This is a genomic window from Bacillus sp. EU55 (assembly GCF_038005925.1).
Taxonomy (GTDB): domain Bacteria; phylum Bacillota; class Bacilli; order Bacillales; family Bacillaceae; genus Bacillus; species Bacillus velezensis.
In genome coordinates, this window is sequence record NZ_JBBOUE010000001.1 from 2,232,004 (window position 1) to 2,347,346 (window position 115,343).

At 45.7% G+C, this 115,343-nt stretch carries 106 protein-coding genes, 1 tRNA gene, 1 other RNA gene, 6 pseudogenes and 1 riboswitch (2 of these 115 only partly in view); of the genes and pseudogenes, 36 read left to right on the forward strand and 78 right to left on the reverse strand.

Features of this window, described 5'->3' with window-relative positions; all coding sequences use genetic code 11:
* Window positions 1–2,060 (forward strand): annotated as a pseudogene (locus NYE50_RS11310) (Tn3 family transposase) (it extends 899 nt beyond the left edge of the window).
* A 5-nt stretch (window positions 2,061–2,065) separates the two neighbouring features.
* Here the strand turns inward: NYE50_RS11310 and NYE50_RS11315 are convergent.
* The 5 genes and pseudogenes from NYE50_RS11315 to NYE50_RS11335 form a co-directional block, all read right to left on the reverse strand.
* On the reverse strand, window positions 2,066–5,845 hold the full coding sequence (locus NYE50_RS11315; RefSeq protein ID WP_224988964.1) for a non-ribosomal peptide synthetase: 3,780 nt from the start codon (window positions 5,843–5,845) through the stop codon (window positions 2,066–2,068).
* A gap of 18 nt (window positions 5,846–5,863) precedes the next feature.
* Window positions 5,864–13,517: pseudogene (locus NYE50_RS11320) on the reverse strand (amino acid adenylation domain-containing protein).
* Window positions 13,518–13,997: 480 nt separating this feature from the next.
* Window positions 13,998–15,473 (reverse strand): D-alanyl-D-alanine carboxypeptidase/D-alanyl-D-alanine endopeptidase, encoded by a 1,476-nt coding sequence (gene dacB / locus NYE50_RS11325; protein WP_095060664.1) that lies wholly within the window; start codon window positions 15,471–15,473, stop codon window positions 13,998–14,000.
* Between the two features lie 18 nt (window positions 15,474–15,491).
* On the reverse strand, window positions 15,492–16,460 hold the full coding sequence (locus NYE50_RS11330; protein ID WP_159354244.1) for an aldose 1-epimerase: 969 nt from the start codon (window positions 16,458–16,460) through the stop codon (window positions 15,492–15,494).
* Between the two features lie 114 nt (window positions 16,461–16,574).
* A complete protein-coding gene (locus NYE50_RS11335; protein WP_014418076.1) occupies window positions 16,575–17,963 on the reverse strand; it encodes an MATE family efflux transporter in 1,389 nt (462 codons plus the stop codon).
* Between the two features lie 228 nt (window positions 17,964–18,191).
* Here NYE50_RS11335 and NYE50_RS11340 point away from each other — a divergent pair, with 228 nt between their 5' ends.
* Window positions 18,192–18,734 (forward strand): IseA DL-endopeptidase inhibitor family protein, encoded by a 543-nt coding sequence (locus NYE50_RS11340; RefSeq protein WP_053573325.1) that lies wholly within the window; start codon window positions 18,192–18,194, stop codon window positions 18,732–18,734.
* A gap of 144 nt (window positions 18,735–18,878) precedes the next feature.
* Here NYE50_RS11340 and NYE50_RS11345 read toward each other — a convergent pair.
* Window positions 18,879–18,951: transfer RNA gene (locus NYE50_RS11345), tRNA-Arg, on the reverse strand.
* 42 nt (window positions 18,952–18,993) lie between these two features.
* Window positions 18,994–19,539 (reverse strand): site-specific integrase, encoded by a 546-nt coding sequence (locus NYE50_RS11350; protein WP_003153850.1) that lies wholly within the window; start codon window positions 19,537–19,539, stop codon window positions 18,994–18,996.
* Between the two features lie 450 nt (window positions 19,540–19,989).
* Here NYE50_RS11350 and NYE50_RS11355 point away from each other — a divergent pair, with 450 nt between their 5' ends.
* Complete coding sequence (locus tag NYE50_RS11355) at window positions 19,990–21,558, forward strand: IS1182 family transposase (RefSeq protein ID WP_340762868.1); 1,569 nt, start codon at window positions 19,990–19,992, stop codon at window positions 21,556–21,558.
* A gap of 99 nt (window positions 21,559–21,657) precedes the next feature.
* On the opposite strand, the gene NYE50_RS11360 is transcribed toward NYE50_RS11355, so the two are convergent.
* A complete protein-coding gene (locus tag NYE50_RS11360; RefSeq protein WP_003153848.1) occupies window positions 21,658–21,888 on the reverse strand; it encodes an excisionase family DNA-binding protein in 231 nt (76 codons plus the stop codon).
* A 243-nt stretch (window positions 21,889–22,131) separates the two neighbouring features.
* Between NYE50_RS11360 and ggt the strand changes: the two genes are divergently transcribed.
* On the forward strand, window positions 22,132–23,907 hold the full coding sequence (gene ggt / locus NYE50_RS11365) for a gamma-glutamyltransferase (protein WP_014418078.1): 1,776 nt from the start codon (window positions 22,132–22,134) through the stop codon (window positions 23,905–23,907).
* A gap of 46 nt (window positions 23,908–23,953) precedes the next feature.
* Here the strand turns inward: ggt and NYE50_RS11370 are convergent, their stop codons facing one another.
* The 4 genes and pseudogenes from NYE50_RS11370 to NYE50_RS11385 all read right to left on the reverse strand — a co-directional run bounded on the left by NYE50_RS11370 (window position 23,954) and on the right by NYE50_RS11385 (window position 26,770).
* On the reverse strand, window positions 23,954–25,129 hold the full coding sequence (locus NYE50_RS11370; protein WP_159354245.1) for an MFS transporter: 1,176 nt from the start codon (window positions 25,127–25,129) through the stop codon (window positions 23,954–23,956).
* A 143-nt stretch (window positions 25,130–25,272) separates the two neighbouring features.
* On the reverse strand, window positions 25,273–25,575 hold the full coding sequence (locus NYE50_RS11375; RefSeq protein ID WP_007407355.1) for an ArsR/SmtB family transcription factor: 303 nt from the start codon (window positions 25,573–25,575) through the stop codon (window positions 25,273–25,275).
* 46 nt (window positions 25,576–25,621) lie between these two features.
* Window positions 25,622–25,852: pseudogene (locus NYE50_RS11380) on the reverse strand (His/Gly/Thr/Pro-type tRNA ligase C-terminal domain-containing protein); the annotation flags it as partial.
* A gap of 51 nt (window positions 25,853–25,903) precedes the next feature.
* Window positions 25,904–26,770, reverse strand: a complete 867-nt coding sequence (locus NYE50_RS11385; RefSeq protein WP_159354247.1) for a LysR family transcriptional regulator — start codon at window positions 26,768–26,770, stop codon at window positions 25,904–25,906.
* Window positions 26,771–26,888: 118 nt separating this feature from the next.
* Between NYE50_RS11385 and NYE50_RS11390 the strand changes: the two genes are divergently transcribed.
* Window positions 26,889–27,869, forward strand: coding sequence for a zinc-binding dehydrogenase (locus NYE50_RS11390; RefSeq protein WP_159354248.1), 981 nt, complete (start codon window positions 26,889–26,891; stop codon window positions 27,867–27,869).
* Between the two features lie 27 nt (window positions 27,870–27,896).
* Here NYE50_RS11390 and NYE50_RS11395 read toward each other — a convergent pair whose 3' ends face one another.
* The 3 genes from NYE50_RS11395 to gltB all read right to left on the reverse strand — a co-directional run bounded on the left by NYE50_RS11395 (window position 27,897) and on the right by gltB (window position 34,783).
* Complete coding sequence (locus NYE50_RS11395) at window positions 27,897–28,607, reverse strand: hypothetical protein (protein ID WP_095060669.1); 711 nt, start codon at window positions 28,605–28,607, stop codon at window positions 27,897–27,899.
* A gap of 118 nt (window positions 28,608–28,725) precedes the next feature.
* Window positions 28,726–30,207, reverse strand: coding sequence for a glutamate synthase small subunit (gene gltD, locus NYE50_RS11400; RefSeq protein WP_159354249.1), 1,482 nt, complete (start codon window positions 30,205–30,207; stop codon window positions 28,726–28,728).
* Between the two features lie 16 nt (window positions 30,208–30,223).
* Window positions 30,224–34,783 carry a glutamate synthase large subunit gene (gltB, locus tag NYE50_RS11405; protein ID WP_159354250.1) on the reverse strand — a complete coding sequence of 1,520 codons (4,560 nt, stop codon included), beginning with the start codon at window positions 34,781–34,783 and terminating at the stop codon, window positions 30,224–30,226.
* Window positions 34,784–34,928: 145 nt separating this feature from the next.
* Between gltB and NYE50_RS11410 the strand changes: the two genes are divergently transcribed.
* Window positions 34,929–35,831 carry a LysR family transcriptional regulator gene (locus NYE50_RS11410; protein WP_159354251.1) on the forward strand — a complete coding sequence of 301 codons (903 nt, stop codon included), beginning with the start codon at window positions 34,929–34,931 and terminating at the stop codon, window positions 35,829–35,831.
* Between the two features lie 58 nt (window positions 35,832–35,889).
* On the opposite strand, the gene proB is transcribed toward NYE50_RS11410, so the two are convergent.
* From proB to NYE50_RS11430, 4 genes are all read right to left on the reverse strand, one after another.
* Complete coding sequence (proB, locus tag NYE50_RS11415) at window positions 35,890–37,008, reverse strand: glutamate 5-kinase (protein WP_159354252.1); 1,119 nt, start codon at window positions 37,006–37,008, stop codon at window positions 35,890–35,892.
* A gap of 24 nt (window positions 37,009–37,032) precedes the next feature.
* A complete protein-coding gene (gene proC, locus NYE50_RS11420) occupies window positions 37,033–37,881 on the reverse strand; it encodes a pyrroline-5-carboxylate reductase (protein ID WP_076983621.1) in 849 nt (282 codons plus the stop codon).
* A 185-nt stretch (window positions 37,882–38,066) separates the two neighbouring features.
* Entirely contained in the window at window positions 38,067–38,435 is a 369-nt protein-coding gene (rtp, locus tag NYE50_RS11425) for a replication termination protein (RefSeq protein WP_003153833.1), read from the reverse strand.
* A 287-nt stretch (window positions 38,436–38,722) separates the two neighbouring features.
* Window positions 38,723–39,439, reverse strand: a complete 717-nt coding sequence (locus tag NYE50_RS11430) for a 3-ketoacyl-ACP reductase (RefSeq protein WP_007407344.1) — start codon at window positions 39,437–39,439, stop codon at window positions 38,723–38,725.
* A 129-nt stretch (window positions 39,440–39,568) separates the two neighbouring features.
* Between NYE50_RS11430 and NYE50_RS11435 the strand changes: the two genes are divergently transcribed.
* Window positions 39,569–39,874, forward strand: a complete 306-nt coding sequence (locus NYE50_RS11435) for a hypothetical protein (protein WP_014418090.1) — start codon at window positions 39,569–39,571, stop codon at window positions 39,872–39,874.
* Window positions 39,875–39,939: 65 nt separating this feature from the next.
* Window positions 39,940–40,701 carry a hypothetical protein gene (locus tag NYE50_RS11440; protein ID WP_172870173.1) on the forward strand — a complete coding sequence of 254 codons (762 nt, stop codon included), beginning with the start codon at window positions 39,940–39,942 and terminating at the stop codon, window positions 40,699–40,701.
* A gap of 30 nt (window positions 40,702–40,731) precedes the next feature.
* Here the strand turns inward: NYE50_RS11440 and NYE50_RS11445 are convergent.
* From NYE50_RS11445 to NYE50_RS11455, 3 genes and pseudogenes are all read right to left on the reverse strand, one after another.
* Window positions 40,732–41,979: pseudogene (locus NYE50_RS11445) on the reverse strand (RbtT/DalT/CsbX family MFS transporter).
* A gap of 47 nt (window positions 41,980–42,026) precedes the next feature.
* Window positions 42,027–43,493: an FGGY-family carbohydrate kinase gene (locus tag NYE50_RS11450; RefSeq protein ID WP_025650371.1), complete on the reverse strand. Its 1,467-nt coding sequence runs from the start codon at window positions 43,491–43,493 to the stop codon at window positions 42,027–42,029.
* On the reverse strand, window positions 43,486–44,502 hold the full coding sequence (locus NYE50_RS11455) for a 2-hydroxyacid dehydrogenase (RefSeq protein ID WP_224988120.1): 1,017 nt from the start codon (window positions 44,500–44,502) through the stop codon (window positions 43,486–43,488). The genes NYE50_RS11450 and NYE50_RS11455 overlap by 8 nt, the downstream gene beginning before the upstream one ends.
* A gap of 121 nt (window positions 44,503–44,623) precedes the next feature.
* Window positions 44,624–44,716, reverse strand: a riboswitch (SAM riboswitch).
* 147 nt (window positions 44,717–44,863) lie between these two features.
* Here NYE50_RS11455 and NYE50_RS11460 point away from each other — a divergent pair.
* On the forward strand, window positions 44,864–46,927 hold the full coding sequence (locus NYE50_RS11460; protein ID WP_224988118.1) for a molybdopterin oxidoreductase family protein: 2,064 nt from the start codon (window positions 44,864–44,866) through the stop codon (window positions 46,925–46,927).
* Between the two features lie 85 nt (window positions 46,928–47,012).
* Window positions 47,013–47,297 (forward strand): hypothetical protein, encoded by a 285-nt coding sequence (locus tag NYE50_RS11465; RefSeq protein WP_014418096.1) that lies wholly within the window; start codon window positions 47,013–47,015, stop codon window positions 47,295–47,297.
* A gap of 43 nt (window positions 47,298–47,340) precedes the next feature.
* Here the strand turns inward: NYE50_RS11465 and NYE50_RS11470 are convergent, their stop codons facing one another.
* Window positions 47,341–47,565 (reverse strand): hypothetical protein, encoded by a 225-nt coding sequence (locus NYE50_RS11470; RefSeq protein WP_031304185.1) that lies wholly within the window; start codon window positions 47,563–47,565, stop codon window positions 47,341–47,343.
* A 199-nt stretch (window positions 47,566–47,764) separates the two neighbouring features.
* On the opposite strand from NYE50_RS11470, the gene NYE50_RS11475 reads away from it, so the two are divergent.
* Together NYE50_RS11475 and NYE50_RS11480 are read left to right on the forward strand one after the other, a co-directional pair.
* Window positions 47,765–48,343 (forward strand): MarR family winged helix-turn-helix transcriptional regulator, encoded by a 579-nt coding sequence (locus tag NYE50_RS11475; RefSeq protein ID WP_159354256.1) that lies wholly within the window; start codon window positions 47,765–47,767, stop codon window positions 48,341–48,343.
* Window positions 48,336–48,617: a hypothetical protein gene (locus NYE50_RS11480; protein WP_017417952.1), complete on the forward strand. Its 282-nt coding sequence runs from the start codon at window positions 48,336–48,338 to the stop codon at window positions 48,615–48,617. Before NYE50_RS11475 ends, NYE50_RS11480 begins: the two co-directional genes overlap by 8 nt.
* Before the next feature lie 38 nt (window positions 48,618–48,655).
* Here the strand turns inward: NYE50_RS11480 and NYE50_RS11485 are convergent, their stop codons facing one another.
* The 6 genes and pseudogenes from NYE50_RS11485 to NYE50_RS11510 all read right to left on the reverse strand — a co-directional run bounded on the left by NYE50_RS11485 (window position 48,656) and on the right by NYE50_RS11510 (window position 53,709).
* A complete protein-coding gene (locus tag NYE50_RS11485) occupies window positions 48,656–49,114 on the reverse strand; it encodes an SMI1/KNR4 family protein (protein ID WP_159354257.1) in 459 nt (152 codons plus the stop codon).
* Window positions 49,115–49,128: 14 nt separating this feature from the next.
* Window positions 49,129–50,929: pseudogene (locus tag NYE50_RS11490) on the reverse strand (T7SS effector LXG polymorphic toxin).
* A gap of 330 nt (window positions 50,930–51,259) precedes the next feature.
* On the reverse strand, window positions 51,260–51,592 hold the full coding sequence (gene csaA / locus NYE50_RS11495; RefSeq protein WP_007611940.1) for a chaperone CsaA: 333 nt from the start codon (window positions 51,590–51,592) through the stop codon (window positions 51,260–51,262).
* Between the two features lie 68 nt (window positions 51,593–51,660).
* Window positions 51,661–52,371 carry an AraC family transcriptional regulator gene (locus NYE50_RS11500; protein ID WP_017417954.1) on the reverse strand — a complete coding sequence of 237 codons (711 nt, stop codon included), beginning with the start codon at window positions 52,369–52,371 and terminating at the stop codon, window positions 51,661–51,663.
* Window positions 52,372–52,423: 52 nt separating this feature from the next.
* The gene (locus tag NYE50_RS11505) at window positions 52,424–52,990 is read right to left on the reverse strand and encodes a TetR/AcrR family transcriptional regulator (protein ID WP_029974222.1); all 567 of its coding nucleotides are present in this window, start codon (window positions 52,988–52,990) and stop codon (window positions 52,424–52,426) included.
* Window positions 52,990–53,709, reverse strand: coding sequence for an MBL fold metallo-hydrolase (locus NYE50_RS11510; protein WP_159354258.1), 720 nt, complete (start codon window positions 53,707–53,709; stop codon window positions 52,990–52,992). Before NYE50_RS11510 ends, NYE50_RS11505 begins: the two co-directional genes overlap by 1 nt.
* A gap of 224 nt (window positions 53,710–53,933) precedes the next feature.
* Here NYE50_RS11510 and NYE50_RS11515 point away from each other — a divergent pair, with 224 nt between their 5' ends.
* Window positions 53,934–54,455 (forward strand): hypothetical protein, encoded by a 522-nt coding sequence (locus NYE50_RS11515; protein ID WP_007407994.1) that lies wholly within the window; start codon window positions 53,934–53,936, stop codon window positions 54,453–54,455.
* A gap of 29 nt (window positions 54,456–54,484) precedes the next feature.
* On the opposite strand, the gene czrA is transcribed toward NYE50_RS11515, so the two are convergent.
* Complete coding sequence (czrA, locus tag NYE50_RS11520) at window positions 54,485–54,817, reverse strand: Zn(II)-responsive metalloregulatory transcriptional repressor CzrA (protein WP_007407993.1); 333 nt, start codon at window positions 54,815–54,817, stop codon at window positions 54,485–54,487.
* A 191-nt stretch (window positions 54,818–55,008) separates the two neighbouring features.
* Between czrA and NYE50_RS11525 the strand changes: the two genes are divergently transcribed.
* Window positions 55,009–55,674 carry a lysozyme family protein gene (locus tag NYE50_RS11525; RefSeq protein ID WP_017417956.1) on the forward strand — a complete coding sequence of 222 codons (666 nt, stop codon included), beginning with the start codon at window positions 55,009–55,011 and terminating at the stop codon, window positions 55,672–55,674.
* Window positions 55,675–55,738: 64 nt separating this feature from the next.
* Here NYE50_RS11525 and NYE50_RS11530 read toward each other — a convergent pair whose 3' ends face one another.
* Together NYE50_RS11530 and NYE50_RS11535 are read right to left on the reverse strand one after the other, a co-directional pair.
* Window positions 55,739–56,275, reverse strand: coding sequence for a DUF420 domain-containing protein (locus NYE50_RS11530; protein WP_007611945.1), 537 nt, complete (start codon window positions 56,273–56,275; stop codon window positions 55,739–55,741).
* Window positions 56,276–56,419: 144 nt separating this feature from the next.
* Window positions 56,420–57,197, reverse strand: a pseudogene (locus NYE50_RS11535) (VLRF1 family aeRF1-type release factor).
* A gap of 188 nt (window positions 57,198–57,385) precedes the next feature.
* Here NYE50_RS11535 and NYE50_RS11540 point away from each other — a divergent pair.
* Both NYE50_RS11540 and NYE50_RS11545 read left to right on the forward strand, forming a co-directional pair.
* Window positions 57,386–57,889 carry an N-acetyltransferase gene (locus NYE50_RS11540; protein WP_014418107.1) on the forward strand — a complete coding sequence of 168 codons (504 nt, stop codon included), beginning with the start codon at window positions 57,386–57,388 and terminating at the stop codon, window positions 57,887–57,889.
* Between the two features lie 65 nt (window positions 57,890–57,954).
* Entirely contained in the window at window positions 57,955–58,932 is a 978-nt protein-coding gene (locus NYE50_RS11545; RefSeq protein WP_224988116.1) for a S66 family peptidase, read from the forward strand.
* Window positions 58,933–58,963: 31 nt separating this feature from the next.
* Here NYE50_RS11545 and NYE50_RS11550 read toward each other — a convergent pair whose 3' ends face one another.
* The 7 genes from NYE50_RS11550 to gerPC form a co-directional block, all read right to left on the reverse strand.
* Window positions 58,964–59,356, reverse strand: a complete 393-nt coding sequence (locus tag NYE50_RS11550) for a hypothetical protein (RefSeq protein ID WP_017417958.1) — start codon at window positions 59,354–59,356, stop codon at window positions 58,964–58,966.
* A gap of 168 nt (window positions 59,357–59,524) precedes the next feature.
* Complete coding sequence (locus tag NYE50_RS11555; RefSeq protein WP_007407985.1) at window positions 59,525–60,394, reverse strand: 3D domain-containing protein; 870 nt, start codon at window positions 60,392–60,394, stop codon at window positions 59,525–59,527.
* A gap of 235 nt (window positions 60,395–60,629) precedes the next feature.
* A complete protein-coding gene (gene recQ / locus NYE50_RS11560; protein WP_224988114.1) occupies window positions 60,630–62,408 on the reverse strand; it encodes a DNA helicase RecQ in 1,779 nt (592 codons plus the stop codon).
* Between the two features lie 107 nt (window positions 62,409–62,515).
* A non-coding RNA gene (ssrS, locus tag NYE50_RS11565) (6S RNA) lies at window positions 62,516–62,701 on the reverse strand.
* A gap of 215 nt (window positions 62,702–62,916) precedes the next feature.
* Window positions 62,917–63,543 carry an FMN-dependent NADH-azoreductase gene (locus tag NYE50_RS11570; RefSeq protein ID WP_224988112.1) on the reverse strand — a complete coding sequence of 209 codons (627 nt, stop codon included), beginning with the start codon at window positions 63,541–63,543 and terminating at the stop codon, window positions 62,917–62,919.
* A gap of 144 nt (window positions 63,544–63,687) precedes the next feature.
* Window positions 63,688–64,179, reverse strand: a complete 492-nt coding sequence (locus NYE50_RS11575; protein WP_017417961.1) for a TraR/DksA family transcriptional regulator — start codon at window positions 64,177–64,179, stop codon at window positions 63,688–63,690.
* Window positions 64,180–64,261: 82 nt separating this feature from the next.
* Window positions 64,262–64,642 (reverse strand): spore germination protein GerPC, encoded by a 381-nt coding sequence (gene gerPC, locus NYE50_RS11580; protein WP_014418112.1) that lies wholly within the window; start codon window positions 64,640–64,642, stop codon window positions 64,262–64,264.
* Window positions 64,643–64,732: 90 nt separating this feature from the next.
* Between gerPC and NYE50_RS11585 the strand changes: the two genes are divergently transcribed.
* Window positions 64,733–64,966 (forward strand): hypothetical protein, encoded by a 234-nt coding sequence (locus tag NYE50_RS11585; protein ID WP_061862281.1) that lies wholly within the window; start codon window positions 64,733–64,735, stop codon window positions 64,964–64,966.
* On the opposite strand, the gene NYE50_RS11590 is transcribed toward NYE50_RS11585, so the two are convergent.
* Window positions 64,953–65,435 carry an Hsp20/alpha crystallin family protein gene (locus NYE50_RS11590; protein WP_038461505.1) on the reverse strand — a complete coding sequence of 161 codons (483 nt, stop codon included), beginning with the start codon at window positions 65,433–65,435 and terminating at the stop codon, window positions 64,953–64,955. The two genes, NYE50_RS11585 and NYE50_RS11590, sit on opposite strands and share 14 nt — an antisense overlap.
* Window positions 65,436–65,506: 71 nt before the next feature.
* Here NYE50_RS11590 and NYE50_RS11595 point away from each other — a divergent pair, with 71 nt between their 5' ends.
* Both NYE50_RS11595 and NYE50_RS11600 read left to right on the forward strand, forming a co-directional pair.
* The gene (locus NYE50_RS11595) at window positions 65,507–65,779 is read left to right on the forward strand and encodes a hypothetical protein (RefSeq protein WP_014418114.1); all 273 of its coding nucleotides are present in this window, start codon (window positions 65,507–65,509) and stop codon (window positions 65,777–65,779) included.
* Window positions 65,776–66,009, forward strand: a complete 234-nt coding sequence (locus NYE50_RS11600; protein WP_224988110.1) for a hypothetical protein — start codon at window positions 65,776–65,778, stop codon at window positions 66,007–66,009. Before NYE50_RS11595 ends, NYE50_RS11600 begins: the two co-directional genes overlap by 4 nt.
* A gap of 44 nt (window positions 66,010–66,053) precedes the next feature.
* On the opposite strand, the gene NYE50_RS11605 is transcribed toward NYE50_RS11600, so the two are convergent.
* The 3 genes from NYE50_RS11605 to NYE50_RS11615 all read right to left on the reverse strand — a co-directional run bounded on the left by NYE50_RS11605 (window position 66,054) and on the right by NYE50_RS11615 (window position 67,101).
* Entirely contained in the window at window positions 66,054–66,398 is a 345-nt protein-coding gene (locus NYE50_RS11605; RefSeq protein WP_003153783.1) for a PH domain-containing protein, read from the reverse strand.
* Window positions 66,399–66,691: 293 nt separating this feature from the next.
* Entirely contained in the window at window positions 66,692–66,832 is a 141-nt protein-coding gene (locus tag NYE50_RS11610; RefSeq protein WP_003153781.1) for a DUF4025 domain-containing protein, read from the reverse strand.
* A 65-nt stretch (window positions 66,833–66,897) separates the two neighbouring features.
* On the reverse strand, window positions 66,898–67,101 hold the full coding sequence (locus NYE50_RS11615; protein WP_029974235.1) for a DUF6501 family protein: 204 nt from the start codon (window positions 67,099–67,101) through the stop codon (window positions 66,898–66,900).
* 183 nt (window positions 67,102–67,284) lie between these two features.
* Here NYE50_RS11615 and NYE50_RS11620 point away from each other — a divergent pair, with 183 nt between their 5' ends.
* From NYE50_RS11620 to NYE50_RS11630, 3 genes are all read left to right on the forward strand, one after another.
* Window positions 67,285–68,772 (forward strand): aldehyde dehydrogenase family protein, encoded by a 1,488-nt coding sequence (locus NYE50_RS11620; RefSeq protein WP_099721961.1) that lies wholly within the window; start codon window positions 67,285–67,287, stop codon window positions 68,770–68,772.
* Window positions 68,773–68,867: 95 nt separating this feature from the next.
* On the forward strand, window positions 68,868–70,751 hold the full coding sequence (locus NYE50_RS11625) for a terpene cyclase/mutase family protein (RefSeq protein WP_224988108.1): 1,884 nt from the start codon (window positions 68,868–68,870) through the stop codon (window positions 70,749–70,751).
* Window positions 70,748–71,593, forward strand: coding sequence for a superoxide dismutase (locus NYE50_RS11630; RefSeq protein WP_007611962.1), 846 nt, complete (start codon window positions 70,748–70,750; stop codon window positions 71,591–71,593). The genes NYE50_RS11625 and NYE50_RS11630 overlap by 4 nt, the downstream gene beginning before the upstream one ends.
* Window positions 71,594–71,632: 39 nt before the next feature.
* Here the strand turns inward: NYE50_RS11630 and NYE50_RS11635 are convergent, their stop codons facing one another.
* Window positions 71,633–72,970 carry a sodium-dependent transporter gene (locus NYE50_RS11635; RefSeq protein WP_007407975.1) on the reverse strand — a complete coding sequence of 446 codons (1,338 nt, stop codon included), beginning with the start codon at window positions 72,968–72,970 and terminating at the stop codon, window positions 71,633–71,635.
* 203 nt (window positions 72,971–73,173) lie between these two features.
* Between NYE50_RS11635 and NYE50_RS11640 the strand changes: the two genes are divergently transcribed.
* The gene (locus NYE50_RS11640; RefSeq protein ID WP_029974244.1) at window positions 73,174–74,145 is read left to right on the forward strand and encodes a bile acid:sodium symporter family transporter; all 972 of its coding nucleotides are present in this window, start codon (window positions 73,174–73,176) and stop codon (window positions 74,143–74,145) included.
* 30 nt (window positions 74,146–74,175) lie between these two features.
* Here NYE50_RS11640 and NYE50_RS11645 read toward each other — a convergent pair whose 3' ends face one another.
* From NYE50_RS11645 to cdaS, 9 genes are all read right to left on the reverse strand, one after another.
* Window positions 74,176–74,922 carry an MBL fold metallo-hydrolase gene (locus NYE50_RS11645; RefSeq protein ID WP_159354262.1) on the reverse strand — a complete coding sequence of 249 codons (747 nt, stop codon included), beginning with the start codon at window positions 74,920–74,922 and terminating at the stop codon, window positions 74,176–74,178.
* 73 nt (window positions 74,923–74,995) lie between these two features.
* Window positions 74,996–76,243, reverse strand: a complete 1,248-nt coding sequence (gene odhB / locus NYE50_RS11650) for a 2-oxoglutarate dehydrogenase complex dihydrolipoyllysine-residue succinyltransferase (protein WP_014418119.1) — start codon at window positions 76,241–76,243, stop codon at window positions 74,996–74,998.
* Window positions 76,244–76,258: 15 nt separating this feature from the next.
* Window positions 76,259–79,093 carry a 2-oxoglutarate dehydrogenase E1 component gene (gene sucA, locus NYE50_RS11655; protein WP_022553224.1) on the reverse strand — a complete coding sequence of 945 codons (2,835 nt, stop codon included), beginning with the start codon at window positions 79,091–79,093 and terminating at the stop codon, window positions 76,259–76,261.
* Window positions 79,094–79,320: 227 nt separating this feature from the next.
* Window positions 79,321–81,237, reverse strand: a complete 1,917-nt coding sequence (locus tag NYE50_RS11660; protein WP_014418121.1) for a vWA domain-containing protein — start codon at window positions 81,235–81,237, stop codon at window positions 79,321–79,323.
* 10 nt (window positions 81,238–81,247) lie between these two features.
* Entirely contained in the window at window positions 81,248–82,138 is an 891-nt protein-coding gene (locus NYE50_RS11665) for an AAA family ATPase (protein ID WP_003153758.1), read from the reverse strand.
* Between the two features lie 77 nt (window positions 82,139–82,215).
* Window positions 82,216–82,806 (reverse strand): superoxide dismutase family protein, encoded by a 591-nt coding sequence (locus tag NYE50_RS11670; protein ID WP_029974251.1) that lies wholly within the window; start codon window positions 82,804–82,806, stop codon window positions 82,216–82,218.
* 83 nt (window positions 82,807–82,889) lie between these two features.
* On the reverse strand, window positions 82,890–84,128 hold the full coding sequence (locus NYE50_RS11675) for a C40 family peptidase (RefSeq protein ID WP_128496681.1): 1,239 nt from the start codon (window positions 84,126–84,128) through the stop codon (window positions 82,890–82,892).
* A 322-nt stretch (window positions 84,129–84,450) separates the two neighbouring features.
* Window positions 84,451–85,662, reverse strand: a complete 1,212-nt coding sequence (locus tag NYE50_RS11680) for a macrolide family glycosyltransferase (protein WP_088056477.1) — start codon at window positions 85,660–85,662, stop codon at window positions 84,451–84,453.
* A gap of 118 nt (window positions 85,663–85,780) precedes the next feature.
* Entirely contained in the window at window positions 85,781–86,407 is a 627-nt protein-coding gene (gene cdaS / locus NYE50_RS11685) for a sporulation-specific diadenylate cyclase CdaS (protein ID WP_014418125.1), read from the reverse strand.
* 277 nt (window positions 86,408–86,684) lie between these two features.
* Between cdaS and NYE50_RS11690 the strand changes: the two genes are divergently transcribed.
* Together NYE50_RS11690 and NYE50_RS11695 are read left to right on the forward strand one after the other, a co-directional pair.
* A complete protein-coding gene (locus NYE50_RS11690; protein ID WP_014418126.1) occupies window positions 86,685–88,046 on the forward strand; it encodes an MATE family efflux transporter in 1,362 nt (453 codons plus the stop codon).
* A gap of 13 nt (window positions 88,047–88,059) precedes the next feature.
* Window positions 88,060–88,908 carry an STAS domain-containing protein gene (locus tag NYE50_RS11695; protein ID WP_159354264.1) on the forward strand — a complete coding sequence of 283 codons (849 nt, stop codon included), beginning with the start codon at window positions 88,060–88,062 and terminating at the stop codon, window positions 88,906–88,908.
* Window positions 88,909–88,934: 26 nt separating this feature from the next.
* Here the strand turns inward: NYE50_RS11695 and bshB2 are convergent, their stop codons facing one another.
* The 4 genes from bshB2 to rarD form a co-directional block, all read right to left on the reverse strand.
* Window positions 88,935–89,600, reverse strand: a complete 666-nt coding sequence (gene bshB2 / locus NYE50_RS11700) for a bacillithiol biosynthesis deacetylase BshB2 (RefSeq protein ID WP_159354265.1) — start codon at window positions 89,598–89,600, stop codon at window positions 88,935–88,937.
* A 17-nt stretch (window positions 89,601–89,617) separates the two neighbouring features.
* A complete protein-coding gene (locus tag NYE50_RS11705) occupies window positions 89,618–89,968 on the reverse strand; it encodes a YojF family protein (protein ID WP_007611980.1) in 351 nt (116 codons plus the stop codon).
* Window positions 89,965–90,243 carry a hypothetical protein gene (locus NYE50_RS11710; protein ID WP_003153742.1) on the reverse strand — a complete coding sequence of 93 codons (279 nt, stop codon included), beginning with the start codon at window positions 90,241–90,243 and terminating at the stop codon, window positions 89,965–89,967. The genes NYE50_RS11705 and NYE50_RS11710 overlap by 4 nt, the downstream gene beginning before the upstream one ends.
* 67 nt (window positions 90,244–90,310) lie before the next feature.
* Window positions 90,311–91,207: an EamA family transporter RarD gene (gene rarD, locus NYE50_RS11715; protein WP_012117756.1), complete on the reverse strand. Its 897-nt coding sequence runs from the start codon at window positions 91,205–91,207 to the stop codon at window positions 90,311–90,313.
* Between the two features lie 97 nt (window positions 91,208–91,304).
* On the opposite strand from rarD, the gene NYE50_RS11720 reads away from it, so the two are divergent.
* Complete coding sequence (locus tag NYE50_RS11720) at window positions 91,305–91,769, forward strand: hypothetical protein (RefSeq protein WP_014418128.1); 465 nt, start codon at window positions 91,305–91,307, stop codon at window positions 91,767–91,769.
* A gap of 35 nt (window positions 91,770–91,804) precedes the next feature.
* Here NYE50_RS11720 and NYE50_RS11725 read toward each other — a convergent pair whose 3' ends face one another.
* Window positions 91,805–92,044: a hypothetical protein gene (locus NYE50_RS11725; RefSeq protein WP_003153736.1), complete on the reverse strand. Its 240-nt coding sequence runs from the start codon at window positions 92,042–92,044 to the stop codon at window positions 91,805–91,807.
* A 202-nt stretch (window positions 92,045–92,246) separates the two neighbouring features.
* On the opposite strand from NYE50_RS11725, the gene NYE50_RS11730 reads away from it, so the two are divergent.
* Window positions 92,247–92,636 (forward strand): tautomerase family protein, encoded by a 390-nt coding sequence (locus NYE50_RS11730; protein WP_003153733.1) that lies wholly within the window; start codon window positions 92,247–92,249, stop codon window positions 92,634–92,636.
* Between the two features lie 52 nt (window positions 92,637–92,688).
* Window positions 92,689–93,057, forward strand: coding sequence for a hypothetical protein (locus NYE50_RS11735; protein ID WP_012117758.1), 369 nt, complete (start codon window positions 92,689–92,691; stop codon window positions 93,055–93,057).
* A 39-nt stretch (window positions 93,058–93,096) separates the two neighbouring features.
* On the opposite strand, the gene NYE50_RS11740 is transcribed toward NYE50_RS11735, so the two are convergent.
* Complete coding sequence (locus NYE50_RS11740; RefSeq protein WP_003153729.1) at window positions 93,097–93,438, reverse strand: winged helix-turn-helix transcriptional regulator; 342 nt, start codon at window positions 93,436–93,438, stop codon at window positions 93,097–93,099.
* A 129-nt stretch (window positions 93,439–93,567) separates the two neighbouring features.
* On the opposite strand from NYE50_RS11740, the gene NYE50_RS11745 reads away from it, so the two are divergent.
* On the forward strand, window positions 93,568–94,176 hold the full coding sequence (locus NYE50_RS11745) for a nitroreductase family protein (protein ID WP_003153727.1): 609 nt from the start codon (window positions 93,568–93,570) through the stop codon (window positions 94,174–94,176).
* 43 nt (window positions 94,177–94,219) lie between these two features.
* On the opposite strand, the gene NYE50_RS11750 is transcribed toward NYE50_RS11745, so the two are convergent.
* Both NYE50_RS11750 and NYE50_RS11755 read right to left on the reverse strand, forming a co-directional pair.
* Window positions 94,220–94,822, reverse strand: a complete 603-nt coding sequence (locus NYE50_RS11750; RefSeq protein WP_025649771.1) for an alpha/beta hydrolase — start codon at window positions 94,820–94,822, stop codon at window positions 94,220–94,222.
* A gap of 2 nt (window positions 94,823–94,824) precedes the next feature.
* Window positions 94,825–95,748, reverse strand: a complete 924-nt coding sequence (locus tag NYE50_RS11755) for a ring-cleaving dioxygenase (RefSeq protein WP_022553221.1) — start codon at window positions 95,746–95,748, stop codon at window positions 94,825–94,827.
* A 185-nt stretch (window positions 95,749–95,933) separates the two neighbouring features.
* Between NYE50_RS11755 and NYE50_RS11760 the strand changes: the two genes are divergently transcribed.
* Together NYE50_RS11760 and NYE50_RS11765 are read left to right on the forward strand one after the other, a co-directional pair.
* Window positions 95,934–96,134 (forward strand): DUF3311 domain-containing protein, encoded by a 201-nt coding sequence (locus NYE50_RS11760; protein WP_003153716.1) that lies wholly within the window; start codon window positions 95,934–95,936, stop codon window positions 96,132–96,134.
* Entirely contained in the window at window positions 96,134–97,624 is a 1,491-nt protein-coding gene (locus NYE50_RS11765) for a sodium:solute symporter family protein (RefSeq protein ID WP_007612001.1), read from the forward strand. Before NYE50_RS11760 ends, NYE50_RS11765 begins: the two co-directional genes overlap by 1 nt.
* Before the next feature lie 33 nt (window positions 97,625–97,657).
* On the opposite strand, the gene NYE50_RS11770 is transcribed toward NYE50_RS11765, so the two are convergent.
* The gene (locus tag NYE50_RS11770; protein ID WP_224988106.1) at window positions 97,658–99,133 is read right to left on the reverse strand and encodes a glycoside hydrolase family 30 protein; all 1,476 of its coding nucleotides are present in this window, start codon (window positions 99,131–99,133) and stop codon (window positions 97,658–97,660) included.
* A gap of 147 nt (window positions 99,134–99,280) precedes the next feature.
* The gene (bglA, locus tag NYE50_RS11775) at window positions 99,281–100,723 is read right to left on the reverse strand and encodes a 6-phospho-beta-glucosidase BglA (protein ID WP_061862290.1); all 1,443 of its coding nucleotides are present in this window, start codon (window positions 100,721–100,723) and stop codon (window positions 99,281–99,283) included.
* Window positions 100,724–100,959: 236 nt separating this feature from the next.
* Here bglA and NYE50_RS11780 point away from each other — a divergent pair, with 236 nt between their 5' ends.
* Entirely contained in the window at window positions 100,960–101,685 is a 726-nt protein-coding gene (locus NYE50_RS11780) for a GntR family transcriptional regulator (RefSeq protein WP_060562844.1), read from the forward strand.
* Between the two features lie 60 nt (window positions 101,686–101,745).
* Here the strand turns inward: NYE50_RS11780 and ctpA are convergent, their stop codons facing one another.
* Entirely contained in the window at window positions 101,746–103,149 is a 1,404-nt protein-coding gene (gene ctpA / locus NYE50_RS11785) for a carboxy-terminal processing protease CtpA (protein ID WP_224988104.1), read from the reverse strand.
* Between the two features lie 146 nt (window positions 103,150–103,295).
* On the opposite strand from ctpA, the gene NYE50_RS11790 reads away from it, so the two are divergent.
* Window positions 103,296–103,997 (forward strand): class I SAM-dependent methyltransferase, encoded by a 702-nt coding sequence (locus NYE50_RS11790; protein ID WP_032873377.1) that lies wholly within the window; start codon window positions 103,296–103,298, stop codon window positions 103,995–103,997.
* A gap of 92 nt (window positions 103,998–104,089) precedes the next feature.
* Window positions 104,090–104,341: a hypothetical protein gene (locus NYE50_RS11795; protein WP_007407946.1), complete on the forward strand. Its 252-nt coding sequence runs from the start codon at window positions 104,090–104,092 to the stop codon at window positions 104,339–104,341.
* Window positions 104,342–104,384: 43 nt separating this feature from the next.
* Here NYE50_RS11795 and NYE50_RS11800 read toward each other — a convergent pair whose 3' ends face one another.
* Both NYE50_RS11800 and deoD read right to left on the reverse strand, forming a co-directional pair.
* Window positions 104,385–105,203 (reverse strand): M15 family metallopeptidase, encoded by an 819-nt coding sequence (locus NYE50_RS11800; protein ID WP_003153703.1) that lies wholly within the window; start codon window positions 105,201–105,203, stop codon window positions 104,385–104,387.
* Window positions 105,204–105,286: 83 nt separating this feature from the next.
* Entirely contained in the window at window positions 105,287–105,985 is a 699-nt protein-coding gene (gene deoD, locus NYE50_RS11805) for a purine-nucleoside phosphorylase (RefSeq protein ID WP_003153702.1), read from the reverse strand.
* Between the two features lie 136 nt (window positions 105,986–106,121).
* On the opposite strand from deoD, the gene NYE50_RS11810 reads away from it, so the two are divergent.
* Entirely contained in the window at window positions 106,122–106,247 is a 126-nt protein-coding gene (locus tag NYE50_RS11810; RefSeq protein WP_003153701.1) for a hypothetical protein, read from the forward strand.
* A 54-nt stretch (window positions 106,248–106,301) separates the two neighbouring features.
* Here NYE50_RS11810 and NYE50_RS11815 read toward each other — a convergent pair whose 3' ends face one another.
* The 3 genes from NYE50_RS11815 to NYE50_RS11825 all read right to left on the reverse strand — a co-directional run bounded on the left by NYE50_RS11815 (window position 106,302) and on the right by NYE50_RS11825 (window position 107,540).
* Window positions 106,302–106,622, reverse strand: a complete 321-nt coding sequence (locus NYE50_RS11815) for a YodL domain-containing protein (RefSeq protein ID WP_003153700.1) — start codon at window positions 106,620–106,622, stop codon at window positions 106,302–106,304.
* Between the two features lie 59 nt (window positions 106,623–106,681).
* Window positions 106,682–107,293: a phosphatase PAP2 family protein gene (locus NYE50_RS11820; protein ID WP_224988102.1), complete on the reverse strand. Its 612-nt coding sequence runs from the start codon at window positions 107,291–107,293 to the stop codon at window positions 106,682–106,684.
* A gap of 73 nt (window positions 107,294–107,366) precedes the next feature.
* Entirely contained in the window at window positions 107,367–107,540 is a 174-nt protein-coding gene (locus NYE50_RS11825; protein WP_003153696.1) for a YozD family protein, read from the reverse strand.
* Between the two features lie 117 nt (window positions 107,541–107,657).
* On the opposite strand from NYE50_RS11825, the gene NYE50_RS11830 reads away from it, so the two are divergent.
* The gene (locus NYE50_RS11830) at window positions 107,658–107,801 is read left to right on the forward strand and encodes a hypothetical protein (protein ID WP_014418137.1); all 144 of its coding nucleotides are present in this window, start codon (window positions 107,658–107,660) and stop codon (window positions 107,799–107,801) included.
* Here the strand turns inward: NYE50_RS11830 and NYE50_RS11835 are convergent.
* The 9 genes from NYE50_RS11835 to NYE50_RS11875 all read right to left on the reverse strand — a co-directional run.
* Entirely contained in the window at window positions 107,798–108,478 is a 681-nt protein-coding gene (locus NYE50_RS11835; protein ID WP_014418138.1) for a hypothetical protein, read from the reverse strand. The two genes, NYE50_RS11830 and NYE50_RS11835, sit on opposite strands and share 4 nt — an antisense overlap.
* Before the next feature lie 727 nt (window positions 108,479–109,205).
* Entirely contained in the window at window positions 109,206–109,430 is a 225-nt protein-coding gene (locus tag NYE50_RS11840; protein WP_016936640.1) for a YozE family protein, read from the reverse strand.
* 74 nt (window positions 109,431–109,504) lie between these two features.
* Window positions 109,505–109,783 (reverse strand): YokU family protein, encoded by a 279-nt coding sequence (locus NYE50_RS11845; RefSeq protein WP_224988099.1) that lies wholly within the window; start codon window positions 109,781–109,783, stop codon window positions 109,505–109,507.
* Entirely contained in the window at window positions 109,780–111,201 is a 1,422-nt protein-coding gene (gene ablA, locus NYE50_RS11850) for a lysine 2,3-aminomutase (protein WP_022553216.1), read from the reverse strand. Before ablA ends, NYE50_RS11845 begins: the two co-directional genes overlap by 4 nt.
* Complete coding sequence (ablB, locus tag NYE50_RS11855; RefSeq protein ID WP_014418140.1) at window positions 111,198–112,070, reverse strand: putative beta-lysine N-acetyltransferase; 873 nt, start codon at window positions 112,068–112,070, stop codon at window positions 111,198–111,200. Before ablB ends, ablA begins: the two co-directional genes overlap by 4 nt.
* Entirely contained in the window at window positions 112,033–113,334 is a 1,302-nt protein-coding gene (locus NYE50_RS11860) for a peptidase (RefSeq protein ID WP_017417986.1), read from the reverse strand. The genes ablB and NYE50_RS11860 overlap by 38 nt, the downstream gene beginning before the upstream one ends.
* Window positions 113,306–114,001: a 3-oxoacid CoA-transferase subunit B gene (locus tag NYE50_RS11865; protein WP_172869525.1), complete on the reverse strand. Its 696-nt coding sequence runs from the start codon at window positions 113,999–114,001 to the stop codon at window positions 113,306–113,308. Before NYE50_RS11865 ends, NYE50_RS11860 begins: the two co-directional genes overlap by 29 nt.
* A complete protein-coding gene (locus tag NYE50_RS11870; RefSeq protein ID WP_072177840.1) occupies window positions 113,986–114,675 on the reverse strand; it encodes a CoA transferase subunit A in 690 nt (229 codons plus the stop codon). Before NYE50_RS11870 ends, NYE50_RS11865 begins: the two co-directional genes overlap by 16 nt.
* A 6-nt stretch (window positions 114,676–114,681) precedes the next feature.
* Window positions 114,682–115,343 carry the 3' portion of an aspartate aminotransferase family protein gene (locus tag NYE50_RS11875; RefSeq protein WP_224988098.1) on the reverse strand. Its footprint extends 670 nt past the window's final position, so only the last 662 of its 1,332 coding nucleotides appear in the window; its start codon lies off the right edge, out of view — the gene reads right to left on this strand; its stop codon occupies window positions 114,682–114,684.

Consider the following 115,343-nt stretch of genomic DNA (forward strand, 5'->3'; position numbering starts at 1 on the left):
ATAGACAAATACTTAGTCTGTTATCAAAAGGCCGTAAGGCTCAAGAGGAAATTCAGAAACAAAACGGTAAAAAGCTGAATGAGAAAGTTATACACTTTACGAACATCGGACAAGCTTTAATCAAAGCAAAAAAGGAAAAATTAGACGTTTTTGAGGTTTTAGAATCCGTTATCGAATGGAATTCTTTTGTCTCTTCGGTCGAAGAAGCTCAGGAGCTTGCACGCCCTGACGACTATGATTATTTAGACTTACTGCAAAAACGATTTTATTCACTTAGAAAATATACGCCAACGCTATTAAGGGTATTGGAATTTCATTCTACAAAAGCAAATGAGCCACTTTTACAAGCTGTTGAGATTATCCGTGGAATGAACGAATCCGGAAAGCGAAAAGTGCCTGATAACTCACCTGTGGATTTTATTTCAAAACGTTGGAAAAAGCATTTATACGAGGATGATGGTACAACAATCAATCGTCATTACTATGAAATGGCTGTTTTAACAGAACTTCGGGAGCATGTTAGGGCAGGAGATGTTTCCATTGTTGGCAGCAGACAATATAGAGACTTTGAAGAATATTTGTTTTCAGAAGATACATGGAATCAAACGAAGGAGAATACAAGATTATCAGTTAGTTTATCATTCGAGGATTATATGACGGAGAGAACCAGCAGCCTTAACAAAAGGTTAAAGTGGTTAGCTACCAATTCCAACAAGTTAGACGGGGTTTCTCTTGAAAAAGGAAAGCTGTCAATTGAACGCTTAGAAAAAGATGTTCCAGAAGAAGCAAAAAAATTTAGCGCAAGCCTGTATCAGATGCTACCAAGAATAAAATTAACCGATTTACTGATGGATATTGCTTATATAACAGGATTTCATGAGCAATTTATTCATGCTTCCAATAATCGAAAACCGGATAAAGAAGAAACAATTATTATTATGGCTGCTCTTTTAGGAATGGGAATGAATATTGGTTTAAGCAAAATGGCTGAAGCAACACCCGGACTTACATATAAGCAATTGGCCAATGTATCACAATGGCGCATGTATGAAGATGCAATGAATAAAGCCCAAGCCGTATTAGTAAATTTTCATCACAAATTGCAATTGTCCTCCTATTGGGGAGACGGTACAACATCCTCGTCCGATGGTATGAGAATGCAGATAGGCGTTTCATCGCTACATGCAGATGCAAACCCACATTATGGAACTGGAAAAGGAGCCACCATCTATCGTTTTACAAGTGATCAATTTTCTTCTTATTACACAAAGATTATTCATACTAATTCAAGGGATGCGATTCATGTTTTGGATGGTTTGTTACACCATGAGACGGATCTAAATATAGTAGAGTATTATACAGACACGGCTGGTTACACAGACCAAATATTCGGACTGACCCATTTATTAGGATTTAAATTTGCTCCAAGAATACGAGATTTATCAGACTCGAAATTATTTACAATAGATAAGGCAAGTGAGTATCCAAAATTAGAAGTCATTTTACGTGGACAAATAAATACAAAGGTCATTAAAGAGAATTATGAGGATGTTTTGCGATTAGCTCATTCTATAAGGGAAGGAACAGTTTCAGCATCCCTTATTATGGGGAAATTAGGTTCTTATTCAAGACAAAACAGCTTGGCTACAGCCTTACGTGAGATGGGCCGAATAGAAAAAACGATCTTTATTTTGAATTATATTTCGGATGAATCATTAAGAAGAAAAATACAAAAAGGATTGAATAAAGGAGAAGCCATGAATGGACTGGCAAGAGCCATTTTCTTCGGAAAACAAGGAGAGCTTAGGGAACGAACCATACAGCATCAATTGCAAAGAGCCAGTGCCTTAAACATCATTATCAATGCCATCAGTATCTGGAATACTTTACATCTAACAAAGGCAGTTGAATATCAAAAACGGTCAGGTAGTTTTAATGAAGAATTATTGCACCATATGTCACCTCTAGGTTGGGAACATATTAATTTACTTGGAGAATACCATTTTAATTCGGAGAAAATGGTCTCGTTAGATTCTTTAAGACCCTTGAAACTTTCTTAACGTTGTTAAAACTGGGGGAATAGTCGGGGAAATGGGCTTAGCGTTGTAAATCCGCATTTTCCTGACTGTACCCCTTTATGGGCGCCCCCGCCTTGATATTCCTGATAGAGTCCCGTTGTGGCGCCTTCCCATTTCATCGGCTCGGTCTTATCACTGTGTTCTTCCTTTATGCCGGCCTCGATAAAATGGAGGTTGGCCGCGATTTGGCCGTCATTTATCAGTTCCGCCCAGTACGTTTGATAGCGCTCTGTCTTTTTGATGACTGCTTCTCTGACGGCTTCCGGGACGTTGTCGGCTGTTGCGTTTGTTGGCTGCGGCGGCAGTGCGTCAAGCTTTCTGTACGCGTCTGCGATAATGACGTCACTGATTTCTAAACCGCGCTTTTCCATCGCTTTTGCCGCCTCGAATGCCGTATTGCCGCCTGCCGAATATCCGAAGAGGATATAAGGGCCTTCCGGCTGGATTTCCAGCATTTTATCAATGTATTGTTCCATTCTGCTGTCTTCTTCAATAAAGTTAAAACCGTACACAGCAGCCCGTCCGTTTAATGCCGCCGCAAGATCTTTAAAGAAAATGCCGAAACCTGAGATAGGCGGAAAACAGAAAAGATTGCGGCCTTTCGGCTGGTTCAGTCTGCTGATATGCTGCTCTGCAGCTTCTGACAGTGTGTTTGAATACAGCTTTTCAGCCAATTGTTCAATTGTCGGATATTCAAATATCATTTCAATCGGCACATCCATCTGCTGCCTGGTCTTCAGCTGATGAATCACTTGCAATGCTTTCAATGAATGGCCGCCCAGCTCAAAGAAGTCATCCTGTATGCCCAGCTCCCCGCAGCCGAGGATCGGCGTCCAGATGTCGATCAGCTCACGCTCTACCCAGTTTCGTGGCGGAACGGCTTTTGATGACGTTTTTTTCCGTTCTGGCGCAGGCAGCCCGCGGCGGTCCACTTTGCCGTTTGCGGTAAGCGGCATACGGTCAAGCTTCATCACATACTGAGGAATCATATAGTCGGGAAGCGACCTGGCCAACAGGGATCGAATGGCTCTTTCTTCAACATGCGCGCCCGTATAATACGCACAAAGGATTGCTTCTTGTCCTTCGTCTGACACGATGACTGCCGCTTCCCTGATTCCATCAATTTCAGTCAAGCGCGCTTCGATTTCGGCCGGCTCAATCCGCTTCCCGCGAATCTTGAATTGGCGGTCGATACGGCTGATGTATCCGATGCTTCCATCAGGCAGCCAGTGTGCCAAATCGCCTGTTTTGTAGATCTTTTCTTCAGGATGAACCGGGTGGCTGACAAATGCTTCACTTGTTAAGTCAGGCCTGTTTAAATAGCCTTTGGCAACCCCGTCACCGCCGACACAAAGCTCACCGGGCACGCCGATCGGCGCAAGTCCGCCATTTTTATCAATGATATACGCGGTTGAATTGCTGATCGGTTTTCCGATTGGGATTGGCTGAGAAAAATCGTACCTGATTTCGTAAAAGGTAGAAAATGTCGTATTTTCTGTCGGTCCGTATATGTTATAAAGGCTGAGATTCGGACAGCGGTGTCTGACCTTATTGATGAGCGCCGGGGACAATGCTTCTCCGCCGACATATAAGGTGTACAATCCGGAAAACATCTCCGGATCTGTCTGGGCAAACTGGTTAAAGAGCGCCGTCGTCAAAAACAAAATCGTAATCCGGTTGGAAGAAAGATAATTGCCGAACCTCTCAGGGGCAAGCATTGTCGAGCGGTCAACCACATGAAGACAGGCCCCGTTCAAAAGCGCTCCGAAGATTTCAAACGTCACTGCGTCGAAACCGATGGACCCTGTCAGAATGAGACGGTCCGTCATGCCGGCCGACGTGTAATTGCTGTTTGACACGAGCGATACGACGTTTCGGTTGGAAATCATCACGCCCTTCGGTTTTCCTGTTGAACCGGATGTATACATAATATAGGCAAGGTCATCAGGTGCTGTATCGGTATTCAGTTTTCCCGCATCAGCGGTTTGTTTCTCTGCGGCAGCCGGGATAGAGATGATGTGAGAAAAGTCAAAGTCAGTCTCAATCCCTTTTTGCACCGTTAACAGCTGTGCTCCGCTCTCAGTGAGCATATCGGCGATCCTGTCGGTTGGCAGTTCTGCATCAAGAGGAAGGTACGTCCCTCCCGCTTTCAATACAGCGAGAACAGCGATGATAAATTCCGGTGAGCGTTCGGCCAGAATCCCGGCAATTCCCTTTGGCGCCAAACCGTTTTCCAGCAGGGTGCGGGCGAATGCAGTTGACCGTTCATCGAGCTCCCGGTACGTCATCGTCAGCCCGCCGGCGTGAAGCGCCTGATGGTCCGGGGTTTTCTTCACCTGTCGGCTGAATAGGCTGATGATGCTTTCGTCTCTTTCATAAGTTGTTTTCGTGTCATTAAATTCGCCGATTATTCTTGATTTTTCCTTTTGTCCGAGCATCGGAAGCCGATCAGCGGGAACATCGGGATTGAAGGCGGCGCCGCGCAGAGCTTCTTCCAAGTGTCCTTTTACGCTCTCTATCCATACTTCGTCATAAACGTTCGCATTGTAGCTGAATTTGATGAGCAGCTCATCGCCGGGCGCTATGATGAGGTTAAAATCGTAGCCCGATTGTTCCGACACGTTGACATTCCCGATCCGGAACGGTGCATCCGATTCCTTTTCCGCGTCTTTCATCTGCTGCTGAACCGGATAATTTTCAAACACGATGATATGGTCGATTAAATCCTGTTTCAGCTCAGTCTGAGATTGGATGTCAGCAAGCGGATGGTAGCTGAACGCCTCTGAATCAAGCATTTCTTTCTGGCAGCGGCCCAGCAGTTCTCTAAAGCTTTCATCACCCGTTTTAATGCGTACCGGCACGGTATTGATAAACAGCCCGATCATGCTTTCCACGCCGTCAATGACGGAAGGCCGCCCTGATACGACGGCGCCGAATACGGCATCGTCCGTCCGGTTGTAGCGCTGCAGCATCAGGCCCCATACAGTCTGCATAAGAACCGCGAGCGTAGCGCCCTCTTCTTTGGCGATGGTTTTCAGCCTGTCTGTCAGATTTTGATCTAAAGAAAACAGCAGCTCTTTCTTACGGTAGCCTTTTTCCTGAGGACGGGCCGATATTTTCGGGAGTCCTGAGGGTGTCTCGCAGCCTGCTAAATATCCTTTCCAATACTCAGAAGCCGCGTCTTTGTCCTGATCAGTCAGCCATGTAATATAAGTGCTGTAAGGCTTTGCGGGCGCCAGTGTGACGGGTGAGCCTGATTCAATCGCCCGGTACATATGCATGAATTCCTGAAGGACGATGCCGAGGCACCAGCCGTCCATAAGGATGTGATGGTGGCTCCAGACGCATACATATTCCTCGTCTGCCGTTTTAAACAAAGAAACACGCATCAGCATATCCTTTTGCAAGTCAAAGCCTTTTAAGCGGTCACGTTCCTTAAATCGCTGTAAATAGACGCTCTGTTCCGCTTTGTCCAAATGTGTAAGATCTTCGCGGTGCAGCCGGAATTCCCTCTCACGCAGCACAACTTGGCGGGGGCCGTTCAGCTGAGCGACATGAGGTAAAAAAACCGTTCTGAAAATATCGTGGCGGCTGATGACAGACTGTACGCTTTGCTCAAACAATTCCGGACGAAGCCGGCCTTTTATGGTGAAGACGGATTGCTCGATATATGCAGCCCCCTCCTTTTGCAGAAAGGAATGAAAAAGCATTCCTTCCTGCATTCGGCTGAGGGGATAAATGTTTTGGATATTTTTCGTTTTGTCCATGTGTTCCTCCCGCTCGGTTTAGTGGAAGCTGAGTAAGTCGGCAATGTCCTGCAATGCTTCCTCAGTCAGCTCCCGATCATCAAAGTCACTGACGGTCTTCTCCGTATCAGTTTTGCTGAGGCAGTGTTCCGAGCAGCTTTCGGACAGCCGTTCGATCGTATCTTGCCGGAAGCGCTCCGTTTCATAGGAAATGCTGACGGTCATCCGGCCTTTTGCCGCAATCGCGCTGATTTCAAGTGACTGCTCCCGTTTCCATGTATCTGTCACATCATCTCCGCCTCCCAAAGGAGAAAACTGAAACGCGTCAGGCTGTTCCGTTTCTGCCGGATTCCCGCCGGGCGCATCGAATTGTCCGAGATAATTAAAGCTGATCTCCGGTGCTTTCCCGAAAGTCATCCCGGCAAGCTCCGGCGGTGTCAAATATTTGAGGACGCCGTATCCGTTCCCTTTATCCGGAATGCGCCGCAATGTGTCTTTGACGGTTTTCAATGTGCGAATTTCATATTCTTCATGAGGTTCATAAACTCCGCTCCGGAAAAGCACCGGGTAAATGGAAGTGAACCACCCCACCGTCCTGCTGATGTCCGCACCTGCCTGCTCCGATTGGCGTCCGTGTCCTTCAAGGGCGATTTTCAACGCGTGCCGCGGCGACCACTTTTGAACGGCAAGCACGGCGGAAGCCAAAAGCACATCTTGCGTATCCGTATTGTAGGCGCTGTGCACATCTTTCAACAGGGCGTCCGTTTCACTTTCTGTCAGAGTGAAGGATACCGTGTTCCGTTTTTTTGCAGGAGTTTGAGATAAATCTGCCTGCTCGTAAGGAAGACTTTCTGTTTCATAGTGTTCAATCTCCCGCCAATACTCCGCCTGCTGAAGAAGCTGTCTGCTTTCGGCATAATCGGCCAGCTGCTCCGTATATGTTTTGAATGACATGGTTTTCGGAGGGAGTTTGATTTCCTGCCCAGAGAAGGCCTGCTCATAAACAGAAGCCAAGTCTTCCAATAAAATCCGCCATGATATCCCGTCGACAGCGAGATGATGGACCGTCAGAAACAAGTAATCTTCTGCTTCAGAACGGAATAGCCCCGCCTGTACAAGCGGCCCGTTCTCTAAATCCATGTTTCTCTGAAGCTCTGCGACGCGGCGTTTTACAAAACGTTCCTTCTCATGCTCATCGCCTTCCATTTCTAATATGGTCAGGCTGTAAAGCTGCTCATCTGCGAGGTCAGCCGGTCTGTTGAAGAGGAGAAGACCTTTCTCTTCGTCTTTTTTGCAGACAAGGCGCAAGGAATCATGATGAACGGTAATGGCTTTTAACGTTTTCCTCAGGGCCTCTTCATCTATTGAATTTGTTCTCGTCAGCATGACGGACTGGTTAAAATGGTTTGCTTCCTTCATGTCTTGTGTGAAGAACCATTTGTGGACCGGCGACCACTTCACTTCTCCTTCTGCAGGAGCTTGGCTGACCGGCTGCCGCTCTGTACGGACATAAGGCGCCAGCTCTCTAATTGTCGGCCGGCTGAAAATATCTTTTACGGCGATTTGTTTTCCTGCCTGATGTAATCGGGCTGATACTTGCAGGGCTTTGATGGAATCGCCGCCCAGTTCAAAAAATGATTGATCCGCGGCAATGTTTTCAGTCCCGAGCACTTCGCTCCAAATCGCGGAAAGCTCTTTTTCCATGTCGCTTTCAGGCTCGGTAAATGCCCGTCCGGTGTGCGCTTTTTTCCGCGGCTCAGGAAGCGCGCGGCGGTCAAGCTTCCCGTTCGGTGTGACAGGCAGGGCTTCAAGTGTTTCAAAGAACGCCGGCACCATATAAGCGGGCATTTCATTTCTGAGCGCCTGCTGCACGGTTTCACTTTCCGTTCCTTCTTCTGTCACGATATAAGCGCATAGTTCCGTTTGGCCTGCTGATGCGGGCAGAGCGGTGACGGCTGCTTCTTTGACACCTTTTATGCCTGTTAAGGCGGATTCAATTTCTTTCAGTTCCACCCGGTAGCCTCTGATTTTGACTTGCTCGTCCATTCGGCCGATATATTGCAGCGTGCCGTCCGGCAGCCATTTTGCCAGGTCGCCCGTGCGGTACATGCGCCGGTTCTTCCGGAACGGGTCTTGGACAAAGGCTTGAGCCGTTTGCTTAGGAAGATTGCGGTACCCTCTTGCAAGGCCGGAACCCGAAATGCAAAGTTCTCCCGTTACACCGATCGGCTGCGGGTGATCCCCGTTTAAAATATAAACGTGTGAATGCTCAATCGGACGGCCGATCGTAATGTTCTCACTTTGTTCTATATGTCTTGCCGCTGTAGTGGCGACGCTGTTTTCCGTCGGTCCGTACTCATTGGCAAGCTCAGTGTGTGGACAAACTGATAAACTGCGGCTGATAACGTTTTGGTCGACGGCTTCTCCCGCTAATGTGACAATCCGGAGAGACTCGGCATCACCCGGCTCCAGTACGTCAAGCAGTGTGCGATACAGCACGGGAACAATGATCATGTGAGTGATGCGGTAAGATGCAAGATAGTGTTTAATAGCAAGAATATCTCTTGCTTCATCTTCGGCTAAAACGGCCGCTTTCGCACCGGAAACCAGCGGTGTGAACATACTTGTTACAAAACCGTCAAATGAAAATGAAAAGAGCTGAAGAATCGTATCTTTCTCATTCAGATCATAAAATCCGCTCCGCCATTGAAGGGTTTGGCTGACGGAACGATGTTCGACCATAACCCCTTTCGGCCTGCCTGTCGTCCCGGACGTGTAAATGAGTAAGCCAAATCTTCCGGTGCTGATAATGACTGAACCGGTGATGCGTCTTGTTCTTGGATATCCTCCAGTGCGAGCACTTCACCTTTAAAATGATCAGGCACTTGATCTATTGCGCCGTGTACGGTAAGGAGAAGCGCTGTGCCGCTGTCTGAGATGATATATTGCTTGCGTTCCTCCGGATATTCAGGATCTATCGGGACGTAGGCGCCCCCGGCTTTCAAAACCCCGAAGACTGCCGCGACTTGTTCCGGTGATCTTGGTATCACAATGCCGACGGCGGCATCCGGTCCGATCTGCCGTTTTTGCAGAGCTCTGGCGATTTTATTCGACCATTCATCTAATTCTTTATATGTGATTAAAGTTTCCCCGCTGATAAGGGCTGCCGCATCCGGTGTTTTTCGCGCCTGGGTGATGAACAGTTCATGAACTGTTTTTTCAGGCAGCTGTTGATCCGCCATGCCGTTAAAGTCCGAAAGAATCCGGTTCCGTTCCGGAGCAGTCAGCATGCTGATCGCTTGTATAGAAGTTTCCGGTTCACGGACAATGTGTTCAAGCATCGTCATAAAGTGGGAAGCCCAGCGCTGCATCGTTTCTTTCCGGAATAATGACGCCGCATATTCAAACAGAAAATGAATCTGTCCCCCGCCTTCAGAAGCCTGCAAAGTGACATCAAATTTGGAAACCGGACGGGACACGTCCGCAGGCTGAATATGCAAACCGTCCAACAGCAGTTCCTCATGCTCCATATTCTGAACGACAAGCATGGCGTCAAACAGCGGATTGCGGCTTGTGTCCCGCTGCACGCCGAGCCGTTCCACAAGCTCTTCAAACGGGTAGTCCTGATGCTCATACGCTTCAAGCGCGGCCTGGCGGACTTCCGCCAAATAATCGGTAAACCGTTTGTCTCCTTTCGGCTCCGTTCTGATGGCCAGCGTGTTGACGAACATGCCGAGAATCGGTTCAAGGTCTTTGTGCGGACGCCCGGCAATCGGCGAGCCGACGATGATGTCTTCCTGACCGCTCAATCTCGCGAGTAACGCATTGTACGCGGCGAGAAGCACCATATACAAAGTGGAGCCGTGATCCCGGGCGATGCGGTGAAGGCCGGATGCGGTTTCAGCGTCAAGCGTGCACGATACGCTGCCGCCCGCAAAGCTTCTGACAGCCGGACGGGGCTTGTCAGCCGGAAGCTCAAGCACCGGAAGCTCTCCTTCTAGCCGCTTCAGCCAATACGCTTCCTGCTTCTGATATCCTTCTTTCTCCTGAAACGACCGCTGCCAGACGGCATAGTCTTTATATTGAAGGCGCATCGGCGCAAGCGAACGGCCTGCGTACAGCTCGCCGAATTCTTTAATCAAGGTGTTGACGGACACACCGTCAGAAATAATATGATGCATATCCGTTAATAAAAGATGACGTTCGTCTGATTCTTTCACGAGGGCCGCACGGAAGAGCGGCGCTTCCTCCAGACAAAACGGCCGGACGAATGCGTCAGCTGACTCGGCCTCATCCAGCTGAAACGGTACGCTGTCATGGAAGCGCTGCACCGGTTCGCCGTCAGGCCCCGTTTCAAAGGACGTTCTGAGCGACTCATGCCGCTCCACAAGCTGCCGGAACGTCTCCTCCAGCCGGCCGCGGTCAAGCGGGCCCGTCAGTTCCAGCACAGCCGGCATATTGTAGCCGACACCGCCGTCTTCAAGCTGCTGGAGCACATACATCCGTTTCTGCGCCGAAGACACCGGATAGGTGTCCTGTTTTTGCGCAGGCTGAATCGATTCATACGGGCTCTCTTCCAAGTCCTGAATAACCGAAGCGAGCTCTTCCACCGTCGGCCGGGCGAAGATGTCCTGTAACGGCACCTGAACACCGAACTCTTTGGCGATGCGGGAGACGAGAGCCGTCGCTTTTAACGAATGGCCGCCCCGCTCAAAAAAGTGATCCCGGATGCCGACGGGGCCGTTTTTCAGCACCTCTTCCCAAAGGGCGCAAAGCTTCATTTCCGTGACGTTCCGCGGGGCGGTGTACGCCTGTCTGTCTGCCGCTCCGCCGGGAGCCGGCAGCGCGCGGCGGTCAAGTTTTCCGTTCGGCGTGACCGGCCACTCGGTCATCTTTATGAACTGAGCCGGCATCATGTAGGCCGGAAGCGTGCCGCAAGCTCCGCCCGCACGTCATCGCTTTCCCGTCCTTCGATATAGGCATAAAGCGCGGTTTCGCCGTGTTCGGTCCGGGCGGTGACCGCCGCCTCACGAATGCCGTCGATGCGCCGGATCGCCGCTTCGATTTCCCCCGGTTCAATCCGGTAGCCGCGGACTTTCACCTGTCCGTCTGAACGTCCGAGCCATTCAACAAGGCCGTCTTCTGTCCAGCGTGCGATATCTCCCGTCTGATACATGCGTTCTCCCGGATAAAACGGATCATCGAGAAAACGCTCCTCCGTCAGCTCAGGCCGGTTCAGATAGCCGCGGGCCACCCCTGTCCCCGCGATGTACAGCTCTCCTGCCACGCCCGCAGGCTGGATGGTTCCTCCGCTATCTAATACATACAGACGGGCACCAGGAACGGGTTTACCAATCGGAAGCCTTGTCCGTCCGCTGTCCCGTTTTCGGTCACAGACGTAAAACGCCGCATCAACCGTCGCTTCCGTCGGCCCGTAGCCGTGAATGAGCACGGTCTCCGGCAGAAGATCGGCAAACCGGGCAGCCGTAAGCGGGGAAAGAGCTTCCCCTCCGGCAAACACGCGTGTCAGTGTTCTGCCGAGGCGTGTTCTTGTTTCTGCAGGCTCTGTTTCCAGCGCGTCTAAAAAGCTGTTGACCATCGCCGGAATAAAATGCGCGGTCGTCACCTTTTCAGAAGAAAAAGCTTCAATCATCCGCACAGGATCTTTCTCCCATCCGGCAGGAAGCAGATACACGGAGGCGCCGGACATCGTCCACCAAAACAATTGCCAGATGGAAGCATCGAAAGAAAAGGATGATTTCAGCACGATAATATCCTCTTCCGTCAACGGGAACTGCCCTTGCATCCCTGATAAAAAGGCGGCGGCCTGACGGTGTTCAACAGCCACTCCCTTCGGTGTTCCCGTCGAACCGGACGTATAAATGATATAAGCGAGCGAATCAGCATCCGCTTCTTCAGAGACATCCCCTGTCTCCGTCTCACTTGTCAGAGAAGAAAGAGACACTTCTAGCGTTTCTCCGGAAAAACCGGAAAGGGATAACCCCGGCTGTGCAAGCAGAAGGCAGGCGCCGGAGTCGTCGAGCATATAGCGCAGCCTGTCCTCAGGATACTCCGGGTCAAGCGGCACATAGGCGCCGCCCGCTTTTAACACGGCAAGCACAGAAACCACCATCTCCGGCGAGCGTTCGGCGAGTACGCCGACCATGCTTTCTTTGCGGACGCCTTTTTGGCGGAGCCGAACAGCGAGCCTGTCTGTGTACTGATCGAGCTCAGCGTACGTCAGCATGCCGCCCGGAAAACGGAGCGCCGGACGATGCGGCGAAAGCGCGGCGCGGCGGGTGAACAGCCCGTGAAGCGTCGGAGCCGGCGGTTCAACCGCTTCTGTACGGTTAAACGCAGTTAACACCCGTTTCTTTTCATTTTCATCCGCCATATCAATATGCCGAATCAGCTGGTTTGGATTTCTAACGGCATTTTCAACGATCGTCAGCAAATGAGTTTGAATTCGTTTAATCGATGTTTTAGTAAATAAAGCGGATTGATAATCAAAATTCAGCTCAATCAATCCCGTATCTGTCCGCTCCTTAATTAAAATGGACAGCTCATTTGCCGTATGTCCGCTGAAAAACATCGCCGTTTCATAATCGAAACCTTCTGCCTGACGCCACGCGAGAGGCTGGTATTGCATCGAAATCCCGATGATATTTTGCAGGTCGTGATGAGTCTGCCTTAATTCATTCACAAAAAGATTGTAAGGATATTTCTGGTGCCGCATAACAGACAGCTGCTCTTTTCCTACGCTGCGGACAAAGGACAGGAACTCCGCATCAGGATCTGCCGTCATTCTGATCGGCAGTGTGCTGACGAACATGCCGAGCATATCCTTTTCGAGCCTGGAGCCCCGGTTTCCGTAATAAGTGCCGATGGCAATATCCTTTTTAGCCGTCAGACGGCTGATGCATATGTATAACGAAGCCATAAACAGAGAGATGATGCTGATATTATTTTCTTTGCAAAAACGCCGGATAGATTGTTCTAAGGAGTGAGAAAGAGTGATTGTATCTCTGGAAGCCGCAGTGCTTTGTCTAAGATGAGAGGTTCGTTCCGCCAGTGAAAGGTGTTCCGGAACGGTTCGGTATGTTTCAGTCCAAAATGAACGGTCTTTTTGAAAACGGGAAGACTGTAAGTATTGCTGTTCTTTTTCCATGTAGCTGAGATAGGAAGGTCTGTGATGTTCAGTTAAATCCTCGCCCCGCATGATCTTTTGGTAGATATCAATGAGCTGGTTGCCGAGAAGGTTGAGCGAGATGCCGTCCATGATAATATGGTGAAATTTTGAATAAAGCCAAACTTCTTCGTCTGACATGACAAGCAGAGTAAAGTGATACAGAGGTGAATGAAACAGCTTGAACGGAACACGGGTCTGCGTGTCAATCCATGCGTCCCGCTCTGCCTGATCAGTATGAGTAAAATCAACAGTCTCTAGAGAAATCGGCCGATGCCCCGCCAGATACAGCTGGGGTTCTGATCCGTCCCCTTCTGTCAGTTGAAACCTGAGCGAATCATTTTGCGAGATAGAAAAATCTAAAGCATGGCGCAGTACGTCAAAATCGATGTCCCCCCTGAATTTGACGCATGCCGCGAGATTGCAGATACTTGTGCCCGGTTCGAGCAGCTCCGTAAACCACACTCTTCTTTGGGCGTGAGTTAAAGAATAAACAGTGTTCTTCAATGGAATCCCTCCGCTTCAATTTAAGAGGATAAGAAAGTGAAATAATTACAATTAAATTTCGACAGCATATGACTAAATCATCCATATAAGCATTATTTTAAAACATATTTTAGAAATCACAATAAAAAATTAAATTTTCTCTAACATTTTTTAGAATATAGTATATATTCCTCACTTCATTTCTTCATTTCTATAATCTTTATACCATGTAAAACGGTATGTATGCACACTGTAAACTGGTTCTTAAACACTATAATAAGGAATAAAATGTATAATTAATTGCGCTTTTAAAAAGGTTTTGCCTCCTGAAAAGAAGTTTTATGTTAAAAAATGAAAAATCGGTGAACAAGTAAGAAAGTAGCATGTAAAAAAAAGGAAGGATATTGCCGATATTACTTTTTGAAAAGATTGATTCATAATCGCAATATAATGTTTTACAGACATCGAAAAAAGCCGAATCCTCTAAGGATTCGGCCCTTCTTATTGATTTGCCAGCACGACTGCGATTTTGTCTTCAATGTCTTTTCCGTCATCTTCGTCAAGCAGCCCGTTTTGAAGCACGGAAAAAATAAGCGTATCTCCTGTTTTTGTGTCTGCATAGCCGGCAATCGAACTGACTGATGTTAGTGACCCGGTTTTCGCTTTAATTTTGCCCTCCGCCGGGGTGCCCTTCAGCCGGTTCCGAAGGGTTCCTCCCGTCATTCTGTCACTTGCGCCGGCGACAGGGAGCGACCGAAGGAAAGCCGGGTACCACTTTTCTTTCTGAACCGCATACAAAAGCTCTCCGATTTGGCCGGCGGATACGCCGTTAATATGAGAAACGCCGGATCCGTCTCTTGCAATCAATTCATCCGGATTCAGCCCGAACGATTTAAGCTCCGATTTCATCACGTCCAAGCCCTTTTCCCAGCTGCCCTCCCCTTTTTTCACTTTTCCCATTTCCTTGATCAGAATTTCGGCGTGCCCGTTGTTGCTCAGTTTCATAAACGGAATCAATAATTCTGAAAGAGGCATGGATGTCCGTGATGTGACAAGTTGGGTGCGGTGCGGCATTCGCCCTGTTCTGATTTTCCCTTTTACAGTTATACCCTGTTTAGTAAGCGCTTGTTTCCATAAATCTAAAGCATAGGACGACGGATCCCACACCGCCGCCCATTCTCTTGCCTGTGCCGAGCCGACAGGTATGGTTCCCTTTATCGTAATCACATTGCCACCGTGCTCCCGTTCAACCGTCAATTCTTTCTTTTCATCAGAAGCGACGGTTTTCACTTCATTTTTCACACGAACGACGTCCGTATGGGGAGAAATCGAAATGCGCGGCTTTTTACCGGGCTGTTTTGCCGGGCTGATTTCCGCAATCACCGTTCCGGTATCATAATCCTCATTTGGGGAAGCGGTAAGAGCTGATACTTGCGCACCATAATATTGGCCTTCATCGCTCCACGGAAGATCAACTGAATACCTGGTATCGTCATACCACGAGTCATCCCCGACCAGATCTCCTTTAATGACATGGATGCCTCTGGCTTTGACCTGTTTAGCCATCTTCTCAAAATCAGAAACCAATAGGGTCGGATCGCCTTTTCCCCTGAGATAAAGGTTTCCGCGCAGCTGTTTTCCTTTCACGGCGCCGTCTGCCCGTACTTCTGTCTTAAAGGTGTAATCTTCTCCGAGAACGGAAAGCGCCGCAGATGCCGTCAGCAGCTTCATCAGTGATGCAGGCCTCAGCCGCATATCTTCCCGGCTGCCGAACAGCACCTCCCCTGTTTTTGCTGACCGGACACTGACGCCCGCTGAAGCCCCCTTTAAAGCAGGTTCTTCATCCAGAATGTGTTCCAGCTCTTTTTGCAAAGTATTTTTTTGATCAGCCGCCTTAGCCGCATCATCAATATAAGGAACTGCGGCAATGATCAAAAGCAGAATCACCGCGCTCAAGCGTTTCACATATGTTTTCAATGTTATCCCGCCTCTTTCCTATTCTTCGTCATGCAAAATGGTGATCCTGGATGACGCAGCCGCTTCTTCGCCCGGTTTCAGAATCTGAAGCCCTGTCAGTGATGCAGGCTGATTCAGATTAAATGCATCTGTAACGGAAGTATAAGGCTCAAGACTGACAAACCCCTGCTTTCCGTCACCGTTATATACCACCCAATGCTTGAAAGACGTGTCTGCCTGATACAAAACGGATAATTTCTCATCCGGATGATAAATAACAGCTTCGTTATTGCCGCCGTTCCGTCCGGAAGAAAGAAAAACATCGTCAAACTGTTTATTTTTCAAAGAGATCCCATGATGGAACGCTTCTTTATCAGGCACATCCAATAAACGGCCCGTCGGCACGAAACGTTCATTTAATTCCCACATGCGGTCAGCCGTCAGAAAAAGACGGGATCGCTCTTCATTGAAAACAAATGTGGAATGATAGCCGAGCCCCCAAGGAAAAGCCTCCGTTCCCTTGTTGGTAATCAGCGCCCGCTGCGTAAACACATTGTCTTTTAATGTATAGGTCATCCGGACAATGACATCGTGCGGAAATTGTTTATGAACACGGGGAATCTTTGAAAGATCAATTTCTGTTTCGACTGTCATTCCATCCCCCTCTTCTTTCGCTGCCGCCACTTTCCAATGCTGATTGTGAAGAAAGCCGTGAATATGATTATGTTTATCCTCTTCGTTTATCTCGAATTGATACGCGCGGCCGTCAAAACGAAACGTCCCGTCCGTAATCCGGTTCGGCGGGAATAAAACGGGAATGCCGTACAGCATCGGTTTTGCGCGGAATTGCTCCGCAGTTTCCGGTTCTCTGAGAAGCCGCATACCGGTTCTTTTATCCCGAAGCGATATGACATTTGATCCCCACTCCGGCACAATGATGCATTCAGCCTGATCAGTCTCCGCTTTTATGGCTGAAACCCCTAAATAAGTCGTATGTTCAATCGTCATAAGCACCTGCCCTTTCCTTGTTTTCTAGCATGTATAGGAATTCCATTTTCTAAACTCATTTTCCTGCTCTAAAAAAACATCGCCCGTATGAACTGAGCGATGTGCGGTAAAACCTTATTGAATCAGCCGGGTAATCTGTTTTTTCTTCCATACAAACCGGTAATATCCGTATTGCAGCAGCAGGCTGACGACAAAAGCCGCCGGATAACCGACCCAAATGCCGAGAATGCCGAGATTCGTATAATGAGAAAGAATAAAGGCCACAGGCACTTCAATTCCCCAAATCGCAAAAATGCTGATAATCGTCGGCCATAACACCGTACCGCTCGCCCGCATTGTTGCTGAAACGATCTGAGCGTGACCGAAAATCAAATAGCTCCAAAGGGTAATCATAATCAGATTGCGGGCAATGTGGAGTGTATCCTGATCTGTTAAAAACAAAGCCAGTATCTGCCGGGAGAAGGTGTAAATCAGCAGGATCAACACCCCGCCGATCAAATAATTCAGGCCGATGCCGACTTTGATGACCTGTTTCAGCCGGCCGAATTGATTGGCGCCAATGGATTGGGCGGCAAAAATTGAAACGGCGATACCGAGGCTTACCGCCGGCATCTGCACATAACTCGCCACTTGGTTGACGACCCCGTAAGCAGCCGTCGCGTTTGATCCGTAATGATTGACAAATGAAATGACCGCAATTTCAGAAAGTGACACGAGAATCATATTGATGCTCGACGGAATACCGAGACGGAGTAAAAGCGCGAGCAGCTTTTTGTCCATTTTAAGAGAACGGAGCGCAGTCCGGTCAAATGCCAATGGATGTTTCCTTTTCCGCAAATAAACCATGAGTACGATAAATGTCACGATGTTTGAAATCACGGTTGCATACGCCGAACCGTAAATGCCGAACTTCGGAAGTCCGAAAAGCCCGAGAATCAATAAAGGCAAAAGCCCGATGTTTATGACTGTACTGACGATTAACGTATAAAACGGAGTCTTTGAATCTCCCGTTCCGCGTAAAAATGTCGTATACGCAAAATATAAAAACATCAGCGGCATTGCGCAAAACAAAATGCGCGCATATCGGACACTGACATCTATTACGTTTTCCGGCGTTCCCATCAGCCGCAGAATATCAAGCGTAAACACACTGCCGACAACTGCCAGAACAACACCGAGCATAAAGGTAAAAGTCAGTGTAGTGCCGACAATCGCCTTCATCCTCTCTTCGTTTTTCGCGCCGTAAGCCTGCCCGATCAAAATGGAACTTCCCGAACCGATTCCGATCGTAAAGGAGATCAGCAGAAAAAACAGCGGAAAAAAAGACGATACGGCGGCAAGCGCATCAACTCCGAGCCACCTTCCGACAAATACCATTCCGACCAATTGGCCGACAGATTGCAATACATTGCTTAAAAGCAGCGGCACTAAAAACAGTGACATCGATCGCCAGACAGACTGGCCGCGGCCTTCCGCTGTTTCTAAATGATCTTGTACTTCCATATGTAGGACTCCTTTTTTGATTTTCTTCCATTTTATTATTCAGCAGACAGCTTGTAAAAACCTTTTGTTCAATGAAACTCTTTATCTTTTTCTCACGTCTTACATGGAAATAAACCATAAAAATAAAAAGTCCGGAAAATATTTCTGAAAAGGTATTGTAATCTTAACGTAATTATTGTAACATTTGTAACATAAGAGAAAGAGATTGATTGAAGGAGAGATTATATCATGAAAAAATGGCTATTATTCCTCACTACTATTACATTGATTCTGTCATTGGGCACTGCGGCGACCGCAAAAAATGCACCTAATGACCTTACACAAAAACAAGCGCTTCAGCTGGCCCTGTCAGCGAGAGAACATTTCTGGAACACGATGAGCGGCGGTGCGCTTAAAACAAACGAAAATTGCACTTCTGAACCGTTTGAATATCAAAATCTGCAATATGTATTTATGTGCAAAGACCTCGGAACAAAAGCAAAAGCCGTAAAATATCTGACACCCGCTTTTACAAAGCAAGCGATTGACAAAGGGCTCAAAGATTACCACTTCACTGTAAAAGACGGCAAATTGGCTGTTCCGGTCGGCGACGGAGATAACCTCCTGAATTGGAAAAAAGCAAAAATGACTCTTCTTTCTAAAAAAGGAAGCGCTCAAACATACCGCTTCACTGTGCCGACTCTTGACGGTTCTCCGTCAGCTAAACGCGATGTAACATTCGTAAAAGAAAACAACGTTTGGAAAGTCAATCAATTTGATGCTGTCATATAAGAAAAAGCCCGCTTGCTTACAGCGGGCTTTTTTCACATCATTTCCACCAGGTTCTCACAAAATATTCAACTCAAAAACCCCTTGTATAACAAGGGGTTTTTGTTTTACCGACATTATTCAGCTGCGCCTTTCTCATACAAAAAACGCTCTAGGAGAGATTCGAACTCCCGACCTGCAGTTTAGGAAACTGCTGCACTATCCGCTGTGCTACTAGAGCCTGCTTCTATTATAGTAACGCTGGCGGCCGTTTTTTTCAAGTCTACAGCCCTCCGAACACTTTATAGGCGGCTCTCGTCGTATCTTCATCTATTCCGATATAACGCATTGTAATAGACGGAGAAGAATGATTCAAAATCCTCTGCAGTTCAGCAATGTCTTTTGTCCTCTGATAAAAATGATACCCGAACGTCTTTCTAAGCGTATGCGTCCCGATTTCCTCCAACCCGCAAGCGGCAGCCGCTTCCTTTAATATTCTGTATGCCTGAATCCGGGATATGGGCTTATTCGTCCGTTTCGATTTAAACAAATAGTCATCCTCTTTCATGTCTTTTGTATAAGCGTATATGTCGGCCTTTAAAGACTCCAGTATCAGAATTTTTCTTTTCTTTCTCGTTTTGCTTTCGGTTGCCCACACATGGTCTTTGTTCCTTACATCCCTCACGCGAAGCGGCAGAACATCTGAAATCCGCAGTGCGCTGTTCATGCCGAAAATAAATAAAAAATAATCACGATCACTTTTTTTCATTAAATACTGTTTGACTTCCTGGATCTTCTCCAAACTTCGGATCGGCTGTACGATATGCATCAAAAAACCCCTTATAATTGGTAAAGTAACATATTGAGCATTATGTTACTATTATAACCGAAACCCGTTGAATGATAAAGGATAAAGGGTCTTATGTAACATAATATACATAGTGTTACATAAGGTGAATCAGATAAGCAGTTTCAACGAATTCCTCAAAAACATCATTTTCAGCCCGTTGACAAGCTTTTAAACAAATAGATACTTAAGGTATTAAAAAATGAAAACAACGGCCTTAAAATGAAATCTGAGCATCCGTTTTTTTGTGAGCAACCGAAAAAAATGAAAAAAAAGGGGCTGGGACAAAACCCACCTCTAAGACGAAAAAAACGGTGAAATTTTACGACGAGTAAACTTTCACCGTTTTTGATTATTTTACAATAAAAAATAAGGACAACTTCTGATAAAATTAAGTTACCATACAAAATCTAATCAGAAAGAAGTGTCCTTATGTTTAAAGATTATACCATGAATCAAATCGTTTTGCCTTTAGATTTAGAAGTAAAGTTACAAAATAATGATATTGCCTACCATGTCCATCATTTAGTGGAAAGTATCCCTCAAGAAGCGTTTGAACCATTTCTTCGAAATGAAGGTTGTCCTGCCTATCATCCACGCATGATGCTTAAAATTATTCTATGTGCCTACACTCAATCTGTCTTTTCAGGGCGTAAAATAGAGGCCCTATTAAAAGACAGTATCCGTATGATGTGGTTAGCTCAAGGGTATGAACCAAGCTACCGTACAATTAACCGATTTCGTGTTCAACCAGTAGTGAAAGATTTAATCCGTCAATGTTTCATCCAATTTCGCTGCCAATTGATTGAAGAAAAACTGATCGATCAAGAAGCGATATTTATCGATGGTACAAAGATTGAAGCGAATGCGAATAAATTTACGTTTGTCTGGAAGAAAGCGATTGAGAAATTTCATCAGCGTTTAATTGATAAGTCAAACCAGTTGTACAATGAGTTGCTTGAGAACGAAATCATACCCCAAATGGAACGGGAAAGTGATGAACAGCTATCATTTGGAGAGCTCACTCAAATGGTTCAAAAAGTAGACGAAGTAGTGACCGAATATGATAAACAAATAGAAGCATCTTCAGACGTTACGGAACGAAAAGCCTTACGAAGGGAACGAAAATACCCGAAACAAGTGCGTAAACAGTTGATTGATTTTATCCTAAGAAAACGGAAGTACCAACAGGATCTTAAAATCTTTGGACCACGTAATAGCTATTCTAAAACAGATCTAGATGCGACATTTATGCGAATGAAAGATGATTATATGAAAAACGGGCAATTGAAAGCTGGTTACAATGTACAAATCGCAACGGAAGGTCAATATGCGCTTGCTTATAGTCTATTTCCAAACCCAACAGATACACGTACGTTAATTCCATTTTTAGATGAGATCGAGCAACATTATTTCGAGTTACCGAAACATATAGTTGCAGATGCAGGTTATGGTAGTGAACAAAACTTTAGTGATATTCTCTCAAACAGAAACCGAGAAGCACTGATAACATATAACATGTTTTTGAAGGAACAAAAGAAAAAGTACAAACAAAATACATTTAATCCTGATAACTGGGTATATGATCAAGAAACCGATACATATACGTGCCCTAATCAGAAACGTTTAGAATTTCAATATCATTCTGTCCGAACGGACGCTACAGGTTTCCAAAGGAGTTTCAAAGTCTACGAGTGCGAAGACTGTTCAGGATGCCCATTCCGTTCATCATGTACCAAGGCAAAAGAAGGAAACAATCGAAAACTAATGGTGAACAAAAAATGGGAACAGCAAAAAGAATATGTGAGAGCGAAGCTTTCAGAAGAGAAAACGAGTGCCATCTATCGAAAACGTAAAACCGATGTGGAACCAGTTTTTGGATTCTTGAAGGCTAATTTGCGTTTCACTCGATTTTCTGTACGAGGAAAATCGAAGGTAGCAAACGAAATGGGTCTCGCATTAATGGCAGTGAATTTAAGAAAATTCACTGCCAACTTCTAAGGTAATAGAAGAATTTATACATAAAAATAAAGAAAGATGAATTTGAGTACCCCCAAATTCACCTTTCTCATTATTTGAAGCTAGTTTTGTCCCAGCCACCTAATCTTCATCTTTTACATCAATGTCTTCAGGAAGCGGCTCATTTAAAAACTCTTGAATCATTTCCTTATATTTTTCCAGCTGTTCGAGATGGGTTTGAAATTGTTCCTTGTTGATTAAATATTGCTGTCCGTCATGGACGGCTCTTATTTTATTCGTCAAAACAAGATTGTGCACATATTCTTCAGGAAGACTGGTAAACTCAGCTGTCTCTTTGATCGTTAAATACATGGCTCACGTTCCTTTCATATGTCATGTGAGTGAATTCTGTTTTGTTTATTGTAGCTTATTTTTTGTCTTTATGCTTGTTTCACAGCTTTTTCAGTCCGGTTTCCCATTTAGCCTATTTGCGACTGATTACATTCACACAGAAACCCCAACTTTTTGCACACCGGACTATTCCGTTTGTCACTTGTGAAAACAGCACATTTTACTTACTCTATAATTGTAAGCGGAAAACAAAGGAGGCAGACTATGAAAAAGAAAAAGTTTATGAATCTCTGTTTTATCGTTCTGCTCAGTACTTTGCTCGCGGCCGGAAGCATCCCTTATCACGCTCAGGCTAAGAAACACCCGTTTTCCTATGACGACTACAAACAGGTAGATGTCGGCAAAGACGGCATGGTTGCCACCGCCCATCCTCTCGCTTCACAAATCGGTGCCGACGTGCTGAAAAAAGGCGGCAATGCAATTGACGCCGCGGTTGCCATTCAATTCGCATTAAACGTAACTGAACCTATGATGTCTGGAATCGGCGGCGGCGGATTTATGATGGTTTATGATGCGAAGACGAAAGACACCACCATTATCGACAGCAGGGAACGCGCACCGGCAGGCGCAACACCGGATATGTTCCTTGACGAAAACGGCAAAGCCATTCCTTTCTCCGAACGCGTTACGAAAGGGACTGCAGTCGGTGTTCCGGGAACATTAAAAGGACTTGAAAAAGCGCTAGACAAATGGGGCACACGCTCCATGAAACAACTCATCACCCCTTCCATTAAACTTGCCTCAAAAGGCTTTCCGATCGATTCGGTTTTAGCTGATGCCATCTCAGATTATAAAGACAAATTATCACACACTGCTGCAAAAGACGTGTTTCTTCCGGACGGAGAACCTCTGAAAGAAGGAGACACACTCATCCAAAAAGACTTAGCCAAAACATTTACAGCTATTAAGTACAAAGGCACAAAAGCATTCTATGACGGTGCATTCTCCAAAAAGCTTGCAGAAACAGTGCAGGAATTCGGCGGCTCAATGACAGAAAAAGACATTAAAAACTTCAATGTGACGATTGACGAACCGATCTGGGGAGATTACCAGGGCTATCATATCGCAACTGCTCCTCCTCCAAGCTCGGGCGGTGTTTTCCTGTTGCAAATGCTGAACCTCCTGGATGATTTTAAGCTTTCTCAATATGATATCCGTTCTTGGCAAAAATATCAGCTTCTCGCAGAAACGATGCATTTGGCTTATGCTGACCGCGCCGCATTTGCCGGGGACCCAGAATTCGTCAACGTCCCTCTCAAAGGTCTCTTGAATCCAGATTATATCAATGCCCGCAGACAGCTGATAGATATTGATAAAGTCAATAAAAAACCGAAAGCCGGCGATCCTTGGGCCTATCAGGAAGGTTCTGCAAACTATAAACAAGTGGAGCAGCCGACTGACAAACAAGAAGGTCAAACGACTCACTTCACGGTAACCGACCGCTTCGGCAATGTCGTATCTTATACGACAACAATTGAACAGCTGTTCGGTTCCGGTATTATGGTTCCCGGATACGGCGTTGTGCTGAATAATGAGTTAACAGACTTCGATGCGGTGCCTGGCGGCGCAAATGAAGTGCAGCCGAATAAACGTCCGCTCAGCAGCATGACTCCGACTATTTTATTCAAAAATAACGAACCTGTCCTGACTGTCGGCTCCCCCGGCGGAGCAACGATTATTTCTTCCGTCCTGCAAACGATCCTGAACAAAGTTGAGTACGGCATGGATCTGAAAGCGGCAGTCGAAGAGCCGAGAATTTACACAAACAGCATGACATCCTATCGATATGAAAAAGGAGTGCCGGAAGAAGCCCGCACAAAACTGAACGAAATGGGGCATAAATTCGGCAGCAGCCCGGTTGATATCGGTAATGTGCAAAGCATCCTGATCGACCGTGAAAACGGCACCTTCACCGGAGTTGCCGACTCAAGCCGAAACGGAGCCGCAATCGGCGTAAACTTGAAAAATTATAAAAAATAACAAGACAAAAAGCCTCGTTTCTCAAGCTGAGAAACGAGGCTTTTGTTTATTCTGCACTGTATTCAGATGAGGTTTTTTCAGACGTTAATGACGCAAGCGAAAGCACACCGCACATCGCGATGACAACACCCGCTGATCCGATCCATGTCACTGATGCAAGAGACAGATGAGTGACAACAATGCCCCCGATGCCCGCCCCGGCCGCCATAGCCAGCTGCATGACAGACTGGTTGAGGCCAAGTAATACACCCGATGATTCAGGCTCCATCGTTGCCAAATGATACTGCTGAGCAGGCCCTGATGACCACGCGGCGAAGGACCAAAATATAAGCACTGCCGCCGCTCCGAAAGCAGAATGTGTGACAAACGACAATAACATGAGCATGATAGCATGAAGCGCCATTCCGCCGGTTAATGTCATACGCGCCCCCCATTTGTCTGCGCTGAAACCGCCTGCTTTAGAACCGGCAAGACTTGCAACACCGAAAATAAGCAGCAATGTACTCAGTATTCCGCTTCCGATATGAGTAACGTTCAGTAAATACGGAGAGAGGTACGTATACGCAACCGAATAGCCTCCGAGCCAGAAAAACGTAATGGCCAGCCCGACAGCCACCTTTCGTTTCTTCAAAAGAGAAAATTGCTGAATGAGCGGCACCGGTTTATCTCCTTTTATCTCAGGCAACGCGAAACGTATAATAAGCATGGCAATGATTCCGATTGCCGCAATTCCGGCAAAAACCACCTTCCAGCCAAAAGCTTCAGACACGGTTCTTCCGATCGGAACACCGATAATGAGCGCCGCCGTAAACCCCATAATGACGGTTGCGAGAGAACTTGCCTGTTTTCCCGGGGGAGCGATTTTTGCTGCGATCGTAAGCGCGGTGACCACCACAGTTCCTGCTCCAAGCGCCATGATCACCCGCGCTCCCGCAAATAAGCCGAATCCCTGCACAAGGAAAGAAATGATATTCCCGATAACAAACAGCCCCAGAGCATAGATCATGAGCTTCCTTCTATCCAGTTTTGCTGTAAGGGCCATCATGACAGGCGTTCCGATTGCATAAACAAGTGAAAAAATCGTAATCAGCTGCCCTGCCGCTGCCACAGTAACTCCCAAGGAACCTGCAATTTTATCAAGCATCCCGGATATCACATATTCAGACGTCCCCACTAAAAAACTGATAATTGCCAAAATGTAAATCTTCCAGGTATTTTGCACCTGACACACTCCTTCATTGATGATTTATATAAAGATATATTGTGATATATCGATATAAAGAGTTGAACAAACAGAAACAAATCGCAATATGTCGATGTGTAGTCGGAAAAAGAAACTGAATCCCTCTTCTAAAGGATTCAGCCCTACATTTCGCGCTGAAAATAATCGGCCATCGCCTTTATCGCTTCTTCATCTCTTTTATAATAGGTGTATTTGCCAATCCGTTTTGTTTGGATAAGGCCCGCCCGCTGAAGGATGGAAAGATATTGAGACGCCGTTGACTGTGTCATCTGAAGCTTATCGGTGATCTGGCTGACACACACTCCGATCTCATTCATATCAATGCCATCATGCGGGGCGAAGTGACGGTCCGGCTCTTTCAGCCATTGTAAAATCTCAAGCCGTGACTCATTAGACAACGCTTTAAAAACATCAATAGGTTTCATACGCTTTATTATATCGTGATTTTACGATATGTCAATATTGTTTTTATTAAATCTCTATTTTTTGTTTTGCCTCTCTTATGATCCGGGACATAAAATCACTCACATTCTCTTCAAATGTGTCTTCCCGCCCGTATTGCCTTACATGTACAGATTGATGGCGGCACTCTCGATCTCCCACAACAGCAATATACGGTATTTTTTTCATTTGTGCTTCTCTGATTTTATAGCCGAGTTTTTCATCACGCTGATCAAGCTCAGCCCGGATACCCGCTTTCTTCTGAGAAAAACCAGAACGAAAAAAATTGGCGTACACAGCTGTCCTGTTTTCTCATCTTCCGTTCGGTAATGCTTTTAATCCATTCAGCAGTTCTTCAAACGCCGATGTCAAAAATAAATCACTCCGGTAGATGAATGATATATTCATATTCCGAAAATGTTCAGGGAGCTCATGAAGAAAAAGATTTTTCCTGTTTTGAAAATAACGGACGGCTGATGCAGGCAGAAAGGAAACCCCCATCCCCGCCTGCACCGCCCCAATAATGGCTTCCAACGTACCGAATTCAATGATTTTATATGCGGGCACTGCCTCTTCTTTCAGTATGTTTTTTATTTTGCGGCGGTGCGAACAGCCCGCGGCAAAATACAGAATCGGATCTCGCAACAAGTCTTGCAAACTGCCTTCCCGCTTATTTGAGACCAAGACCAATTCTTCTTGAAGTACAGCGACTTGCTCAAGATCTTCGTATTCGACCGGTCCATAAACAAAAGCGCCGTCCAGCTCATAGTGTAAGACGCGCTGCACTAAGGTATGTGTATCACCGGTTGACAGAGACAGCTGTACTTTCGGGTAGCGGCTGCAATACTCTGTGAAAAATTGAGGGAGATGGACGGCTGCCGCCGTTTCAAGAGAACCGATTCGAAGCGGGCCGTTCGGATCGCCTGCCTCTTGCGCCGTTTTTTGCGCCTCATGCAGCAATTGAAGGATTCTGTCTGCGTCTTTTAATAAGTTTTCACCTGCGGGCGTCAGCGTCATCCCCCGATTTGTGCGGTAAAAAAGCTGTGTTTGCAATTGCCGTTCCAGCTGCTGAATCCGGTTTGTCACATTTGATTGAACATAATGCAGGCTTTCTGCCGCCTTTGAAATACTTCCTTTGCGGGCGACAGCCTGAAAAATCTTTAAGTCTCCGCTTTCCATGTAAGGGCACCTTCTTGCTATGATTTTTATTGATAGCCGGCTATCAATTTTCATTTGTTTACTGCAGCTGATACAGCCTGTAAAATCTTTCTCATCAATCATAAAGGAGAGAAGAATGATGAATGCTCTTATCATACACGAAAATGGCTTTGATTTCAGGCAGGCACCTGACAAACGGCCGGGAAACGGCGAAGTAAAAATAAAGCTGAAAACAGCCGGATTAAACCATCGTGATTTGTTTTTAATGAAAAACCACAAAACCGGAAACCATGAATTTACTCTCGGTTCAGACGGCGCGGGAATCGTAACCGAAATAGGACACGGCGTCCGGTCTCATTTACTGCATGCAGAAGTCATCATCAACCCGGTGCTGAATTGGAAGACTGTTGAGGACGTACCAGCCGTCCCTGATATTTTAGGTGGTCCGAGCGACGGAACATTTTCACCTTATGTCATCGTTCCTGAGGAAAATGCCGTTTTAAAACCCGAACACCTGACTTGGGAGGAAGCGGGCGTGCTGCCGTTATCAGCATTAACCGCTTATCGCGCCTTATTTACAAAAGGACAATTTAAAAAAGGCGAACACCTTATCCTTCCGGGCATCGGAAGCGGCGTGGCAACATATGCCTTATTAATGGCAAAAGCTATCGGAGCGACAGTCAGCGTCACTTCCCGCAGCGAAAACAAAAAACAAACCGCACTGTCATACGGTGCAGACCGGGCGATTGACAGCTACGGTGACTGGAATGAGGCGCTGAATGGCGAAAAAGCAGATATCATACTTGACGGTGTAGGCCCCGCCTTGTTTCAACACTATCTTGACATTATGAAACCGAATGGCCGGATCGTAACATTTGGCGCCAGTTCAGGCGATCAGCTCGGATTTCCTATTCGCTCGCTGTTTTTTCCGCAGATTCATATTCTCGGTACATCAATGGGAAGCAATAAGGAATTCGCGGATATGCTGGAATTGATAAACCGCTGCGGCATCCGTCCCATTATCGACCGTATGTATTCTCTCAGAGAAGCAGCTGCCGCTTTTAACAGAATGCGGGAAGGACGGCAGTTTGGCAATATCGGCTTTCGTTTGGATGTCTAAAAAAGAGGAGCGGACCCGTCCGTTTCCTTATGTGTTTATAAGCGTTTCCGCTCTGACATACTCTTGATAGGCTTCTTTCAAATAAACAAAAAAGTGTTTACCCCCGGCTTTTAAAACTTTTCGATGATAGAGCCACACGACGGGTAAAGTGCCCGTCAATAAAATAAAGCGGGAAAACACAGCACACGTATTGGTGATCTTTAAGCGGCGCCGGCCGAACTTGTGCAGTGCTTCCGCTTGAAATTCAATATGTTTTTCTTCATCAATTAAAATCTGCCCGCAAATTGATCGCAGACACACAGAGCCCGTCACGTTTTTTAAGGCGTCATAATAAACGGCGGCGATGATTTCCGCCGTCAGCAGCACCGTGATCGACTGCTCAAGGCTTGCAAATCGTCTCAGTCTGCGGAAGACTTGATCAACCCAATTCTTTTCCAGCTTTGGGATATTGTGCCGGTTCATGAATATTTCCAATTCACCCGCATGCCTTTGTTCATCCTGAATAAATAAAATCAGCGCTTCCAGATAACTTTTGTCAGCACAATCCTTTAAGAAACGTTTTGCAGCAGCTATCAAAAACAGACCTTCTGAACTTTCGCCGATTTGAAACTGCTGAACTGAAGAACAAATAACGCGGCGCTCAGTTTCAGAAAGCTGATCATATTTACAGTTCAGTTCCTTGACTGCTGATTGATTTCTACGAAAATAATCTCTCCACTCTGTAAAACAAAATTCCATTTGTTATCCTCCATTCCCATCACGTTACCCTTATATGACCAATACAGGAAGAAGGAGGTTTCATTTCAATACGAAAAACCGGCTGATCCCAGCCGGTTTTATAAATAAACCCCTTTATTTACGGTAAAACAGTGCTCCCCATTAAATAACTGTCGACTTCGCGCGCTGCTTCCCGGCCTTCATTAATCGCCCATACAATCAGGCTTTGGCCCCTTCTCGCATCCCCTGCGGCGAAAACACCGTCAACATTCGTTTTATAATCCCCATATGCTGCCTGAATTTTATGATTTGCCGAATCGACACCGAACTGTTTCAATAATGGCTGTTCTGTCCCTTCAAAACCGATGGCGATGAACACCAGCTGAGCAGGCCATACTTTTTCTGTCCCGGGCAGTTCATGAAATTCATACTTTCCGAATTCGTTTCTGACTTTTTCCATTTGAATGGTGTGAATCTCTTGTAAGCGGCCCTGCTTATCGGCCACCATTTTTGTCGTCTGAATTGAATATTCTCTCGGGTCTTTGCCGAACTTTGCCTGCGCTTCTTCATAAGCGTATTCAAGGGTAAAGACGTGCGGCTGTTCAGGCCACATATTGTCGTTCGTGCGCGTCTGAGGAAGTTTAGGATGTTTCCCGAACTGGTGCACGCTGCGCGCTTTTTGGCGCAGCGCGGTTGCCACGCAGTCAGCTCCTGTGTCTCCTCCGCCGATCACGATGACGTCTTTCCCTTTAGCGTCTATAAATTGTTTGTCTTTGAAGTTGGAATCTAAATAGCTTTTCGTCGCCAGTGTTAAATAGTCCATCGCATAATGGACGCCTTTTGCTTCCCGGCCTTCAATCAGCAGATTGCGCTGCTTTTGGGCGCCTGTGCACAAAATGACGGCATCAAATTGATCTTTCAGCTCATCTGCCGTTATGTCAACGCCGATTTCGGTATTTGTCACAAAATCTATACCTTCCTGCGTCAAAAGCTTAATACGGCGTTCAACGACATTTTTCCCAAGCTTCATGCTCGGAATGCCGTACATCAGCAGGCCGCCGGCTCTGTCGGCACGCTCATAGACTGTTACGGAATGACCGGCTTGATTCAGCTGATCAGCGCTTGCCAGACCTGCCGGGCCTGAACCGACGACAGCGACTTTTTTACCTGTGCGTTTCGCGGGAATTCTCGGCTGAATCCATCCGTTCTCAAAACCTTTGTCAATGATCGTCCGCTCGATGTTTTTAATTGAAACAGCCGGATCTGAAATGGCCAGCGTACAAGATCCTTCACAAGGAGCGGGACAGACCCGCCCTGTGAATTCAGGAAAGTTATTCGTTTTCAGAAGGCGCTCCAAGGCTTCTTTCCAGCGCCCCCGATAGACGAGGTCATTCCACTCCGGTATCAGATTATAAATCGGGCAGCCGGAGGTAAAACCGTTGATATCAGCGCCGATTTGGCAAAACGGTGTGCCGCAATCCATACACCGCGCCCCCTGCCGCTTTGACGCTTCATCTGAAAATGGAGCCGAATACTCTTTCCAATCCTTTAAGCGAGTGAGAGGGTCCCGCTCAGCCGGTTTTTCTCGTTTTTCTTCCATAAATCCAGTTGGTTTCCCCATGTTCCTCTCCCCTTTCTTACTGTACTACCGCTTGTTTATGGTCTTTGGCAGGCCTTTGGTGAACCTTTGTATTGGCTTCAAAAGCATACATAATTGCGTCTTCTTCTGATAAACCCGCCGCTTTTTGTTCTTCGATGCTGAGGAGCATTTGTTTATAGTTTTTCGGAATGACTTTGATAAAGGTTTCTGCGGCTTTTTCCCAATTGTCCAGGAGATCTGCGGCTTTTTTGCTGTTTGTCAGCGCCGCGTGCCGTTTGACCATTTCTTGCACTTCTTTGATCTCAGCCTCATCCGTCAGCTTTTCAAATGAAATCATTTCCATGTTGCATTTGCGTTTAAATGCTTTGGCATCATCACTCAGGACGTATGCGATACCGCCTGACATTCCCGCCCCGAAGTTTTTGCCGACTTCGCCGAGGACGACAACCCGGCCGCCTGTCATGTATTCACAGCCGTGGTCTCCGATACCTTCTACAACGACATTGACTCCGCTGTTACGGACTGCAAAACGTTCACCGGCGCGCCCGTTAATGTACGCTTCCCCGCTTGTTGCTCCGTAAAATGCGACGTTCCCGATAATAACGTTATCGTGTGTTTCACAATTGAAGGCATCAGGCGCTTTCACGATGATTTTTCCGCCTGAAAGCCCTTTGCCTACGTAGTCATTTGAATCCCCGTTCAAATGAAGCGTCATCCCCTTAGGGACAAATGCTCCGAAACTCTGTCCGGCTGATCCGGTAAAATGAAGTCTGATCGTATCATCCGGCAGGCCTTCCGCTCCGTAGCGTTTAGAAATTTCACTTCCCGTCACGGTTCCGGCTACGCGATTTGTATTATTGATCTTGATTTCAGCTTCCGCTTCCTGACCGGCTTCAATTGCAGCCTGCACCGCCGGAAGAATAACCGTCATATCAAGCGACTCGTCGATTTTATGGTTTTGCGCCGTACGGAAAGTACGTACGCCTTCAGGCTGGTACAGCAGTGTGGATAAATCAAGCTGGCCCGCTTTCCAATGCGCTTTTGCACGTTCACTGACATGAAGAACGTCTGTCCGTCCGATCATTTCATCAAGCGTCTTAAAGCCTAACTCTGCCATATATTCACGCACTTCTTCTGCGACAAACAGCATGTAATTTACGATATGGTCAGGATCGCCCATGAATTTCTTGCGGAGCTCCGGATTTTGCGTCGCGACACCTACAGGACATGTATCTAAATGACAGGCGCGCATCATGACGCAGCCGAGAACGACAAGCGGCGCTGTAGCAAAGCCGAATTCCTCCGCACCGAGCAAGGCGGCCATCACGACATCTCGGCCTGTCATCAGCTTACCGTCCGTTTCCAATACCACGCGATCCCGTAAACCGTTCAGCATCAGCGTTTGGTGAGCTTCTGCAAGACCAAGCTCCCACGGAAGACCCGTATGTTTAATACTTGTTTTCGGCGACGCGCCCGTTCCGCCATCGTAGCCGCTGATGACGATGACATCCGCAGTGCCTTTTGCCACACCGGCAGCAATTGTGCCGACACCGGCTTTTGACACGAGCTTGACGCTGATACGCGCGCTTCGATTCGCATTTTTCAAATCATGAATCAGCTGCGCCAAATCTTCAATTGAATAAATATCATGGTGAGGAGGCGGTGAGATCAGCCCTACACCTGGTGTAGAACCGCGGACATCCGCGACCCAAGGATATACCTTGTTGCCCGGAAGCTGACCGCCTTCTCCCGGCTTCGCCCCTTGCGCCATTTTGATCTGCAATTCATCCGCATTGACGAGATAATGGCTCTTTACACCGAAACGGCCGGAAGCGATCTGTTTAATCGCACTTCTTCTGTCGTCGCCATTTTCATCCGGAACGAAACGTTTCGGGTCCTCGCCGCCTTCTCCGCTGTTGCTTTTTCCGCCAAGCCTGTTCATCGCTATCGCTAAAGCCTCATGGGCTTCCTTGCTTAATGAACCGAATGACATCGCTCCTGTTTTAAAACGTTTCACGATGGACGCAGCTGATTCAACTTCCTCTAATTTTAAAGGCTTGCGGTCTTCTTTGAAGGCGAACAGATTGCGTAAAAATCCGATTCGTTCTTCATCCGCTGCATGAGAATACTGCTTAAACAGGCTGTAATCATTTTTGCGGCAGGCCCATTGCAGAGTATGGATGGTTTTCGGATTGAAAGCGTGGTGCTCTCCCCCGTTTCGCCATTGGAATTCACTTCCCGGATCAAGAGTTTGGCTGTAATCATCCTTGTACGCCGCTTGGTGGCGCTTCTTCGCTTCTTGCGCAATCGTCTCGATATCGATTCCGCCAAGCTGAGATGCAGTACCGGTAAAGTATTTGGCGATAACGTCTTCACCGATGCCGACCGCTTCAAAAATTTGGGCGCCCCTGTAACTTTGCACAGTTGAAATCCCCATTTTTGACATCACTTTCACGACGCCTTCTGTTACGCTCTTTCCGTATTTGCTGACAGCTTCTTCATACGGAATATCAAGCCGGCCTTCATCGATTTCCTGCTTATACGTAGCGTAAGTCAAATACGGATTGACAGCATCTGCACCATATCCGATGAGAGCCGCAAAGTGATGAACTTCACGCGCTTCCCCGGATTCAACGATAATGCTTGCTTTTGTTCGCAGACCTTGGCGGATCAAATGCTGATGCAGCGCACTGACGGCCAAAAGCGGCGGAATCGGCGTCAACTCTTTACTCATTGCCCTGTCAGATAAAATTAACAGAGATACGCCTTCCTTGATCGCTTTTTCCGCCTGCTGAAACAAATCCTTCAGGCCTTTTTCTAGGTCATCGGAAAACAGCGTGCGGATGTTCTGGCTCTTAATGTCAGGGTGCACAAGTGTTTTCAGCGCATAAAACTGTTCGTTTGATAATACAGGAGTATACAATTTTATGCGGCGTGCATTTCTTTCACTCGGATGCAGCAGATCGCCTTCAGCTCCGAGCCATGTCACCGTGGAGGTCACAAGCTGCTCGCGGATCGCGTCAATCGGCGGGTTTGTGACTTGCGCAAACAGCTGTTTAAAGTAATGAAACAGTGATTGGGCGCGATCGGATAAAACGGCGAGCGGGGAATCATTTCCCATAGAGCCGAGCGGGTCCTTGCCTTCTTTAATAACAGGAATTAAATACTTCTGAATATCTTCATACGTATAGCCAAACGCTTTTTGACGGACGAGAAGATCATCGAATTGTTCCTCTTCCCGGATTTCCGGGTCAGGATTCACTTGAACCAATTCTTCTTCAAGCCATTTTTGATAAGGGAATTCATTGGCAATTTCTGTTTTCACTTCTTCATCTGAAATAATCCGGCCTTCCTCTAAGTCAATGAGCAGCATTTTTCCGGGCTCCAGACGTTTTTTATGAAGAATGTTCTCCTGCTCTACTTCAATAACGCCGACCTCAGATGAGAAAATAATATGGTCATCTTTTGTCACATAGTAACGTGCCGGACGCAGGCCGTTACGGTCAAGGATGGCGCCGATTTGTTTTCCGTCCGTAAACGAAATGGCGGTCGGCCCGTCCCACGGCTCCATTAAAGAGCTGTGATATTCATAAAAAGCCCGTTTCGCTTTAGACATGTGAGTGTTTTCCGTCCATGGTTCCGGAATCAGCATCATTGCCGTATGTGCCGGTTTCCGCCCCGCCATCACGAAAAATTCAAACGCATTATCAAGAATGGATGAGTCACTTCCCTCAGCATTTAAAATCGGCAGTACTTTGTGAAGATCGTCTCCGAAGCTTTCTGAAACGAACTGCTGCTCCCTCGCTCTCATCCAATTGATGTTGCCCCGGAGCGTATTGATTTCTCCGTTATGAATCAGATAGCGGTTCGGATGGGCACGTTCCCAAGTAGGAAAGGTATTTGTGCTGAATCTTGAATGCACGAGTGAAAATGCAGATACGAAGGTTTCATCCTGCAAATCCAAATAAAAAGCTTCAACCTGCTCAGGCGTTAACAATCCTTTATAAACAATAGTCTGGCTTGACAAGCTTGCGAAGTAAAAATCAAGCTGTTCTTGAATGCCCCAATTTTCCGCCTGCTTCCGGATGATATACAGTTTACGTTCAAAAGCAAGGCTGTCTTTCAAATCATTTGCGGAGCCGATGAATACTTGACGCACATACGGACAAGTGCTTTGTGCCACTGTTCCGATTTTTCCGACATTTACAGGGACGGTTCTCCAGCCGAGAACGATCTGTCCTTCCTGCTCAATGAATGCATTCACCTGTTTTTCGATCTTTTTTCTTTCCTCTTCATTTTGCGAGAAAAAGACCATTCCTACCCCGTAACGGCCTTTTTCCGGCAGCTTCATTTCTCCGCACTCTTTCTTAAAAAAAGCATCAGGGATCTGAACCATCAGGCCGGCGCCGTCACCCGTATTCGGATCACTGCCCTGTCCTCCTCTGTGATCCAGCTGACAAAGCATCTTCAGTCCTTTTTTGACAATGTCATGTGAAGGTTTCCCTTTTAAATGGGCATACAAGCCGATTCCGCATGCATCGTGCTCAAATTCCGGACGGTAGAGACCTTGTGCTTTCGGCATTTGATTGTAAGTCATAATTCCTCTCCCCCGATCAGTTTCCGTTAATTATCGGTCATAAAATCTGACAGCTTTAAATTAATTGTAAGTTTTCAAAACAATATAAACAATATATAATTTAGATCAAATACATCTCAAAATGAGATAGATGGGTGTGAACGCAATGGAATTACGCCAGCTTCGGTATTTTATGGAGGTAGCAGAACGGGAACATGTGTCAGAAGCGGCTGATCATCTGCATGTCGCACAATCCGCCATCAGCAGGCAGATTGCAAATCTTGAAGAAGAGCTGAAAGTCACTTTATTTGAACGGGAAGGCAGAAATATTAAATTAACGCCGATCGGCAAGCAATTTTTAGAACATGTTAAAACGGCGATGAAAGCAATTGATTACGCGAAGGAACAAATTGATGAATATCTTGATCCGAATCGCGGAACCGTCAAAATAGGATTTCCGACGAGCCTTGCAAGCCAGCTTTTGCCGACGGTGATTTCGGCATTTAAAGAGGAATACCCGAACGTTGAGTTTTTGCTCCGCCAAGGATCTTATAAGTTTTTAATCGAAGCCGTAAGAAACAGGGACATAGATGCGGCGCTTCTCGGCCCTGTTCCGACGGAATTTCCCGACATAACAGGCAATATCTTATTCACAGAAAAGATTTACGCGCTTGTTCCGCTGCATCATCCGCTTGCCAAACAAAAAAATATCCATTTAATTGATCTGCGCGGCGACCAATTTGTTTTATTTCCTGAAGGATTTATTCTCCGCAATATGGCGATTGACGCTTGCAGACAGGCAGGCTTTGCGCCGCTTGTATCAACGGAGGGCGAGGATTTAGATGCCATTAAAGGATTAGTCTCCGCAGGCATGGGCGTTACTTTATTACCTGAAAGCACCTTTGCGGAAACCACACCTCGGTTCACGGTCAAAATTCCGATTGAATTCCCTCAAGTGAAGCGCACCGTAGGCATTATTAAGCCAAAAGGCAGAGAACTGGCTCCGTCTGCGAATGATTTCTTTCATTTTGTCATTCAATTTTTCTCCAAACTTGAACAATATCAATAAAAACAAACCCGAGCTTCAAAACGAAGCCTCGGGCTTTGCCATGTTTTATTGACTATTCTCAGCCGATCGGGATGGACAGTTCAACGTGGCAGACAAACGCTTCCGGATCGATGACTGATTGATCGGTCTGTTTATGCGGCGTTTCTTTATATGTCTTCAGCTGAGCTGAGGAATAATTGACGATGCCGAGCCCAAGTTCTTCTCCCTGCTGATCAAGCAGTCTGACAACCGCCCCGCTGCTGAATCTGCCGTTAATCTGTTCGATATCCTGCGGTGACAGCGCCACATTTCCATTCGCTATATCGCGGCTGCTTTTCTTCTCCATCACAATCTCGCCTTCGGGGCCGGAATTAAATGCAAGCCATTGTTCTTTGTGGTTTAACGGGAGGGTTCCTTCCGCTTCAAAATAAGTTCCTTCAGCCTCCTCTTCTACCGCTTGAAGCAGAATGTCCGGGGCGTTAGCCTGCCCGAGGAAGCCCTTAATACCGGAAGCCATCACAATTTTAAAAGCATCCAGCTTTGAACGCATTCCGCCGGTTCCCATCTCACTCCCGGCATCTCCCGCGCTTGCTTCTATTTCCGGGGTGATGTCACTTACATGTCTGATTCGTGCCGCTTCCGGGTTGCTGCGCGGATTATCATCATATAATCCGTCGATATCTGATAAAATCACAAGCATGTCGGCATCAATTAAGCCTGCGACCTTTGCCGCGAGTGTATCATTATCACCGAATTTCAGCCGATTGACTGTGACGGTGTCATTTTCATTAATAATCGGAATAATGCCTCGTTCCAAAAGGACGTTCATCGTATTGCGGACATTATGATAGCGGTATTCATCAGAAAAGTCGCTTCTTGTAATTAAAATTTGTGACGCGACATAACCGTGCGCTAAAAACAGCTTTGAATAAGCTTCCATTAATAATCCCTGCCCGATGGAAGCAGAAGCCTGTTTTTCGGGGAGGCTTTCCGGTTTCTGAATAAAGCCGAGCTTCCGATAACCTGCCGCCACTGCGCCGGAAGATACTAAAATCACTTCATAACCGCTGTCTTTCAGTTGTGCGATTTGATCCACCAATGCTTCCAGCTTTCTTCTGCTGATTTCCCCGTGCAGGCTCGTCAGTGAGCTGCTGCCGATTTTCACCGCGACTCTTTTGATCTTCGTCCGAGACGTCACTGTATCACTCCTGTTTTTTAACGATTATAGTGCTGCCGTTTTTTCGATTGTTTTGCTGATCTCAATAGAACGTTCGGTCGCGTGTTTAATGGCTTTGGCAATGGCTTCTCCGCCGCCTTCTGACCTGAGCGCATCGAGGCCGGCTTCCGTCGTGCCGTTTGGAGAGGTGATGTTTTCCCGAAGCACATCCGGTTTTTCACCCGTTTCCATCAGCATTTTAGCTGCGCCCAATAACGTTTGCGCGCCGATTTTGCGGGACAGCCGTTTGTCTAAGCCGGCTTCTTCACCTGCTTTTTCAATAAACTCCATTAAATAATAAAAGTACGCCGGTCCGCTGCCTGCGATGCCGGTGAAAATGTCCATCTGATCTTCTTTGATCACGTACACTTCCCCGAGGCATTCCAAAAGGGATAGAGCGGTTTTTGCTGAACCGTAAGAAACATGGTCTCCGAAAGCCGCAGCTGTTGCCGATTCGCCGATCATGCTGGATGTGTTCGGCATCACTCTTACAACCGGCTGACGGTCATGTAATGATTGTTGTATAAATGAGGTTGTTATGCCTGCCAGAACAGACAGGATGATTTGATGAGGTTGAATACGCCGTTTCAGCGTAGCAAGAGCGATTTCAGCATCCTTCGGTTTCATGGCTAAAATAAAGACATCAATGTCTTCGGTTTTCATGCTGTCAAAAGCAATGCCTTGAATTCCGTATTGATGTTCCAATTCAGCGAGTCGCTCTGTATTGCGGCGGTTTGTCACGCAGATGTTTTGGTTGGGAATTTTTTTTGCGCGGACCATGCCTGATATCATTCCTTCAGCCATTGATCCTGCTCCGATAAAAGCAACTTTCTTTTGATCTAAGATCGGTAACATCTCCCTTGTTCGTATTTTGTTCGTATTTTTCACACGTTTTTTATGTTACCACTTCAGGAGTCGATGTCAAGTTTGAAGGTTTTATTGATGTGTATTGTTCCGAGCCTGTTATTATGTATAATGAATCACAGAACAAACCTTACAAATCTTTTGAGCCCGGGAGGCCGGGTGCGTTCCGGCCGGATTTAAAAATTATCTGAAATGGCTTTTTCTATCAGCTTTTTGCAGCGGTCAAGCTCTGTCTTCAGCTGTTTTTTGTAAAGCTTCGCAGCTTCATAGTCTTTAAATTGATAGAGAACGACTTCCTGGAGTTTGGCTCCCTCTTTTTTCACTTTTACTTGCTTTAAAATCCCGTCATCCAAAAGTTCGTGAAGTGAACGGTACACCTCGGTATGATTCGGCTTAAAACCGATGGGTTTAAATTCCGAACGCAGCACCTCGAGAAGCTTCAGTCCGTAAAGCCGTTCCTGCTCTGTCATTGTAATCATGTAAAGCTTTAAAAAAGCTCTTTGTTTCACTAAAAAACCGGTTGAACTTCTTTTTTCTTCTTTCAATATGTGCACACCCTTCCTTCTAACAAATTATTCCATGTACTAAATATTCTCTTTATATCCCGTTTTTCCTTTTTATCGTTCGGACAGTTTGATTTGTATTGATTTGTTTTTTGGAGAGCGGGGAAAAATAATTTTAATGAACATTTGGTACATAGTTTATTTAGTTTAATTATAACTGATATCGGTTTCTTTTTCACTCTTTTTTCTGCAAAAACGGATCTTTATGCCTATTTATTCGGGTTGCGGAAACAAAAAAAGACCCGTCACGAAGACAGGTCCCCTTTTGTTTAAGGATTAGTTGACCACAAACCGGCAGTTTTGATGAAAATGCGCGGATGTAATTTCAATTGAGCAACCATATATTCTGCAAGATCCTCAGGCTGCATGACTTTTTCCGGATTGCCGTCTGTCAGATTTAATTCAATAGACATGTCGCTGGCAACCGTGCTCGGCGTCATTGCGCTGACACGGATATTGTGTTTTCTGACTTCCTGCATGAGAGATTCAGTCAGACCGAGAACGGCAAATTTAGAAGCGCTGTACGCACTTGTCGCCGCGGCGCCTCTTTGGCCCGCCGTAGAAGAAATATTAATGATATCTCCTGATTTTCTCTCAATCATTTCAGGAAGAACGGCGCGTGTCACGTGGTATACACCCATTACATTAACTTGAATGATGTCTTCCCACTCTTCAGGCGTAAGATCCAAAAATCCGCCGAATTTGCTGATTCCGGCATTGTTAATCAAGATGTCAATCTCACCGAGTTCTTCTTTAATAGAGGAGACGGCTTGCTCAACCTCTTTTTGGTTTTTTACATCGGCAGCAGCGAATGATGCCTTTACACCAAGGGCTTTCACTTCTTCCGCAACCTTTTCGACATTTGCTTCTGTGCGGCCGATTAAACCGATATTGACTCCTTCTTTGGCTAAAGCGATAGCGGCGGCGCGGCCGATTCCTCTGCCCGCACCCGTGATAAGAGCCGTTTTGTTTTGTAAGCTTTCCACGTCTTTCACCCTTTCTGAATGTCCTTATGTACGATTTCACATTATAAGCAGAAAAAAAACAATTAGCAAATAAAATGATTCAACACGATCCGTAAAGGGTATCAACTGAAAAAAAGGAGTGAAAAGAAGATGATCATCATTTTGTATATCAGTGCTGCCGTTGCGGCTGCCGCATTAATTTATGCAGCCGTATCCGCCGTGCATTTTAAAAGAAACACAGCGCCTGATATAAAGAAGATTAACGCCGCGACAGCGTCCATGCAGACGGCCGTTGATGAAATCAAAACAGAAACCGATCTGTTATCGCAAAAGCAGAAAGAACTGCAGGAAGATTTTCTCACTAAAAAAACAGCCGTGCAAACGACGGCGGCCGAAGTTAAAGGAACGCCTCACGTCTTAAAAATGCTCTGGAACGCCGGTAAAAGTGATGTATGAGCCTGCATGTCATCCGACGTTTTTGATGACACTAAGAGAAACCGGCGGATTCAAGGAGGCATAACATGATTTGCGATCGTGAGCGGCTTGCGCGTTTTTTGCAGCAGCTTAAAGCACTATCATATTCGGGAGAATTTACAAAATCGGATTTGCTGACTCCGGCTTTCCATTTAGCCAAGGACGGAGATCTGGATTTGTATTATTCGCCTCATAATGAATATATTAACCCTCATGCAGTCGTTGCCATTTCCGGAATCACACCCGGTTTTTTTCAAATGCAGCTGGCTTACAAAAAAGCGGCACTGCTTTTAAAAGATGGCGAAACTCTTGAAACGATAGCGTATGAAACAAAAAAAGCGGCCGGACTTTCCGGTTCAATGAGACAGAACATCATCGAAATGCTTAATGAATGCGGTCTGCCGGCCGCGCTTCACGTTGAGGATTCATCCCGGTTATTTGATTCAAAACGGGAGCTTCTTCATACAACGTCCGTTATCAAACACCCTGTTTTTTATAAACAGAAAAACTATACGGGACATCGGCCGGCAATCAGCAGATCAGCTCTTCTCAGCCGTTACGCGCTGAGATGTTTTCCGGATGAAATAGAAATGATAGAAAAGGACATTCTGCTTATCCCTCTCGGTAAAGCAGCAGAATCAGCCTGCCGCATGCTGAAGAAGAAAGGCAGAATGGGTCATGCGGTCATTCTGGAAGGCTTCCCGCATCCGTCCGGAGCAAACGGACATCGTTTCAAACAATTTCACGAAAACAAACAATCGTTACGTGAACAAATTCAGCGCTTTGCCGGGTTTCTTCAGCAGCTGTAAAAAACGCCCCGAATTTTCGGGGCGCTGCTGTTAAGAAGCGTATTCAGGCAATGCTTTATTGTGTTTTGCCGTTTTCTCTTCAGGTATTTTGATTTGATTTGTCAAGATTGCACTTACGAAATAGAGCGCTGCGAAAATCCATACAACGCCTTGTGCGCCGACAAGTCCGATGAACGCCCAGGCAAGCGCGGGGCCGACAAATGCCGACAGTCCCGCAGCCAGATTTAACACAGACATGGCAGCACCTTTATCGCTGCCGGCCGCCGTCGGCACGATAGCCCCGACCGGAACGAACCCGGCGAGGAGCCCTCCCCATATAAAACCGACAATGCTGACGAAAAGCAAGTTCCCATGTGATACAACAGGTGCATAATATAATAAAAGAGTAAAAATGCCGCAGCCCACTCCCCCGAACCACATGACAGTCTTTTTCCAGCCGAAGGCATCGCCGACTGCGCCGAAGATTAAGTTAAAGACGATATTTCCGAGAAAGATCGTTCCCCAAATTTGAAGCCATACATTTGTAGAAATGCCGTGCTGCGCCATATGCATCGGGAGGAATACCGGAAATCCGTATGTTCCGATGCTGTTAATGATCCGAATGATCCCCCCAGAGAGCACGCGCGGATTTACAGCAAGGATGGTGATTCCCTTCATTAATTCCTGCGCCTTTTCCCGCTTATCTGCCTTTTTCTTTTCAAAGCGGTCCCTATTTAAAATCAAAGCAAAAAACGCGCCGAGGCAGACCCAGAAAATTGAACTCCACAGTGTATTCAAATAGCCGAAGGATTTGATGGCCCAGCTTGAATACCAAGCACCGAATACAAACATCCCGCAGCAATATGCAATCCAGAACCAGCCGACCGCCGTACTGAGCCTGTTTTTCGGCTACCGGTAAATCACCCATGTCAAAAATGAATAGGCAAACAGCGGATAACCCAGCCCTTTAATAAAATACGTGACATACATCACCGGCAAATTAAGATTTTCAAATCCGTATGCGATAAACGCGGCTGTTCCGATCACGTAAAACAACAGCCCCATAAACATCGTCCGCTTTGCGCCGAAGGCTTCGAGGCAGACCCCTGAAAACCAAGACGCCACAGCGAGAGAAATACCGTAAACCGTAAACAGGGATGCTGATTGCTGTACCGTCAAGCCGTTTTCAACTAAAAACGGGCTGAGCCAGCCTTGTTCAAGGCCGTCCCCCATCATAAACAGCACGACCCCCAAAAATCCCCAGGCGAGCTGTTTCGGAATTCCTATTTTATTAAGCATTTTTGTTCCTCCTCAGCAATCTTTCATGTTGTCATCTCATCCCCAAGTCAGGCTTTCACCGCCGGCTGAAAATGAGTAAATAATTCTTGCGTATGTTTCCATTCTTCATATAGGAAGAGATCCGTCTGATCCGCTTCCGGCTCAATTACCTTTGTGCTGCTCGAAAGCTCTGCTTTCACACCGAGAGCTTCGTTGCAAATCATCGCCGCTCCCATTGCGGATGCCTGGCTGAACCCCTCTCTCTTATAGATTTTCTTTTGCAGAAGGTTAGCAAGAAACTGCGTCAAAGCATCACTTTGGAAACCGCCGCCGCACACCTTCACATAATCTTGTGAAAAGGAAGCCACCTCTGTTAACGCCTCATAGTTCCATTTGATTGAAAAAGCGATTTCCAGCAGTGCGGCTTTGACAAAATGGGCTCTGCTTAAGTTTTGGGACAGCGGAGCGTCAAAAATAAATCCGCCTTTTGCCAGTGCGTTTTTCTCAGGCGATAAATAGGAGCCTAACGCAGAAATACAAGCATGATCGTGTTTCGGCAGACTTGCGATTTCCCGTTCCATGACGCCGTAGGATTCATTCGGATAAAAAATGGATTTTAATTTTTGATAATTGAGTCCTGTTACACCCGGATTCGTTTCAAGAAGCCATTGACCTTCTTCTGTATGGCAATTCAGCCATGCATTCTTTAAACTTTCGGTTCCGGTCTCCGCTGTTATCTTTGTAATCGGCGTCGTCGTGCCGGATACGATGACGATATCTCCCGGCTTTGCATCTGCACTTTTGATGGCAAGCTGTGTGTCTCCCCCGCCTGCAATCACAGGCACTCTTTCAGATAGACCGAGAACCGCCGCTTTCTTAAACGTTAACATTCCGACAACCGTCCCAGATCGGACGAGTGAAGGAAGAATGGCAGAAGGCACACCGAAGATGTTGCATAATTTCTCTGACCACGCCTTTTTCCTTACGTCAAACAGCAGTGTTTCAGCAGCCTGTGACGGTTCATAGCTCAAAATGCCGCTCAGCTCAAATGTCACCCAGTCACTGATGCTTGTGATGTACTTCACTTCTTTCCATAAAGACGGCTGTCTAGCTTTTAATCCGACAAGTTTCATGGCGGAAAATAAAGCGCTCGGAAGACGTCCGGTTTGCTGATGCACTTCTTCTTTTGCCTCAATCCCGTCTTCCCATTCACGGCCTCTGTTATCAATGTTGGGCAGACCGAGAAATGCCTTTTTATCTTTATTGATCAGAACAATTCCCTGCCTCTGGCTTGTTGAGGTGATTCCGATTAATGTAATATGAGGGCTTTTGGCAATAACCTTCCTTGCCATAGCACTGATTTGCGTCCATAGCCCTTCCGGTGAGAAATATCGTCCGTCCGGATAAAGCGGATCCGTCACATATTCAATGTCTTCCCTTTCAAGCGCGGTCACTTCACCGCCGGCTGTCACGACCGCGACTCGCGCATTCCCCGTTCCGATGTCAAATACAAGGTAGCCTTTTTGTTCAGCCATTACAGCCTCCTCCTTCCGTTTCAAGTTCTCTTTTGTTATAAAGTTCACGTATTGAACAGGTTTGATCTTGTTTCCATTTGAAAAGCGCTCCATTTAAAATCTTCACATGATGATCCTCCACTTCAAACGTTGCGCCCGCTATATGGGGAGTCGCTAACACATTCGGCAAAGAGATCAATTCATAATCAGAAGATTCAGGCGGTTCGTGATAAAACACGTCAAGGATCGCTCCCTTAATCCGCCGTTCTTTCAGCACCCGCAGCAGCTCTTCCCTGTCTGTAACCGCCGCTCTTGACGTATTGACAAAAACAGCTCCCTGTTTCATCAATTGAAAGTGCCGGGCGCCGATAAGGCCGATGGTTTCTTCTGTGCGCGGCAAGTGAACGGAAACAATATCACTTTCAGAAAATACCCGTTCAATCGTCGTTTTTTCATACTCCCGGTTTTCATGACGGACAAATGGGTCATAGTAAAGCACCTTGCAGTCAAAAGCGGCCAATAGCCGGGCGATTCTCTGTCCGACAGCTCCGAAACCGATAAGGCCGACTGTTTTCCCCGTCAGCTCATTTCCTCTGAATTTGACGTAAGCCTGCAAATAATCACCATTCCACTTCCCGTCCTTCAGCCACTGATGGGAAGAATACGTATGACGCAAAAATGAAATCACATTTCCGATAAACATTTCAGCAACAGCCTGGGCATTGCGGGCCGGTGTAAAGAAAACGGGGATTTTTCTTTTAGTCGCCGCCGCAATATTCACATTAGACGGCATTCCTCGGCAGACACCGATAAAAGCGGTATCGGGCAATATGTCAATAACACGCTCAGACACCTCATCAAGTTCAGTAATAAGCCCCGACGCGTTTGTCTCTTGAATCATTCGGATCAATTCATCTTCCCGATAGGCCCGGCCGTGCTTCTTCCACGGCCGGTGCACAGTCCGGCCGAACAGCTCAGTCAGCTCCTTCAGCCCCTCGTCGTGATATGGTGCGGTAATTAAAACCGTCATGGTGCAAAACATCCTTTTCACATAAATTTTTTCATAAAAAAATCTCTTTCCCCAAAGAAGGAAAGAGATTCATATACCGTCTTTATGCGCTTGAAGCGCACAAATATGTATAGATCATTCTTTCCTATCTTTCAAGCATACGCTTGCTGGAATTGGCACAATAAATGTTGCCGAGGTTTCGTAGGGCCAGTCCCTCCACCTCTCTGGATAGAAAATAAAATGATGAAATTGTCAGGCTGTTTAAAAGAATAAACTCATCATAGAAAAGTCTTTCCGTGATGTCAACACTTTTTTTCTGAATTGACGCTCGATTTTGAAATGTTATAATGCTTACAATATAAACAAAGAGGAGAAATGGGCTATGAATTCTGCTGCAACACAGCCGAACGGGGTCTTTAAGTCGGTATGCTCACTAGACTGTCCCGATCAATGCGGCTTGCTTGTGACAAAAAAAGACGGAAAAATCGTTAACATTCAGGGAGACCCCGATCACCCGGTCACATCAGGGAATATTTGCAACAAAGTCAGACACATGGCTGAGCGCATTTATGATGAGAAGCGCGTAACCGTTCCGTTAAAACGGATCGGTAAAAAAGGTGAAGCCGCGTTTGCGCCTATTTCCTGGGAGGAAGCGATCAATACGATCAGTGCGCGCTGGAAAGAGCTCATTGCCGAAGAAGGAGCGGAAAGCATTCTTCCGTACAGCTTTTACGGCAATATGGGAAAACTGGCGGCAGAGGGAATGGACCGCCGTTTTTTCCATCGTCTCGGAGCGAGTCATCTCGAACGGACGATCTGCAGCAAAGCCGGATCTGAAGGCTATAACTATACAATGGGTGAAGGAGCGGGTACTGATCCGGAGGAGACCATACATACAAAGCTCTTTATTTTTTGGGGGATCAATGCCGTCAGCACGAATATGCACCAAGTCATGATTGCTCAAAAAGCCCGGAAAAAAGGAGCTAAAATTGTCGTTATCGATGTACATAAGAACCAAACCGGCCGGCTTGCCGATTGGTTTATTTCCATTCGCCCCGGCACAGATGCCGCACTCGCCCTCGGTATCATGCATGTCTTATTCGACGAAAACCTTCACGATGAAGCATTTCTCACAGAATACACCGAAGGCAGTGACGAATTAAAAGCGCATGTTAAACACTATGATCCGGAAACGGTTTCTGCTATTACAGGCGTTAAAGCCGACGATATCAGACGTCTTGCGAGAATGTACGGGGAAACCTCCCCTTCCCTTATCAGGATCGGAAACGGCATTCAGCACCATGACAACGGCGGAATGATCGTCCGCACCGTCGCCTGCCTTCCGGCTGTTACAGGACAGTGGCTCAACACCGGAGGAGGCGCAATCAAGCACAACAGCGCGGTATTAAACTATAACAGACAAGCGCTCCAGCGGCCTGATCTGCTTTACGGCAGGAAGCCGCGATCATTTAATATGAACAGGCTCGGAAGCGTTCTTTTAGAAACAAAACCGCCCGTACGCTCCCTGTTTATTTACGGTACGAATCCTGCAGTGGTTGCGCCGGAAGCGAATAAAGTCAGAAAAGGCCTGCTGCGGGAGGATTTATTTACAGTCGTTCACGATCTATTTTTAACGGAAACCGCCAAATATGCGGATATCGTGCTCCCTGCTGCATCCGCATTTGAAAACACAGATTTTTACACGTCTTACTGGCATCATTTTATTCAGCTGCAAAAACCGGTGATCGAACCCTACGGGGACAGCAAATCGAATACGGAAGTGTTCCGTTTGCTTGCCGGAGCAATGGGATTTACCGAGCAGGAGCTTCAGGATTCCGATGAAGAGTTGATCAGACAGGCGCTGGACTTTCCCGACAATCCGTATATCGAGGATATTGATTACGAAGCGCTCTCACGCCATTCCTTCATGAAAGCCAAACGGAAAAAACCGCTTTTTCCGGGAAAGCTCAAGACACCGAGCGGAAGAATTGAATTATATTCGGAAAAGATGAAACAGGACGGTTATCCGGCGCTGCCGACACACATCCCTCTTGAGAGCGATGATGATTTTCCGCTTTTATTTGTCCCGGGACCGAATCATAATTTTTTTAATTCAACATTTTCGAATAATGAAAAACACGTAAAATTAGAAAAAGCGCCAAAGCTTTTTATTCATACAGAGGATGCTGTACGCCGGAACATAGAAGACGGGGAAACCGTTAGAGTTTGGAATCACCGCGGCGAGTGTGAATTAACAGCTTCGGTCGGCGAACAGGTGCTTCCCGGCGTTGCAGTCAGCCAAGGTCTTTGGGCCGATATGGATGATAAAAAACAGCTTGTCAACTCGCTCACGCCCGATCGGCTGGCGGATATGGGCGGAGGCGCTGTTTTCTTCTCCGGAAAGGTGCAGGCGGAAAAGCTCAGCAATCAAAACCGCCCGCAATAAACGCCGGGCGGTTTTGATGAAGGCTGAATCCTTTCAGCCGGCTTCACCGTATAAAAAGTGATAACGTTTATTGGAGGTTTGCTGTATGGATATCATTACCGGCATCGGAATCGCTTTAGCCGGATATTTCATCGGAGACGGATTGAAAAACTTTAAATCACCTGATCCTCATGAACACACTGACCACATTCTCATTAAAGAAAAAGATCTGCACTTCTATATTGGTTATTATTTAGGAGTTACGAAGGAAGAAGCAAAACAAATCGTGCCCGACACCTCTGACATTCCGCATATCACGAGAAACGGAAAGCGGTATGTGCAGAAGAATACATTAAGAGAATGGCTGACTTCTATGCTGGAAAAAGAATAACAGCTGCCATGAAAAGCGGGAAGAGTTTTTCTCTTCCCGTTCATCAAGATACGCCGCCCTGCCTCTCTTCAACCCCAAACATACGAAGGATATCGTTCTTACTTAACGAAACCTCCCCTTCTTTAGATTTCAAATAAAACCCTTTCTTATATAACCGTATGACTTCCTCATATGTAAGCTCATGACGAAGGAGCGCCATTAAACGCCCGTCTTTTTCATCCTGTTTATTGAACCATTCATACTGTTCTGACCAGTTCACTTTCTGCATGTCAAACACCTTCTCACTTTGGATTAATGCCCTTTTCGCATTTATTATACTTATTTCCCCTTTTGTAAACACTCCGACTGCCTGTGACATTTTTGAAAACAGCCGCACCCGCTACTATTAGTCACCACGTTGACTTATTTTCTATTTCGATGTATATTGTAATTGTCAACATGGTGACAATTCAGATAGGAGATACCTTATGGATATTAATTTACTAATGAAGGAACTGCATGTTATGCAACAAAGTTACGCATCATTATTTTCGGTTGTCAATAAAGTGCAGGCTCGGGGGGACGAATACTTAGAAATGCTGACTTCCCGACAGCACATGACTCTTATTGCTATTGCCCATTTACCGACGGAAGATACCACACTTATGAATATCGCTAAAAAGCTGGGCACAACAAAACAAACCGCTAACAAATTAATTTCAAGCCTCGCGAAAAAAGGATATGTTCACACTGTGCCAAGCAAACTGGATAAACGTGCAATCAATATTGAGATTACCGCTGAAGGAAAAAAAGGGTTAATTTCCTGTTCAGAAAAATCCACCTATTTTTTAGCGGATATGTTTCAAGACTTCACAACTGATGAAATTGAAACATTCTGGAGGCTATTGCAAAAACTTTATCGTTTTGATGGTGAAGAAGAGGATGGTTTTGAAGAAAAAGCACATTTGAAAGTTGAAGAGCAGGCACAATTCATCTCAGATGACTATGAAGAAAAAATCATGGCTGAATTTTCAAAACGGCGATATGGGGGTGCAGACGATGAATAATATGCTTTATCGAAAAGTAAAAGAAACAGAGGATAAGATGAAGGAAAAATGCTATGAGCTGAAAGATAAAATTGATCAATTTATTTCTCATGCTAAATATAAAATTCATTGCAAACGTAAACTGGACCGAGCCGGCAATTATATATCAATTGCCATTGGACTCTTTATCCTAACTGCCTCATGGCTGACCGCAACACAATGGCTGCTTTGGATAGGCGCGGCGAGTATTTTGAGTAATGCCTGTTTGCTCATTATAAAGCCTGTTAAAAATTGATAACCTGAAAAAGCTCTCTAAAAGAGAGCTTTCTTTTATTAATCGTCCCAGTCTTCATCTTCTTCCCAGTCATCTTTCGCTTCCTGAATCTTATTATAAAAAAATTCGATAAAGCTTTCTGCAGCGATATCTTGATAGCCAATTATCCTATCCCATTCCACTACAGGGCATTCTCCGCCTTTCATTTTATTCGTATCTAGACAGTAAGCAAAAAAATCAACATCTTCTATGACAACAAGACCATCAGCAAGTCCATAATGTTGTTTATATTCTTTGGTTTTATCTGCAACTGACGCATGATCGAAGTTATAGCCTAAAACTAAAACCCCGAATAAACCACCAGCACCGTATTTTTCTAAGAACCATTTATAGCTAATAGAAAGTTCGCATTGGAGGATTTCTTCAATGCGAGTTATGTTTTCATGGCTTGCACCCTCTGTGAATATAGCATTTTGCTTGTTTTCATTAATAAAGTTTTCAACCTTTGAATAAATCATTTAATTTAAACACCTCAATTCTCATTCTCAAATTGTTTCGCTCTCCACTTCCAATATCTCTTTCGAAAGCTTTCATATTGTGCTTTTAAAACCTTATCATTTCTAAAACTTTCACCATCAGTCTTAAGCTTATGAATAACATCACTATATTTTGTATGTAAACTGTTTGGGATTTCAAGCATTGGGCCAGGTTCTTCTTGAATCAAGTGATGTAAATTAATCTGTGTGCCATCTTTTGCATAAGGAGCATTACCGTTTTTCATAAGCTGAAGATTTGTTACCAAATTCTGTTTTTTGGTTCATATCAATATCTTTCATAGTATACACTCTGCGGCTTATGTCTTTAACTTTTCCCTTTGCTTTTACCTTGCCCTTAACCTCAAAGGCACCATACTTTTCTTTATTTAACCAAGGAAGGTTTATTTCTTGACCAGTAAACGGCTTTCTCGTTCCATCCGGGATTTTCTTTGCATTGGTCAAAAGTTCATTTTTAAGGTTTTGGCTGTCAACCACATTGTATGGTACGTTATCGGCCAGAGCAAGATCATACTTAGAGTTATAAGGAAGCAGATCTGGAAGTTTAACGTCTTTAATTTTCTTCCCTGCCTGTCCTGCCTTGTTTATGACCTTCCCCGCCGCATCAGCTTTGTTAACGGCTCCTGCGCCTTTCGTTCCGACGACAGCCACAGCCACTGAACCGACCGCATATGTCACCCATCTTGATCTGGAGTAAGCATCTCCGTTCACCATATCCTTTTGATACGACTCTTCAATTGCCGCTTTAACAGCATCATATGTTTTCACAGGATGAAGTACTGCATTCCCCAGTGCTGACAGCGTTTCCCCCGGATCGGTTATGAAGTCCCATAGACCGGTCACCGTGTCTTTCCCGACATCATATAAACCAACGCCGGCTCCTTTTAAAATATCCCAAGTCACTTCTCCGGCTTCTTCCATCTGTTTTGCTTGTTCAAGCTGCGTCACATACTGCCGCTGGGAAGATTCAAGGTTTTCATAGCCGATCTTCTTCGCAATTTCCAAATATTCATCCGGATCGGTGACACCAGCGGCCAGCTTTTTCTTCAGATCCTTGATTTCCCGCTCCTTCGCTTCTTCCTTTTTAATCGTCAAATAATCATCCGAATGTCTTGCAATCTCGCCTTTTTTCTTATGTATGTCACTTTCCCTGTATGCCTTGGCGTTATAGTGAAGCGGAGTGGCGTTTTTTCCTTGGCCTGTTGCGTTTTGGAGCTGCTGAAAATCTGCCTGAATGAAATGTTCGTTTGCCTCGGTTTCTGCGTATTCTTTCGTTAGATCGTGATCAAGCTTGCCGAGCTTATGTACGGTATCGTCCCGTTTTTTGTCTGCTGATTCCAGCTTTTGATCGACATCTTCTGTAGAGAAAACATCAAGATGGACAATATCGCTTATCTCGTTAAGAATATCCCTCATTTCATTTCGTTGCTCCTGCATGATAGCTTTTGATTTATTCTTCGCATGAATCAGCTCGTGTTCTAAAAATGACTCTTCCACAAACGAATCGGCTAATCCGGCATCAGCTACTTTTCCTGAAATACTGTTGAGAAACGCAATCTTCATATCGATCAGATCAAGCCAGCTGTCCGTGACGCTGGCGTGGTCCTGGAAAAAGGCTTTGATATTGTCGGCGCCTTTGCCTGAAAACTCACTGTCGTCTAAGTCAGCCATTCCCTGAAACGCTTTTCTGAGATTAATAAATTGTTCTCTAATCTGATCGTATTGTTTAGCCCGCTTTTCTGCGGCTGAAATGAACGAGGCTGCTTCAAATACTTTCATTTACGTCTCCTTTCCGCTTCTTTCTGTCTAAATTTCACCATAGGATATAAGATTAGATGAATCTCTTGCATTTGTCGAACTGCTTTATTTAAGATCATAAAATTTCAAACAAAACCTTACACGAAGGAATCTGGGATCGGCAAAACAAAGCCAAATATAACATATGTTGAAAAATCTCTTGCATTTCCACACCCGCCATGCTATATTGATATAGCGATGAGCTGAATTGTGTAAGCCGATGCACATGCCCTTGCGGCACACACGAATGTGGCGTGTGGTGTATCGCCTCAATACGCAAAAGACGTTTGCTTCTGCAAACGTCTTTTTTTATTATCCGATTTTCGTTCCGTTCGGTACTGTCTGCTCTGGCGTAAGCAGGACAACATCTCCTTTTTCCGGGATGCCGCCGAGAACGAGAACTTCTGACTTAAATCCGGCGATCCGCCGCGGCGGAAAGTTGACAATAGCGGTAACCTGTCTGCCCGTCAGATCACCCGGTTCGTACCGTTTTGTAATCTGGGCGCTTGATTGTTTCATGCCGATCTCTTCGCCGAAATCTATTGTCATCTTAATGGCCGGCACCTTTGCTTCCGGGAATACTTCCGCTTTTACGACCGTTCCTATTCTAAGATCAAGCTTGATAAAATCTTCGATGACTGCCATATCAAAAACTCCTTTTTTACAATCATGATACCAAAAAAAGAAGCAGTTTATTTAACCGATTTTCAGGATTATTTATCAGATTGAAAGGTGTTTCGGAAGACGCGCGGCGTTATTCCCTTATGTCTGACAAACCATCTGGTGAAGGAAGACAAATTTTGAAAGCCGACCTCCTGACTGATGTCTGTCAGCCGGCATTTTGTTTCAATAAGCATTTGTTCCGCTTTCTTCATACGGAGCTCAGCAATATAAGCTTGCGGGCTTTTTCCCGTCTGCTTTTTAAACCAGTCGGAATAATACGCCGGGTGGTAATGTTCCATTGCGGCGAGCTCTTTAATTGTAAAAGTCTTTGAGAGATTTCGGCGGATATACGCAATTGAATTATTCGTACGGTTTTCTTGTATCTTTCCAGCAATATATTCTGCAAGCAGACTCAATGAATGAGCCGACTGCTGCTTTGTCTCTTCTGTCAGCAGAAACCGAATCGATGTCCAAAAAGGATCAAGCTTATTCAGAACGCCGGGGTCAAAGGAACCTTTGAAAAAAAATGCCGGTATGTCGAGAACGAGACATTCATTTCGCTCCAAAGAACGGAACCGATGTTCATACCCGGGCGGAATATACAGCATTTGATCAGGTTTTAATCTGATTTCACGTCTTTCTGTCTCCAGGTCCAGCTGTCCTTCGAGCGGAAAAAGCATTTGGCAGTATGTGTGTGCATGAGAATCAAAAATATGTGAATAGGTGCGCCGCTCACAAATGATATGTTGTAATGAATCCATTTGTCCCTCCTTTTTATATGATGCGTCTTTTTATTTAGTTTACATAATAATATTATTGTTCACTCGACTGCAAACCTCTTAAGAAAGCAACAACTGCAAACTTCCGGCTTTCCTTAATTGATTCGGTTAATTCAAATGCACTCTGTTTTCTCAACACGGCAAATCCGTGAAGAAGGCTCCTCAGTCCTCTCGCAGCATGAATCGCAGTGTCAGACTGTGCATAACCGTTCGCTGTCAGCTGCCTGACAACAAGCTCTACAAGCAGGCTTGACAGATTCTCAATCCGCCCGTCTTTTATCTTTTGAAATGTTGCGTCATATAATCCGGGATTGGCTTCGGCGAAATTGATATAGGCATCGGCAAGAGCAAGCAAAGCCGTTTCGCCCGTCAGTCCTTCTGCAGAGGCCGCCATTTTTTCATATAACATAGTTAAACCGGAGACAGCCAGCTCTGTTTTAATTCCTTGAAGGCCATTGACAAAATTGTAAAGGGAAGGCGGTTTTACGTTTAAGGACTTTGCAACAGACGCAAGCGTCACTTCGTTCAGCCCTTTTTCGTCAGCGATGCCTGCTGCGGCTCTCAATATCATGTCAAGGCTCATTCCGACTCTCGGTGACATTATGATCGGCCTCCCGGCAGGCTTCGTTCGGCTTCCTCAACAGCCTTAGCCATCATTTCAACGGGATTGCAGAGAACATTTCCATGTCCGGCGGCCAGACTGCTTGGTTGATGAGCGATAAGCGTTCTTGCTGTTTTTACAGCTTCTTCTTTATTCCACGTAGCAAAAGCCGGAAACGGAAATTTCCATTTCAGCTTCCCTGAAACAGCAAGGCCGCCCCGTACTTGAAAGGCATCTCCGACGATCAGCATATCATTTCTCATATCTTTAAAAGCGAGGCTTCCCGGCGTATGACCGGGAGCGGGAATGACAAGTAAAGATCCGATCCGCTCGCCGCCTTTCAGCAGGCGATCAGGTTCGGTCTGAACATTTTTCGGCACTCCCCCCTTTATCGGCGTTTGTGCTTCATGCTCAAATAATGAAGTGTCACCTTTCAGCAAGAAAGAATCCCGCTCAGAAATACAGACGGAAGCATCCGGAAATTCCGCAGCTAATGAGTCAAGCGAACCGATGTGATCCCCGTGCGCGTGGGTGAGTAATATGTCATTCAGCGGCTTCCCAAGCTGCCGCAATGCTTGCTTGATTCCTTTATGACTGTTAGGCAGTCCGGCGTCAATCAGGGTTACTCCTTCTTCTTCTTCAACCAAATAACAATTCACCGGGAAAAGCGCTGGAAAAAAAGTCAGCTGCCAAACACTTCCGTATTGTAAGATTCTCATCAACATCCCCCTAAAACTAACATCATTAGTTTTATTATAACTAATACTGTTAGTTTATCAAGAGTTTTCTGTTTAAATCCTGAAAAAGGCGCGGGCGCTTCTCTTATGCAAAAAAAAGAAACGCGCATACTGTGATAAAAGATGCTTTCAGCCTGCGAATAAATCAGACTACTAAAACTAGCCGGATAAGCATACACTACTCAACGGAGGGGGAGTTCCACACCATGCATATCACACTTCAAAGCATCTGCCCTGTCTTAATGATTGCCTTTTTCCTGTATAAAAAGGTGAAACGGTCCGTCGGCTTTCAGCCTTTGAAACCCCGCTGGCTTTATACCAGAATGATTTTGTTTTCATTGCTGGCCGCAGCTCTGGCGTTTTTCAGCATCACACACCCGGCTTTATACGGCCATCTTATATTCGGCACTTTTTGCGGCTGGCTTCTGGTCCTGTTTGCCAAACGGAACATTTCTTTTGAAGAACGCCGCGGAAAAATGTATTTTCGCACTCACCTGTGGATTGAACTTATTCTATTAACGTTATTCCTATCGAGATTTGTTTATCGCGTTATTGAAATTTACCGGGTCACAGCGGACTTTACCCATCCGGAGGCATACAGCCAAACGGTCGGGGCCGATCCGCTGACCATCAGTATCTTTTATTTCATCGCAGTGTATTACAGCGGCTTCTCTTTTTATGTTTTAAAAACGAGCAGAGACCAAACCAATAACAGTCAGTACGGCTGACATCTCTGTCTAAAAAGCAGGGATGTTTTTTAATCGTGCCGCGTATGGTGAATCATTTGCTGAAGCACATCTAACACATGTTCATCCTCAGGAGAATAATAGATGGATGTTCCTTCTCTGCGTGATTTGACGAGGCGCAGATTTTTAAGAAAACGCAGCTGATGAGAAACGGTAGACTGCAGCAAATTCAGCTTTTCTGCGATATCATTTACCGCGTGCTCACCCTGTGACAGCAAATGGAGAATTCTGATTCTGGTCGGATCAGACAGCGCCTTAAAAGTCTGGGCAACCAAAAATAAAGTTTCCTCATCTAAATCGACAGCGGGGTCATTCGTGTTTCCGGATTCGTGAAATTCAGTCATATACCTCACCCTTCTTTTCTCAAGTAGCCCAATTATACCAAATGTCAATTGATGCAGATACATCCTGCGCCTGACAAAAGAACCGTTATTTTAAATTTATGTTTCAAATACGGGTTTCCGCTTGGTTTCGCGCATTCATCTGTGTCATAATGAAAAAGTCATAATGCTCCTGAAATTGAGGGTGAAACACAGTGGAGAAAAAGAAAAAAGGCTGTTTCGCTGCCGCGGGTCTTATGATGATATGTGTTTTTGTCATGGTTTCCTTCTTCCTCATTCTGTTATTTTCAAATAATGAATTGCTCAAAAGTCTTCCGTTTGATGTCAAACCGATCGTCCTTGAACGGCTGACAGATTACAAACCGCTTGTTGAAGACGAGCTGGATGAAAAAGGACTCACCAAATATACATCGCTTGTACTCGGCATGATATATCAGGAGTCAAAAGGAAGAGGAAATGATCCCATGCAGTCTTCAGAATCTCTGGGTTTAAAGCGAAATGAGATTAAAAACCCTCAAACCAGTATCAAACAGGGAATCAAACAATTCACTCTCATGTACCAAACAGGCAAGAAAAAAGGCGTAGACTTGGATACGATTATACAAAGCTACAACATGGGAGCCGGCTATATTGATTTTGTGGCTGAACATGGAGGATCGCATACTGAGGAACTGGCAAAACAATACTCCGAGCAGCAGGTCAAAAAGAATCCGAAACTTTACACTTGCGGAGGGAACAAAGACAATTTCCGTTATCCCTACTGCTATGGTGATTACACGTACGCAGAAAAAGTAAAAGCAAAAACAAAAACCGTTGAACAATCCTTAAATGTAACAACACTTGAAACGCTTGAAGAGTAAAAGGCGCCCTGATGAGGCGCCTTTTTCAATCAATAGAAAAAAGCCGCGCAGAGCACGGCTTTTTTTAATAATACGGTGAGATCATTAAGTATACAATGACGCCCGTCAGACTGACATACAGCCAGAGCGGCATCGTCCATCTGGCGATTTTTTTGTGGCGCTCCACCTGCATACTGAATCCTCTGATCAGCGTAAACAGCGCAAGCGGCACGATGATGAAGGAAAGGCAAATATGCGTAATTAAAATAAAGAAGTAAATCCCGCGCATGATGCCGTGGCCGCCGAATAAAGTATTCTCAGCTATCGAGTGGTACACGACATAGCAGATCAAAAACAGCAAAGTCGTCGTAAACGCCGCTAAAATAAAACGTTTATGCGCTTGAATGTTTTTTTGCTTAATCATAAAGAGCGCTGCCAGCAAAAAGATAAACGTGAAGCTGTTAAAAATGGCATTTAACATCGGCAGAATATGAATATTGGCAATGCTGACCTGTCCCGATTTCGGCATAAAAAACAGCACCGCAATTAACCCGTTGATCAGAACGGTCAATGTCAGCACGATACCGGTATAACTTTTAGGTTTGTTTTCTGTCTGATTCATCTTATGACCTCTCTCAATTTTACTGACTATCCAAATGGTATGAGAATTCAGCTTTGATGTCAACGGTTTCGTCCGCTTCGTCAGAAATTAGACAAACTTAAGCCCTAAAAAGACCGGGTGTTTGAGACCCGGCCTTTCGTCATATTATGCTTCCTTCAACAGTTCTTCTATCACCTTATGCTCGTTTTCATTCAACAGATTTTTTGGAATGATCTATCGGTTTATTCATATGCTGATCGAGAATATCGGCTGTTTCTTTGTCCCCTGCGATTACGAGACGCTCCCATTGGTGTGAAGCGGCCTTTTGATCAAGGTTTGAAGCCAATCGTTTATACAGCCTGTTTTGGTTTTCTTCGACGTGGGCTTTGGCGGCGTCTTCGTCCATTGAGGCGGAGCTTCCGCTTACATCCTGCGGTTTCCACGATTCATTGATGACGTCGTATTGATAATGCTCCACCCCTTCAATTTTTCCGAGTACGGTTTCTATGATCTTCACTTCATTCTGCTGGGTGAGAATAAAAGCCGTGCTCGGAAATTGTTCACGGAGAAGTTCTAATTGATCAAGGACAGCCGTTTCTTCCCAATAAAATCGTGTTTCGACAGGCACCTGCAATTCAATCGTCTCCCAAATACCGCCTTCTCCCGATGCAAAAAATACGAGACTTCGCGGCATCTCTTTACCAAGCCCATCGATATATTGATAGACACGTTCCATGATGCGGACGAGAGATTTTTCTTCTTCCGGATCACTGGCAGACAGATACTCTTTTAATCTCCGAAAACCGGTTTTCAAGGCGATTTTCCACTCTCCCCCCTGCTGATCCGGATTTCTCATATCCGTATTTACATATAAGGAAAGCATTTTATCAGGAGATTCCGTCATTACGTACTTCAATTTGCCGATGAGTGAGTCAATTGCCATTATAGATTCCTCCTTTTTCCGCTGCTCACTGTTCCTTTCCCTATCCGCACCGCCTTAAAAACGTCAATCCACATATAAACGGCAGACTTTTCTAAAAAAGTTTTTGCAAAACCCATTTACAAACCAAGACATCATTTACTACAATGGATACTTGTGTTTAACTAAGACTTTTACGCTGTGAAAGGAGTATGATTTTGTTTACTGCAGAAGAAAGAGATCAGAAAGAGCTGGAAAAAGAGCTTCATAAACTTGAATTTCAGATTTTCAGAATGCGGGAAAATCTGATAGATGTATCAAAAGACGCGCGAGTGCTTGGTATTGATCAATCGAACAATGACGATTGGATCATTGTTTCCTCGATTGATGATGGCCAAACATGTAAGATTATGCTGACTGATTGTGAATCAGCCTACCGGGGAAGAGGCTGTTTTTCACTGATCGCCTCTTATTATGACAATGCCATTCATATCGGAGACATTAAAGGCCCGCCGAACCACGGCTACGGCTCGATCTGCATGAAATTTTTAAAACATATCGCCAGAGAGCAGAATATCCCGAAAGTGACGGGCGACATCGCTAAGCGTGATTGGGATCATGTCGACAGACTCGTTCATTTTTATGAAAAGCATCACTTTGATGTCTGGATTGACAATGATACGCAATCAGGCGGCATTAAATGGGTCGACTTGTAAAAAAATAATAGAGAAACCCTCTTTTATATGGTGTAATAGATTAAACCATATAAGGAGGGTTTTTTTTGTATCCGGAAAAATTGAAAAAAGGTGACGGCATTCGTATTGTGTCTCCGGCCACAAGCATGTCCGTTATGTCAGATGAAAATATAAATGCCGCAAAGTCAAAATTGGAGGAGCTCGGCTTTCGTGTCTCTTTTTCAGAGCATGCGAAAGAAATAAATGAATTTGATTCATCATCCATTGAATCGCGTGTACAGGATCTGCACGAAGCTTTCGCTGATCCTGACATCAAAGCGATTTTGACGACACTCGGCGGGTTCCAATCAAATCAGCTGCTTCGCTATCTTGATTATGAAAACATCAAGCGGCATCCGAAAATCCTTTGCGGCTATTCAGATATTACCGCTCTCGGTCATGCCATATATCAAAAAACCGGCCTTATTACATATTCCGGTCCCCATTTTTCTTCATTTGCCATGAAAAAAGGGCTGGACTATACGATTAACTCTTTCTTGGCCTGCTGTGCTTCTGACAACCCGTATGAGATAAAGCCTTCATCCGAGTGGAGTGATGATAAATGGTATTTGAACCAGGAGGACAGACGTTTTTATCGGAATCCGGAACCGCTCGTTATTCAACCCGGATATGCGGAAGGAACACTGATCGGAGGAAATCTATGCACGCTGAATCTTCTGCAGGGCACCGAATACTTTCCGGAGATGGAACAAGTGATTCTGTTTATAGAAGATGATCATATGTCGGACATTCATATGTTTGACCGGGATTTGCAGTCACTCATCCACCTTCCCGCTTTTTCAGCTGTGAAGGGAATTGTCATCGGACGTTTCCAGCATGCTTCAAATGTGTCTGAGGAGGCTCTGCGTGCCGTCATCCGTACAAAAGAAGAACTGTCATCCATGCCTGTTATCGCAAATGCTGATTTCGGCCATACCTCCCCTTTGATGACATTCCCGATCGGAGGAACATGCAGAATAGAAGCCGGCTCAGAAGGCGTAAGGATATGGATCGATCGGCATTAATACATAAAGACGGGAAAACCGCCCCGTCTTTTTATTTTGATGCCTTATGCCGCGGCGTGCGCGGAGCGATCATAATTCGTCCGCCAGCCGCTGCCGTCACCCATACGGAAGCTCCTTCATAAAAACGGCTGATCTCTTCATTATATACGGCATGTGTCAGTTCACGTTTATCATGCGTTCCGTCTTGGTTTTTTACGTTTAAAATAAGCACAAGCTCGTGCCTGCCATTCTTCATCACACCAGTACGTCTCACCTTTTCAATAACGGCTGGCCTTCCTCTCCCTCTGTCAAGCGCCTGAAACAGCCTGACAGCCGGCATAGACAGTCCGATAACGATCACAATGGCCAAAGCGGTACAGATACATGCTTGAAACACCGGTGATTCTGTGAAGGCATTCCATAAACATATAAATTCCGGCTCCATCAGATTCATACACCCCTTCAGATTCCGTTTTCACATCCATTCCTTCTATATAATATATTAGAGAAACGCTTTTTCTTTTTCCGCATATAACGATTATATACAGTCAAAAAAGGGAAGAAAAAAAGAACACAAAGCATTTCGCCTTGTGTTCTTCATCTCTATATGAAACTAGTCTAATACTTTAACATTTACTGTTCTGACGCCCCAGTTGTTAGCGTCACTTTTCTTTGCAACAAATACGTCAATTTTATTTCCTTTAATTGCGCCGCCTGTATCTGCTGCTGTTGCCACTCCGTAACCTTCAACATAAACCTTAGAGCCAAGCGGAATGACACTAGGGTCTACCGCGATGACTTTTGCATCAGGGTTTTTGTTTAAGTCAACACCGGTTGCCGTTACACCGGAAATGCCGCCGTCGTTAGCAGAGTAAGCAGTTGCAGTCATTGTCAGCTGCTTTTTAGGCTCTTGTTGGTTTGTATTTGATTGAACAGGCTGCTGTTTTGCTTCGACAGCCTTCGCTTCTTGTTTAGGTTGTTGTTCTTGAACAGGTTCTTGTTTAGGCTGCTCGTTTTTGACAGCTTCTTGTTTCGGCTGTTCTGTCTCAGCAGCTGGTTTTTGTTCAGTTTGCGGCTGGCTGGCTTCTTGAGCCGGCTGTGCTGCCTGAGCCTGACCTTTCACATTTAACGTTGTGCCTGCGTAAATTATATCTGATTGCAAGTTATTCAAGCTTTTCAGATTGCCGACTGATGTTCCGAATTTCTGAGCAATTTTCCAGAGGCTGTCGCCCTGCTTCACTGTGTACTGCCCAGATGTGGTTGTTTCTACTGAAGAAATAGTCAGTTTCTCTCCTTCAATGATTAAATCAGAAGATAACTGATTCCATTCTTTTAAGTCCTTTAGGTTCACTCCGTTTTTTTGCGAGATCCCCCAGAGCGTGTCACCCTTTTGCACCGTGATTTCTTTAGCAGAAGCGTGAGCTCCGAATGCAGTTGTTGAAATTGCTGCAACTGCGACAAAGGACATAATCGTCTTCTTCATAAGTAAATCCTCCCTTGTTAGCTTTTTATTGGCGGCTAACAGGTGATATCGTAACATATGAAAATGTCAGTTCAATAACAAAACGATTTGAATTAGATTACAGTTCCTTTACATGAAACATTTCTCTCGCTTGGTAAGTCTTGCTGAAACCTTGATACAGCAAGGGTTTTCAAGCTTCTGATTTTTCCGGCGCGAATGGAAAACACAATGTGCAAATTTCTAAAAAAACTTTTTTTCACTCTGTTTCTCTTACATAATTTCGGATTCCTTCTAAAAAAACCGCTCCGTATTTCAATCTTTTTTGTTCCCCGACCCCTTTTACGGAAAGAAGATCCTGATCTGTTTTCGGAAGTTTCGCTGACATTTCTTTTAACGTCTGATCTGAGAACACGACAAATGGAGGCACACCCTGTTCAGCTGCAATCTCTTTGCGGAGACGCCGGAGAAGCTCAAATAATTCATCATTTTCAGTTACGGCAGCGGCCTGTAAGGCTTCTTTTCTCGAGACTGCGCTTTTTCCAAGCAGAACGTCCCTGCCTTTTTGGGTGACCATAAGCGTCGGAAATGTGCCGTCCGCCATTCTGATATATTCATCTGAAATAAGGAATTCGATAAAATCACTGATTTCCGCTGCGGATTGATGCTTCATAATGCCGTAAGTGGACAGGCTGCTGAAGCCGTTTTCCAGCACTTTTTTATTTTTTGAGCCGCTAAGCACCTGCGCCACCATCGTTTTTCCGAAGCGCTCATTCATTCTGATGATGCATGATAATACCATCTGCGCTTCTTTTGTGACGTCATGGGCGGTCCTTGTATCAGTGCAATTGCCGCATGCTTCGCAAGCTTCCGCCTCATTCTCGCCGAAATACTTCAGAATAAACCGCTGCAGGCAATCTTCCGTATGACAGTAATCCACCATCTGTCTCAGTTTTTTGAGATCCTGCTTTTGTTTTTCTTCTCCGGCGGCCGATTGGTCTATTAAAAAACGCTGCACCATAATATCCTGCGGCGAAAATAAGAGCACACACTCGCTGTTAAGACCATCGCGCCCGGCCCGTCCGGCTTCCTGGTAATAGCTCTCCATATCTTTCGGAATCTGCGCGTGCAAAACGAACCTGATGTTGCTCTTATCGATTCCCATTCCGAAAGCGGACGTAGCTACCATCACTTGTATCTGATCGTTAAGAAACCGCTCCTGCTGGTCTTTTCTGTCATCATCCGCCAATCCGCCGTGATAACGGCCGGCATTGATGCCGCTGCGTTTTAATTTCTCATATAAACGGTCGGTTTCTTTTCTTGTCGCTGTATATATAATGCCGGCTTCGTGTTTATTTTTTTCCAGATACCGCTCGATAAACCGATCTTTGTTTTCGCCCTTTACTACTTTAAACGTTAAATTCTCTCTGGCAAAACCGGTATATACAGTTTGTTCTTTCTTAATATGAAGCTGCTTACATATGTCATCATGAACCTCAGGCGTAGCCGTCGCCGTTAATGCGATGATGACGGGCGGTTCTTTTAATTCATTAAAAAGGATTTCGATATTCCGGTAACTCGGCCTGAAATCATGTCCCCATTGCGATATACAGTGAGCTTCGTCAATGGCGACAAGAGGAACCGTAATATTCTGCAGGATGTGAATGAATTCAGAAGAAGTCAAACGCTCCGGTGTAATGTAAAAGAGCCGGTAAGCCCCTTGTTTCAAACCGGTCAGGCGCTCATGAATGTCACGGCTTGTCTGGGTGCTGTTAATATAAGCTGCCGCGATACCCGCTTCTTCAAGCGCGTCGACTTGATCTTTCATTAAGGAAATAAGAGGGGAAATAACGATTGTGGTTCCTTCAAACAGCAGTGCGGGAATCTGATAGCAGATTGATTTTCCGCCCCCCGTCGGCATAATGCAGACCGTGTTTTTTCTCTCCTCTGCAACTGATTGTATCGCCTGCTTTTGGCCCGCGCGTAGACTGTCGTAACCAAAATAATGCGCCAGAAGGGATTGGGCTTTATCCAGCATAAGTTGTAAAACCTCACTTTGTCTTTGATTCTTTCATTTTATCATACAGATAAAGTACGCCGCTCAAGGGCAATTCAAAATAAAAAGCCATCTCCGCAAGGGAAATGGCTTTCGCTACGTATGCCGTACGCAAGTAAGAAAGTTTTAAACCACCACTCCTCAAAGTGGGTGTTTGCAGAAGCGTTCCTGTCGTCCTCTGCAATGGAGGCATGACATTCCGGCTTCGATATAAAACTCCCTATTACAGCTTAAAGGTTAAAACTTAATTAACAATACGAACAATGTAGCTTCTCTTATATCCTACACCATCAGTCGTATTTTGGCAAGAGGGTTAATTCTTTTACAGAAAACCTTTTTTCTTTGTGAGAACTGCTTTATTCTACATAAAAATTGTTTTTTCGACAAAACATCAATATATCAATATAAGATCTGATCGAAAGCTGCCGCCAGTTTCTTCTATAATATAAAAAACTCTCACACCCTGTATGGGCGCAAGAGTTAATGGAAATTAGAATTTTGCAGCCAGATCTTTCGCTTCTTGCAGTCCTTTTTCAATGATCGCTTGAGCGTTATCCGGTGCAGCATTATGGCCTTCAACGACAACAGTGTGAAGATCTTGGACACCCCAGAAACCGAGAACGGTTTTCATGAAGTTTAATGACATTTCAAGAGATGCCATCGGTCCTTCAGAATATACGCCGCCGCGTGCGTTTAAGAGCGCTACTTTTTTATCTCCCATCAGACCTTTTGGTCCTTCAGGCGTGTATGTGAAAGTAACTCCTGCGCGAGACAGGTAATCAACATAAGTATGAAGCACAGCAGGCACTGTGAAGTTCCAAAGCGGGAATGCAAACACGACTTTGTCAGCTTTGACGAATTGATTTAAGTAAATGTCAGCAGTTGACGCTTGTTTTTTCTCTTCGTCTGTCATTTCAATTCCTTTTGAAGCTTTGAATGTTCCGTTAATCATATCTCTTCCGAGGTAAGGAAGGTTTTCTTTATGAAGATCAAGTTCGATCACTTCATCATTCGGATTGCTTTCTTTATAAGCAGCCAGAAACGCTTCGTATAATTTTACGGATACGCCTTCTTCAGCCGTACGGTCACTTGATTTTACAAATAATACTTGAGACATTCTAAATTCCTCCCGGTAATCTTTTAATATTTACTTACAAATAGTATGTTACTTTCTTTTTTATATAAAGTCAATGATTTTATTTCGATTCTGAGATTTTTTATGGAATAAAAAAACAGGTACATATGAATGTACCTGCTGCTATTATTGTGAATCCTGCTCGCGATCCAGGATTTCGTAAGTTTGTGAGCTTTTTTGATCAACGGTTTCTTTATTTGAGAGGTCTTTCACCTGCTCGTGAAATTCCCTTTCATATGACGGAGCGTCTGTTTTCACATCCCCTTCTGTTTCTCGCTGCGCTTCGACGGTCATTCTGGCGTACGGCACAGCTTCAAGTCTTTCATAAGGAATTTCTTTTCCCGTTTTCTCGCAAATCCCGTATGTTCCTTTATCCATTCGTTCAAGCGCGGCGTGCACCTCATCTAAAAGATTCTGATCGACACCGTCCAGCGTCTGATTCGTGACCCTGTCCAAATAAATGCTTCCGTGATCAGCTAAGTGATTATCTACTCCGTTCGACAGTTCTCCTGTGTCTTCGCTCATTGAATGATTTTCTTTTGATTCTCCCTGAAGACTTTCCTTTAAATCGATTAATTTATGATAAAGGCTGTCCTGCTGTTCTTTTGATAATGACATATTCATCATCTCCTTTTTCGTCTGTATTCTTCGCTGCATCTGTTAATACATACCCTCGAAAAAGGAGGATGAAACAACGGGGTCAATGCTTTCTCCCCCTGATGGTGACATTGGGTGTCTGCTGCTTTGTCTGGCTTTTTTCTTTCGCAGCATCATTTTGCGGGTTGTCCCGACATTCTTCAGCGCAGGCTTGTTTGAGCCTGTGCACCGGTGTATGGTAAGTGGCGCCGATATTCAGCATACCGCTCAGCTCTTCTATACTCAGCTTTTCAAAATCAATATTGTATTCAACCTTGTCCACTTTGACATGCTCAATATGGACATATGTTTTTTCCCCTTCAACCGTTTGCGGCTCAAAATGACACTTATCCTGAAGCTCATCAAGCTGTTGTTCCACTTTCTTAAGCCGGTCTAATTCTTCTTCACACACTTTTTTGAAAATCTCTTTCATTATTTTTTTCAAAGAAAATCACTTCTTTCCCCGTCACTCTTGGAAAGTTCTATGCGTCCCGCATTGCGAATATAAACATGATATACAAAAAGGAGGCGAATCATGATGTTTTTTCCATCCTTTATCAACTTTGAGTATATAAAAATGAACGGAATCAGCGGCGGAGCAGCTTTTAACACCGGCTCTTCCGTTATGGTGAGAAACACAGCAGCCAATAAAAGAAATGAAGGGTACGGTGAACAAAACGGTGATTGCACCGTTGTCGTCATCCCTATCATGAGTATCGATGATTCAGATCTGATAGATGGCACAGCAAACAAGATCAGCCTTCGATAATGATCTGGCTTGCATCCCCCAGATGTTTAGCAATCGATATATATAAAATCCCGTCTTTGAATACCGCCTGCATTCCCTTCGTTCCCTGAGCGGAATGCGGAAGGTCGAGTTTTTTTTCAAAATCGCCGTATTTTCCGGTCTTCTGTTTAAAATCCTGTTCATTAAAAAAGGATTTTCTCGTGCCTTTTACGACGATATATTCTCCGTAGGACAGCAGCTGAACATCTTGTTTCCGGTAGCCGGGCAGATACAGCAAAAATTGGAGCTCATCATGGGTTTCCACAATATCTATAAGAGGAAAAACATCCTCATTTCTTCTCATTTGCCCATCTCCCTGTTGAAAGGGAAAATGAGAATGGCCGTTTTGAAATGATTTCAGTTGTTCATCATCAAAAACGTTTTTCCAAAAGTCGCCGCCGGACATGTTTTGCGCCATTTCCATCCATTGCTTCATCTTATCGAAATCCATTTTTATCGCCCCCCTGTCTAAGCATACGGTCATAACAGCCGGCATACACCTGTATTAAAGGAGGTTTGCCTGTGGTTCAACCAACTCCATATATCAATATTAATATTTTCATGTTGAAAATTAATTCCTTTGAAAATGCTTCAGCGGTGAATGTCGGACAAAATTTACTGGCGGAATGGCAGAATTCTGATAAAAAGAATCAGGGATACGGACAGAACTTCGGAGATGCAAGCGGCTTCATCGGCACGAACGGCAAAGTGGATGACCGGGATCAAATTGATTCTCCATCTGCCTTTGAGTCTGCATGCGATAAAATCCCTGCCGGAAAAGGAGGCCCATTATGATGTTTTCGCCGGTTTTGGTAAATGTAGGAGGCTTGAAAGTAAATGCAGTCGACCGCGGTTCTTCCATTACGATCGGCCCGTATCAGCAAATCGATTATTTTTTATCCAATAAGATCAACTACGGATTCGGTGAAGAAAATGGTGATTTGGCGCCGATTTATATCCCCATCAGTTCTATTGCTGATCCGGATCTCATTGATTCGAACTCCGGAAAAACAAGCATTATATAATAAAAAGGCCATCCGCATGCATTCGGATGGCTTTTATGTGATATTTAACTGCATAAGTATTTTGTTAAGATGGCTTGAACCTCAGTCAAGTCCGTTTCTTTTGCAAATTCCAATTCGAAAGTTTTTCCTCTTGTCATTAATACAAGCCCGGTATCGGGATCAAACATCCCCGCTTCTTGAATGGCGAAGCTTTCAATTGTTTTATATGGAAGAAATACGCGCACTTTCTTTTTGGAGAACATTTTATTATCAAAGAAAATCACTCGTTTATTCGTAAAGCATATTTGGTCAACCCGCAGTTTATAAATCGTTTCGATCCGTTCTCCCTCAACGAGCAAAGCCTCCAGCTTTTTTGTGTCGGTTGATCTGCTGACAGAAAAAATTCCCAATGAAGAACCCCACTTTCTGCTTCTATACTATTGTTTTATTACAATCATAAAAAAATAAGTTCTTTATCCCTATATAAGAATACGACATAGACGGCATTTAAACCATTACGAACAGATTACATTTTTAGAACGTTCATCAAAAAAGCCCTTCGCGAAAGGTGCCGCTGTTATGAAGTAGTACGGTTCAGCGAAAGAAAAGGTTTCAAGAAAACGGTATTTTTTTCGAAAAGTCAGTTTTTTATTTTCGCCATAAAAAACCGCGGCTTCTCCAATGCCGCGGTTTCAACAAAACATCAACGATCCGTATCTTCAATTGTTCCTTCTTTATAGGTATCTGAAATTTGTTCCATCGTCGTGTCGGTGCCTTCTTCAGGTTGCACTTGCTGAAGCTGATCTGATGTTTTATTTTGTTTGTCTTGCTCTGTTTTTTTCATTTTGCAGCCACCCTTTATATGTAGTCTTTTTTAGTATGGCTCAGGCAAAATAAATTCATTCAGCTTTAAACTTCTTCAAAATACTCTTTGTAGAAGCCTCCGACTTTGTTTGTATTGTCTACAACAAAAATGAATTCTTCTGTTTCATTTTTGACTTTATACTCTTTACCCGGCGTCAGCACATTTTTGACAATGTATTTTTTCGCATCTGTATGTACGCATTTGACCTTTTTGACGCTTTCTTTTGTCTGCCAATTATTATGAATCATTTATAAAACTCCTTTTCTTAATCGATAAGCTTATTGTAGCCGTTTTTTCTTGTGAATTGCAATAACGGTTATCGATTGATTTTACCGGAGGTGTTATTATAGAATGACTGTATGCGCTTACTTTGCGCGGACATCAAGATGCTCAAAACAGACCATAAAAAAATTTCGGGAGGTTTGTTACGAATGAGTTCTTTAACGATGCAGATCACAAAAAGGCTGGAAACATTTTTACAGGGCACGAAGAAGCTTTATATTGACGGAAAATTTGTTCCGAGCGCTTCAGGATCAACATTTGTCACACCGAATCCGGCAACCGGGGAAACGCTGATGACGCTTTACGAGGCACAGTCAGAAGACATTGACAGTGCAGTGAAAGCGGCACGCAAAGCCTTTGATCACGGCGAATGGCGCACTATGCCGGCCGCTTCCAGAAGCAGGCTGATGTATAAGCTTGCCGATTTAATGGAAGAGCACAAAACGGAACTCGCGCAGCTTGAAACACTTGATAATGGAAAACCGATTAATGAAACGACGAATGGGGATATCCCGCTCGCAATTGAGCATATGCGTTATTATGCCGGGTGGTCTACAAAGATAACCGGACAAACGATTCCGGTCGCCGGCTCATATTTTAATTACACCCGCCATGAGCCTGTCGGCGTCGTGGGGCAGATCATCCCTTGGAACTTCCCGCTCCTTATGGCGATGTGGAAAATGGGCGCCGCCCTTGCCACAGGCTGCACAATCGTTTTGAAACCGGCGGAGCAGACACCGCTGACTGCCCTCTATTTAGCGGAATTAATAGATCAGGCGGGCTTCCCTGACGGCGTCATCAATATTGTCCCAGGGTTCGGCGAAACGGCCGGGGAAGCGCTGACCAACCATGACGATGTCGATAAACTCGCTTTTACCGGTTCTACACAAATCGGCAAAAAAATCATGGAAAAAGCCGCAAAAAAAATTAAACGCGTGACACTGGAGCTTGGCGGAAAGTCACCTAACATCATTTTGCCTGACGCCAATTTGAAGAAAGCCATTCCCGGCGCTTTAAACGGGGTCATGTTTAATCAGGGGCAGGTATGCTGTGCAGGCTCCCGTGTCTTCATTCACAAAGACAAATATGATGAGGTCGTCAGCGAAATGGTTTCATATGCGAAATCGCTTCAGCAAGGCGCCGGCCTTCACCAGGATACACAAATCGGCCCGCTCGTCAGTAAGGAACAGCATGAGCGCGTGCTTTCATATATTGAAAAAGGAAAAGCGGAAGGAGCCAAAGCTGTCGCGGGCGGCAGCTGCCCGTTTGAAGAAGGGTATTTTGTCTCCCCGACTGTATTTGCGGATGTGGATGACAGCATGACCATCGCAAAAGAAGAAATTTTCGGCCCGGTTTTAGCCGCCATTCCGTATGATACGGTAGATGAAGTGATTGAGCGGGCGAACCGCTCGGAATACGGCCTTGCAGCCGGACTTTGGACTGAGAATGTGAAAAACGCCCATTACATTGCTGACCGTCTCCAAGCCGGCACCGTTTGGGTCAACTGCTACAATGTTTTCGATGCGGCATCTCCTTTCGGCGGCTATAAGCAATCCGGCCTCGGGCGGGAAATGGGCTCTTACGCTCTGGATAATTATACAGAAGTGAAAAGCGTCTGGATCAATCTGGAAGATTAATCAAACAAGAAACTGCTGCCTGTCAGCAGTTTCTTTCTTTTGTCATGCCGCCTTTTACATATGAATATATATGCTTCTGAAGGAGTTGAGCGAGTGTGAGCACAATTCATGAAAACGTCAGAAGCCGCCAAAAGAAAACCATCTCCCTATTAAGAGAAACGCAAAATGCGGACGGCTCATGGTCATTTTGTTTTGAAGGACCGATTTTGACAAACGCCTTTCTGATCCTCCTCCTCACTTCTCTTGGAGACAATGATAAAGAACTGATCGCTGAGCTTGCAGAAGGCATTCGCGCTAAACAGCGCCCGGACGGAACTTTTGCCAACTATCCTGATGACCGGAAAGGAAATGTGACCGCCACTGTACAGGGCTATGCCGGCTTGCTGGCTTCCGGTTTATATAGCCGTTCTGAGGCGCATATGATTCAGGCCGAACGCTTTATCATCTCAAATGGCGGCTTGCGCAACGTACACTTCATGACAAAGTGGATGCTTGCGGCAAACGGCCTTTATCCATGGCCCGCGCTGCATCTGCCATTATCTTTCTTAGTCATTCCCCCATCCTTCCCGCTGCATTTTTACCAGTTCAGTACATACGCCCGTATTCATTTTGTACCGATGGCCGTGACACTTAACAAAAGATTTTCGCTGAAAAATCCCAACGTTCCGTCTCTCGCGCATTTAGATCGGCATATGACTAAAAATCCGTTTACATGGCTTCGTTCCGATCAGGATGAGAACAGAGACCTCTCTTCTCTTTTCGCGCACTGGAAGCGGCTTTTGCAGATTCCTGCCGCTTTTCACCAGCTCGGTCTGCGTACGGCCAAAACATATATGCTTCACCGGATTGAAGAAGACGGCACATTATACAGCTATGCGAGCGCCACTATTTTTATGGTGTACGGCCTGCTCGCTCTCGGTGTATCGCGCCACTCCCCCGTTATTAAAAAAGCGCTTGCCGGCACGAAAGCTTTGCTCACGTCTTGCGGCAATATACCGTACCTGGAAAATTCAACGTCGACCGTTTGGGATACGGCGCTTCTCAGCTATGCGCTTATGAAAAGCGGCATCCCAGATAACGATCAGATGATAACCAGCGCCGCCCGGTTTCTGCGTGAACGGCAGCAGACGAAAGTCGCTGATTGGGCCGTTCACAACCCGCATGCTGAACCGGGAGGATGGGGTTTTTCAAACATCAATACAAATAATCCTGATTGTGATGACACAGCCGCAGTGCTCAAAGCCATTCCGCGAAAACGTTATCCCGCCTCATGGGAACGCGGACTGAGCTGGCTTTTGTCCATGCAAAACAGTGACGGCGGCTTCTCTGCTTTTGAGAAAAATGTCAATCATCCGCTGGTCCGCCTGCTGCCGCTGGAATCGGCTGAGGAAGCTGCCATCGATCCTTCAACAAGCGACTTAACCGGACGGGTGCTGCACTGTTTAGGAGAAGCGGGGCTTTCTTCTGATCACCCTCAGATTGAAAAAGCCGTCCAATGGCTGATCCGCCATCAAGAAGAGGACGGATCGTGGTACGGCAGATGGGGTGTCTGCTATATTTACGGCACATGGGCGGCGCTGACAGGGATGAAGGCTTGCGGTGTGAGCCAAAACCACCCGGCCGTAAAAAAAGCGATCCGCTGGCTGAAGTCCATTCAAAACGAGGACGGAAGCTGGGGGGAATCCTGTAAAAGTGCAGAAGAGAAAACCTATGTTCCGCTTTCTTACGGGACGCTTATACAGACGGCTTGGGCGGCCGAAGCTTTGCTGCAATACGAAAAACCTCATCATCAAGCCGTCACAAAAGGCATATCTTTTCTTATTGAAAACCGGCATTACGAAGGAGCCGCTTTCAGCTATCCGACTGGAATCGGCCTGCCGAAACAGTTTTACATCAGATATCACAGCTACCCGTATGTGTTTTCTTTGCTTGCGCTCAGCACTTTTATGAAAATGAGTGAAAAGGAGGAAGAAAAATGAAACGGCACGCTTATCAAACCGAGATGCTGAATTGGTGTGAAACCTTGAAGGAACAAGTCATTCAACAAGGTCGGTTCGATCGCTTCGCGGCACAAATCGACCGGATTTTTCACACCCTTCAGGATGATGGATTAACGGAGGCGGAATGGTACGAACAGGCATCAGCACTTTACCGGGACATTACTGAACCCGAAGAGCCGGATGAGCGCAGAGCCTATGTGCCGATCGGCAAGCATGTCCTCCCTAAACTGCCTTACAGTTATTCCGCACTGGAACCGTATATTTCAAGAGAGATTATGAAACTCCACCATACCAAACACCATCAGAGCTATGTTGACGGTCTGAATAAAGCAGAACTGGAGCTCAAAAAAGCGAGACAGACGAAACAGTACGACTTAGTGGCACATTGGGAGCGGCAATTGGCGTTTCACGGCGCGGGCCATTATTTGCACAGTATTTTCTGGTTTTCGATGAATCCAAACGGAAAAAGACGGCCGACGGGTGCACTCTTTCAAATGATTGATGTGTCATTCGGAAGCTATTCCGCTTTTAAAGAGCAATTTTCTCAAGCGGCGAAAAAAGTCGAAGGAGTCGGCTGGGCTATCCTAGTCTGGGCGCCGCGCGCCGGGCGGCTGGAGATTTTGGCCGCTGAGAAGCATCAGCTCTACAGCCAGTGGGACGTCATTCCTTTGCTTCCGCTGGATGTGTGGGAACACGCTTATTATTTACAATATAAAAACGACCGCGCGGCTTACGTGGATCAATGGTGGAATGTCGTTGATTGGCGGGAGGCGGAGAAACGGTTCGAGCAAGCGCACCGCGTGATATGGCCGCTTTATTAAAAAAGCCCCCGTCTTGAACGGGGGCGTGCTTCTTTTGGTTTAAAAAATACCAAGCACGTGCAGAAAAACGATAATAATGGCTACAGGAGCCACATAACGGATTAATAGGAGCCAGACTGCAAACCATTTTCGTTTTATACCGGAACCGCTTTTCAGTTCGTCAAACAACATCTGTTTCGGAATTTTCAGCGGTACGAAAACGGCAATTAAAAGCGCGCCCAGCGGCATTAAGACATTGCTGACCAGAAAATCCGCAGCGTCAAAAATACTGCGGTGAAAAATAGAAACATCACTCAAAATTCCGTACGACAGCGCCGAAGGGACCCCGACAATAAATATAGCAAGTCCCCCGATCCATGCATACCGCTTCCGTTTTGCCGAATCGCCTTTTGACAAAACAGCAACTAAAATTTCAAGCATTGAAAAAGCCGATGTCAGCGTCGCAAATAAAAACAGCAGCAAAAAGGCGAGTAAAAACACGATGCCCAACGGCATTTGGTTAAAGACAGTCGGCAGCACGTTAAATAAAAGCTGCGGGCCTTGATCCGGCTTGAGGCCGAATGCAAACACCGCCGGAAAAATCGCCACTCCCGCCATCACAGCAACAAGGACATTTAATACCGTCACCGATACGGCGGATTGAACAATATTTTCTTCTTTTTCTAAATATGCGCTGTATGTAACCATTACGGACACTCCGACGCTTAACGAGAAAAATGATTGTCCCATCGCATATAAAATGGTATTGGCATCCATCGCGCCAAAATCAGGCATGAAGAAGAATTTTAATCCCTTCGCTGCATCATGCAGCGTAACGGAGCGGATCATTAAAAGAATAAACAGAATAAACAGAGCCGGCATCAGCACCTGGCTTACCTTTTCGATGCCGCTGCTCACCCCTTTTGCCACAACTAAAATCGTCAGCACGATAAACAGCAGCTGGCCGAAAACGGCTGCATAAGGGTTTGAAATGGTATCGATAAATAACGTATCAAATCCCGAAGAAAGCGATAAGCCGCCTGTAAAGCCTTTTATAATGTAGATTAATATCCATCCCCCCACTACGCTGTAGAAGGATAATAGAATAAAACACGTAATGATTCCGAGATATCCGATCCAGTGCCACTTTTTCCCCGGCGCGAGCGCCTTATAGGATTCAACGGCATTTTTTTGTGTTTTTCTGCCGATAATAAATTCAGCAAGCAAAAGCGGCAGTCCGATTAAAACAGTAAATAAAATAAAAACAAGCAGAAAAGCGCCGCCTCCGCTGGTTCCCGCTACGTAAGGGAACTTCCATATTGCGCCGAGCCCGATTGCAGAGCCGGCCGTAGCTAAAATAAATCCCAGCTTAGATGACCATTGATTAGCTTCTTTCACTTCAGCACTCCCAATTCATTTCAGTATAAAAATCAATTGTAAGAATATATGTCTGAATAGTCAAGAAGATGTTAGTTTACATAATAATTTTATTGAAAACTTATATTAAATATTGAATTATTCAGAAAATTATTTATAATGGAATACAGAAAAGTCAGTCATATTTTCTGACTGATTGATTGAATGTAAAAGGAGCTGTGTTTATGGAATGGCTGAAAAAAATAAGCGGGTTTGCGGGCCAAACCTTTGGCTTGTGGGTTATCGTCTTTGCCGGTTTAGGATTCGCCTGCCCTGATTTGTTTTCTTGGATCAGTTCTTATATGACGATTTTCCTTGGTATTATTATGTTTGGGATGGGGCTTACTCTTCAAGCAGACGATTTTAAAGAATTAATCAGAAAGCCTTGGCATGTCGTGATCGGAGTCGCTGCCCAGTTTACGATTATGCCGCTTACGGCTTTCTGTTTATCAATCGGGCTCCGCCTCCCCGCAGAAATCGCCGCGGGCGTCATTCTGGTCGGATGCTGTCCGGGCGGTACGGCATCAAACGTCATGACATTTTTGGCGAAAGGCAATACGGCGCTTTCTGTTGCGGTCACCACGATCTCAACATTGCTTGCTCCTATTGTAACGCCGGCACTTATTATGCTGTTTGCGAAAGAGTGGCTCCCCGTTTCTTTCGGCTCACTGTTTGTTTCCATAATGCAAGCCGTGCTTTTGCCGATCGTCCTCGGGGTGATTGTGAAGCTGTTCTTCAAAAAACAGGTCGGACAAGCCGTGCACGCGCTTCCTCTCGTGTCGGTAATCGGCATCGTAGCGATTGTATCCTCTGTCGTCAGCGTAAATCGTGAGCATCTGCTTCAATCAGGACTGCTGATTGTGTCTGTGGTCATCTTACATAACGGAATCGGATATTTGTTAGGATTCCTGACTGCAAAGCTGTTCAAAATGGATTATACTTCACAAAAAGCGATTGCGATCGAAGTCGGAATGCAAAACTCCGGACTGGGTGCAGCGCTTGCGACAGCGCATTTCTCCCCTTTGTCAGCCGTGCCGAGCGCAATTTTCAGCATATGGCACAATCTGTCGGGGTCTGTTCTTGCCACCTACTGGTCTAAGAAAAAAGAGAAAAACAGCACCGAAGAAGAAGAAACGGCAAAGATTCCGTTTTCATAACTGAACAAGGATAGGATAGGCTGGCCGCTCCTATCCTTTTTTATTCTGCAGATCACGAACCAGACGCAAAAGCGCTTTTTTCACATCCCCCTGAAATAGACCTCCATGATAACAAATCAATTGGCGGATATCGTAATCGAGCAGCCGCCGCACAGAACGGACCGCATCATCCATATGTAACGTATAGCTAGGATTAGCAAGGTTCAGCTTTCCGTCTTCAATGACGACCGCATCACCTGTAACCATAGTTTTTTCGGCAGGCAGATAAAGACTGATATGGCCGGGTGTATGACCCGGCGTGGCTACAACGCGAATGCCTCCGCACCAAGGCAGCAGCTCGCCGTCAGTAACTGTCCGGTGAACTGGAGCCGATTCGACTGATTGAAGCGAGCGGATGAACTGTTTTGCATAAGGCTTTGCATCCTCTGGCAATGAACAAAACGTTGATTCAGCCTGCTCAAGCCGTAAAGATTTTTTAGAGCCATCAATATACGGCGCTTCACGCTCATGTGCTGTCACGCTGACATCCGGATGCAAACGGTATAATGCAGCGAGTGAGCCGATATGGTCTATGTCGTGATGCGTTACAATAATTTTTGTCAATGAATGAAGCGACATTCCATGCCGGGCGGCAGCATGTTGAAGATGGTTTGTAAAACCGGGATATCCGCAGTCTATTAATATCGTGTCATGTTCGTCTTGCAGAAGAACCGGAGTGATAGAATGCAATTCTTCATTATATTCAAATTCGATCTCAAGCGGATAACAGCTTTTCATATAAATTCTCCCCTTCTCTCAATAAAAAAAGTACACTGCTTGTAAGGGCAGTGTACTTTTTGTCTGTCTCAAATTATCCTTCCAGCAACAGCTGTTCCGGATCTTCAAGCAGGTTTTTAATGGTGACAAGGAATCCGACCGCTTCTTTACCATCTACAATTCTGTGATCATATGATAAAGCGATGTACATCATCGGACGGTTTTCAGAGCGCTCCGCATCAATCGCTACTGGGCGCAGCTGAATTTTGTGCATACCTAAGATCCCAACCTGAGGGCTGTTTAGGATTGGTGTTGACATAAGCGATCCGAATGTACCTCCGTTTGTGATCGTGAAGGAGCCTCCTTGCAGCTCACCTAATGTTAATTTATTGTTTCGCGCTTTTTTCGCAAGTTCGCCGATCTCTCTTTCAATGCCGGCAAACGTCAGGCGGTCAGCGTCACGCACGACTGGGACGACAAGCCCTTCTTCAGCCGCGACAGCGATACCGATGTCATAGAATTTTTTCACGATCAGCTCATCGCCTTGAATTTCAGCGTTAAGGAGCGGGAATTTTTTCAATGCAGCCACGACGGCTTTTGTAAAGAACGACATGAAACCGAGTTTTACATCGTTTTGCTCAAGGAATTGGTCTTTACGGCGTTTTCTTAGATTCATAACGGCCGTCATGTCAACTTCGTTAAATGTAGTCAGCATCGCAGAAGTCTGCTGCACTTCAACCAATCGTTTCGCGATCGTCTGTCTGCGGCGGGACATTTTTTGCACTTCGACAGGTTTGTCAAAGCTTTGCTGTGTTTTTTGAGCCTGCTGTTTCGGCTGTGCCGCAGGTTTTGAAGCCGGTTTTTCATAAGCTTCCACATCTTGTTTGCGCACGCGGCCGAGCGGGTCCCCCGTCGGAATTTGTGATAGATCAATCCCTTTTTCCCTTGCCAGCTTGCGTGCAGCCGGAGACGCTATCGTTCTGGATTTCGCTTCTGATTGTGCTTCCTGGCTGACTTCTTGTGCAGCAGGTTCAGCTTTTGCTTCCTCTTTCGTTTGTTCATTGGCTGGAGCACTTTCTGAAGGGGCGGGTGCAGAACTTTCGCCAGCGCCTTCTGTAATGGTACCGATAATTTCTCCTACTTGGACGGTATCACCCGAATCTTTCAATACCTCTTTTAGAACACCCGATTCTTCTGCTGTCAATTCAACATTTACTTTGTCCGTCTCCAGTTCAAGCAAGTACTCACCCTGTTCTACATAATCACCGGGCTGCTTTAACCATTGGGCTATCGTTCCTTCTGAGATTGATTCTGCTAATTCAGGTACCTTAATTTCCGCCATTTTTTCATTTCCCCCTTAGTTTTTGCGAGTCAAGCTATCAGATACAATGCGTTCCTGTTCTTTTTTGTGGACTGTCGGATCTCCTTCTGCGGGACTGGATCGTCTTCTTCGGCCGATGTATTGGACATTTACTCCTTTTGGCGCGATTTCCGTCAGATACGGGCTGATATAACTCCATGCCCCCATGTTCTGCGGCTCTTCCTGAACCCAAACGATCTCTTGCAGGTTCGGCAGTTTGGCGAAAAGCTCCTTCGTATCTTTTGCCGGGAACGGATACAGCTGTTCGATTCTGGCAATATGAAGCCAATCCTTATCGCCTTCCATTTTGTTGAAGTGATCGCTGATATCAATTGACACTTTTCCGCTTGATAATACGACGCGAGTCACTTTTTCGTAAGCATGGGAAAGTCCGGACTGCTCATAGACAGGCTTGAATCGGCTTTCGCTCAGTTCCTGCACTTCAGATACCGTATTCGGGTTACGCAGCAGGCTCTTTGGCGTCATGATCACAAGCGGGCGGATTTCCTCACGAAGCAGCATTTTCGCTTGTCTTCTTAAAATGTGGAAATACTGAGCCGCACTTGTCAGGTTGGCCACCGTCCAGTTGTTTTCCGCCGCCAGCTGCAGGAACCGCTCGACGCGGCCGCTGGAGTGTTCAGGGCCCTGCCCTTCGTAACCGTGAGGCAGCAGCATGACCAGGCCTGATTTTTGTCCCCATTTTGCCCGTCCTGCAGATATGAATTGATCAAAATAGACTTGAGCCGCATTGGCAAAGTCCCCGTACTGCGCCTCCCACATCACAAGCGTTTCAGGCGAATACACGTTGTATCCATATTCAAAGCCGAGAACCGATCCTTCAGAGAGCGGGCTGTTATGCACCGTAAATGAAGCAGCGCAGTCGTCTAAGTGATGGAGGGCAACAAATTCTTCTCCTGTTTCGCTGTCATGCAGCACAAGGTTTCTTTGAGCGAACGTTCCGCGCTCTGAATCCTGTCCGGTCAGCCGGATCGGCGTGCCGTCTTTCAAAATGGAAGCAAACGCAAGCGATTCAGCCAATGACCATTCAACTTTACGGTCATCATCAAACGCTTTTGCACGTCTTTCCAGGATTCTTTTCAGCTTGCCGAACACGTTAAAAGATTCCGGCCAGTTGATAAGTTCGCCGTTCAGCTTGCGGAGAACATCAAAATCAATGGCTGTGTCAACGTCTGGAAAACCGTTGGACACCGGTTCCGGCAATTCAATTTCCCGTACGGCGTCTTCTTTTTTGGCGGGCACCTTTTTATAGGCGTCTTCAATACGTTTTGTCACTGCCGTTTCGATGTTTTGCGCTTTTTCCTCGCTGATCAGTCCTTCACTTACGAGTTTTTCCGCAAAGATCCGCTTGACAGTCGGGTGTTTTCTGACGGCGTCATACAGCATCGGCTGTGTCGTTGACGGCTCATCCATTTCATTGTGGCCGTACCGTCTGTACCCGATTAAATCGATTAAGAAATCTTTATTGAACCGCTTCCGGTATTCAACCGCAAATTTAACGGCTGACAGGCATGCTTCCGGATCATCCGCGTTGACGTGAACGATCGGGATTTCGTAGCCCTTCGCCAAATCACTGGCATATTTCGTGGACCGTGATTCATCGCTTTCTGTTGTAAAGCCGATCATATTATTGGCGATGATATGAATGGCCCCGCCGACCTGATAGCCTTTCAGAGAGCTTAAGTTCAGCGTCTCGGCGACAATGCCTTCTCCCGGAAACGCTGCGTCACCGTGAATTAAAATGGCGAGCGATTTTGTTTCGTCTTGAACCGGGTACCCCTTTTGCGTTCTTGTTTCCTGTGCCGCCCGCGTGCTTCCTTCCACAATCGGATTGATGAATTCCAAGTGGCTCGGGTTATTTGCAAGCGTAATCCGCGCGCTTTTGGTTTCAGCATCCTGAAGCTGTCTGTCTGCACCGAGGTGATATTTTACATCGCCCGTCCAGCCGTAGCTGATGCCGGTCGATCCTTCAGACGGCACAAGGTCTTTATTCGGCGCGTGCTGGAATTCCGAGAAAATAATCTCATACGGTTTGCCGAGCACATGCGCAAGCACATTTAAACGGCCTCTGTGCGCCATCCCGATATTGACATTGGTTGTGCCCGCTTTCACAGACTGGGCGATAATGTCGTCAAGAACCGGCACAAGCGCGTCTAATCCCTCAATTGAGAAACGCTTCTGACCGACGAATGTCCGGTGTAAAAATTGTTCAAATCCTTCTACTTCCGTCAGTCTTTCTAAAACGGCTGACAGTTTTTCCGGTGAATTTTTCCGGAACAGTTCTCCGGATTCGACCATTTTTGTAATCCATGCGCGCTCTTCGAAATCATGCACATGGTCAAACTCGAAGGAGATGGTTCTTTTATAGGTATTGCGTAAATGCTGGATGGCTTCTAAGCCGTTTGTTATATTGGCAGGTGCGTCTTTACAGATGACAGACGCGGGTATTGCTTTCATTTCTTCTTCTGTAAGCCCGTACTCGGATAACGGAAAGAGCTCGCTCTTTTTCGGATCCTTTCTGAGCGGATTGACGGAAGCGTTCAGATGGCCATAGGTTCGAATATCTTCTGCAAGTTTAACTGCTGCTGCGATCTTTTGAATCAGATCTGCGGTGACGCGTCCCTGTTCCTTTGTTCCCGATGCCTCTTTTATTTGGCTTGGCGGAGCGCCGAGTTCGTCAAACATGTCTTTCAGATCCGGATCAATGCTGTCTGGATCTTCAGCATATTGGTCGTACAGCTCCAGTGCGTAGCCGAGGTTCGGTCCGTAAAAATCTTCCCAATTCATTCTTTGTTTCATATTATTTTGAAACATTTGAATATTACCCCCAACCTAGATAATCAAGTGATCAATTCACTATCTTGAAATAACTTTTGAACGCTGTGCCCAAAATTATGTAATAAAAACGCTTCCAAGGATATTTTACCACTGATTGCGTTTGGATTCTACCTTGATTGTTCACAAAATAGTAAAAAAAACAGATCAATACCGAAAAAATTAAATCATTTTAAAATAAAAAGCGAAAAAGCATAGGAAAAAGCCTATCCTATGCTTTTATGAAGCAGTTTTTTCAAGAGCGGATACAGCACATCGGGCAGCTGATCGACATCCGGAACAAAAATACTGTACTTTCCGTACATATCCTGAATGGTTTTCATCTGTGATTCTTCTATCGCAGTATTGGACAGAAAAACATTTATGACTTCTATCCCTTTTTTTCTCGCTTCGATGACAGCCTCGCTCGTATCGACGATGCCGTTTTGTTCGTATCCGAATGCTGCCGGCTCTCCGTCTGAAAACACGATTAAAAATTTTTGCGCCTCACTCCGCCGCATCAGCTGTTTCGTCATTTGTCTGATGGCGTATCCGTCTCTGTTATCTTCTTCAGGCGCAAGTTGCATGATCAGCGGACCCGCCGCCTGCAGCAGCGACTCTTCAAACGGAATGACGGTATTGAAGAAATTCGGCTGGCTCGTTTCGGTCGCTTCGTTCGTATCCTCCCAAAATCCGACGATCTGATGCGGTACGGACACTGATTTCAAGGCTTCATGAAAAAGAACGATCCCTCTTTTTGTTTCATCCATTTTGTCGAACATGCTGGCCGAACAATCGACAAGCAATGTAAAAACGGCGTCAATGTCTGAAGATGGGTCCTGCTTTTTATAGAAAAGGCGCGGGTTCCGCTCCGTAAAATAACGGATCAGTTTGCGATTCAGCCGGCCTGCGTGAAGGTCGGTCCGCGGGAGCGTTTTTTTGTGCTCAAGTGTTTTTTGTATCATCTGCTTCAGGCGTTTTTGATATGATTCTATCGTTTTTGCCTGTTCTTTATAAGACTGCTCCTCTTCAGGAGACGCTTTATGAGGCGTTTGATAAACCGGGAAGGCAAATTTATTTTCTTTTCCGTCAGCCAGCCCCGTGCCCTCATGTTCATCCTGAATGGATTCAAGCGCTTCCAGTTTGGAGTAATCCTCTCTTTTCGTCTGACGTGCGGAACCTTGAACGGAGCCGAGCGCCTGGTCACCGTCATCGCCTTCTCTGGCCGCGTCTTTCCCAAGATCTGATTTCGCGCCGTGCTCAATATCAAATTGAAGGAAACTTTTTGCCGGCGCTTCGGTTTCCCGGTGCCACGTATTCATTTTCTCTTCAAGGATTTCTTCATCTCCGTCGGAAGACTCAGGGAGCGTGAGATCGTCACTTAACGAAGGCGCTTTTTTTACACTTTCGAATAAAGGCTCTTCAGCCGCTTTTTCGTAATCAAGTTCCGGCAGAAAAAAGTACGTGTTCAGCATATCTTTCTCGAGCACTTCATCAAGGCCTTCCATGAGGTCTTCCGTTATTCTTGCGATTTGTTCCGTAGAATCCGCCTCATACACCCGGATGAGCTGACGTTCAATATACGGTATCATCATATCAATATGTTCATGCATGGAAGGAATGCCTTCAAGCGGAGACTCAGCCGTCAGCTTGACAAACATCGCGCAATACAAAGCGTCGGTGAAAATGCTCCGTTCTAAATTCAATGTCAGCTGCGTCGTGAAATATTTCCTGTACATCTCCCTCCGCTTCTGAAAAACACGTTTCGTTCCCGGCCGTTCTTTTTTGATCAGCTCTTCAATTCTGATATCCTCAAGCAGCATAAACAGCTGCTTGGCAAAGCTTTGGCGGGTAAAGTGCCGGTGAACGTCATTTAAAAACCCCGCAAATTCCCGAAATGAGCTGCTGCGTGTTCCGACAGCGCGCAAATAGACATCGCTTTTCAGGCCGGCTTCCATATCCCCGGCTGAGCGGTCTTTCCAAAAGTGGCTCATGTAAATTTTCTTTTCAAAGGGATTGTAGTAAGACTGCACGCCGTATTCCACTTCAACTTCACTGCTTCTGGTCAGTGTTTTGGCCAGATCAGTCAGCATCATGAACAAAAACGAATCAATCGTGCTGTCGTTAAATTTGATAAACTTCATTGTATGTCCCTCATTCGAACAGCGTTTCTGCAATATTTCTGACAGCGGCTTTTTCCCTGTCGTCGTCAAGTTTTTCTACGATGCCTCTTTCAATCGCCCGTTTCGGCGGGATGTACGCAGCCAAGTCGCACGTATCAATGAGAGCCCTGATGGACGCCGCTTCTTCTGACACTTGTCCGTTATGCGCTTGTGCGATTAAATCAGAAGACAGCGTCATAAAGCGTTCAATTAATTTCTCATCTTTTAAGACAGACTGAGAGGTCAGCACCTGTTTCAGGAGGCTTCCTTTAATATACGGAACATCAATGATGACAAAACGGTTTTTAAGGGCTTCGTTCAGCGGAACGGTGCCGACGTAGCCTTCATTAATCGCGGCGATAACACCGAATCCTTCGCTTGCCTTAATCACTTCTCCTGTAAAGGGATTTGTCATCATTTTTCTGTAATCAAGCACGCCGTTTAGAATCGGAAGGGTTTCAGGCTTTGCCATATTGATTTCGTCAATGTATAAAAAATGTCCCTCGTTCATTGCGGTTGTTACAGGTCCGGGAACGAATTCAATTGTCGCCTGTCCCTGTTCATTTTCAATCGTTTTATAGCCGACAAGCGCTTCTGCATCAAGGTCTACGGAGCAGTTGACGCTGTGCATCGGTTTATGAAAATAGTTCGAAAGCGTTTCCGCCAATTTTGTTTTCCCTGAGCCCGTCGGTCCTTTTAATAAGATATTTTTTCCCATTGTCAAAGCGATGACGGCATCGAATACAATCGCTTTATCTTCGGCCTCATAGCCTGATGATCCGATTAAATCCCGGAATTCTTGGGAAACGGGATGATTTTGATAAGCCTGCAGTTTGTTTTGTATATCTTCCGGAAGTGATAGGTGCTGTAATTCTGAAGTCATAGGTGATGTTTCCTTTCCATTTGTATTCCATAACCGAGTATACTAAAAAAGCCCTTGTATACTCAATACAAAAGGGCTCATTCCCTGCGGGCGCTTTTTGTCAGGGGAGCGCAGGCGATTCTGGCTCCGGAATTTCCGCTTGGGTTTGTTAAATAATCGTCCGTATGTTCATGAATGACGAACGCACTTCCGTCCCGGTCGAGCAGGCTGAGTCTGCTCCCTTCTTTTAATGAAGTTTGCGGCGCGTTCATAATGACATCCACTTTACCGTCAGCCCCCACTTCAAGATTGGGGAGATCCCCGGCGTGATGACCCATCGGATTGTTGAAGCCGTGTTCTTTGTTCAAAGGGTTGAACGGTCCCCCGGCTGATTCGAAATCAGGTGCCTGACAAGTCCCTTTTTCATAAATATGAAATCCGAGAGAAGTGCCGGGCGGCAGATGCCCCGCTGATATATGAATGTCTGACCCTTCATCATCAGATTCCCTCACTTCGATATATCCGATCGTTTTTCCGTTTTGATTGATGAGTCCGGCATGCTCACGGTATGCAGATGCTTCCAATGCGCGGCTTTCCTCATGTTTTTTGGGCGGAACGGGAGCGGGTCTCCCCCCGCAGCCGCAAAGCGTAATTGATGCGAGCATGAGAAAAAGCAAGAGACGATGCATGCTTCCTCCCCCTTGTTTTTTTACCCATCAGTCTTGTCAAAACGTGAAAATGGTAAACAAAAAAAAGCCCCGAAAGGCTTTTTTTAAAAATAACTGCGCGCTCCTAAATACGCTTTTTTCCAATACGGATTGCTTAAGTTTGAAACTTCAACCCCGGAGGAGCTTGCGTGAATAAAATCTCCTCCGCCCAAATACATTCCCATATGAGAAGGGCCCGCTTTATATGTCGTAAAGAAGACGAAGTCGCCAGCTGACGGCTGGCTGATATGTTTCATCGTATTCCAATATCCGGCCGTGCTCAGACGGGAAACAGAGCTTACCTTATTTAAAAGGTAATAGATGTAACCGCTGCAATCGAAGCCCGCAGGCGTATTGCCTCCCCAGCGGTAAGGCACGCCGACATGTTTTTTCGCCTCGCCTATCATTCTGTCAATCTTTGACCCTGTCACCGGAGGTTCGGGAGTATTCGGCTTGTTTGGCTTTGCCGGTTTGTTATCCGGCTGCCGCACAGGATCTTCTGTTTTTCCCGTTCCGTTAATCACCAGAACTTGTCCGATTTGAAGCACATCAGTTGTCAATTTATTTTTTTCTCTGATGAGCTGAGCGGTGATGCCGAACCGATTAGCAATTTTCCAGAGGGAATCGCCTGCTTTTACTTTGTAAGTGGATGGCTTCTCAGAAGGGTTTGAATGAGATGGCGGTGTTGTGCCGCTGTTTCCGTTATGTGAACCTTTGATCTTTAACACTTGATTCGGATACAGCATGTCTGATGTTAATTGATTCAGCTTTTTCAGTTCGGCGATGGTGACGCCGGTTTGATTGGCGATTTTCCACAGCGAGTCACCCGGCTTCACAGTGTAAGTCCCTGATGCGCCTTTATCAGGCTTTGTCTGTCTGCCGCCTCCGTCCGTGCCGCCGGCAGACCCTTTAATTTTCAGTTTCTGGCCGGGATAGATGACATCTGAACTCAAACGGTTCAGGCTTCTCAGCTCAGAAACGCTCATTTTGTATTTTTTTGCGATCACCCATAATGAGTCTCCGTATGTAACTGTGTAAGCACCCGTGCTTCGTTTTCCTTTTTGACCCGTTTTATGTGTGCCGCTGCCGTCAGGAATGTGCAGCCGCTGTCCTGGGTGGAGTATCGTTGATTTCAGTTTATTTTCCGCCTGCAGGGCTGAAATACTTGTATGATATTGCCGGGAAAGCTTCCAAAGAGAGTCGCCGCTTTTTACTTGAATGGTTTTTGCTTCAGCGGGATGCACGGCGAAGGTTGAAGTCATTACTGCAGATACAGCCAGACCGGCTGCGATTTTTTTCTTCATATAACGAAAAACCTCCTATTTATCATTGCTGAAAGGGACGTTCCTTTTCTTTGGACGCCGCCTGTTATGCAGGATTCATTCAGAAGTCGACATTAATTCCGATTCATTTGGCCTTAGATCATCACCAATGCCACACATTTTACATAAATTGAGAACATTTCACAAAAGACTTTGGAATCATTTTCATAACATGGCTTTTTTCCGCGACATTCCACCTTTCTTGTCTGTTTTTCATACAATTCTCTTTACGGCGTGAAAAATCCTCCCGAAAAACAATCAAAAAAAGCCCGCTTCCTTTAAAGGAAGCGGGTGACGGCTGTGATTACAGAACCCGGGTCTCGGCAGTTTTCACGTCTTCTGCTATCAATTCCGCTGCACGCTGTGCTCCGCCGGCCGCTTTCAGGGATTCTCCGATTTCAGAAGCTTTTGTCTGATATTCAGGATTTTCGCTCAATTCTTTTATTGCTTCAGTGAGCAGTTCCGCTGTTACATCTTCTTTTTTAAACATCTTGCCCGCGCCCGTGTTTTCCACTTGGCTTCCGACGGCGAACTGATCTGCGCCCATCGGAATGACGATCATCGGGGTTTTGTAGTAAAGCCCTTCGCTCGTACTGTTCATTCCGCCGTGAGTGATAAATAAGTCCGCTCTCTTCAGGATCTCAAGCTGCGGAACATAAGGCTTTACAATGACATTCTCAGGAATTTCATCAAGCTCCGCCGGATCAAGATGTTTGCCGATTGACATGACGGCTTTTCCGTTAAAGTTTCTGGCCGCTTTTAAGCATTTATTAAACAATTCCTTCTGATTGTTAAAAATCGTGCCCATGGAAATAAACAGGACGTTTTCTCCTTCAAGCTGTTCAAACGCGAATTCTTGAGCCGCCGCCCTTTCGGTTATGGACGGACCGACAAAGAGATAAGAATCGCCAAACTCTTCTTCTTTCGGCTGAAACGCTCTTGAAGTAAACACGATGGTTTTTCTGCCGTCATTTGAGAAAATATCATACGGCGTTTTAATGTCTGCGCTGAATTCTTCATTGAGCCGGCTGACCGCTTCGGTATAAGCCGGATAATGAGATGATTCCTCTGATACAAGGTTTGTATTTGAAAACACTTCTTTAATAAATGCTTCATTCATTGCAAATGTCGTACAAAGTGAATATGCCGGCAGTTTCAGCTGGTTTCTCACGAGCCTTCCTGCCAGAAAATGATGATCATACAGGATGTAGTCGTAGGATTCATCCTTTACTTCTTCAAGAATACGGAGAGCGGCTTTTTTGGAAGTCTCAATCATTAATAGTAAAAACTCGGTAGCGTCCCGCTGTTCATCACCCGTTGCGTTTTTTCCGAATTCATCTTTTCGGAAATCTTCATATTCACGGAATTCCGCTCCGCTTGACGCGATTTTGTTCTCATATTCCTTCACGCCGTAATATACGACATGTTCCCCTTTTGCCTTCAGTTCTTTTACGACGCCTAAAGACGGATTGATATGGCCTTCTCCCGGAAAACCGATCATCAATACATTTGCCATCTTTCCACTCCCTATTCTTTTAAATTTTATGTATATTTAAACGATAACATCAATACAGAAAAAGGTAAAGATGTTCACCTTATTAATATTAAATGGGTACAATATTCCCATTTTCTTATTATTTCGTATGAAGCGCCCGCGGCGAAACAAGCGGATACAGTCCGCCGTCTTTAGCAAAGGACATTTTTCCCGTTTCTTCTGAAACAACGAGCACGAGTGCATCAGTCACGGCCGAAAGACCCATCGCGGCCCTGTGGCGCGTCCCGTATTTGAGATCGACATGTTTTGTTGTGAGCGGAAGCACATTGGCTGCTGATACAACCCGGTTTTCTCTGACCAATACGGCTCCGTCGTGAAGCGGATTGCCGGGATAAAAAATACTCTCAATTAAAGCCGCACTGATCTCGGCATGCAGGCTGGTCCCTTTTTGTATTATTCCGTCCAGCGGATCTGCACGTTCAATCACAATCAGCGCTCCGTGTTTTTCTTCCGCCAGATGCTGCACGGCCCTCGCCAGCTCTGTATAGGAAGGCGTAAAATGTTCGATATATGTCTGCAGGTAAAACGACGAAGCGACAGCCTGCATTTCCTGAAACGTATGTCCCAGTTCATCTAATTCGCAAAGAAGGCATTGGTCTTTTTCATCCAATGTCCGCAGTATCATTCCGGCATCCTCCGTAATTTGTTTCAAATACGTTTGAACGGCAGCGGTAAACGCGCTTTCCGTCATTTGAGTGTGGCGCATGTCACATCAGCTCCTTTCCCTTATTTTCTGCATCGCGCGCATGGATATGCGCCGCTGTGTGCACCATAATCATGAAAGGAGGCGCACATCATATGGAATTCGCACGGCTGATGCAATATATCTGCACTTTTTTAGGGGTCATTTCACTTTCATTCATTTATGCCAAGATGTTTAAAAAGCCGAAACCGGACAAAAAAGAGTAGGCCGGCTTTCATTGCTTTTTATACATAAAATGTTATAATTTCTCTCGTTAAAATAAAGAAACGGGGAACCTAACTTGAGAGAAACGAACACGATCGGCCAAAAGGTCAGACAGCTGTTACATATCTTCATTCCGATTTTAATCACACAGGCGGGCCTTTCCCTGATCACCTTTTTGGATACGGTGATGTCAGGAAAAGTGAGCGCCGCCGATTTAGCCGGGGTTGCAATCGGTTCAAGCCTGTGGACGCCGGTTTATACGGGCCTTGCAGGAATATTAATGGCCGTTACGCCCGTTGTTTCGCAGCTGTTTGGAGCCGGCAGACAAAAGGAAGTGCCGTTTTCCGTCATCCAGGCCGTTTATGTAGCGGCCGTTCTCAGTGCGGCGGTTATCCTGATCGGCTTTTTCACCGTTGATATGATCTTGGGACATTTGGGACTGGAACCTCGTGTCCGGACGATCGCAAAACACTTTTTAGGCTTTTTATCCCTCGGTATTTTTCCTTTGTTTGTGTACACCGTTTTGCGCTCGTTTATTGATGCACTCGGCAAAACGCGAGTCACAATGCTTATTACGCTTTGCTCATTGCCTATTAATTTTGTTTTAAATTATGTATTTATTTTCGGGAAATTCAACATGCCGGCATTGGGCGGAGTCGGTGCGGGGCTCGCTTCTGCCCTGACTTACTGGTGTATTTGCGCCATCAGCTTTTTTATCGTCTGCAGATTTGAGCCGTTTGCCGGGTACTCTGTATTTCGGAAACTGTACCGTTTTTCTCCGTCTGAATGCAGAAAGCTTTTGAAAATCGGTTTGCCTATCGGTTTTGCGGTATTTTTTGAAACGAGCATTTTTGCGGCTGTCACACTGCTTATGAGCCATTTTCAGACGGTGACGATTGCAGCTCACCAGGCGGCAATGAATTTTGCTTCCCTCTTGTATATGCTGCCGCTCAGCGTATCCATGGCCATGACCATTTTAGTCGGCTTTGAAGCAGGCGCAAATCGCTATAGAGATGCCCGCTCATACAGCTATATCGGGATCGTGATGGCGCTTAGTTTTTCTTTATGCACGGCGGCTTTCATTTTACTGTTCAGGCCGCAAATCGCCGGAATGTATACATCAGATCCGGCGGTGCTCATGTTGACGCAGCACTTTTTAATCTATGCGCTGTTTTTCCAGCTTTCTGATGCCGTAGCAGCTCCGATACAAGGCGCTCTGAGAGGATATAAGGATGTCAACTATACACTCGGCGCGGCTTTTGTGTCGTATTGGATTATCGGGCTTCCGCTCGGTTACGCAGTCGGCACTTATACGGGCCTCGGGGCATACGGCTACTGGATCGGGTTAATTGCAGGACTTGCCGCAGGAGCTGTCGGTTTATTCTTCAGACTGATGAAACTGCAAAAGCGTTATGTGAAAAAAATGATGATTTTATAAAGGAGGAGCAGCAATGCCAAAACATAAACTGCTGTACGATTATTTAACTGAACGGGCGGAGGACATCAGTCAGACATGGTTTGATACGCTTCATGAAACGGATCCTGATTCTGTTTATGCTTCTACTGACCCGGCTGTACTCACAAATCTGAAAAAACAAAATCTGGCGTTTAATTATCAGCTCAATCGGATTTTTTCTGAAGAGAAGGAAGTATATACAACGGCCTTGGAAAAGTGGGCGTTTAAAGCCGCACGGGATAAAGAACATTTAAAAACTCCCATCCATTATATTATTCGCGAGTTTATCAGAGTTCGTGATTTGTATGTCGGCCATGTCAAGCAGTTTACCAGACTTCATTCGGACACCGTGACAGAAGAAGATGCCGAAGATATATTCCATACGCTGATCAAATCGTTTGATGTGGTCATTCATATTTTCATAGAGGAAATGTATAAAAACACAAACATTCAGCTTGAAGCGCAAAAAGAATTGATCACCGAGCTGAGCTCGCCGGTAATTGTGCTTTTTGACAATGTCGGACTGCTGCCGCTGATCGGGGATATTGACACGGCAAGAGCCAAAATGATTTTGGAGAATACGCTGCACCAGTGTTCAGAGAAGCGCATCACTCAGCTGTACATTGATTTATCGGGCGTAGCCATGATTGATACGATGGTTGCCCAACAGCTTTTCACCTTAATTGAATCACTCGGAATGCTCGGCGTGAAAGCGACATTATCCGGAATCCGTCCTGAAATCGCCCAAACCGCGGTGCAGCTCGGACTGAGTTTTTCAAATTTATCAATACGGTCTTCGCTTGCGGAAGCGATCGCTTCCGATCTGGCACAAAAAAAGGGATAAGGCATTTCAGCCTTATCCCTTTTTTATCAGTCTTTCCACGGATATGTCCAATACACTTCTTCTTCAAACCATGTCTGAAGAACCGGCTCGTTATTTTTTATTTTTTCTTCCAGCTCTCTCAGCATGCCTTCCGTTTGGGTGCGGTGCGCTTTTAAGGCATTCATTTTTATATCGGCAACCTCTTTAATATCAAGAATGACATCAGGCTTGCCGACGGCTTCCTCCCTGTTGCGGGTGATTGCCATGCAAAGCGTGCGCGGGCGGTCCTCTTTTTTCTTTCTGTAAAGCGCTCTGATGACCGCTTCGCCGCATGCATCATGATCCGGATGGACGCCGTGCTCCGGATAGAATGTGACAATCAGACTCGGTTTTACATCGTCGATAATCTCTTCCATCATATCCGCGAGCCACTCGTCATCTTCAAATTCAAGTGTTTTATCACGAAGCCCGAGCATTCTCAGGTCAGTAACGTCCATTGCTTTGCATGCGTCGATCAGCTCTTGTTTTCTTAACAGCGGCAGTGTTTCACGGTTCGCGAAAAAGGGATCTCCCATGTTCCGGCCCATTTCGCCAAGCGTTGCGCATGCATACGTAACGGGAATATCTTCTTGTCTGTGTAAAGCAATCAGCCCTGCCACTCCGTATGATTCATCATCAGGGTGAGGCAGGATGACGAGTACATGTTCTTTCATGATTTTCACCCTTTTCTTTAAACTGTAAACGGCTTTTCGCTGATTTGAAGCGAAATCGCCAATTTTCCGCCCGGCAGATGCCCTGCCATTAACAGACGGTCTTCGTCATCTACTGTATACTCAGTCAGACCTTCTGCGTAAATCCAGCCCTCTTCTGTTTTCAAACCGACGCGGTACGGGCCGTTTCCTTTGATTTTCGCCTGATGGTACGTCACTTTTGCATTGCGTATATAGGCTACAACCGTCATGTTTTTCTCATTCAGATGCGCTGAATAAGAACCGGTCGTTGTTTCCAAATGAATATATACAGGACGATCGGCATATCGCTCTAAAGAAGTTTGCACATCTTCTTTTATGATCGCTTTCATAGCTGCTCCCCTCTTTCTTCTTTTAAAAATTGCAAACGCTTCGTATGTAGTTCAACCAATTCATATTTCTCAATCGGCCGCAGCCGGGAATCTACAATTCGCTGCACCGCCAGAGCAAACTTTTCCTCGGGTGACTTCCGGAGCCTCGGATGTGTTCTTTGATCAAGCAGTTCAAGATCAATTGCCTTCTCCGCTTCTTCAAGAGTTGAAGCCGGGAGAGTGCGGTTATTCCACAGTGCCTGATAGGCTTTTGCTATGTCTTTATCAGTGCCCATTGTACAGCTCCTTTACATACTCGTAATGATTATACATAATTTAAGCTATCGCTGGAAAGCGAAAGGCTTAGCGGCTTTTTATCGGCCGCTTCCATTTGATCTGTGAAAAGGTAAACAAAAGCAATGCTGCCCATATACAAATGAAGGTAAACGCTTTTTGCCCGGAAAACGGTTCATGATACACAAATACGCCGAGCATAAGGGTAATGGTCGGCGCTATATATTGCAAAATGCCGACTTGATACAGCGGCAGACGCTTTGCCCCCTCCGCAAACAGTAACAGCGGCAGGGCCGTAAATACGCCTGCGAAAAATAGGAGCGCCCATGTTCCTGCCCCCAAGGACCCGGAAGTGCTCCCGTCAGCTGTATATCCTAAATAAATAAGTGCAGCCGGGGTAATCAAAAGCGTCTCCAGCGTCAGTCCGATCGTGCTGGACATGCGGGTTCTTTTTTTACATAAGCCGTACAGGCCGAAGCTGAATGCAAGCAGCAATGCGATATAAGGAACCGCGCCATATTGAAACGCAGATATGATCACGGCCGCCCCGGCAATAGAAACGGCTGCTGTTTGCATCTTGTTAAGCTTTTCTTTTAAGAATAGGATGCCCAAAAGAACGGAAACGAGCGGATTAATGTAGTACCCGAGACTTGCTTCAAGCAAAAAGCCGTGATTGACGGCCCATATGTACACAAACCAATTAACGGAAATTAAAACGGAAGCGAAAAAAAGCGCCAGCAGGCCCCCTTCCGATTTCAAAAGACGCAGTTCACGCCATCCGGTTTTCCACTTCTTAAGCACAGTTAAAAGCACACACATGAAAACAAATGACCATAAAATCCGGTGAGCTAAAATGTCCAATGCGGGTATTTGTTCAAGAAGTTTCCAATAGACCGGAAACAGCCCCCACATGGCGAAAGAACAAGCGGTATAAATGATTCCTTTTCTTGCGTTATTCCCTTGCACGGCCTTCCCCTTCCTTTCTGTAAACAGATTATATTATATCACGGGATGCTTCCGGCGGGCATATACTATGTTGTCCGTTAAGAAAGGGTGAGATGCCGTGTTTGATTGGAACAGATATTTTCCCTTCCAAAATCAGTTCTCTAAAGAAACGTTTAAAAATGCTGATCCGAAAGATGTCGAGACATATGTCAACCGAGTGATGGAAAGCGTATTCGGCGCCGGTTATGCCGGACAGTTCCCTTTTCGCGACCCAATGTCCAAAAAGGCCGATCCGGTCGAAGCGGAACCGCCCAAGCCGGAAATTGACCTGTTTGAAACATCCGATCATGTTTTTGCGAAAATTCCCGCAGAACAAGAGGAACTCGACCGTATCAGGATTAAGCATACGTCACACAGCCTCGTTGTAGAGAACAGCAGTCTGGGAGAAGGAAAAAAAGAAATCATCCTTCCGAGCCTCGTCAAACGGAAAGGAACAAAAGCAGTCTATAAAGACGGGATGATTGAAGTTATGTTTTCAAAACAGGAAGACTACAATTTATCGGAAGTGGAGATTTTAAGATAAAAAAAACGGCCCGCGCGATGCAGGCCGTTTTTTCTTTAATAAAATGGCGGATAACCGCCGGCTCCCGGACCGAAACCGCCGTATGGGACGCCTCCGTATCCGTAACCGGCGAACCCGTACGGATAGCGGGGTCTTGTAAAACCTGTGGCAATTACGCCTCCGAGAAGACCGCCTAAAAATCCGCCGAATAAAGGAGCGCCGAACAAAAAAGGACTTCTCGCCGGAAATCCGGCAGGACCGAAATTCCCGCGATACAATGCATGACGAGGGTACATGTTTTTCCTCCTTTATGTCTGCCTATTCTTAAGCGTATTCATAAAATGAGGAAATTGATTGGGCGATTGTAACAACATGTGCCTCTCTCTGATATTGCATTAACGTATAAATATTTTGGTTATAATTTGATTACATTTTGATTAACTGTTATACTTTTTTACAAGTTGCAACATGATAAAAAACCATCAGGGGGAATAAAATATGCCATTACTTCGTTTTGACGTTATTGAAGGCCGGGATGACGCAGCATTAAAAAAACTACTGGATACCGCCCATTACGCCATGGTTAAAGCTTTTGACGTCCCTGTAACGGACCGTTATCAGATCGTTCACCAGCATCGGCCTCATGAGCTTATCATTGAAGATACCGGGCTCGGTTTCAAAAGAAGCAAAGATCTTGTCATCATCAGCATTGTCAGCAAAGCGCGCACCGAACATCAAAAAGAAACATTATATCAACTGATGGCTGATCAGCTTAAAACAGAATGCGGCATATCACCCGAGGACGTCATGATTTCCATTACAGAAAACGGGAACGCCGATTGGAGCTTCGGGCTTGGTGAGGCTCAGTTTTTAACCGGGAAACTGTAAAAGGCCTCCCCGCTTGTTCTGAATGATTGCAAATTGAATAAAAGAGGGATGTATGTTGGTTAGTGAGTTGTACCCTTGTTTGATATGCGGATTTAAAGGATTAGAGACAAGTCCCGTTTATAACGGCGAATATCAAAAAACATTTGATATTTGCCCCTGCTGCGGGTTTGAATTCGGCTACAGCGAGGACCATGACGTAAGCTTAGGGTTTATTGTAACGCCTGATCATTTAATTGAAGCGGCATTTCAGTTATACCGGAAACAGTGGATTGAGGGAGGAATGAAACTATTTTCTCCAAATGATGTTCCGGCGGAATGTAAAAATGATCATTTCCTTACATTCGATGCTTTATTAAAGCAATTAAAAGGCTTGAACCTCAATCTGAACAATTTTGATATTAATGGTTTTTATGACGAGTAAACATTATTATTAAGAAAAGGCTGCCTTGGGCAGCCTTTGTTATTCATCACATGTGTCGTTGGCAGATCCCCCGGGCTCGCAAAAACTGTCTGCCCATTTTTGCATTTCCTGAAAAACGGCTTGCAGGGCCATGCCTTTATCAGTCAGTTTATAAATGACTTTGACAGGTGTTTCAGGCAGCACCTGACGCTCGACGATTTCATTTTGTTCCAGCTCTTTGAGCCGCTCCGCGAGCATTTTTTGGCTGATTGTCGGTATCGTTTCGGTCATATCTTTAAATCGTTTCGGCCCGTCCATCAGTACATGGATAATGAGGCCGTTCCAGCGCTTTCCCAAAAGAGAAAAAGCGGATTCCATTTTAGGACACATTGTATATCCCACGTGAGTTCATCCCTTCATCTATGAATTGACAAGTTTTTTGTGATCCATTAAAATTAGTTTTCGAGTTACATTTAGTAAGCTTCTAACTTTTCTATTATGATAACACGTTTATCCGAAGGAGGAAACATGATGACATCCGTATTAGACGTTTTAAAGGAACGCGCATCTGTTAAAGAATACGATAAAGACGCGGTCATTACAAAAGAGGAATTAACAGAACTCCTTGAAATCACAACGCAAGCGCCTTCCGCCTGGAACCTTCAGCATTGGCATTTTCAAGTCTTTCACAGTGATGAAGCAAAAGCTGCCCTGCTTCCGGTTGCTTTTAATCAAAAACAGATTATTGATTCATCAGCAGTTATTGCCGTATTAGGCGATTTAAAAGCAAATGAAAATGGTGAAGACGTTTATGCTGAACTGGCTGAGCAAGGCAATATCACAGAAGAGATTAAACAAACGCTTTTAGGCCAGATTAACGGCGCATACCAAAATGATCAGTTTGCCCGTGATTCAGCATTTTTAAACGCTTCTTTAGCAGCGATGCAGCTGATGCTTGCCGCTAAAGCAAAAGGCTACGACACTTGCGCGATCGGCGGATTCAATAAAGAGCAATTCGTTAAAGAATTCGACGTGAGCGAGCGTTTCGTGCCCGTCATGCTGATTTCAATCGGCAAAGCCGTTAAGCCGGCGCATAAAAGCAACCGGCTGCCTGTATCTAAAGTGTCAACTTGGCTGTAAGATGAAAGAAACCCTTAGTCCGCTTAAGCAGACTAAGGGTTTTTTATAGGAATCGCTCACTGTACCAGGTTCTCGCCTGCTCTGCTTCCTGCTGTGTGAGCTGATGACCGCCCTCCTGCCAAACAAGAGAAACGGATGCATGAGCATCTGTCAGATACTGATAAAGCTCCTCCGATTCTTCTTTTGTACATAGGGGATCGCGTTTTCCCGCACCGATAAACACAGGCATCCCTTTCATATCAGGCAGCTTCACTCCGCGTATCGGCACCATCGGATGATGCAGAACCGCTCCTTTCAGTACATCTTTATAATGAAACAAAAGACTTGCTGCAATATTGGCGCCGTTTGAATAGCCGGCAGCAATCACGTTTTCTCTGCTGAATCCGTACATTTGCGCCGCTTCATCAATAAAATTCTTTAATTCTTCCGTCCGTTCAATTAAATCTTTCTCGTCAAATACGCCTTCTTTCAGCCGCTTAAAAAAACGGGGCATGCCGTTTTCCGACACTGATCCTCTGACCCCGAGCAAACTTGCTTTCGGATCGATAAAACGTCCGAGCGACAGAAGATCATGTTCATTCCCCCCCGTTCCGTGCAAAAGCAGCAGAACATTTTCTGACGTCCCCTGTTCAAACACATGTTTCATCATCATTCTCCTTTCTCCATTTTGGGCAGAACAGCTGTAATCTGGCTGCGATGCTCTTCCAGCCATTCCGGAAGCTTCAGCTCTGTTCCGAGATTTTCAAAGGATTCATCCGTCATAAAGCCCGGTTCATCGGTTGCCATTTCAAATAAAATGCCGCCGCTTTCTCTGAAATAGATTGAAGTAAAGTAAGACCTGTCAAGAATGTCAGATGAAGCAAGATGAGAAGCAGCAAGAATGTCCTTCCACTCCGCCTGCTCTTTTTCGGTAGTGCGGAAAGCGACATGATGGACTGTCCCGTAACCGCCGATACCTGCTTCTTTCGGCGCGAGATCAACATCTATAATATGTCCGATCCGGGCCTCCGATTGCAGCCTGACAATCTGATTTTCTTCTCCTGTCTTTGAATAACCGAAGCGTTCTATGAGAAATTGAATGGTTGCTTCAGGACGGTACGAGTACAAAAGAACACCTCTCATGCCTGTGATCGCTTCTTTTTCAGTAATGCCCGAAGGCGTCCATTCACTCTGTCCGCTTCTTTCATCTTCCATTATGGCAAGCGGCAGGTCTTCTGTATCATTAAAGAGAAGCACTTGTTCAGACAGTATGATCTGCTCTTTTACAGACAAGCCGTTTTCTTCAAGCCGGCGCTTCCAAAACGCGAGTGCTCCTTTCGGCACGGAGAAATAAATTCTTCCGGCCTGCCCTTTTCCCACGGTTCCCGGGCGGCTTCCCTGAAAAGGAAAAAATGTAATGATCGTGCCCGGCTCTCCGTTTTGGTTGCCGAAATAAAAGTGATAAGTGGCCGGGTCGTCAAAATTAACGGTTTTTTTAACGAGCCGCAAACCCAGCACTTCAGTATAAAACCGAAGATTTTCAGCAGGATCTTTTGCAAATGCGGTAACATGGTGCAATCCTTGTGTATTCAATGTATTCACTCCTAAATATCTTGATTTCGAGATATTAACTATTCTAATTTAATATGAATGAAGATGCAACTAAAGTGTTTCAGTTAAAAAAGTAATAGAATTCTTTTTTTTCTGAAAAATATCTTGTGATCTTATCTGACACCTGCTATGATAAGGAGCATTATCAAGTTTCAGGAGGAAAGTAAATGGTCAGAAAAGCACTAATTTTCGTTCTCATCTTAATCCCTTTCAGCCAGCTGGCCCTGCTGTCAGTCGCTAATCGGGTTCATCCGATCATTATCGGGCTGCCTTTTTTTCATTTCTGGCTGCTTTTATGGATCGCAGTCACTCCATTATGTTCGTTTCTTATTTATAGGCTGCAGAAGAAACAAGGAGGACTGGACTGATGCCCGCAAATATAACAGCATTGATCATTACAGCCATCATCGTTTTAACCGTTGTCTGCATCGGCTTTATAGCCGGGAGAGACAAATCATCACGCACTTCTGTTGAGGAATGGTCTGTCGGCGGCAGACGGTTCGGGGGGCTCCTCGTCTGGTTTTTAGTCGGCGCGGATCTTTATACGGCTTATACGTTTTTAGGCTTAACAAGCACAGCCTACACAGGGGGAAGCGTTGCTTTTTTTGCAATCCCGTATTCTGTTTTGGCGTATTTTATCGCTTATTTCTTTCTGCCGAAGCTGTGGAAAGTGGCAAAAATACACAAATTAACGACGCTTGCCGATTATGCCCGTGAGCGTTTTGACAGTAAACTTTTGGCCAGTCTTGTCGCCATTGTCGGCGTTCTTATGCTCATTCCTTATATTTGTCTCCAGTTGAGCGGAATTCAAGATACGCTTCAGGTGGCCGGAACGGGTGTCATTAATGTCAATATGGTCGTCATCATCTCTTTTATTCTTGTAGCGCTGTATACTTTTTTCAGCGGAATTAAAGGGCCGACGTTTACGGCGATTATTAAAGACATTCTCGTGTGGGTGATTATGCTGTTTATGGTCGTCTCACTCCCGCTGATCCATTTTCACGGCTGGACGCCGATGATTCACACTTTGGCTGAAAAAGCGCCGCAAATGCTGACGATCCCGGACTCGGGGCCGAAAGGAATTCCTTGGTTTATCACAGCTTCCATCGTATCTGCGCTGGCGCTCTTTATGTGGGCGCATGCGGCAACCGGCGTATTTACGGCAAAAAGCGCAGATGCCGTCCGCAAAAACAGCATGTTTCTGCCGCTTTATAATATTGTTTTGATTCTTGTTATTTTTCTCGGCTTTATCGCGTTTCTTGTCCTGCCGGAAGATACCAATCCGCGGCTCGCTTTATTGAAACTGATTCAAACGTCTTACGGCGGGGTCGCGCAGGGCTTTGCTTACTCCACGATTGCCCTTGCGTCATTGATTCCCTGCTCTATCATGGCCATCGGAGCATCAAACTTATTTGCGAATAACTTATATCGGGATTTGATTCACCCGAATGTGTCACCAAGCAAGCTGACGATGATCACCCGTTCAATGGTATTTGTCGTGATCGGGCTCGCGCTTTTATTCGGCATGCTGTTCCCGACTGCGCTCGTTACCCTTCAGCTTCTCGGTGTTTCCGGCATGGTTCAGATCTTTCCGGCTATCGCCGTCAGTCTGTTTTGGAAGAATCAAACGAAAGAAGCGACAATTATCGGTCTTCTCGTCGGTCTTATCGTGACATTCACGGTAAATATCACCCAATCCGCCCACGGTATATATGAAGGCTTTTGGGGTTTGACCGCTAACATGGCAGCCGTTATTATCCTTAACCCGTTTTTTGTAAAAAAAGCGGCTTCAAACGCCGTCAAAGACGGTTTATTCAATAAAGCGCCTTCTGATCAACTGAACCAAAAAGGCGCTTAACAGAAAGAAGCCGGCACGTAAATGTGCCGGTTTTTACTTTTTTTGCTTCCATTTGTAGGTAGCCACGGTTTTAGCCGGGATGACGGCTTCAAACTGCCGATTTTCTGAAACGACATGGAATTTTTGGTCGGCGGATGTCTGGTTGATTACGACTGTCACAATGGATTGATCAGGATTAAGGAACGATACATTCGAGACTGTGTTTTTGGAGCCGTAATTACTTTCTATCCGCTTTGCTCCCCGGTCGATAAATTTTGAAAAGTTGCCTGTCATATGAAAGATCGGGATATTCCAATAGCGGTCAGGGTTTTTAGCATCCTGAATAAACAGCGTCGGGTCTGGGGTGCCTATCCAATGATGCGTCTTGATTTGACTGTCGAGCATCGTCACCCACGCATTGTAGCTCGACGCGCCGTTGCGGAAATACTGCGCGATCCGGTCCGCCCCTGCCGTCCCCCAGACAGACCGCTCCGTTAAGTGAATAGATTGATCAGGATATCTCTTTCCGATCTCCGACATGACGGAAAGGTCACCGTCATAATCGTGAAAAGCGATGCCGTCTGCCGCCCGGTTTCCTTTTTTATCATCTAAAATCGGCGGAATATAGTTCCACGCCCCGCTCGCATTGTGATCATAAATCCAAATTTTCGTGTCAATTACGTGTTTTTTCATTTCTTTTTTTAAGGCCAGTGCCAGTTTGCGCTGCTGAGACGGCGGCATATACATGCTCGGATAGTCGATTTCCAGCAAAGGTTCATTTTGAAGGGTCATGGCATAAATCGGAATTCCTTGCTTTTCGTACGCCTCAATAAATTTGCGGAAGTAAACGGCCAGTTCGCCGATATATTTATCTTTCAGCTTTCCCCGCTTAAGGTTTTCATTCGTTTTCATCCAAGCCGGTGGGCTCCACGGTGAGGCAATGATTTTCAGTTCCGGATTTATCTCCAGCGCTTCCTTGATGGTTGCTGTAATGTGTAAATCAATATCCTTTTGGATCGAGAAATGACGGAGCTTAGGATCTGTTTGCCCTTCAGGCATATCATCATACGTATAAAATTCCTGTGCCGTAAAATCAGATGTCCCGATCGTTATGCGCATAACGTCCATGCCGATACCATCTTTGGGATCAACGAGTTTTTTCAGCACTACTTTTCTTTTTGCGGGTGTCATTTTTGATAAATTATGGATTGTGGATTCTTCCAAGGACGATCCTACGCCTAACACACTTTGATAGCGGCGCGACGGATCAATATACACGGCGGCGGAGTCAGAAGTCTTCTTTTTTGTCAATGTAAGCGGTGTTTGTTCGTCTAAGGCGTATTTCACTTCCTGCGGCCCGTCATACCACGTACAGGAAGCCGGATCTTTTTCAGAACTGAACCACACCCTTACTTTGTTTTTGTCTGAAGCCTTCCGATCAGCCGCATACACTTCGGTCATGCTGCTTGATATGAAAAAGAAAAACATAAGAAAAACCAGCGTCATGTGCAGACCTTTTTTAAAAAACATGAACCACCATCCCTTTCCTTATTTTTATAAGCGATCCTAAATGAAAAGCCGGACAGTCACCTCCTTCCCGCTTGAATGAATGCGCTTTCAAAATTACTGATAAAAAGCCGGCTTCACACAACGGTGAAGCCTTCCCTTTTTACACCTTTAGGATACATATGAGCCGTTTGTTTCAATCACTTTTTTATACCATTCAAATGAGTCTTTCTTAAGCCGCCTCATTGAACCGTTGCCTTCATTATCCCGATCAACATAAATCATGCCGTAGCGTTTTTTCATTTCTCCGGTTGTAAATGACACGATATCAATAATTCCCCATGGTGTATAGCCCATTACATCCACACCATCATATGTGATTGCTTTTTTCAAAGCTTTTATATGTGACGATAAATATTCAATTCTTGCTGCGTCATGAATTGAACCGTCCTCTTCTAATGTGTCGATGGCGCCGAATCCGTTTTCCACGATAAATAATGGAATCTGGTAGCGGTCGTATAAGCGGTTTAATGTGTACCGTAAACCGGTCGGGTCAATCGCCCAGCCCCAATCACTCGCTGTAATATAAGGATTTTCCACGCCGTTTGGCAATCCTCCGTTTACGACATCCCCGGTATTATCGTTTGATACATCACTTTTTACGGTTGTAGACATGTAATAGCTGAATCCGAGGTAGTCCACCCGGCCGTTTTTCAAAATCTCTTCATCACCGTCTTCAAAGTGTATCTGATAGCCTTCTCTTTCAAATTCTTTTAACGCATAGCTTGGATAATATCCGCGAACCTGCACGTCCGGGAAGAAAAAACGCTGTCTCATCGTTTCTTCAGCCAGCATCACATCATCGGGGTGAGATGAGTACGGGTAAATCGGGACATGTGATACCATCGCGCCGATCCTGAACTCGGGATTGATTTTCCTTCCCTTCGAAACAGCCAATGCGCTTGCCAGCAGTTCGTGATGGCCGGCCTGATACATGACTTCTTTTGCGTTTTCGTTTTCTTTAACGGCGACGCCTGAGTTCGTCCATAAAAAGATCGGATTATTCACATCCATCTTATTATTGATTTCGTTAAACGTCATCCAATACTTCACCTTATGTTTATAGCGTTCAAAACACACTTCAGCGAATTTCACAAAAAATCCGACTGTTTTTCTGTTTCTGAAACCGCCGTATTCCCTCGCCAAATGCAGCGGCATCTCAAAATGTGACAGCGTGATTACCGGTTCAATCCCATGTTTCAGCAATTCATCAAACACCCGGTCGTAAAAAGCCAATCCTTCCTCATTGGGCTCGGCTTCATCACCTTTAGGAAAAATTCTGCTCCAGCCGATGGACGTTCTTAAACATTTCAGACCCAGCTCGCTGAATAATGCGATGTCCTCTTTATAACGATGATAAAAATCGATCGCTTCATGATTCGGATAAAATTCCCGCTCTTCAATTGTATCTGTTATTTTCCGGGGCACACCATGCGCGCCTGCCGTCATGACGTCCACTACACTCGGCCCCTTGCCGCCTTTATTCCATCCCCCTTCAAATTGGTGGGCGGCGAGAGCGCCTCCCCATAAAAAATCTTTTGGCAATGTCCCCATCGTTTATATCCTCCTTTATTTGACTGCCGCTTGCATGCCGAATAAATGCACTGCAGCCGCTTCGATAGTGCAGAAGAATTCCTGCCTTTATTTTCATATTATACGTTTACATTATAATTGTACCGGTATAATTTATCAATACATAAACAATTATAGTTAATTTACGAAATGGCTTTTAAAAACGATTATGCTATAATTCTGAAAGAAGCGGGACAATAAATGAATGAGGAATGTATATGTTAAAATACCAGCAAATCGCGATAGATATTGAAAAATACATAGAAGAACATCAGCTGCAGCAAGGGGATAAACTGCCTGTGCTGCAAACCTTAATGAGCCGGTTTAACGTGAGCAAAAGCACGATCACCAAGTCCTTGGATTTATTAGAAAAAAAGGGGATTGTGTTTCAAGTGAGGGGAAGCGGCATTTTTGTCAGACGGAATAAAAGAAAAGGGTATATCAGTCTGCTTTCTAATCAGGGATTTAAAGAATCACTTGAAGATTTTAATGTCACTTCCAAATTATTAGCTCTGGAAGTGAGAAAACCCACGCCTGAGGCTGCCCAAAATCTGAATATGCCGCCTGACGGCGACGTGTATTATGTCAAGAGAATCCGATATATTGACGGGCTGACATTGTGTATCGAAGAGTCATTTTACAACAAATCGATTATTACGTATTTGAATAAAGAGATCGTGGCAGAATCAATATTTGATTATATTAGAGAAGGTCTCGGGTTAAAGCGCGGTTTTTCAGATTTATATCTGTACGCGGGGATGTTAAATGAGGAAGAAGCGGAGTACTTAGGTCTGTTTACAGGAGCGCCTAAGCTTTGCGTTGAAACGATTTTTCATTTAACCAACGGCCAGCCGTTTGACTACTCAAAAGTCACCTATCACTATGAGCAATCACAGTTTTTCATTCAGGCGAACAGCCACCTTTTTGAACAGGAAACGACATAAGACGGGCTTTTCGCAAACAAAAAACACCCAATGCGCGAGCGACGCATCGGGTGTTTTTTACTATTTCATATTCTTATTTAATGTTTCAACGGCTTTTTTCATTTGTGTATCGTTGTCCGCAAGCTGTTTTTGCAGATCCGTCATCAATTTTGCCGTTGTGTCTCCCGTTACAATGCCTGTTTGTTTCAGTTTCTCTTTTGCTTGGAATTGTTTAACGGCTTGTTCAAATGCTTTATCATACGTGCCGTTTACTTTCACGCTGTACCCCAGCGCTTTCAGCATTTTTTGCGCATTGGTGACGGTGGTTCCGGAATCCCCGTATTTGTATGTTTTTTTCGCATCTAAATACGGCAGGTTCGCATATTCAGGAAGCTTAACCTGATATTGCGGTTTGATGCCTTTTTTATGAATCCACTCTCCGTCCGCTGTCAGCCATTTTGCGATTGTCAGCTTAACGGTAGAACCGTCGCTGTAATCTTTTGCCGTCTGCACGGTTCCTTTTCCGAACGTTTTCTCGCCGATCAGCGGAATGCCCGATGATTCATGCAGCGCAGCCGACATGATTTCCGCGGCGCTCGCGGTGCCGTCATTGACGAGGACGACTGTCGGTTTTGTCACTTTGCGCTCTTTCGTCGCTTTCATGACCTCTTTCGTGCCGTCTTTGTATTCGACCTGCATGATATTTTTACCTTTATCGATAAACATGTTGCTCATTTTGATGGCTTCATCCATCAGTCCGCCCGGGTTGCCCCTTAAATCGAGAATGTATCCTTTCGCTCCTTGTTTTTCGAGGCTGTTAATGGCTGAATTCAGCTCTTTTGCCGTCGATTCGGAGAAGGATGTGATTTGGATTTCGCCGATGTCTCCTTTTTTCATTTCAGAGTACACCGTTTCAACCGGAATGGTGTCACGTTTGATCGACAGGTTCAGATCGCCGACACCCGCTCTGTGCAGCACAAGCTTGACGTTTGTTCCCTTTTTGCCGCGGATTAATGCGACGGCTTCGTTTACATTAAGGCCTTTAACGCTTTTGCCGTTGACCTTCAAGATCTGGTCATTCGGTTTAACCCCCGCTTTTTCCGCGGGTGACCCTTTAATCGGCGATACGATCAGGATGCTGCCGTCCTTTTCTTCCACTTGTGCGCCGATGCCTTCAAACGAAGCGGAAATTGTTTCTTCAAAAGACTTTCCTTCCTGCGGGTCCATATAAGAAGAATATGGATCATCCAGGGAACTGATCATGCCTTTTATCGCTCCGTCTACTAATTTGCTGTCATCTGTTTTTTGATAGTAATCACTTTTAATCTGCTCGTAGGCTTTATTGAATTTCTCAAATTTGCTGTTCGTCAAAGCAGCCGAGCCTTGTCCGAAAATGGTCGTATTGCCCGTGATAAACAGCGTAAGCGCCGAGGCTGCGACCGCAGTGATCAATATAATAAAAAACAGTTTAAATTGCCGCTTCAAGAAAACACCACCTTTTTATTCTTACATTATTATCATAGACGAACGCTCATTCGTCAACTTCAAACGTGAGGCGCCCTTCTTTCCCGTTTACCCAAACCTATGCTTTTCTCTCAACATATGCTGAGGAAAAAAGGAGGATTCGGCCTTTGAGCAAATATTTAGAAATGCTGTCCTTATTCGGAGTCGGAGGGGCTCACCCCGGCGGGCTCGCTTTTTCCAAAGCCGTTCTCACAAAAGCGGCTCCTCCTCCTGGCGAACCGATTCTTGACGCCGGCTGCGGAACGGGACAGACGGCCGCTTATCTCGGCCACCTGCTGTACCCCGTCACCTGTGTTGATAAGGATCCCCTTATGCTTGAAAAAGCAGCAAAGCGATTTGCCGCTGAAGGCTTAACCATTCCGGGCTATTTGGCGGAGCTTGAGCGGCTTCCGTTTGCTGAAAATCAATTTTCCGCCGTTCTTTCCGAATCAGTTCTCACCTTTTCAAATCTTGATTCATCGCTGTCTGAAATCCTGCGGGTCCTTAAACCCGGGGGTATGCTGATCGGCATTGAAGCTGCTTTACAAAAGCCCATGCCGGAAAACGCCATCACGCAGATAAAAGACTTCTACGGTTTTACCGTATTGCAAGATGAAACGGCATGGAAACAGAGATTGCTTCAGCAAGGCTTTCAGAAAGCGGATTTCATTCCCGCTCTCTATGAAAACAATGCGCAGGAGCCGACTACAGAAATGGATTTATCGCCCGTTATTCAGCCGGTTCACTACGATACGCTAACGGCTCATTACGAGCTTATGCAGACGTACCGTGAATATATGGGACACTGCGCTTTTGTCGCTTACAAGTAAAACGGCGATTGTCCTCCTGTTTTCGTCCAACCTTTTTACCGCACTCTATCATAAGCTGACATAGAAAGATAGGTTGGATAGGAGGAGAAAAGATGCAAAACTATTATCATCTTTGCCGGCAGCACCAGGGAAAAGTAGCAAGAATTACAGAACGAAACGGCAGAGTCCACGTCGGAAGAATCGTACGGGTGACTAACAGCAAAGTGTATATCGCCCCTGTCGGCGGCCGTCACAGAGGATACGGGTTCGGCTATTGGGGAGGCTGGGGAGGCTGGGGAGCAGCCTACGGTATCGGCCTTGGTTTCATTACCGGATTTGCGCTTGGAGGTTTACTCTTCTGGTAATAAAGAAAGCCCGCTTTCTATTTTTCAAGCGGGCTTCTTCTCATTACACTTTCTTTACTTCATTAAAATATTCTTCAAGCGTTAATTGATGGTCATGGATGGCTTTTGCCGCTTTTTTGCCTACATAGCGTAAATGCCATGGTTCATACTCATACTTTGTGACATTTTCTTTGCCTTTAGGATAGCGGATGATAAAGCCGTATTCATACGCATGGTCTTTCACCCATTTGCCGTCCGCCGTGTTTCCGAACGCTTCATTCAGCTCATATCCGTTGCTTTTGCTGGAAATGTCCATGGCAAGCCCCGTCTGGTGTTCGCTTTGCCCCGGATATGCGACGGCTTCTTTCGCCTTTTTTTCACCTTTCAGACTGACTTCATTATCGAAAATCACTTTCTGTCTGTCATAAGAGCGGTATCCTGAAACGGCAACCAGGTCATAACCTTCTTTTTTCCCGGCGCTGAACAGTTCCGCCAAAGCATCGGCGGCAGGTTTGCGGATATATCGTTTCTCGATTTTCTCAGTAAAAGAAAATTCGACTTTCGGGATCACGAGATCATTCGGTTTATAATCTCCCGGCAGCGTGTATGTCTTATTCACGAGCGCAAGTGTATTTGTCGGATTTTGAATGGTCTCAAGCCCGTTCACTTCTTTAATATCATTAAAATATTTGCTCTCCAATACAAAATCGCTGTTTTCTGTCTTCGTTGTTTTTTTGCTTGATGTGTCATCGGATTGTTTTGTTTCAGCTGCTGTTTTTGTGTCCTTGTGGCTGTCGCCGCCTGAAATGCTGCAGCCGGTTCCCACGATTGCGGTTACGCTGAGAGCGGCAGCGAGCGAGAACCATTTAGTGGATTTCTTCATTTTACCCTTACCTTTCTTTTTTTGAATCAGGGCGATGCATAAAGAAGAGGGCTGCTTTAATCAGCATAACCCTCATCTCAAGTTTACGATACAGTATGCAGCGCCAGTTTAATCATATCATGAAAAGTCGTTTGACGCTCTTCTGCCGTTGTTTCTTCTCCCGTTAATACGTGATCGCTTACAGTCAGGATAGACAGCGCTTTTTTGCCGTATTTAGCGGCAAGCGTATATAAAGCAGTCGTTTCCATCTCTACGCCGAGCACGCCGTATCTGGCAAGCTTTTCGATTTGGGAGTCTTCATTGTAAAACTGATCGGCGGTGAATACGCTTCCGACTGCTACGGGAAGATTGTTTTTTTGCGCTTCCTGGTACGCTTTATGAAGCAGTTCGAAGTCTGCGCAAGGAGCATAATCTACACTGCCGAAGGCGACACGGTTCATCTGTGAATCCGTTGAAGACGTCATAGCCAAAATCACGTCACGGACCTTCACGTCATTACGGATGGCTCCGCATGAGCCGACTCTGATTAAGTTTTGAACATCATAGCTTTGAATCAGTTCATTCACATAAATAGAGATAGACGGAACACCCATGCCTGTGCCTTGGACTGATACTTTTTTGCCGTTATATGTACCCGTAAATCCGTACATTCCTCTGACTTCATTATAGCATTCCACATTTTCAAGATAAGTTTCCGCAATAAATTTCGCTCGGAGCGGATCTCCCGGCAAAAGCACTGTATCCGCAATTTGGCCTTTTTCTGCGTTTATATGTACACTCATTTCCTTTTCCTCCTGCCTATTCAAACTCCCACCCATTGTACACTGAATAACGGTAAGAGACAATCATCAGCATGATCAGGGCGATCTTGGGCAGAATATGCGGGATGACAAGCCTAAAGAAAAAGGAGTGAACATAATGGGCAAAAAACAGCGCAACCGGGTGACCGGCCAGAAAAAGAACAATCATGTGCCCGTTTCAGACGTCATTGCAGCTGATGAAGCGCATGGAAAAGAGCATTCCGCCGCTAAACGGAAGCCTTAACACTGTCTTTCCCAGACAATACGGAAGCCGGCTGAAGATTCAGCCGGCCCCGTCTTACCTCGGCTGGACGAGCAGCCGGTTAATTTTGCTCCATCCCGCAGGGTTAAGCCTGTAATAGGTCTTTCCTTTTCTTCCTTCGTCTATGAGTATGACATCTCCGGTCGCTATGAATCTGGCTTGATAGTCGTTTGGGACCGTATCAGGCACATTAAAAACAGAAAATGCCCTTTCCAGTGCGTCTTGATGATTGTCAGCGGCCAGCTCTGTCCGATAGACGACTCTGTATCCCTTTTTCTCGCCGTAGCGGGGTGTTTGAAAAATCGTCACATCATAGGCGCAAGTCTTTTTTTTAAACACGGGCAGCGATAACAGCATCAAGATCCCTCCCTCTTATTTCTTAATAGTATTAGCGTTTTTTCTCATTTTTCCTGTCTCTATTTTTGTCGAAACGGATGATACTTTTCGTCAAAGAGCGCAAAAGCCGAAACGAGGCAAAGTCCGAGACTGAATCCGGCAAGGACATCCGTCGGAAAATGCGCGCCCAAATAAATTCTGCTGAGTCCGATCAGAATGACGAGAACTCCGGTAAAGACGGTGACGGCCCGTTTTCTTTTCGTAAAAAACGGAACATGCTTGATCAAAAAGTAAGCGATGACGGGATACATCACTGCCGAATTCATGGAGTGGCCGCTCGGAAAACTGTATGAGGTTTCATGGACGAGCGGTTCAAAAGCGGGTCTGGCTCTTTCAATCAATTCTTTTATTTTTATGTTTACAATCCGTTCAATGAGAAAGAGAAGCGGCAAAAAAACAACATCCGGCGTTTTTTTGTACATATACAGAGCCGCGCCTGTCAAAAGAAGAAGCGGCAAAAGCACCGCGGTCGTGCCGAGCTCCGTTATCCATAACATCAATTCATTCAGCCAGGCAGACCTGATCCTGACAGCCGCTTCTATCACGCGCTCATCAAAAGCCCGGACGGCTTCTATCCGGATCGCTGCTGCGAGCAGAATAAACAATGCGAAAAGACTTGCTGGCTTGTACAACGTTTTCCCCCCATGTTTCATTCTCCCGAGCCGATTGAAAAAACCGAAGCTTTTTCACTTCGGTTCCGCAGTTTCAGTCTTCATCAAGCTCTTCGTCTATCATACATTTTTCTAATAAATAATCAAAGGTGATGTCGGCTATTTCGAAGATTTCCTCTTCACTCGGTATGTACCCGCGCATAGCAAGCTGACTGTAAAAATAATCAGCTATTTCTTCTGTGTCAATCACAAGATCTATTTCTTTCATGCAAACACCGCCTCCTTTTTTATGTTTTATGAAAAAACCGTTCAAATTATACCCGAAAGTTCTAAACGTTTTGTCCGCTCATATACTTTTAAAAAACAAGCCCCGGAGGGAGAAAAGATGATGACGAAAATGATGGCTTTTTTGGACGGAGATGGATTTGATATCGTATTGGAAAAAGTGCTGAAAGGAATGTCGTTTGTAATCTTTGCCGGCTGTCTGCCCTGGTTTTTATATGTCACCGTCCGTTTTTTTGCCGGCTAGCTGAAATGCTCCCGCAGGCTTTCCAGCACAAAATTCATCATATCTTTATATTCTTCGTCACCGAACAAATGATAAAGAATCTTATAATCGTTATAAATATCAAGCAGCTCATCTACAATCGATACCGCCAGCACATGCAGGGTATCGGGATCATCAGCATCGCCTTCAAACTGAAGAAGAGCAGACGCGACGGTATCCTCGCCGATCTCATGAGATGCTTCCCCAACATAGTGGACAAACAGCAGCTGATGCACAAACTGATCCATTTCATATTTTCTCAGAACCAGCGTGAGATCCTCTTCCTCCGTTTCAAGCCACTCTCCGTCTTTCAGCCGAGTCAGCTCATAAATAATATCCTCCCAGCCATCCTCTAAATATCTCCATATTTCAGTTCTGTGGCCGATGACACGGAATAATTCCTTTCCGTAGTCCTTTACATATACGACGTCGCCGATCAGAAATTCATATTCAATATCCAATTTCTCCATATCGACGATCACGCCCTCATAATCTTTATAAAGCTGGATGGACGATTCAAAATAAAGCACTTCATTATGATTGACTTCGTAAAGATAATGTTTATCAATTTGATGAACCTTCGTAATGGTGCCGACGGTTCCGTACATCACGACGACCACGATGTCTCCCACTTGAAATTTCGGTTTATCTGGCTTCATGCTGTCTCCCCCTTGCCGCGGACTGTCATACGCTATCGTATGCCGGCCGCCATAATTTCGCATGGGCATGAAAACCACAGGAAATATCTATTTCTGCACCTGTTCAAAATGTCAAAAACCGCAACATGCTTGTGCGTTTTTTCACTTATCGTAAACAGAAGCGTCCGATGACATTCCGCTCTCGATCGAATGAGCAGTAACAATGCTGAGACAAAAAGCTTCTATTTTTTATGAGTTTTTGTTTTTTTCTCTATGACGCAAAGGAAAATACCCGGCCCGAAGGCATGTTGACACACCGCCGTGATGTTCAAGATTCGTAGGAGTATGGAACTCCCATTCCGGCTGCATATTTGCAATGGCTTGTGTATCATGAAGAACCAAACTCATTTCGGCTTTCAATGAAGGCACAACTTCAATCCGCTTCAACCTTGTCACATAAAATCCCTTTTCCGTCCAAACGCAGTGGCTCATCAGTCTTACCTAATCACTTCATTTAAATGTTTGATTATTTCTCCGTGAAAAGAGGCTCCTTACACGGGACCCCACCGGCAGCAGGCCTGATCCGGTGAACTCTGCAGCTATACATTCTACTGCATTAAGATACGTGCCGTCAGGAAGATTTGTTTACGTGCTGATCAAAACGGACGGCGTTGCGGGATTTGATCATACGGCACCTCATAAGCGAGTGATTTCAACAGAAAAAAACCGCACAATGTGCGGTTTTTCGTCAGGCGTGATGCACCTCGGTCTCATATTTTTCCCAAGCCTCATCAAATGTCGACATCGTTTCTAAATAATCGGCGCTCAGTTCTAAATACGAACTGAGCTCATGATAATCGCTTGACGTTTTCGGAAAGCCATGGTCTTCATATGCCTGATTTGCAAATCGGCTGATTGCGTCCTGCGGCTTAGGATGCCTGTATTTCATTAAATAGTGGTAAAAGGATTTCATGGGTTTCCCCTCCTGATGACTGTCTTTTGTTGTACTATTATACATTCCAAAAGTGAAATTACAACAAAAGAAGACTAGGAGAAGTCAAAATAATTCCGCTTCAATATCCGTTCTGTCTGCATCAGCTCTTGATATGTGAGTGTTTCCGGTAATTTTTTGGCGTCGACTAAAAAAAGCTGATTTTCGATTTCGCCTATGACCGCTTCCTCCTGATACGTCATCCCGCAGGAAGAACAAGCGAACGCGGGAGTATCTGTAATTTCTATGGCCCTCGTACCGTCAGGAAGCTCCCAGTACACAGCCGCCTGACAAGCTGACGCCTTCTGATTGCCGCACCACTCGCATGGCTTCACGGCGATTCACCTCCGACTTCCGATCCTGCTTTTTGCTCTTTCTTTTGCTGTGCAATAAATTTCTTTTCTTTCAATTCATCTCTCTTTTCCCTGCGGTCTTTCAGCGTTTCATGATCAGGGTTTGATGTAAACGTTTTCCTCCTGTCGATCCTCGATACATTTTCCGGTGTGAACGAAACCTCTTTGTCCGCGAAAATGGCGCTCAGTCCGACCGGCTCTTGTTTGGCCATCGTTCCCGGAAAAACAGATTCAAAATAGTCGTCGGCTTGATTCGGGATATAGTTTTCCGGCTCGGGATAAGATGTAATCACCCCTTCGAAGTTTCTGATCACAACTTTCTCCGGACTTTGGGAGAGCAAGTAGTTCGGCTGCAGGGCGATTTTACCGCCTCCGCCCGGGGCGTCGACGACAAAGGTCGGCACGGCAAAGCCCGTTGTGTGGCCCCTCAGTCCTTCAATGATTTCCAGCCCTTTTGACACAGGCGCTCTGAAATGGCCGATTCCCTCTGACAAATCACATTGATAAATATAATACGGACGCACGCGGATTTTCACTAAATCATGCATGAGTTTTTTCATAATCGGCACTGAATCGTTAATGCCTGCTAAAATAACGGCCTGGTTACCGACCGGAACACCTGCGTTAACGAGCTTTTCACACGCCGCAACCGATTCTTCCGTCAGTTCGATGCTCGTATTAAAATGAGTGTTCAGCCAGACCGGATGATATTTTTTCAAAATCTGACAAAGGTTATCTGTTATCCGCTGCGGAAATACGACGGGTGCTCTCGTTCCGATCCGGATAATTTCAAGGTGGGGAATGTCACGCAGGTTTTTCAAAATATATTCCAGAATCTGATCGTTGATTAAAAGCCCGTCTCCGCCGGAAATCAGGCAGTCACGGATTTCCGGCGTTTCCCGGATGTAAGCGATTGCCGCATCGAGCTGTTTTTTCGGCACCCCCATTCCGATCTGTCCGGAAAAACGCCTTCTGGTGCAGTATCGGCAATACATCGAGCATTGATTTGTCACCAGAAAAAGAACGCGGTCGGGATAGCGGTGCGTAAGACCGGGAACCGGTGAATCTTCATCTTCAAACAGCGGATCTTCAAGGTCATATTTCGTTTTGTGCATTTCTTCTGACAGCGGCACGGACTGCATGCGGATCGGACATCTCGGGTTATCGGGATCCATTAAAGAAGCATAATAAGGCGTAATGTTCAGGGGAATGGTTTTTACAGACATCCTGACGCCTTCTTCTTCCTCTTCGGTCAAATGAATGACTTTTTTCAGGTCATCGACGGTTCTTACAGTATGGGTGAGCTGCCACAGCCAATCATTCCACTTGTCTTCCGGCACATCTTTCCACAATTCAATCTCCTTCCAATGACGCTTTGGCTGAAACCATTTGTTTGTCAAACGAATTCCTCCTTATGAATGGCCAAACGTAAAGTCTTGCACCATATATTCATATTTTCGAGCCCTTCTGAAATGCGGCAGTTGTTCACAAGCCTGCCTCTGTAGCCGTATCCCGCATGGTACAAAACGGCATTCATCCCGTAAGACGCTGCACGGGCCAAGGAAAAAAGATGAATGATTCCCCGGCCAGCGAGTTCCTGCTCCAACGCTTTAAACAAGTGTGCTGTTACGGAGTTCCCCCTGTAATCTGACAGAACCGCGCAATCGGTCATTTCAGCGTGCCCCAATACCGGATTGATATCTGCGCTTGCCGCCCCAATGAGACGATCCTGATCAAATGCGGCATAATAGATGGTGTTTTCTCTCATTGTTTTTTTAATATAAAGGGGATTAAAGACAGGAGTCGGATAGGTAAGAAAAACATGTTTATATAAGTGCGATAAGCGGTCTGCATCATCTTCGTCCGCTTTTCTGAACATCAGCGCGCTTTCAGTCTGAGTCAGTCCCCGCTGCGGTGTCTCATATAAACGGTCAACAGTCGAATCTTCTGATACATATGAATCTGACCGTCTCCGTTCCTCTGATAAATAGCGCACCATCACAACAGCCTCATGCCCGTTGTAATACCCGTCTATGACACCCTCAACAATAAAAAGATGCTTGACAAATTCCGGCTCATCGCCGCGCTTAGCAAAGAAAATTACCTTTTGGGCTCCTTCTTGCTTTGCTTCTGCCAAAACGGCCGGAATAAGCGCCGTAATCTGCCCGTCATAACGAATGACTCTGAGCCGCTCATTGAAACGGTCTGCATCAATCTCAGCCGCCCCCTTTTCAGCCCTCAGTTCCTTTATCAGCTCCGTCACCCCCATCTGCCACCCCGCACCATTCCATCATAAAAAGAGAAATGATTTTGACGGCATCGATTAACGCCCGGATTTCAATGTATTCATTCGCCTGATGCGCCGCCTTGACTTCTCCCGGACCGAAGACGATGACCGGCGTCTGTCCCGCGTGCTGCAAAAGCCCTCCGTCCGTTCCCCACGGGGACGCTTCACGAACCGGTTTTGCCCCTTTCATTTTCTCAAAAGAAGATTCCAGAGCGGAAATCAGCGGATGCTCATCCGGGAGATCATTCGGAAGCCACTGAGCCCCAAACCATTCTATTTCCGCGGGGTGGTGTTTAAACCATTCATCCCGGTACTCCAAATCTTTCAGCCAGCTTGCCAGTTCTTCTTTTACTGCTTCCGGCGTTTCATTCGGCGCTATTCCGCACCTGCCTTCTATCACCACACGGTCAGCTACCGATGATGGCCACGTTCCCCCTTGGACGGTGCCGATATTAATGGGAACCGGAATCGGAACGTCCCGATAAAGCGGGTCTGTGATACGGGCGTTGCGGACGTGTTCAAGCTCTTTAAGGGCTGTGATGACATGCAGGCTTTTTTCAATGGCGCTCACCCCTTCATAGCGGGTGCCGCCGTGTGCGGACAATCCTCTTACCGTAATGCGGAACCACATAGATCCTTGCTGCTTAACAAACAGCTTTAAATTAGTCGGTTCCGGAATAAGCGCCCCGTCAGCCTTGTAGCCCCTCATAACAGCCGACAGCGTTCCCGCGCCGCCGCACTCTTCATCTACGACACTTTGAAACAGAACATCTCCTTTTAACGTAATCCCGCAGGCTTCAAGCGCTTCTAACGCAAACAAGAGGGCTGTATTGCCGCCCTTCATATCCGTTGAACCGCGGCCGTAAACTTTGCCGTCCTTTTCAACAGCGGTAAACGGTTCATACGTCCATGCGGCGGGATTTCCTTCCGGGACAACATCAATATGTCCGTTCAGTATCAGTGATCTTCCGCCCCCGGCCCCTTTTTTTACGGCTGTGATATTCGGGCTTTCATGGAAATTTTCGCGTTCCGATACAAAATAAGGATGCTCTTTCAAATGTTTGACACTCGGCTCCCATACATCAATATCCATGTCAAACTGTCTCAGTTTTTCTAAAACGACTGCCTGTGCGTTAAATTCATGGCCGAACGTGCTTTTTTCCCCGATCAGCCGTTTCAGCAGGCTTACCGCTTTTGCTGTGTTTTCTTCCGCCCACTCAGTGACTTTCTTTTCTAATTGATCCATGGACAGACCCCCTTTTAAGAAAACATTCTCCCAATCTGATTTCGGCATCCGTTGTTTGAATGACATCGTCTATGGTCGTGCCATTCAGCAGTTCCTCAAGAACAAAAGCCCCATCATCTATGCTGATGACGGCTTTCTCTGTAATGATGAGATCTGCACAGCCCGCTGCTGTAAGCGGCAACGAACAGCTTTCGACCAGCTTCGGCCGGCCTTTCTGATCGGTGTGGCTCATGACGACAACCACTTTTTTTGCGCCTTGGGCAAGCTCCATCGCCCCGCCCATTCCGGGCACTTTTTTCCCCGGCACGAGCCAATTGGCGAGATCACCTGTCCTGTTGACTTGGAGCGCGCCTAAAATGGTAATATCTATCAGCCCTTTTCTGATCATGGCAAAAGACAGAGCTGAATCAAAATAGGAAGCACCCTTAACTGTACTGACAGGAAATCCGGCCGCATTGCATAAAAGCTCATCCTCCTCTCCGCGCTCCGGACTTCCGCCGATCCCCAGGACGCCGTTTTCCGCCTGCAGCATTACCTCCATGCCGTCCGGCAGAAAATTCGGCACTAAAGAAGGAATGCCGATCCCCAAGTTGACGATCATTCCTGAGGTAACTTCACTGGCGGCCCGCCTCGCGATACTCTCTCTTTCCGCTATTCCCAAGCCCATCTCCACTTCACTCCTTCACTTTGCACGACACCCTCCACGAAAACGCCCGGCGTTACAATATGCTCGCTGTCAAGTTCGCCGGCAGGCACAATCTCTGCAGCCTCAGCAAATGTTCTTTCGGCCGCCGCAGCCATCAGAGGGTTCATGTTGCGCGCCGTTTTGTCAAACGTCAGATTCCCAAATTCATCAGCAGTATGTGCGGACACAAAAGCGAAATCAGCCGTCAGCGCTTTTTCAACTAAATAGGACTTTCCGTCAATCGTTACGGTTTCTTTGTTTTCACAAACGGTTGCGTTATCAATGCCGATATCAGTTAAAATACCGCCTAGCCCCGCTCCGCCTGCGCGAATCCGTTCAGCAAGCGTCCCTTGCGGCGAAAATTCCACCTCAAGCGTTCCGTCAGTCATTTGCCTGCCCGCGACAGGATTTGAGCCGATATGGGAAGCGATCAGCCTTTTTACCCGTTTATGAACGATAAGCGGGCCGATGCCGATTTCCGGAAATCCGGCATCATTGCAGATGACGGTCAGCTCTTTAACGCCGCTTTCCAAAATCGCTTCGATTAATGACGGAGGTGAACCCACTCCCCCAAAACCGCCGAACATGATGACAGATTCGTCCTTGACATCGGCAATTGCTTCATGAATATCGGTTTTTTTATGAAAAATAGACATATCAGCTCAATCCTTCTTCATCATTTTTTCAACTTCTTCTGCGGCCTGGGAAAATAGATCTGACAGCTCATCCAGCTCAGCATATGAAATCGTGAACGGCGGGGCGATGATGACGGCGTCTCCTTCCCCGCTGTCAATACCGGGCTTTGCAGGGTAAATAAGCAGGCCCCGTTTTTTTGCCGCTTTAATGATTTTTTCGGTGAAGGCCTGTTTTTTCGAAAAAACGTCCTTCGTCGTTTTATCCTTAACGAATTCAACCCCGATCAGGAGGCCTTTACCGCGGACATCCCCAATCACCCCGCTGCGCTCTTTGATTTCTTCTAATTTCCGCTTCAGCATTTCGCCTTTTTCCTCTGACTGCCGAAGCAGCTCGTGTTTCTTAACATAGCGAAGCACTTCAAGCGCCGCTCTTGCACAGTATGGGTTGGCACTGTACGTATGTCCGCTCATAATGACCCCGGAGCCCCGCTTGATCGTTTCAATGATGTCATCAGACGCAACAGCTGCCGCTATCGGAGCGTAACCGGCGCCTAACCCTTTTCCGAGCACCGCGATATCAGGTGCGATCCCCCAATGCTCAGAAGCAAGCATCCGCCCTGTTCTCCCGAGCCCCGTCATGACTTCATCCGCGATAAACAAAATACCGTGCCGGCGGCAGACATCCTCAA

Coding starts and splice junctions, on each gene's coding strand:
- NYE50_RS11840 (WP_016936640.1), bottom strand. CDS start 109,430: ATGAAATCCTTTTACCACTATTTAATGAAATACAGGCATCCTAAGCCG.
- NYE50_RS11480 (WP_017417952.1), top strand. CDS start 48,336: ATGAATAATATGCTTTATCGAAAAGTAAAAGAAACAGAGGATAAGATG.
- NYE50_RS11590 (WP_038461505.1), bottom strand. CDS start 65,435: ATGGATTTCGATAAGATGAAGCAATGGATGGAAATGGCGCAAAACATG.
- NYE50_RS11440 (WP_172870173.1), top strand. CDS start 39,940: ATGATTTGCGATCGTGAGCGGCTTGCGCGTTTTTTGCAGCAGCTTAAA.
- bshB2 (WP_159354265.1), bottom strand. CDS start 89,600: ATGAAAGAACATGTACTCGTCATCCTGCCTCACCCTGATGATGAATCA.
- NYE50_RS11835 (WP_014418138.1), bottom strand. CDS start 108,478: ATGAAGCCAGATAAACCGAAATTTCAAGTGGGAGACATCGTGGTCGTC.
- NYE50_RS11550 (WP_017417958.1), bottom strand. CDS start 59,356: ATGGAGCCGGAATTTATATGTTTATGGAATGCCTTCACAGAATCACCG.
- NYE50_RS11500 (WP_017417954.1), bottom strand. CDS start 52,371: ATGGATTCATTACAACATATCATTTGTGAGCGGCGCACCTATTCACAT.
- NYE50_RS11615 (WP_029974235.1), bottom strand. CDS start 67,101: ATGATTCATAATAATTGGCAGACAAAAGAAAGCGTCAAAAAGGTCAAA.
- ablB (WP_014418140.1), bottom strand. CDS start 112,070: ATGGGGGTGACGGAGCTGATAAAGGAACTGAGGGCTGAAAAGGGGGCG.
- NYE50_RS11765 (WP_007612001.1), top strand. CDS start 96,134: ATGCCCGCAAATATAACAGCATTGATCATTACAGCCATCATCGTTTTA.
- NYE50_RS11780 (WP_060562844.1), top strand. CDS start 100,960: ATGTTAAAATACCAGCAAATCGCGATAGATATTGAAAAATACATAGAA.
- NYE50_RS11745 (WP_003153727.1), top strand. CDS start 93,568: ATGACATCCGTATTAGACGTTTTAAAGGAACGCGCATCTGTTAAAGAA.
- NYE50_RS11340 (WP_053573325.1), top strand. CDS start 18,192: ATGAAAAAATGGCTATTATTCCTCACTACTATTACATTGATTCTGTCA.
- NYE50_RS11600 (WP_224988110.1), top strand. CDS start 65,776: ATGATGTTTTCGCCGGTTTTGGTAAATGTAGGAGGCTTGAAAGTAAAT.
- NYE50_RS11825 (WP_003153696.1), bottom strand. CDS start 107,540: ATGAAAGAAATAGATCTTGTGATTGACACAGAAGAAATAGCTGATTAT.
- NYE50_RS11485 (WP_159354257.1), bottom strand. CDS start 49,114: ATGATTTATTCAAAGGTTGAAAACTTTATTAATGAAAACAAGCAAAAT.
- NYE50_RS11730 (WP_003153733.1), top strand. CDS start 92,247: ATGCCATTACTTCGTTTTGACGTTATTGAAGGCCGGGATGACGCAGCA.
- NYE50_RS11375 (WP_007407355.1), bottom strand. CDS start 25,575: ATGAAACCTATTGATGTTTTTAAAGCGTTGTCTAATGAGTCACGGCTT.
- NYE50_RS11750 (WP_025649771.1), bottom strand. CDS start 94,822: ATGAAACATGTGTTTGAACAGGGGACGTCAGAAAATGTTCTGCTGCTT.
- NYE50_RS11760 (WP_003153716.1), top strand. CDS start 95,934: ATGGTCAGAAAAGCACTAATTTTCGTTCTCATCTTAATCCCTTTCAGC.
- NYE50_RS11680 (WP_088056477.1), bottom strand. CDS start 85,662: ATGGCAAATGTATTGATGATCGGTTTTCCGGGAGAAGGCCATATCAAT.
- NYE50_RS11585 (WP_061862281.1), top strand. CDS start 64,733: ATGATGTTTTTTCCATCCTTTATCAACTTTGAGTATATAAAAATGAAC.
- csaA (WP_007611940.1), bottom strand. CDS start 51,592: ATGGCAGTCATCGAAGATTTTATCAAGCTTGATCTTAGAATAGGAACG.
- NYE50_RS11860 (WP_017417986.1), bottom strand. CDS start 113,334: ATGGATCAATTAGAAAAGAAAGTCACTGAGTGGGCGGAAGAAAACACA.
- gltD (WP_159354249.1), bottom strand. CDS start 30,207: ATGGGGAAACCAACTGGATTTATGGAAGAAAAACGAGAAAAACCGGCT.
- NYE50_RS11870 (WP_072177840.1), bottom strand. CDS start 114,675: ATGTCTATTTTTCATAAAAAAACCGATATTCATGAAGCAATTGCCGAT.
- NYE50_RS11555 (WP_007407985.1), bottom strand. CDS start 60,394: ATGAAGAAGACGATTATGTCCTTTGTCGCAGTTGCAGCAATTTCAACA.
- NYE50_RS11710 (WP_003153742.1), bottom strand. CDS start 90,243: ATGGGCACTGATAAAGACATAGCAAAAGCCTATCAGGCACTGTGGAAT.
- NYE50_RS11395 (WP_095060669.1), bottom strand. CDS start 28,607: ATGGAATTTTGTTTTACAGAGTGGAGAGATTATTTTCGTAGAAATCAA.
- NYE50_RS11815 (WP_003153700.1), bottom strand. CDS start 106,622: ATGCTGTTATCGCTGCCCGTGTTTAAAAAAAAGACTTGCGCCTATGAT.
- NYE50_RS11450 (WP_025650371.1), bottom strand. CDS start 43,493: ATGGCTGAACAAAAAGGCTACCTTGTATTTGACATCGGAACGGGGAAT.
- NYE50_RS11510 (WP_159354258.1), bottom strand. CDS start 53,709: ATGAGAATCTTACAATACGGAAGTGTTTGGCAGCTGACTTTTTTTCCA.
- NYE50_RS11620 (WP_099721961.1), top strand. CDS start 67,285: ATGAGTTCTTTAACGATGCAGATCACAAAAAGGCTGGAAACATTTTTA.
- NYE50_RS11330 (WP_159354244.1), bottom strand. CDS start 16,460: ATGACGATTGAACATACGACTTATTTAGGGGTTTCAGCCATAAAAGCG.
- NYE50_RS11865 (WP_172869525.1), bottom strand. CDS start 114,001: ATGGGCTTGGGAATAGCGGAAAGAGAGAGTATCGCGAGGCGGGCCGCC.
- NYE50_RS11355 (WP_340762868.1), top strand. CDS start 19,990: ATGTTTAAAGATTATACCATGAATCAAATCGTTTTGCCTTTAGATTTA.
- NYE50_RS11315 (WP_224988964.1), bottom strand. CDS start 5,845: ATGGACAAAACGAAAAATATCCAAAACATTTATCCCCTCAGCCGAATG.
- NYE50_RS11575 (WP_017417961.1), bottom strand. CDS start 64,179: ATGTCATTATCAAAAGAACAGCAGGACAGCCTTTATCATAAATTAATC.
- NYE50_RS11385 (WP_159354247.1), bottom strand. CDS start 26,770: ATGGAAAGCGGAGACTTAAAGATTTTTCAGGCTGTCGCCCGCAAAGGA.
- NYE50_RS11645 (WP_159354262.1), bottom strand. CDS start 74,922: ATGAAAAGCTGTTATCCGCTTGAGATCGAATTTGAATATAATGAAGAA.
- NYE50_RS11670 (WP_029974251.1), bottom strand. CDS start 82,806: ATGCATCGTCTCTTGCTTTTTCTCATGCTCGCATCAATTACGCTTTGC.
- NYE50_RS11530 (WP_007611945.1), bottom strand. CDS start 56,275: ATGAATCAGACAGAAAACAAACCTAAAAGTTATACCGGTATCGTGCTG.
- NYE50_RS11810 (WP_003153701.1), top strand. CDS start 106,122: ATGGGCAAAAAACAGCGCAACCGGGTGACCGGCCAGAAAAAGAACAAT.
- NYE50_RS11410 (WP_159354251.1), top strand. CDS start 34,929: ATGGAATTACGCCAGCTTCGGTATTTTATGGAGGTAGCAGAACGGGAA.
- NYE50_RS11830 (WP_014418137.1), top strand. CDS start 107,658: ATGATGACGAAAATGATGGCTTTTTTGGACGGAGATGGATTTGATATC.
- NYE50_RS11540 (WP_014418107.1), top strand. CDS start 57,386: ATGATTTTGTTTACTGCAGAAGAAAGAGATCAGAAAGAGCTGGAAAAA.
- NYE50_RS11795 (WP_007407946.1), top strand. CDS start 104,090: ATGCAAAACTATTATCATCTTTGCCGGCAGCACCAGGGAAAAGTAGCA.
- NYE50_RS11610 (WP_003153781.1), bottom strand. CDS start 66,832: ATGAAAAAAACAGAGCAAGACAAACAAAATAAAACATCAGATCAGCTT.
- NYE50_RS11570 (WP_224988112.1), bottom strand. CDS start 63,543: ATGTCTCAAGTATTATTTGTAAAATCAAGTGACCGTACGGCTGAAGAA.
- gltB (WP_159354250.1), bottom strand. CDS start 34,783: ATGACTTACAATCAAATGCCGAAAGCACAAGGTCTCTACCGTCCGGAA.
- NYE50_RS11675 (WP_128496681.1), bottom strand. CDS start 84,128: ATGAAGAAAAAAATCGCAGCCGGTCTGGCTGTATCTGCAGTAATGACT.
- odhB (WP_014418119.1), bottom strand. CDS start 76,243: ATGGCGGAAATTAAGGTACCTGAATTAGCAGAATCAATCTCAGAAGGA.
- NYE50_RS11390 (WP_159354248.1), top strand. CDS start 26,889: ATGAATGCTCTTATCATACACGAAAATGGCTTTGATTTCAGGCAGGCA.
- NYE50_RS11630 (WP_007611962.1), top strand. CDS start 70,748: ATGAAACGGCACGCTTATCAAACCGAGATGCTGAATTGGTGTGAAACC.
- NYE50_RS11770 (WP_224988106.1), bottom strand. CDS start 99,133: ATGTTTTTTAAAAAAGGTCTGCACATGACGCTGGTTTTTCTTATGTTT.
- bglA (WP_061862290.1), bottom strand. CDS start 100,723: ATGGGGACATTGCCAAAAGATTTTTTATGGGGAGGCGCTCTCGCCGCC.
- NYE50_RS11350 (WP_003153850.1), bottom strand. CDS start 19,539: ATGCATATCGTACAGCCGATCCGAAGTTTGGAGAAGATCCAGGAAGTC.
- NYE50_RS11475 (WP_159354256.1), top strand. CDS start 47,765: ATGGATATTAATTTACTAATGAAGGAACTGCATGTTATGCAACAAAGT.
- NYE50_RS11665 (WP_003153758.1), bottom strand. CDS start 82,138: ATGACTTCAGAATTACAGCACCTATCACTTCCGGAAGATATACAAAAC.
- sucA (WP_022553224.1), bottom strand. CDS start 79,093: ATGTTTCAAAATAATATGAAACAAAGAATGAATTGGGAAGATTTTTAC.
- NYE50_RS11465 (WP_014418096.1), top strand. CDS start 47,013: ATGGATATCATTACCGGCATCGGAATCGCTTTAGCCGGATATTTCATC.
- NYE50_RS11695 (WP_159354264.1), top strand. CDS start 88,060: ATGCCAAAACATAAACTGCTGTACGATTATTTAACTGAACGGGCGGAG.
- ggt (WP_014418078.1), top strand. CDS start 22,132: ATGAAAAAGAAAAAGTTTATGAATCTCTGTTTTATCGTTCTGCTCAGT.
- NYE50_RS11640 (WP_029974244.1), top strand. CDS start 73,174: ATGGAATGGCTGAAAAAAATAAGCGGGTTTGCGGGCCAAACCTTTGGC.
- NYE50_RS11505 (WP_029974222.1), bottom strand. CDS start 52,990: ATGTCACCGAGAGTCGGAATGAGCCTTGACATGATATTGAGAGCCGCA.
- NYE50_RS11360 (WP_003153848.1), bottom strand. CDS start 21,888: ATGTATTTAACGATCAAAGAGACAGCTGAGTTTACCAGTCTTCCTGAA.
- proC (WP_076983621.1), bottom strand. CDS start 37,881: ATGTTACCGATCTTAGATCAAAAGAAAGTTGCTTTTATCGGAGCAGGA.
- NYE50_RS11735 (WP_012117758.1), top strand. CDS start 92,689: ATGTTGGTTAGTGAGTTGTACCCTTGTTTGATATGCGGATTTAAAGGA.
- NYE50_RS11455 (WP_224988120.1), bottom strand. CDS start 44,502: ATGACGGTTTTAATTACCGCACCATATCACGACGAGGGGCTGAAGGAG.
- NYE50_RS11515 (WP_007407994.1), top strand. CDS start 53,934: ATGCATATCACACTTCAAAGCATCTGCCCTGTCTTAATGATTGCCTTT.
- NYE50_RS11470 (WP_031304185.1), bottom strand. CDS start 47,565: ATGCAGAAAGTGAACTGGTCAGAACAGTATGAATGGTTCAATAAACAG.
- NYE50_RS11660 (WP_014418121.1), bottom strand. CDS start 81,237: ATGAAGTTTATCAAATTTAACGACAGCACGATTGATTCGTTTTTGTTC.
- NYE50_RS11800 (WP_003153703.1), bottom strand. CDS start 105,203: ATGAAGAAATCCACTAAATGGTTCTCGCTCGCTGCCGCTCTCAGCGTA.
- NYE50_RS11335 (WP_014418076.1), bottom strand. CDS start 17,963: ATGGAAGTACAAGATCATTTAGAAACAGCGGAAGGCCGCGGCCAGTCT.
- deoD (WP_003153702.1), bottom strand. CDS start 105,985: ATGAGTGTACATATAAACGCAGAAAAAGGCCAAATTGCGGATACAGTG.
- NYE50_RS11435 (WP_014418090.1), top strand. CDS start 39,569: ATGATCATCATTTTGTATATCAGTGCTGCCGTTGCGGCTGCCGCATTA.
- NYE50_RS11705 (WP_007611980.1), bottom strand. CDS start 89,968: ATGAAAGCGATCATAAAAGAAGATGTGCAAACTTCTTTAGAGCGATAT.
- cdaS (WP_014418125.1), bottom strand. CDS start 86,407: ATGCGCCACACTCAAATGACGGAAAGCGCGTTTACCGCTGCCGTTCAA.
- NYE50_RS11460 (WP_224988118.1), top strand. CDS start 44,864: ATGAATTCTGCTGCAACACAGCCGAACGGGGTCTTTAAGTCGGTATGC.
- czrA (WP_007407993.1), bottom strand. CDS start 54,817: ATGACTGAATTTCACGAATCCGGAAACACGAATGACCCCGCTGTCGAT.
- NYE50_RS11725 (WP_003153736.1), bottom strand. CDS start 92,044: ATGTACCCTCGTCATGCATTGTATCGCGGGAATTTCGGTCCTGCCGGA.
- recQ (WP_224988114.1), bottom strand. CDS start 62,408: ATGCTGGATAAAGCCCAATCCCTTCTGGCGCATTATTTTGGTTACGAC.